General features: G+C 40.2%; 107 protein-coding genes, 1 tRNA gene, 3 rRNA genes and 1 riboswitch (2 of these 112 cut by a window edge). Of the genes, 73 read left to right on the top strand and 38 right to left on the bottom strand.

Annotated elements, in window-relative coordinates; translation table 11 throughout:
- Positions 1 to 225, bottom strand: partial view of a DUF2922 domain-containing protein gene (locus tag IGI42_RS04765; protein WP_438714593.1) — the beginning only. The gene continues 417 nt to the left of window position 1, outside the view; the window shows 225 of its 642 coding nt (coding positions 1–225); its start codon is at positions 223 to 225; its stop codon lies beyond the left edge, outside the window.
- Between the two features lie 662 nt (positions 226 to 887).
- Between IGI42_RS04765 and sufC the strand changes: the two genes are divergently transcribed.
- The 5 genes from sufC to sufB are packed head-to-tail and all read left to right on the top strand — an operon-like array spanning position 888 to position 6,049.
- Positions 888 to 1,658: a Fe-S cluster assembly ATPase SufC gene (sufC, locus tag IGI42_RS04760; protein WP_438714592.1), complete on the top strand. Its 771-nt coding sequence runs from the start codon at positions 888 to 890 to the stop codon at positions 1,656 to 1,658.
- A 12-nt stretch (positions 1,659 to 1,670) separates the two neighbouring features.
- Positions 1,671 to 2,948 carry a Fe-S cluster assembly protein SufD gene (gene sufD, locus IGI42_RS04755; RefSeq protein ID WP_438714591.1) on the top strand — a complete coding sequence of 426 codons (1,278 nt, stop codon included), beginning with the start codon at positions 1,671 to 1,673 and terminating at the stop codon, positions 2,946 to 2,948.
- A complete protein-coding gene (locus tag IGI42_RS04750; RefSeq protein ID WP_438714590.1) occupies positions 2,948 to 4,183 on the top strand; it encodes a cysteine desulfurase in 1,236 nt (411 codons plus the stop codon). Before sufD ends, IGI42_RS04750 begins: the two co-directional genes overlap by 1 nt.
- Positions 4,170 to 4,643: a Fe-S cluster assembly sulfur transfer protein SufU gene (gene sufU, locus IGI42_RS04745; protein ID WP_207671853.1), complete on the top strand. Its 474-nt coding sequence runs from the start codon at positions 4,170 to 4,172 to the stop codon at positions 4,641 to 4,643. Before IGI42_RS04750 ends, sufU begins: the two co-directional genes overlap by 14 nt.
- 11 nt (positions 4,644 to 4,654) lie before the next feature.
- Entirely contained in the window at positions 4,655 to 6,049 is a 1,395-nt protein-coding gene (sufB, locus tag IGI42_RS04740; RefSeq protein WP_438714588.1) for a Fe-S cluster assembly protein SufB, read from the top strand.
- A gap of 65 nt (positions 6,050 to 6,114) precedes the next feature.
- On the opposite strand, the gene IGI42_RS04735 is transcribed toward sufB, so the two are convergent.
- Positions 6,115 to 6,588, bottom strand: a complete 474-nt coding sequence (locus IGI42_RS04735) for a VOC family protein (protein ID WP_438714586.1) — start codon at positions 6,586 to 6,588, stop codon at positions 6,115 to 6,117.
- 56 nt (positions 6,589 to 6,644) lie between these two features.
- On the bottom strand, positions 6,645 to 8,429 hold the full coding sequence (locus IGI42_RS04730; protein WP_438714585.1) for a PrpR N-terminal domain-containing protein: 1,785 nt from the start codon (positions 8,427 to 8,429) through the stop codon (positions 6,645 to 6,647).
- A gap of 169 nt (positions 8,430 to 8,598) precedes the next feature.
- On the opposite strand from IGI42_RS04730, the gene IGI42_RS04725 reads away from it, so the two are divergent.
- The 10 genes from IGI42_RS04725 (at position 8,599) to IGI42_RS04680 (ending at position 20,638) form a co-directional block, all read left to right on the top strand.
- Complete coding sequence (locus tag IGI42_RS04725) at positions 8,599 to 9,840, top strand: four-carbon acid sugar kinase family protein (RefSeq protein WP_438714583.1); 1,242 nt, start codon at positions 8,599 to 8,601, stop codon at positions 9,838 to 9,840.
- Between the two features lie 10 nt (positions 9,841 to 9,850).
- The gene (locus IGI42_RS04720; protein ID WP_438714581.1) at positions 9,851 to 11,008 is read left to right on the top strand and encodes an iron-containing alcohol dehydrogenase; all 1,158 of its coding nucleotides are present in this window, start codon (positions 9,851 to 9,853) and stop codon (positions 11,006 to 11,008) included.
- Between the two features lie 62 nt (positions 11,009 to 11,070).
- Positions 11,071 to 12,096 (top strand): 4-hydroxythreonine-4-phosphate dehydrogenase PdxA, encoded by a 1,026-nt coding sequence (pdxA, locus tag IGI42_RS04715; RefSeq protein WP_438714580.1) that lies wholly within the window; start codon positions 11,071 to 11,073, stop codon positions 12,094 to 12,096.
- Between the two features lie 138 nt (positions 12,097 to 12,234).
- Positions 12,235 to 13,401, top strand: a complete 1,167-nt coding sequence (locus tag IGI42_RS04710; protein ID WP_438714578.1) for a sialidase family protein — start codon at positions 12,235 to 12,237, stop codon at positions 13,399 to 13,401.
- A gap of 45 nt (positions 13,402 to 13,446) precedes the next feature.
- On the top strand, positions 13,447 to 14,355 hold the full coding sequence (dapA, locus tag IGI42_RS04705) for a 4-hydroxy-tetrahydrodipicolinate synthase (protein WP_438714577.1): 909 nt from the start codon (positions 13,447 to 13,449) through the stop codon (positions 14,353 to 14,355).
- 217 nt (positions 14,356 to 14,572) lie between these two features.
- Positions 14,573 to 15,856, top strand: a complete 1,284-nt coding sequence (locus tag IGI42_RS04700) for an SLC13 family permease (protein WP_438714575.1) — start codon at positions 14,573 to 14,575, stop codon at positions 15,854 to 15,856.
- Positions 15,857 to 15,880: 24 nt separating this feature from the next.
- Complete coding sequence (locus IGI42_RS04695; RefSeq protein ID WP_438714574.1) at positions 15,881 to 16,228, top strand: 2-dehydro-3-deoxyphosphogluconate aldolase; 348 nt, start codon at positions 15,881 to 15,883, stop codon at positions 16,226 to 16,228.
- Positions 16,229 to 16,540: 312 nt separating this feature from the next.
- Entirely contained in the window at positions 16,541 to 18,361 is a 1,821-nt protein-coding gene (locus IGI42_RS04690) for a beta-glucoside-specific PTS transporter subunit IIABC (protein WP_438714573.1), read from the top strand.
- 13 nt (positions 18,362 to 18,374) lie between these two features.
- Positions 18,375 to 19,784, top strand: a complete 1,410-nt coding sequence (locus tag IGI42_RS04685) for a glycoside hydrolase family 1 protein (protein WP_438714571.1) — start codon at positions 18,375 to 18,377, stop codon at positions 19,782 to 19,784.
- Between the two features lie 17 nt (positions 19,785 to 19,801).
- Positions 19,802 to 20,638: a PRD domain-containing protein gene (locus IGI42_RS04680; RefSeq protein WP_438714570.1), complete on the top strand. Its 837-nt coding sequence runs from the start codon at positions 19,802 to 19,804 to the stop codon at positions 20,636 to 20,638.
- Positions 20,639 to 20,702: 64 nt separating this feature from the next.
- On the opposite strand, the gene IGI42_RS04675 is transcribed toward IGI42_RS04680, so the two are convergent.
- Together IGI42_RS04675 and IGI42_RS04670 are read right to left on the bottom strand one after the other, a co-directional pair.
- Positions 20,703 to 22,166, bottom strand: coding sequence for a helix-turn-helix domain-containing protein (locus IGI42_RS04675; protein ID WP_438714569.1), 1,464 nt, complete (start codon positions 22,164 to 22,166; stop codon positions 20,703 to 20,705).
- Complete coding sequence (locus IGI42_RS04670) at positions 22,159 to 23,082, bottom strand: WxL protein peptidoglycan domain-containing protein (RefSeq protein WP_438714567.1); 924 nt, start codon at positions 23,080 to 23,082, stop codon at positions 22,159 to 22,161. The genes IGI42_RS04675 and IGI42_RS04670 overlap by 8 nt, the downstream gene beginning before the upstream one ends.
- A 280-nt stretch (positions 23,083 to 23,362) precedes the next feature.
- Between IGI42_RS04670 and IGI42_RS04665 the strand changes: the two genes are divergently transcribed.
- From IGI42_RS04665 to IGI42_RS04655, 3 genes are all read left to right on the top strand, one after another.
- Positions 23,363 to 24,043 carry a WxL domain-containing protein gene (locus IGI42_RS04665; protein WP_438714566.1) on the top strand — a complete coding sequence of 227 codons (681 nt, stop codon included), beginning with the start codon at positions 23,363 to 23,365 and terminating at the stop codon, positions 24,041 to 24,043.
- An 80-nt stretch (positions 24,044 to 24,123) separates the two neighbouring features.
- A complete protein-coding gene (locus IGI42_RS04660) occupies positions 24,124 to 25,143 on the top strand; it encodes a DUF916 and DUF3324 domain-containing protein (RefSeq protein ID WP_438714565.1) in 1,020 nt (339 codons plus the stop codon).
- Position 25,144: 1 nt separating this feature from the next.
- Entirely contained in the window at positions 25,145 to 27,199 is a 2,055-nt protein-coding gene (locus IGI42_RS04655; RefSeq protein WP_438714564.1) for a choice-of-anchor A family protein, read from the top strand.
- A 47-nt stretch (positions 27,200 to 27,246) separates the two neighbouring features.
- Here the strand turns inward: IGI42_RS04655 and IGI42_RS04650 are convergent, their stop codons facing one another.
- The 6 genes from IGI42_RS04650 to IGI42_RS04625 form a co-directional block, all read right to left on the bottom strand.
- On the bottom strand, positions 27,247 to 28,356 hold the full coding sequence (locus IGI42_RS04650) for a hypothetical protein (protein WP_438714562.1): 1,110 nt from the start codon (positions 28,354 to 28,356) through the stop codon (positions 27,247 to 27,249).
- A gap of 360 nt (positions 28,357 to 28,716) precedes the next feature.
- Positions 28,717 to 29,568, bottom strand: coding sequence for a MurR/RpiR family transcriptional regulator (locus IGI42_RS04645; RefSeq protein WP_438714560.1), 852 nt, complete (start codon positions 29,566 to 29,568; stop codon positions 28,717 to 28,719).
- A gap of 152 nt (positions 29,569 to 29,720) precedes the next feature.
- A complete protein-coding gene (locus IGI42_RS04640) occupies positions 29,721 to 30,512 on the bottom strand; it encodes a metallophosphoesterase (RefSeq protein WP_438714559.1) in 792 nt (263 codons plus the stop codon).
- A 73-nt stretch (positions 30,513 to 30,585) separates the two neighbouring features.
- Complete coding sequence (locus IGI42_RS04635; protein WP_438714557.1) at positions 30,586 to 31,605, bottom strand: LacI family DNA-binding transcriptional regulator; 1,020 nt, start codon at positions 31,603 to 31,605, stop codon at positions 30,586 to 30,588.
- Between the two features lie 20 nt (positions 31,606 to 31,625).
- Complete coding sequence (gene pgmB, locus IGI42_RS04630) at positions 31,626 to 32,288, bottom strand: beta-phosphoglucomutase (RefSeq protein WP_438714556.1); 663 nt, start codon at positions 32,286 to 32,288, stop codon at positions 31,626 to 31,628.
- Positions 32,281 to 34,569, bottom strand: a complete 2,289-nt coding sequence (locus IGI42_RS04625) for a glycoside hydrolase family 65 protein (protein WP_438714555.1) — start codon at positions 34,567 to 34,569, stop codon at positions 32,281 to 32,283. The genes pgmB and IGI42_RS04625 overlap by 8 nt, the downstream gene beginning before the upstream one ends.
- Positions 34,570 to 34,783: 214 nt before the next feature.
- Here IGI42_RS04625 and IGI42_RS04620 point away from each other — a divergent pair, with 214 nt between their 5' ends.
- The 5 genes from IGI42_RS04620 (at position 34,784) to rrf (ending at position 43,135) form a co-directional block, all read left to right on the top strand.
- A complete protein-coding gene (locus tag IGI42_RS04620; protein ID WP_438717011.1) occupies positions 34,784 to 36,958 on the top strand; it encodes a PTS transporter subunit IIBC in 2,175 nt (724 codons plus the stop codon).
- Between the two features lie 13 nt (positions 36,959 to 36,971).
- Complete coding sequence (locus IGI42_RS04615; RefSeq protein WP_438714554.1) at positions 36,972 to 37,805, top strand: endonuclease/exonuclease/phosphatase family protein; 834 nt, start codon at positions 36,972 to 36,974, stop codon at positions 37,803 to 37,805.
- A 416-nt stretch (positions 37,806 to 38,221) separates the two neighbouring features.
- Positions 38,222 to 39,781: ribosomal RNA gene (locus IGI42_RS04610) — 16S ribosomal RNA — on the top strand.
- A gap of 259 nt (positions 39,782 to 40,040) precedes the next feature.
- Positions 40,041 to 42,953: ribosomal RNA gene (locus IGI42_RS04605) — 23S ribosomal RNA — on the top strand.
- A gap of 66 nt (positions 42,954 to 43,019) precedes the next feature.
- A 5S ribosomal RNA gene (gene rrf, locus IGI42_RS04600) occupies positions 43,020 to 43,135 on the top strand.
- The 16S, 23S and 5S rRNA genes sit together here, the layout of an rRNA operon.
- Before the next feature lie 343 nt (positions 43,136 to 43,478).
- Here the strand turns inward: rrf and IGI42_RS04595 are convergent.
- The 3 genes from IGI42_RS04595 to IGI42_RS04585 form a co-directional block, all read right to left on the bottom strand.
- Complete coding sequence (locus tag IGI42_RS04595) at positions 43,479 to 44,387, bottom strand: lactate/malate family dehydrogenase (RefSeq protein ID WP_438714553.1); 909 nt, start codon at positions 44,385 to 44,387, stop codon at positions 43,479 to 43,481.
- 72 nt (positions 44,388 to 44,459) lie between these two features.
- Positions 44,460 to 44,909 (bottom strand): class Ib ribonucleoside-diphosphate reductase assembly flavoprotein NrdI, encoded by a 450-nt coding sequence (nrdI, locus tag IGI42_RS04590; protein ID WP_438714551.1) that lies wholly within the window; start codon positions 44,907 to 44,909, stop codon positions 44,460 to 44,462.
- A gap of 508 nt (positions 44,910 to 45,417) precedes the next feature.
- Complete coding sequence (locus IGI42_RS04585; protein ID WP_438714550.1) at positions 45,418 to 46,572, bottom strand: hydroxymethylglutaryl-CoA synthase; 1,155 nt, start codon at positions 46,570 to 46,572, stop codon at positions 45,418 to 45,420.
- A 247-nt stretch (positions 46,573 to 46,819) separates the two neighbouring features.
- Between IGI42_RS04585 and IGI42_RS04580 the strand changes: the two genes are divergently transcribed.
- Positions 46,820 to 49,240, top strand: coding sequence for a hydroxymethylglutaryl-CoA reductase, degradative (locus tag IGI42_RS04580; protein WP_438714549.1), 2,421 nt, complete (start codon positions 46,820 to 46,822; stop codon positions 49,238 to 49,240).
- A 50-nt stretch (positions 49,241 to 49,290) separates the two neighbouring features.
- On the opposite strand, the gene IGI42_RS04575 is transcribed toward IGI42_RS04580, so the two are convergent.
- Complete coding sequence (locus IGI42_RS04575; RefSeq protein WP_438714547.1) at positions 49,291 to 50,364, bottom strand: endonuclease/exonuclease/phosphatase family protein; 1,074 nt, start codon at positions 50,362 to 50,364, stop codon at positions 49,291 to 49,293.
- 127 nt (positions 50,365 to 50,491) lie between these two features.
- Between IGI42_RS04575 and IGI42_RS04570 the strand changes: the two genes are divergently transcribed.
- Positions 50,492 to 51,085 (top strand): GNAT family N-acetyltransferase, encoded by a 594-nt coding sequence (locus tag IGI42_RS04570; RefSeq protein WP_438714546.1) that lies wholly within the window; start codon positions 50,492 to 50,494, stop codon positions 51,083 to 51,085.
- Here the strand turns inward: IGI42_RS04570 and IGI42_RS04565 are convergent.
- Both IGI42_RS04565 and IGI42_RS04560 read right to left on the bottom strand, forming a co-directional pair.
- The gene (locus IGI42_RS04565) at positions 51,075 to 51,602 is read right to left on the bottom strand and encodes an LURP-one-related/scramblase family protein (protein ID WP_438714545.1); all 528 of its coding nucleotides are present in this window, start codon (positions 51,600 to 51,602) and stop codon (positions 51,075 to 51,077) included. The genes IGI42_RS04570 and IGI42_RS04565 overlap by 11 nt on opposite strands.
- Before the next feature lie 25 nt (positions 51,603 to 51,627).
- Positions 51,628 to 52,488: a Cof-type HAD-IIB family hydrolase gene (locus tag IGI42_RS04560; protein WP_438714544.1), complete on the bottom strand. Its 861-nt coding sequence runs from the start codon at positions 52,486 to 52,488 to the stop codon at positions 51,628 to 51,630.
- 303 nt (positions 52,489 to 52,791) lie between these two features.
- Here IGI42_RS04560 and IGI42_RS04555 point away from each other — a divergent pair, with 303 nt between their 5' ends.
- From IGI42_RS04555 to IGI42_RS04540, 4 genes are all read left to right on the top strand, one after another.
- A complete protein-coding gene (locus IGI42_RS04555) occupies positions 52,792 to 53,472 on the top strand; it encodes a uracil-DNA glycosylase (protein WP_438714543.1) in 681 nt (226 codons plus the stop codon).
- A gap of 155 nt (positions 53,473 to 53,627) precedes the next feature.
- A complete protein-coding gene (pta, locus tag IGI42_RS04550) occupies positions 53,628 to 54,608 on the top strand; it encodes a phosphate acetyltransferase (protein ID WP_438714542.1) in 981 nt (326 codons plus the stop codon).
- A gap of 115 nt (positions 54,609 to 54,723) precedes the next feature.
- Positions 54,724 to 55,197, top strand: coding sequence for a tRNA (adenosine(37)-N6)-threonylcarbamoyltransferase complex ATPase subunit type 1 TsaE (gene tsaE / locus IGI42_RS04545; protein ID WP_438714541.1), 474 nt, complete (start codon positions 54,724 to 54,726; stop codon positions 55,195 to 55,197).
- A complete protein-coding gene (locus IGI42_RS04540; protein ID WP_438714539.1) occupies positions 55,190 to 55,714 on the top strand; it encodes a GNAT family N-acetyltransferase in 525 nt (174 codons plus the stop codon). Before tsaE ends, IGI42_RS04540 begins: the two co-directional genes overlap by 8 nt.
- Before the next feature lie 113 nt (positions 55,715 to 55,827).
- Here the strand turns inward: IGI42_RS04540 and IGI42_RS04535 are convergent, their stop codons facing one another.
- A complete protein-coding gene (locus IGI42_RS04535) occupies positions 55,828 to 56,361 on the bottom strand; it encodes a 3'-5' exonuclease (RefSeq protein ID WP_438714538.1) in 534 nt (177 codons plus the stop codon).
- Positions 56,362 to 56,435: 74 nt separating this feature from the next.
- The gene (locus IGI42_RS04530) at positions 56,436 to 57,191 is read right to left on the bottom strand and encodes an exodeoxyribonuclease III (RefSeq protein ID WP_438714537.1); all 756 of its coding nucleotides are present in this window, start codon (positions 57,189 to 57,191) and stop codon (positions 56,436 to 56,438) included.
- A gap of 126 nt (positions 57,192 to 57,317) precedes the next feature.
- Between IGI42_RS04530 and IGI42_RS04525 the strand changes: the two genes are divergently transcribed.
- The 5 genes from IGI42_RS04525 to IGI42_RS04505 all read left to right on the top strand — a co-directional run bounded on the left by IGI42_RS04525 (position 57,318) and on the right by IGI42_RS04505 (position 62,164).
- Positions 57,318 to 58,232 carry a Gfo/Idh/MocA family protein gene (locus IGI42_RS04525; RefSeq protein WP_438714536.1) on the top strand — a complete coding sequence of 305 codons (915 nt, stop codon included), beginning with the start codon at positions 57,318 to 57,320 and terminating at the stop codon, positions 58,230 to 58,232.
- A gap of 65 nt (positions 58,233 to 58,297) precedes the next feature.
- Entirely contained in the window at positions 58,298 to 59,203 is a 906-nt protein-coding gene (gene murB / locus IGI42_RS04520; RefSeq protein ID WP_438714534.1) for a UDP-N-acetylmuramate dehydrogenase, read from the top strand.
- Between the two features lie 327 nt (positions 59,204 to 59,530).
- Positions 59,531 to 60,718, top strand: a complete 1,188-nt coding sequence (locus IGI42_RS04515; RefSeq protein WP_438714533.1) for a M20 metallopeptidase family protein — start codon at positions 59,531 to 59,533, stop codon at positions 60,716 to 60,718.
- 18 nt (positions 60,719 to 60,736) lie between these two features.
- Positions 60,737 to 61,447, top strand: coding sequence for a DUF5058 family protein (locus IGI42_RS04510; protein WP_438714532.1), 711 nt, complete (start codon positions 60,737 to 60,739; stop codon positions 61,445 to 61,447).
- Between the two features lie 18 nt (positions 61,448 to 61,465).
- Entirely contained in the window at positions 61,466 to 62,164 is a 699-nt protein-coding gene (locus IGI42_RS04505) for a hypothetical protein (RefSeq protein WP_438714531.1), read from the top strand.
- Positions 62,165 to 62,207: 43 nt separating this feature from the next.
- On the opposite strand, the gene IGI42_RS04500 is transcribed toward IGI42_RS04505, so the two are convergent.
- Genes IGI42_RS04500 through IGI42_RS04485 form a run of 4 tightly spaced genes read right to left on the bottom strand, consistent with a single transcriptional unit; the run spans position 62,208 to position 65,095 of the window.
- A complete protein-coding gene (locus IGI42_RS04500) occupies positions 62,208 to 62,792 on the bottom strand; it encodes an ECF transporter S component (protein WP_438717010.1) in 585 nt (194 codons plus the stop codon).
- Positions 62,793 to 62,835: 43 nt separating this feature from the next.
- Complete coding sequence (coaC, locus tag IGI42_RS04495; RefSeq protein ID WP_438714530.1) at positions 62,836 to 63,378, bottom strand: phosphopantothenoylcysteine decarboxylase; 543 nt, start codon at positions 63,376 to 63,378, stop codon at positions 62,836 to 62,838.
- The gene (locus IGI42_RS04490; RefSeq protein WP_438714529.1) at positions 63,375 to 64,100 is read right to left on the bottom strand and encodes a phosphopantothenate--cysteine ligase; all 726 of its coding nucleotides are present in this window, start codon (positions 64,098 to 64,100) and stop codon (positions 63,375 to 63,377) included. The genes coaC and IGI42_RS04490 overlap by 4 nt, the downstream gene beginning before the upstream one ends.
- On the bottom strand, positions 64,100 to 65,095 hold the full coding sequence (locus tag IGI42_RS04485; protein WP_438714527.1) for a YhdH/YhfP family quinone oxidoreductase: 996 nt from the start codon (positions 65,093 to 65,095) through the stop codon (positions 64,100 to 64,102). Before IGI42_RS04485 ends, IGI42_RS04490 begins: the two co-directional genes overlap by 1 nt.
- A gap of 215 nt (positions 65,096 to 65,310) precedes the next feature.
- On the opposite strand from IGI42_RS04485, the gene IGI42_RS04480 reads away from it, so the two are divergent.
- The 14 genes from IGI42_RS04480 to IGI42_RS04415 all read left to right on the top strand — a co-directional run bounded on the left by IGI42_RS04480 (position 65,311) and on the right by IGI42_RS04415 (position 78,997).
- Complete coding sequence (locus tag IGI42_RS04480) at positions 65,311 to 65,853, top strand: helix-turn-helix domain-containing protein (RefSeq protein ID WP_438714526.1); 543 nt, start codon at positions 65,311 to 65,313, stop codon at positions 65,851 to 65,853.
- A 63-nt stretch (positions 65,854 to 65,916) separates the two neighbouring features.
- Positions 65,917 to 67,002, top strand: a complete 1,086-nt coding sequence (locus tag IGI42_RS04475; RefSeq protein WP_438714525.1) for an ABC transporter ATP-binding protein — start codon at positions 65,917 to 65,919, stop codon at positions 67,000 to 67,002.
- A gap of 12 nt (positions 67,003 to 67,014) precedes the next feature.
- Positions 67,015 to 67,821 (top strand): ABC transporter permease, encoded by an 807-nt coding sequence (locus tag IGI42_RS04470; RefSeq protein WP_207675385.1) that lies wholly within the window; start codon positions 67,015 to 67,017, stop codon positions 67,819 to 67,821.
- The gene (locus IGI42_RS04465; RefSeq protein ID WP_207675386.1) at positions 67,822 to 68,667 is read left to right on the top strand and encodes an ABC transporter permease; all 846 of its coding nucleotides are present in this window, start codon (positions 67,822 to 67,824) and stop codon (positions 68,665 to 68,667) included.
- A complete protein-coding gene (locus IGI42_RS04460; RefSeq protein ID WP_438714524.1) occupies positions 68,664 to 69,734 on the top strand; it encodes an ABC transporter substrate-binding protein in 1,071 nt (356 codons plus the stop codon). The genes IGI42_RS04465 and IGI42_RS04460 overlap by 4 nt, the downstream gene beginning before the upstream one ends.
- Before the next feature lie 675 nt (positions 69,735 to 70,409).
- Complete coding sequence (locus IGI42_RS04455; RefSeq protein ID WP_438714522.1) at positions 70,410 to 71,243, top strand: PRD domain-containing protein; 834 nt, start codon at positions 70,410 to 70,412, stop codon at positions 71,241 to 71,243.
- A gap of 20 nt (positions 71,244 to 71,263) precedes the next feature.
- Positions 71,264 to 72,670, top strand: coding sequence for a 6-phospho-beta-galactosidase (gene lacG, locus IGI42_RS04450; protein WP_438714521.1), 1,407 nt, complete (start codon positions 71,264 to 71,266; stop codon positions 72,668 to 72,670).
- 41 nt (positions 72,671 to 72,711) lie between these two features.
- Positions 72,712 to 73,041 (top strand): PTS lactose/cellobiose transporter subunit IIA, encoded by a 330-nt coding sequence (locus IGI42_RS04445; RefSeq protein WP_438714520.1) that lies wholly within the window; start codon positions 72,712 to 72,714, stop codon positions 73,039 to 73,041.
- 3 nt (positions 73,042 to 73,044) lie between these two features.
- Complete coding sequence (locus tag IGI42_RS04440; RefSeq protein ID WP_438714519.1) at positions 73,045 to 74,727, top strand: PTS lactose transporter subunit IIBC; 1,683 nt, start codon at positions 73,045 to 73,047, stop codon at positions 74,725 to 74,727.
- A gap of 144 nt (positions 74,728 to 74,871) precedes the next feature.
- Positions 74,872 to 76,845: a glycosyl hydrolase 53 family protein gene (locus tag IGI42_RS04435; protein WP_438714517.1), complete on the top strand. Its 1,974-nt coding sequence runs from the start codon at positions 74,872 to 74,874 to the stop codon at positions 76,843 to 76,845.
- A gap of 19 nt (positions 76,846 to 76,864) precedes the next feature.
- The gene (locus tag IGI42_RS04430) at positions 76,865 to 77,227 is read left to right on the top strand and encodes a hypothetical protein (RefSeq protein ID WP_438714516.1); all 363 of its coding nucleotides are present in this window, start codon (positions 76,865 to 76,867) and stop codon (positions 77,225 to 77,227) included.
- A gap of 1 nt (position 77,228) precedes the next feature.
- Positions 77,229 to 77,771: a signal peptidase I gene (locus IGI42_RS04425; protein ID WP_438714515.1), complete on the top strand. Its 543-nt coding sequence runs from the start codon at positions 77,229 to 77,231 to the stop codon at positions 77,769 to 77,771.
- Between the two features lie 4 nt (positions 77,772 to 77,775).
- Positions 77,776 to 78,426, top strand: coding sequence for a SipW-dependent-type signal peptide-containing protein (locus IGI42_RS04420; RefSeq protein WP_438714513.1), 651 nt, complete (start codon positions 77,776 to 77,778; stop codon positions 78,424 to 78,426).
- A 130-nt stretch (positions 78,427 to 78,556) separates the two neighbouring features.
- Complete coding sequence (locus tag IGI42_RS04415; protein ID WP_438714512.1) at positions 78,557 to 78,997, top strand: hypothetical protein; 441 nt, start codon at positions 78,557 to 78,559, stop codon at positions 78,995 to 78,997.
- 61 nt (positions 78,998 to 79,058) lie between these two features.
- On the opposite strand, the gene IGI42_RS04410 is transcribed toward IGI42_RS04415, so the two are convergent.
- The 4 genes from IGI42_RS04410 to IGI42_RS04395 form a co-directional block, all read right to left on the bottom strand.
- Entirely contained in the window at positions 79,059 to 80,066 is a 1,008-nt protein-coding gene (locus IGI42_RS04410; protein ID WP_438714511.1) for a LacI family DNA-binding transcriptional regulator, read from the bottom strand.
- A gap of 1,171 nt (positions 80,067 to 81,237) precedes the next feature.
- A complete protein-coding gene (locus tag IGI42_RS04405) occupies positions 81,238 to 81,795 on the bottom strand; it encodes a BMC domain-containing protein (protein WP_438714510.1) in 558 nt (185 codons plus the stop codon).
- Complete coding sequence (locus IGI42_RS04400) at positions 81,795 to 83,144, bottom strand: 4Fe-4S dicluster domain-containing protein (protein ID WP_438714508.1); 1,350 nt, start codon at positions 83,142 to 83,144, stop codon at positions 81,795 to 81,797. The genes IGI42_RS04405 and IGI42_RS04400 overlap by 1 nt, the downstream gene beginning before the upstream one ends.
- Positions 83,145 to 83,162: 18 nt before the next feature.
- The gene (locus IGI42_RS04395; RefSeq protein ID WP_438714507.1) at positions 83,163 to 84,416 is read right to left on the bottom strand and encodes a phosphotransferase; all 1,254 of its coding nucleotides are present in this window, start codon (positions 84,414 to 84,416) and stop codon (positions 83,163 to 83,165) included.
- Between the two features lie 207 nt (positions 84,417 to 84,623).
- Here IGI42_RS04395 and IGI42_RS04390 point away from each other — a divergent pair, with 207 nt between their 5' ends.
- Positions 84,624 to 84,974 carry a BMC domain-containing protein gene (locus tag IGI42_RS04390; RefSeq protein ID WP_207675392.1) on the top strand — a complete coding sequence of 117 codons (351 nt, stop codon included), beginning with the start codon at positions 84,624 to 84,626 and terminating at the stop codon, positions 84,972 to 84,974.
- Between the two features lies 1 nt (position 84,975).
- Positions 84,976 to 85,419, top strand: coding sequence for a EutP/PduV family microcompartment system protein (locus IGI42_RS04385; RefSeq protein ID WP_438714505.1), 444 nt, complete (start codon positions 84,976 to 84,978; stop codon positions 85,417 to 85,419).
- Positions 85,420 to 85,474: 55 nt separating this feature from the next.
- A riboswitch (cobalamin riboswitch) is annotated at positions 85,475 to 85,605 on the top strand.
- A gap of 95 nt (positions 85,606 to 85,700) precedes the next feature.
- Here IGI42_RS04385 and IGI42_RS04380 read toward each other — a convergent pair.
- Positions 85,701 to 86,600 carry a PocR ligand-binding domain-containing protein gene (locus IGI42_RS04380; protein WP_438714504.1) on the bottom strand — a complete coding sequence of 300 codons (900 nt, stop codon included), beginning with the start codon at positions 86,598 to 86,600 and terminating at the stop codon, positions 85,701 to 85,703.
- A 328-nt stretch (positions 86,601 to 86,928) separates the two neighbouring features.
- Here IGI42_RS04380 and IGI42_RS04375 point away from each other — a divergent pair, with 328 nt between their 5' ends.
- The 18 genes from IGI42_RS04375 to IGI42_RS04290 all read left to right on the top strand — a co-directional run bounded on the left by IGI42_RS04375 (position 86,929) and on the right by IGI42_RS04290 (position 101,864).
- The gene (locus tag IGI42_RS04375) at positions 86,929 to 87,210 is read left to right on the top strand and encodes a BMC domain-containing protein (RefSeq protein ID WP_207675395.1); all 282 of its coding nucleotides are present in this window, start codon (positions 86,929 to 86,931) and stop codon (positions 87,208 to 87,210) included.
- A gap of 18 nt (positions 87,211 to 87,228) precedes the next feature.
- On the top strand, positions 87,229 to 88,056 hold the full coding sequence (pduB, locus tag IGI42_RS04370) for a propanediol utilization microcompartment protein PduB (RefSeq protein ID WP_438714503.1): 828 nt from the start codon (positions 87,229 to 87,231) through the stop codon (positions 88,054 to 88,056).
- A gap of 26 nt (positions 88,057 to 88,082) precedes the next feature.
- On the top strand, positions 88,083 to 89,744 hold the full coding sequence (locus IGI42_RS04365; protein ID WP_438714502.1) for a propanediol/glycerol family dehydratase large subunit: 1,662 nt from the start codon (positions 88,083 to 88,085) through the stop codon (positions 89,742 to 89,744).
- A 15-nt stretch (positions 89,745 to 89,759) separates the two neighbouring features.
- Positions 89,760 to 90,443, top strand: coding sequence for a propanediol/glycerol family dehydratase medium subunit (locus tag IGI42_RS04360; RefSeq protein ID WP_438714501.1), 684 nt, complete (start codon positions 89,760 to 89,762; stop codon positions 90,441 to 90,443).
- Between the two features lie 15 nt (positions 90,444 to 90,458).
- Complete coding sequence (locus IGI42_RS04355) at positions 90,459 to 90,977, top strand: diol dehydratase small subunit (RefSeq protein ID WP_438714500.1); 519 nt, start codon at positions 90,459 to 90,461, stop codon at positions 90,975 to 90,977.
- A gap of 72 nt (positions 90,978 to 91,049) precedes the next feature.
- Positions 91,050 to 92,870, top strand: a complete 1,821-nt coding sequence (locus IGI42_RS04350; protein ID WP_438714498.1) for a diol dehydratase reactivase subunit alpha — start codon at positions 91,050 to 91,052, stop codon at positions 92,868 to 92,870.
- A 2-nt stretch (positions 92,871 to 92,872) separates the two neighbouring features.
- A complete protein-coding gene (locus IGI42_RS04345) occupies positions 92,873 to 93,250 on the top strand; it encodes a glycerol dehydratase reactivase beta/small subunit family protein (protein ID WP_438714497.1) in 378 nt (125 codons plus the stop codon).
- Complete coding sequence (locus IGI42_RS04340) at positions 93,247 to 93,858, top strand: BMC domain-containing protein (RefSeq protein WP_438714496.1); 612 nt, start codon at positions 93,247 to 93,249, stop codon at positions 93,856 to 93,858. Before IGI42_RS04345 ends, IGI42_RS04340 begins: the two co-directional genes overlap by 4 nt.
- 12 nt (positions 93,859 to 93,870) lie before the next feature.
- Positions 93,871 to 94,155, top strand: a complete 285-nt coding sequence (locus tag IGI42_RS04335; RefSeq protein ID WP_207675403.1) for a BMC domain-containing protein — start codon at positions 93,871 to 93,873, stop codon at positions 94,153 to 94,155.
- Positions 94,148 to 94,780, top strand: coding sequence for a phosphate propanoyltransferase (gene pduL / locus IGI42_RS04330; RefSeq protein ID WP_438714494.1), 633 nt, complete (start codon positions 94,148 to 94,150; stop codon positions 94,778 to 94,780). The genes IGI42_RS04335 and pduL overlap by 8 nt, the downstream gene beginning before the upstream one ends.
- A 15-nt stretch (positions 94,781 to 94,795) precedes the next feature.
- Complete coding sequence (eutJ, locus tag IGI42_RS04325; RefSeq protein WP_438714493.1) at positions 94,796 to 95,647, top strand: ethanolamine utilization protein EutJ; 852 nt, start codon at positions 94,796 to 94,798, stop codon at positions 95,645 to 95,647.
- The gene (gene pduM / locus IGI42_RS04320; RefSeq protein WP_438714492.1) at positions 95,647 to 96,129 is read left to right on the top strand and encodes a PduM family microcompartment protein; all 483 of its coding nucleotides are present in this window, start codon (positions 95,647 to 95,649) and stop codon (positions 96,127 to 96,129) included. Before eutJ ends, pduM begins: the two co-directional genes overlap by 1 nt.
- Before the next feature lie 2 nt (positions 96,130 to 96,131).
- A complete protein-coding gene (locus IGI42_RS04315; RefSeq protein WP_438714491.1) occupies positions 96,132 to 96,395 on the top strand; it encodes a EutN/CcmL family microcompartment protein in 264 nt (87 codons plus the stop codon).
- A gap of 16 nt (positions 96,396 to 96,411) precedes the next feature.
- Positions 96,412 to 97,416: a cob(I)yrinic acid a,c-diamide adenosyltransferase gene (locus tag IGI42_RS04310; RefSeq protein WP_438714490.1), complete on the top strand. Its 1,005-nt coding sequence runs from the start codon at positions 96,412 to 96,414 to the stop codon at positions 97,414 to 97,416.
- Positions 97,406 to 98,803 carry an aldehyde dehydrogenase family protein gene (locus tag IGI42_RS04305; protein WP_438714489.1) on the top strand — a complete coding sequence of 466 codons (1,398 nt, stop codon included), beginning with the start codon at positions 97,406 to 97,408 and terminating at the stop codon, positions 98,801 to 98,803. The genes IGI42_RS04310 and IGI42_RS04305 overlap by 11 nt, the downstream gene beginning before the upstream one ends.
- Before the next feature lie 12 nt (positions 98,804 to 98,815).
- Entirely contained in the window at positions 98,816 to 99,931 is a 1,116-nt protein-coding gene (locus IGI42_RS04300; RefSeq protein ID WP_438714488.1) for a 1-propanol dehydrogenase PduQ, read from the top strand.
- Between the two features lie 18 nt (positions 99,932 to 99,949).
- Positions 99,950 to 100,666 (top strand): MIP/aquaporin family protein, encoded by a 717-nt coding sequence (locus IGI42_RS04295; protein ID WP_438714487.1) that lies wholly within the window; start codon positions 99,950 to 99,952, stop codon positions 100,664 to 100,666.
- 10 nt (positions 100,667 to 100,676) lie between these two features.
- Positions 100,677 to 101,864: an acetate/propionate family kinase gene (locus tag IGI42_RS04290; protein ID WP_438714485.1), complete on the top strand. Its 1,188-nt coding sequence runs from the start codon at positions 100,677 to 100,679 to the stop codon at positions 101,862 to 101,864.
- Between the two features lie 71 nt (positions 101,865 to 101,935).
- On the opposite strand, the gene IGI42_RS04285 is transcribed toward IGI42_RS04290, so the two are convergent.
- Together IGI42_RS04285 and IGI42_RS04280 are read right to left on the bottom strand one after the other, a co-directional pair.
- A complete protein-coding gene (locus IGI42_RS04285) occupies positions 101,936 to 102,358 on the bottom strand; it encodes a MerR family transcriptional regulator (RefSeq protein ID WP_438714484.1) in 423 nt (140 codons plus the stop codon).
- Between the two features lie 169 nt (positions 102,359 to 102,527).
- On the bottom strand, positions 102,528 to 103,499 hold the full coding sequence (locus tag IGI42_RS04280) for an alpha/beta hydrolase (protein WP_438714483.1): 972 nt from the start codon (positions 103,497 to 103,499) through the stop codon (positions 102,528 to 102,530).
- 245 nt (positions 103,500 to 103,744) lie between these two features.
- On the opposite strand from IGI42_RS04280, the gene IGI42_RS04275 reads away from it, so the two are divergent.
- Positions 103,745 to 104,518, top strand: a complete 774-nt coding sequence (locus IGI42_RS04275) for a Cof-type HAD-IIB family hydrolase (protein WP_438714482.1) — start codon at positions 103,745 to 103,747, stop codon at positions 104,516 to 104,518.
- A 70-nt stretch (positions 104,519 to 104,588) separates the two neighbouring features.
- On the opposite strand, the gene IGI42_RS04270 is transcribed toward IGI42_RS04275, so the two are convergent.
- From IGI42_RS04270 to IGI42_RS04245, 6 genes are all read right to left on the bottom strand, one after another.
- Entirely contained in the window at positions 104,589 to 107,054 is a 2,466-nt protein-coding gene (locus tag IGI42_RS04270) for an ABC transporter permease (RefSeq protein WP_438714480.1), read from the bottom strand.
- Positions 107,051 to 107,728 (bottom strand): ABC transporter ATP-binding protein, encoded by a 678-nt coding sequence (locus IGI42_RS04265; protein WP_438714478.1) that lies wholly within the window; start codon positions 107,726 to 107,728, stop codon positions 107,051 to 107,053. Before IGI42_RS04265 ends, IGI42_RS04270 begins: the two co-directional genes overlap by 4 nt.
- Before the next feature lie 79 nt (positions 107,729 to 107,807).
- Complete coding sequence (locus IGI42_RS04260; protein WP_438714477.1) at positions 107,808 to 108,701, bottom strand: sensor histidine kinase; 894 nt, start codon at positions 108,699 to 108,701, stop codon at positions 107,808 to 107,810.
- Positions 108,694 to 109,377: a response regulator transcription factor gene (locus IGI42_RS04255; protein ID WP_438714476.1), complete on the bottom strand. Its 684-nt coding sequence runs from the start codon at positions 109,375 to 109,377 to the stop codon at positions 108,694 to 108,696. Before IGI42_RS04255 ends, IGI42_RS04260 begins: the two co-directional genes overlap by 8 nt.
- Positions 109,378 to 109,930: 553 nt before the next feature.
- Positions 109,931 to 110,590 (bottom strand): C39 family peptidase, encoded by a 660-nt coding sequence (locus IGI42_RS04250; protein WP_438714474.1) that lies wholly within the window; start codon positions 110,588 to 110,590, stop codon positions 109,931 to 109,933.
- Between the two features lie 55 nt (positions 110,591 to 110,645).
- Positions 110,646 to 112,583 carry an ABC-F family ATP-binding cassette domain-containing protein gene (locus tag IGI42_RS04245; protein ID WP_438714473.1) on the bottom strand — a complete coding sequence of 646 codons (1,938 nt, stop codon included), beginning with the start codon at positions 112,581 to 112,583 and terminating at the stop codon, positions 110,646 to 110,648.
- Positions 112,584 to 112,782: 199 nt separating this feature from the next.
- On the opposite strand from IGI42_RS04245, the gene IGI42_RS04240 reads away from it, so the two are divergent.
- Positions 112,783 to 113,418 carry a redox-sensing transcriptional repressor Rex gene (locus IGI42_RS04240; protein ID WP_438714471.1) on the top strand — a complete coding sequence of 212 codons (636 nt, stop codon included), beginning with the start codon at positions 112,783 to 112,785 and terminating at the stop codon, positions 113,416 to 113,418.
- Positions 113,419 to 113,473: 55 nt separating this feature from the next.
- Here the strand turns inward: IGI42_RS04240 and IGI42_RS04235 are convergent, their stop codons facing one another.
- Positions 113,474 to 113,707: a thioredoxin family protein gene (locus IGI42_RS04235; protein WP_438714470.1), complete on the bottom strand. Its 234-nt coding sequence runs from the start codon at positions 113,705 to 113,707 to the stop codon at positions 113,474 to 113,476.
- A 225-nt stretch (positions 113,708 to 113,932) separates the two neighbouring features.
- Here IGI42_RS04235 and IGI42_RS04230 point away from each other — a divergent pair.
- Positions 113,933 to 114,003 (top strand) — tRNA-Gly (locus IGI42_RS04230).
- A 115-nt stretch (positions 114,004 to 114,118) separates the two neighbouring features.
- Positions 114,119 to 114,301: a hypothetical protein gene (locus tag IGI42_RS04225; protein ID WP_438714468.1), complete on the top strand. Its 183-nt coding sequence runs from the start codon at positions 114,119 to 114,121 to the stop codon at positions 114,299 to 114,301.
- 112 nt (positions 114,302 to 114,413) lie between these two features.
- On the opposite strand, the gene IGI42_RS04220 is transcribed toward IGI42_RS04225, so the two are convergent.
- Positions 114,414 to 115,103 (bottom strand): lysostaphin resistance A-like protein, encoded by a 690-nt coding sequence (locus IGI42_RS04220; RefSeq protein ID WP_438714466.1) that lies wholly within the window; start codon positions 115,101 to 115,103, stop codon positions 114,414 to 114,416.
- A 134-nt stretch (positions 115,104 to 115,237) separates the two neighbouring features.
- Between IGI42_RS04220 and IGI42_RS04215 the strand changes: the two genes are divergently transcribed.
- Positions 115,238 to 115,343, top strand: the start of a protein-coding gene (locus IGI42_RS04215) for a hypothetical protein (protein ID WP_438714465.1). Its footprint extends 125 nt past the window's final position; 106 of the gene's 231 nt are visible here — the first part of the coding sequence; its start codon is at positions 115,238 to 115,240; its stop codon lies beyond the right edge, outside the window.

Here is a 115,343-nt window from a genome sequence, read left to right as displayed (position 1 = left end):
GGCGTTTCTCAGATCGAAAAGGGGAGTTTCAAGCGTTTCAACAAATTTAGCAGAAACTACTTTTTGAAACTGTTTCACACCATCCTTTTCAAATAAGTTCAAGGTAGTCATTTTTTCCAAAAGTATTTTGATTTCTTCTGGTGATTTATTCGGGTTCGGGTTATTGAAGTTCCAGCGGTGTTTTTTTCCTGCGGCATCTTCAAATACAGTTGCTAGTTTTAACATAGTTGATCACTCTTTCTAAAATTTTTTTGTTCCGGCCGGTGATTAAAAGATAACCCAAAAGCATAAAAGAACAAAATGCGATTTTTTCCAAAACCCCCTACATTTTTTCCAATGCCATTTTACAAAATGTTGATTTGATCGCACAGTAAAATCTACTAAAAGAAATTATGGGGGGGTATATGGAAATTTTCGATTTTGGCAAAAAAAGCCTTGTTTTGACTGGTATTATAATGATTTTTGAATTGAGGTAGAAAATACATAAAAATAAATCGGCGATAAAATAACAAGATGGGCGCTTGCTGTTGCTGGATAAAAAATTAAAAAACCTTTTTATAGTTGATTTTCTGAATTGCATTTTATCTTTTCTTGCTGGTTAATCAGGAAGTGTACGCATATGATGGATGTCAGCAAGGATATTCATATCTTTTGTAGTAGTTTAGCCCAGCTTTCTAATGAGTGGAGGGGAAATACGATAAAATAAGCGAGGTTTTTTAATCCATTACTGGGCGACAAAACCAGCTACTCTCTCTAACAGTAAGCAAAACGAGAATAATTCTAAACAAAAATCAGTTTTATTTTATAAAGTTGCCGATTTCATTTGAATTCCATTCTCAATTAGTCTAAAATGTGTGAGAACGAATAAATAATTTGGAGGGAAATTCATGTCTGTTTTAGAGATTAAAGATTTGCATGTATCCATTGAAGATAAAGAGATTTTAAAAGGCGTTAACTTAACCATGAAAACGGGAGAAATCCACGCAATCATGGGACCAAACGGAACCGGGAAATCCACCCTTTCAGCTGCGATTATGGGAAATCCTAACTACGAAGTGACTCAAGGAGAAATTTTGCTTGACGGAGAAAACGTATTAGAGTTGGAAGTAGACGAACGTGCTCGTCTAGGATTGTTCCTAGCAATGCAATACCCAAGTGAAATTCCTGGAATCAGTAATGCGGAATTTATGCGGGCAGCGATGAATGCTGGGCGTGCAGAAGATGACAAAATTTCTGTCATGACTTTCTTGAAGAAATTAGATGCAAAAATGGAACTATTGAACATGCCAGAAGAAATGGCTGAACGCTACCTAAACGAAGGCTTTTCCGGTGGTGAGAAGAAGCGTAACGAAATTCTTCAACTATTGATGATTGAACCGACTTTTGCTGTTTTAGATGAAATTGATTCAGGATTGGATATTGATGCGCTAAAAGTTGTCTCCAAAGGAATCAATGCGATGCGCGGCGATAATTTTGGTGCATTAATTATTACTCACTACCAACGTCTATTGAACTACATTGTGCCAGATTTTGTGCATATCATGATGGATGGACAGGTTGTTTTATCTGGTGATTCTGAATTGGCTAAGCGCCTTGAATCCGAAGGCTACGCTGGTATTTCAGCTGAATTAGGTATTGATTACAAAGAAGAAGTGTAGGAGGCAAGATAAATGACAAAGTGGATGGATTATCTTGACGCTGTGAAGGCATACTCTGCTTCATGGGAAGAACCTCAATGGATGACCGACCTAAGGATTTCTGCCTTAGAAAAAATTGAACAATTGCCTTTACCGGTCATTGAAAAAGTGAAATTTGCCCGTTGGCATCTATATAATGTAAAACCGGAACGTCAATTAGAAGCTGGAACGATTCCCAACTTTGATCAAATGGCGGACAATCCGATGGTGGTACAAGCTGGCGATGATACGGTCTTTGAACAGATTTCTCCAGAATTAACCGAAAAAGGCGTCATTTTTACTGATTTAATGACTGCCATGAAAGAACACCCGGAATTGGTGAAAGAATACTACATGCAAAAAGCGGTACCAATAGACGAAAATTCACTGACAGCTTTACATGCAGCTTTTATGAACAACGGGATTTTCTTATACGTACCTAAAAATATTGTGATCGAAGAAGCGCTAGAGTCGCTATTTATCCATAACGGTAACAGCGATGCACACTTCTTCAAACACGTATTGATTATTGCAGAAGAAAACAGTGAATTTTCTTATTTGGAACGTTTTGAGTCCCATGGAGATGAAGCGAAGAAATTAGCTGGTAACGTAGTCGTAGAAGTGATCGCTAAACCAGGTGCTCGCATTAAGTTCTCAGCTATTGATACGTTAGGTAAGAATATTGCGACATACATGAATCGCCGAGGGTATTTGATGCGGGATTCAAAGATCGATTGGGCAATTGGGATTATGAACGATGGCAATATTATTGCTGATTTCGATTCTGACCTAATCGGCGATGGTGCGCACTCTGAAGTGAAAATTGTCGCTATTAGTACCGGCAAGCAAATTCAAGGAATCGACACGCGAGTAACTAATAAAGCACCTCATACAATTGGTCATATTTTACAACATGGCGTAATTTTGGAAAAATCTACTTTAACTTTTAACGGAATTGGTCACATCTTACGTGGTGCCAAGGGGGCAGATGCCCAACAAGAAAGTCGTGTGTTGATGCTGTCAACACAATCTCGTGGCGATGCCAATCCGATTTTATTAATTGAAGAAAATGAAGTTACTGCCGGACATGCTGCCAGTGTTGGACGAGTAGATCCTGATGAATTGTTCTATTTAATGAGCCGCGGCCTTGCTAAAGATGAAGCGGAACGATTAGTCATTCGCGGATTCTTAGGTCCAGTATTAACGGCTATCCCAGTTAAAGCTGCCCAAGACCAATTGATTGCAACGATCGAAGGGAAGTTGAAAAAATAATGTTCGATTTTTCGAAAGTAAGGGAAGATTTTCCTGTTTTATTTCAAGAGGTTAATGATGAACCATTAGTTTATCTTGATAATGCTGCTACCACACAAAAGCCTAAACAAGTGCTTGAAGCATTGAACTATTATTACGAAAATGATAACGCTAATGTTCACCGCGGCGTGCATACCCTAGCGGAACGAGCAACGGAAAAGTACGAAGGGGCTCGTGAAAAAGTCCGTGCCTTTATCAACGCAAAAGAAACAGCCGAAGTTTTGTTCACCCGGGGAACAACTACAGGGTTAAACTGGCTAGCTCGCAGTTATGGGGATGCTTTTGTCAAAGAGGGCGACGAAATTGTTATCTCCTTTATGGAGCATCATTCTAACATTATCCCTTGGCAGCAATTGGCTGATCGCAAGGGTGCGAAGTTACGCTATCTTTCTATGAACGAAGAAGGCTTTTTGGATATGGAAGAAGCGAAGCAAGTCATTAATGAAAAAACAGCGATTGTCTCGATTGCGCACGTATCGAATGTATTAGGCGTGATAAATCCAATCAATGAATTAGCTGAACTGGCTCATGCCAATCAAGCGATTATGATCGTTGATGGTGCTCAATCCACTCCGCATATGCAAGTGGATGTACAAGCGCTGGATTGTGATTTCTTTGCCTTTAGTGGACATAAGATGTGCGGACCGACCGGAATTGGTGTATTATATGGCAAAAGACCGCTTTTAGAGCAAATGGAACCAGTTGAGTTCGGCGGAGAGATGATCGATTTTGTCAATTTGTATGACAGCACATGGAAAGAATTGCCTTGGAAGTTTGAAGCAGGCACACCGAACATCGCCGGCGCGATTGCATTAGGTGCAGCGATCGACTATTTGAATGCTATTGGGATGGATGCGATCCATCAACACGAGCAGGAATTAGTCGCCTATGTCTTGCCGAAACTACAAGCAATTGAAGGACTAACGGTTTATGGTCCGCAAGATCCGCAAAATCATACGGGAGTATTGGCCTTTAATTTGGACAAAGTACATCCTCATGATGTAGCAACTGCTCTTGATATGGAAGGCGTAGCTGTGCGAGCAGGTCACCACTGTGCGCAACCGTTGATGAAATACTTGAATTTGCCAGCAACCGCTCGCGCTAGCTTTTACTTCTATAATACAAAAGCCGATGCTGATCGCTTAATTTTTGCTCTGAAAGCTACAAAGGAGTTTTTCAAAGATGGCGCTATCTAGATTAGACAATTTGTATCGTCAAGTAATTTTGGATCATTCTTCTCGTCCGCATCATTTTGGTAAGTTGAATGAATCTACTCGTACAATCGAAATGAACAACCCTACTTGTGGGGATGTCATTGAGTTGGAGCTGTCCGTTAAAGACGGCATTATCAATGACATTGCCTTTTCCGGCAGCGGTTGTTCCATTAGCACAGCCAGTGCGTCCATGATGACGGACGCCGTGATTGGCAAAACAGTTGAAGAAGCAGAACACCTTGCTGTCAGCTTTGCCCAAATGGTTCAAGGTAATCAGCTGTCTGATGAAGACACAGATGCCTTAGGAGAAGCGGCTATGCTTAGCGGTGTAGCGAAATTTCCAGCCCGTATTAAATGCTCAACCTTAGCTTGGAAAGCGCTAGGCCGAGCGTTAACAGATGATGATGGGAAAGCGGTAGCGGGTCAATTTCATAAAGAATAGGAGCGGGAACTATGAGCGTACCTGAAATGCAAGAAGAATATCAATTTGGCTTCCACGATGATGTTGAACCAGTCTTTACTACTGGTGAAGGTTTGTCTGAAGAAGTCATTCGCGCAATCTCCCGCGTTAAAGGAGAACCAGAGTGGATGTTAGACTTCCGCTTGAAGTCCTTGGAAACATTCTACAAATTAGACATGCCTGAATATGGTCCTGATCTAAGTGAATTAGACTTCAATAAAATCAATTACTATATCAAATCTAGCAACAAACCAGCCCGTGATTGGGAAGATGTGCCAGAAGAAATCAAAACAACCTTTGAACGCTTGGGAATTCCTGAAGCAGAACGGGCTTACTTAGCCGGAGCTTCAGCTCAATATGAATCTGAAGTTGTTTATCACAATATGAAGGATGAGTTCGAAAAATTAGGAATCGTCTTTACTGATACCGATTCTGCATTGAAAGAATATCCGGAACTATTCAAGGAATATTTCGCAACATTAGTGCCACCTTCTGACAACAAGCTAGCAGCTCTTAACTCAGCAGCCTGGTCAGGCGGAACCTTCATTTATGTACCTAAAGGGGTTCAAACCGATATTCCAATCCAATCATACTTCCGAATCAATGCAGCCAATACGGGTCAATTTGAACGGACGTTGATTATTGTGGACGAAGGAGCCAGCATCAACTATGTTGAAGGCTGTACGGCTCCGACTTATTCATCAGACAGCTTGCATGCTGCCGTAGTAGAAGTATTCGTTAAAAAAGACGGCTACTGTCGCTATACCACAATCCAAAACTGGTCCAACAATGTCTACAGCTTGGAAACAAAACGTGGCCAAGCTCTAGAAAATGCGACGATGGAATGGGTCGATGGCAACTTAGGCTCTAAAGTAACGATGAAGTACCCAAGTGTCTACATGAATGGTAAAGGCGCTCGGGGAACCATGCTTTCGATTGCCGTAGCTGGAAAGAATATTGTACTGGATAACGGTGCTCGGATGATTCATAATGCACCGAATACGTCTAGCTCGATTGTTTCTAAATCGATTGCTAAAGACGGCGGTGCAGTTGACTATCGTGGAACTGTGCGTTTTACACGCGATAGCGAAGGCTCATTTAGCCATATCGAGTGTGACACAATCATCATGGATGACATCTCGCGTTCGGACACGATTCCTTACAACGAAATCATGAACGGTAATGTTTCTTTAGAACATGAAGCGAAAGTATCTAAGATTTCTGAGGAACAATTATACTACTTGATGAGTCGCGGAATTACTGAACAAGAAGCAACTGAAATGATCGTAATGGGCTTTGTTGAACCATTTACGAAAGAATTACCGATGGAATATGCCGTGGAATTGAATCGCTTGATTCAATTCGAAATGGAAGGCAGTGTGGGTTAAAAGCACAAAAACCTTAAAACGTTGATAAATCAGCGCTTTAAGGTTTTTTCTTTGTAATAAAACGGTCATTTACTACTTAACGCGGCTTTAGTAACCTCAACATCAACGCCCATACGTTCTGCCGTTTGCTCTACGGTGAGGCCTGAATCAATGAAATGTTTAACCACCATCACAATAGTTTCAGCAACTTCGATGATGTGATGATCCAAGTCATAGAATCTCACCGCACGCTGCCCCCAGCTATGCTCTATGATCGGATGAAGATAATCGATAGTCCCATAGTTTTCCAACTTTTCCATAAAATCATCTATATCGTCCGTTTCAAAATATAATTCGCCGGCATTGTTTTCAAAGACAATATCCATTTTTTTCTTATTGATAAAGTTTGGCCAAGTATCAACCGTTTGTAGAAAAACACCCCCAGTGAGTTGGACATTTGCTCCAGCATCCATGATAACTTTTAGTCCCAACAATTCACTATAAAATTGCTTTGACTTTTCAATATCGCTAACAGCGATTAATGTACCTTTGTACTGCATGTTCATTCCTCCTATTCTGCCATCAACTTAAAACTGTTAAAACGTAAAACCGATAGTTACTTCTCCTTCAAGTAGCGCCAAAGGGTAGTACGACTAATTCCTAATTGCTCGGCGGCTTTGGTTTGATTTCCACCGTTTTGTTCCAAGATTGTTAAAATAATTTCTTTTGTGTAATCGAATAGTGTAGGGTGTTCAACTGTATTTTTAAACGTGAAGGACGCGAGCTTATTGGTTGAAAAGTTTTGAATGAGTCGTTCTTTTTTCAGCAATTCTGATACTTGATGCTCAGAAATATAATGGGTCGTAGCATTGATTACCAATTCCTTAATCGCTGATTGCAGCTGATTTAAATTCCCCGGCCAGTCATAAGCTAAAAATTCCTTCAGCCCATTAGGGTCAAAGCCCATAATTTCTTTGTTGCATTCTATGTTGATTTTGTTTAGCAACAAGGTAGTAATCACACTAAGTTCATTTCTGCGTTCTTTGATAGACGGTGCGTAGATGCTGGCACAGTTTAATTCAACTAACAGACGATTGTAAATCGTTTGTTCACTAGATCGATTGGTATCGTAAGTAAAAAGCAACTGGTTTCGCTGTAAGAGCTTGGTATTTTTAACGATGGTTATCAGTCGTTCAACATCGACTAATGAAAGCTGTTCTACATGTTCAAACATGATGGTGTTATTAGCATCTACTAAGGGTCCGTTGGAAGCATTCATAAGAAATTTCCACATCTTTTCATTGATTAATTTTGCATCAATGGAAATAAGATTGTTGTTGTGGGTTTCTTGATTCAAAAAGGCTTGATAAGCAATATTCGATTTGGCAGTGCCAGTTTCGCCAAAAATAAGGATTGCTTGGTAATTATTTTTCACCTTTTGGAGCTCCTGCTTAGTACTTTCTTGAATAAATCGGGTAAACAGCAATTTAGTTTTGAAGATATCCGCTACTTCTGCTCTTTTTCGATAAAGAATCCCAAGCCGATTATTGGTTACCGGCGGGGAAGAAATTTTTACGATACAGCTATAGTAAGTCGAGTCATCAACGGTAAAACTTTTTGTATGGAGATTGTAGATTTTATTCCTAATTGTAGGGTAAAATTGATTTTCGTTCTCTAATTCTCCTTTAGCACGCAAGTACTTTAAAATCGTTTCTTCTAAAGGAGCACCCAGATTTGAAAACTGAATTTGAAAGTTTTCATCAAAGATCATGCCTTCTTGTTTTTGGCTGCTAATGCCCTGTTCGAGGATCGCTTTTTCGTGTTTCACCTTTTTTAAATACGTTGAAATTGTTAAGGCTTCTTGATAGGCATGCTTGATACTTTCAAATCCAGAAGTAATCAGAATCGTGTTAAGGGATTTAGTTAGTGCTAACCGATTGGTAATGGCATCACACAAAATCATTTCGTAATGTTCTTTAGAAAGGATATCTAACGTTTTGCTGGCATCGGTGGTGTCGTTCAAGGTGATAATTTTAATATTGTAGCCCAAAATATCGCACAATAAATGAGCCTTCTCAGTAATACTGGAATAGCCAACGATCGCAAAATTTTTCGTATAATTTTCTGCCAAACGAATAGCTCCTAAAATGTCGTAGATGGAAATAGAGACATCAATGACAGGGATCGATACGGAACGTCGGATTAAATCAGCTGTTCCGCCACGGGAAATAATCGCATCATAATCATCGCTATAAAGTTCGGCAGCTAGACGTTGGCCTTCTTCTAAATCAGCCGTGTAGATATCTGATTGGATATCGCTGAATTGTTTACTAACAATATTCATAGAATTGTTCAACTCTTCGTAAGGGGCAATTCCTAGTAGTTTAATCGTTGTAGTCATAATTATTCTCCTTGGTGTTCCATATAGTAACAATTATAAAGGATTATCTTATACAAAAGTACGTTGATTGGAAATTCGTTTCAAAATTAAACGGTTTTTTTCTTTTTTAGATATCCTTATGGCTAAGATAAGCCTAAAATGAATTTATGAAATCCAAGGTGGTGAACGAATGTTAAAACTATTAGTCATTGCAGATGACTTTACTGGCGCTCTTGATACAGGTGTTCAGTTTTCTAAGCAAGGGGTCAAAACATTAGTCTCAACTAATACGGATTTAGAATATAGTGATCTAGATGAATCAATTGAAGTCTTAGTCATGAATACTGAAAGCAGATACCTGAGCTTTGAAGCAGCTTATCAGCAGATTCAAATGATAATTGTAAGCGCTCAACAAGCAAAGATACCTCACATATATAAAAAAGTAGATTCTGCTTTAAGAGGAAATATAAGTGCTGAGATTAAGGCAGTGCTAGATACAAGCCATCAAAAAGTCATTCCCTTTCTCCCAGCTTATCCAGAAATGAAGCGTGTGTTAATTGATGGCAATCTGTACATTGACCAAGTCCCTGTAGCAGAAAGTGTTTTTGCTGCTGATCCTTATGAGCCGGTAACGGAAAGTAATGTGCTGAGGCGTTTGCAGCAGGAAGCGGATATTGAGGCGCAGCTGATTCAAGGAGATATAATTCCCAAAGAAGCTAAAGGTGTGCTGGTTTTTGATGCTGAAACGGATGAAACATTGATGCAACAGGTGAAAGCGTTAGAAAAAGCTGAACTGCTGTCGATAACCATCGGCTGTGCGGGTTTTGCTAAAGTATTAGCGAAACGATTGTTTCCAAACGGACAACCACTTGCATATTCATTAAAGAATCCATTAGTAGTGATTTGCGGCAGTGTAAATCCGATAACCAAAAAACAAATCGAGCACGCGGAAAGCAAGCATTACCCGCGGATCTCCTTATCACCTCATCAGTTATTGAGTTTAGAGTACTGGAAAAGTTCAGAAGGTCAAAAAGAACTGCAAACGTATCTAACATTAATGGATAAACACCCATTATTAGTTTTTGAAACCTTAAGTGAAAAGACAACTGAGAGCCTAACGGTTTATAGTCAGGAAAATAATTTACCAGCTTCAGCGTATCGTTTTCGAATTGGTCAATCACTTGGCAGCTTAACGCAAGCCTTGTGGACTAAGCATTCAGAAAATACCTTCCTCTTTACGGGAGGAGATACCTTGTTTCAGTCGATGAACGTTTTAGGCGTCAATAAAATAGAACCAATTGCTGAAATAAGTCCAGGTGTGGTTCTTTCAACGATCGAATGGAACAAAAAGAATAGGCAGGTAATTACGAAATCAGGCGGTTTCGGCAGCGAAGAGTTGTTTGAAGAGATTAGTCAAATCAAGAAAAAATAGGAGGAATAACATGTTAACAGATTACAGTTTGAAAATGCCCAAAAATATTAGTGCTGGTGAACACGCAATTGAACAATTAGAAGGAATCATCGCACAAGGTGTAAATAAAATCGTTATTTTTACAGATAAAGGAATTTTAGGGACCGGATTAGTTGATTTACCAAAAGAAATTGTTGAGAAGTCTGGTATTGATTACACCATTATTTCAGATATTCCAGCAGAGCCAAATTATCATGAAGCTCAAGCAATGGTGGATGAATTTAAAAAAGAAAAGGCTGACTTTATTATCGCAATCGGTGGCGGCAGTGTCATGGACGTAGCGAAATTAGCCTCGGTTCTGGCAACCGATGAGTATAAAGTGAAGGATCTGTTAGATGATCCGTTACTTGCTAAAAAACAAATCACTAGCTTGATGATTCCAACTACTGCTGGAACAGGTGCCGAAGCTACACCGAACAGTATCGTAGGCGTACCAGAAAAAGATTTGAAAATCGGAATCGTCAATCCTGAAATGATTGCTGATTACGTCATTTTAGATAGCCGCATGATTAAAAACTTACCAAAGCCAATCGCTGCAGCTACTGGTGTTGATGCTTTGTGTCACGCAATCGAGTGCTTTACTTCAGCAAAAGCCAATCCCATCAGCAACACCTTCGCTTTAGAAGCACTAGACTTAATTATGAACAACATTATCGAAGCATGTACCAATTCTGAAGCATTAGATGAAAAAGGTCGCATGTTATTAGGTTCATTCTATGCTGGAGTTGCGATTACTTCTTCCGGAACAACCGCTGTTCACGCACTTTCTTATCCACTAGGTGGGAAATATCACATTGCCCATGGTGTATCCAATGCCATGCTATTGACACCAGTAATGAAATTTAACGAACCGGCGATTAAAGATTTGTTAGCAGTTGCCTATGATCGGGTAGTAAAAGATGGAGACAAAGATCTGGCTGTAGATGAAAAATCAGCTTACATGATTAATCAATTAGAAGAAATTGTGAAAATACTAGAAATTCCTACTAGTTTGAAAACCTTCAATGTACCTGAAGAAGATTTAGATGGTTTAGTAGCTGCTGGTATGGAAGTTACGCGTTTATTAGTAAACAACAAACGAGAAGTAACACCTGAGGATGCTAAAAAAATCTATTTAGAAATTTTGTAATCTCTGGCACAACTGAAATATCTATAAAATTTGGTTCCTCAAACAAAAGGAGATTTGAAGCAATGAAAAAAATTGTCGGTATTACGATGGGTGATCCTGCCGGAATTGGACCAGAAATTTCACTAAAAGCTTTTCTAAAAGCCGATTTGTATGACAGATGCAATCCACTTTTAGTCGGTGACAAGAGTGTTTTGGATCATTATCTTACAGAGCATCCGGAATTGGATTTGACGATCAATCCGATTGAAAATCCCAGTGAAGGCAAATACACACTAGGCACAATTGATCTGATTGACCTAAAAGTAGTCAACATGGATGAGCTGCCAATTGGTGAAGTGTCCAAGGTTGGTGGAAATGCTGCTTTCCAATATGTCAAAAAAGTGATTGAGCTGGCTTTGGCTAAAGAAATTGACGCTACAGTGACCAACCCTTTAAATAAAGAAGCTATGAATGCTGCCGGACACCATTATGCTGGGCACACCGAAATTTATGCTGAGTTAACAGGAACAGATAAATATACCATGATGTTGGCGGATGGAAACTTGCGTGTGGTTCATGTATCTACCCATGTTTCTTTACGAGAAGCGTGTGATCGGGCGACAAAAGAACGCGTGTTAGATGTGATCCGAATCGCCGACACCGCTTGTAAAAACCTAGGCATCAAGAATCCACGTATTGCAGTTGCGGGGTTAAATCCTCACTGTGGCGAAAATGGACTATTTGGTCAAGAAGAGATCAAAGAAATCAATCCAGCCGTAGAAGCGGCAAAGGCAGAGGGCATCAACGCTGAAGGCTCGCTTCCAGCCGATACCGTCTTCTCTAAGGCAAATGGCGGTATGTACGACATTGTCGTGGCTATGTATCACGACCAGGGACATATTCCGTTGAAGCTATTAGGCTTTGTTTACGATCAGAAAACAGCAAGCTGGGAAGCAGTAAAGGGTGTCAATATTACCTTGAATTTACCAATTATTCGTACGTCAGTCGATCATGGAACGGCTTTTGACCAAGCAGGCAAATGGACAGCCAGTGAATTAAGTTTGGAAAATGCGATTGATTATGCCATTCGCTTAGCTGAAAATTCCTAAACGAATAAGTGTTGCTAAATTGACCCACTGCTATCAAAAGAATACGCAGTGGGAGATTAGCAGCCAAAGGAAATTCATTTACAATTATCAAGTAAGCGCTTAATGAAGAGTAAAAATGATATAGGGGGACTTCAAAAAATGGCTATAAAATTACCAAGTGTACGGGCGTCAGAACCCAATGGTGTGGTTTATCGTGATGAATTTATGAACGTTGATTTTGGTTTGATTCCAACCGGCGGCAACAACACTGCCCATGCACCAACGTTAATTGAAACCAAAGATGGCGGTATGTTATGCGCTTGGTTCGCCGGCAGCTTTGAAGGCAGCGGCGACATTTCGATTGTCGTATCGAAATTAGATCCTGAAACTCAAGTGTGGTCAGTGCCAGTAACTGTTTCAAAAGGCGAAGACCGCAGTGAACAAAACCCGGCTTTCTTTCGAGCACCGGATGGTCAAATTTGGCTAATCTATACGTCTCAATTAAGTCGTCAAGAAGGCAAAGACAACATGCAATTCACTTCTATCATTATGGTCCAAAAATCAAGTGATGAAGGTGAAACTTGGGGCGAGCCAGAAGTATTGTTTGCCAACGAAGGAACGTTCTCTCGCCAAGCGATCCAAATCTTAAGCAATGGTCGCTGGATTTTCAGCACCTGGTTATGTGAAGACTCACCTGATGGATTGACCAATGATCCGACAGAATTTCAAGTGTCTGATGATCAAGGGCAAACGTGGAAAGCCGTCCGGATGCCAGATAGTCGAGGCCGTGTACATGCCAACGTGGTGGAAGTAGAAGAAGGACATTTAGTGGCCTTCATGCGCAGCCGCTTTGCCGATCATGTCTACTCAAGTGAATCAGTTGATTTCGGTGATAGTTGGAGTGTACCTAAAGCCACTGTTCTACCAAATAATAATGCTAGTGTCAGTGCGATTAAGTTACAATCCGGTGAAATCGCTTTAGCTTATAATGTGAATGCAGCGAACAATGCAGAATTCGGCAAAGTTGCTTGGCCTGGATTGCGAAATCCAGTAGCAGTATCAGTAACTGAAGATTTTGGTAAAACTTGGCCAATTGGTCGGGTGTTTGAACCAGCAGAAGGTTATATCGGGATTGAAAACAAGACCAATAATTCGCAACATGAATACCCAACAATTTATCAAGATAGCACAGGTGTCTTACATTTAGTCTATGCTTACAAAAATCGAATTTGTGTTAAATACGTACGTTTTACAGTAGAAGATCTATTTGGCAAAAAACGTGAAGCAGAAGGACTATACAATCCAACTTCAGGCGAAGGCGTTTAAAATAATCAGAATGACTAAAACCACAAAAAAAGAGGAGCGATTTGAATGAAACAAACTGAATTAAAAGGAATTATTACCCCAATTTTAACACCCATGCATGAGGATGAAACAATCAACGTAGAAGAACTACGCGCACAAGTAGAACGCATGATCGAAAATGGCATTCACGGCATTTTTCCATTCGGGACTAATGGTGAAGGCTACATTTTAACAGCAGAAGAAAAGAAATTAGTCGTAGAAACAGTGGTTGACCAAGCCAACGGCCGAGTGCCAGTCTATGCTGGAACCGGAACGATCTCAACGAAAGAAACAATTGAACAAAGTAAGATGGCCCAAGCTGCAGGAGCAGATGTTCTATCTATTATTACGCCTAGCTTTGCGGCAGCCAGCCAAGAAGAATTGTACACTCACTACAAAACCGTTGCTGAAGCAGTGGATATGCCAATTGTTTTATACAATATTCCAGCACGAACTGGTAATGCACTTGCACCGGCAACAGTCGGACGTTTAGCTCAAATTGAAAATATTATTGGTGCAAAAGACTCTAGTGGGAACTTCGCTAATATTCTAGGTTACATTGACGCCGGTAAAAAGAAAACTAACGGTAAATTCTATACGTTGTCTGGAAATGATCAGCTAATTATTTGGACATTGCTAGCTGGCGGAACTGGTGGAATCGCGGGTTGTGCTAACGTGTATCCTCAAACAATGGCATCAATTTACGACTTGTTTGTGGAAGGCAAAATTGAAGAAGCGAAACAAGCTAATGAAAGCATCCAAAGCTTCAGAGCGTGCTTCAAATACGGTAATCCAAACACAATTGTGAAAACAGCAACGCGTTTACTTGGACACAATGTGGGACCTTGTCGTGCACCATTCAACCAAGTGCCTGAAGAGGGTATCGAAGCAATTAAAAAAGTGTTAGAAGAAAATAAGGCCAAAGGCATGAAATAAGCCTAGGTACTTTGTGTGGCTGTGACATAATACGTCACAACCACTAAAAAACAGATAATCGGTGTAACTGAAGCAGCTTTTTTAAGAAATAAGCCGTATAATCGCAAAAGTATAAGAAGCTATTTTCGGATTATACGGCTTACTTCTCAGAGCTGAACACTTCTGTCACAACCTCATTCAAAAAAGGGATGTATAAATAAAGCTTTAGGGGGATATTATGACTATTCAAATGATTATTGCCTTAGCAATCACCGCTTTGATGATTGTTTTAATAATGATTGATAAACTACCATTTGGCGCTCCGCCATTGTTTGCCTGTCTATTATTAGTTATTTTTGGCATTACCGATATTCAAGGAGCCTTTGCTGGGTTCTCCAATTCTACCATTGTTATGTTGGCTGAATTTATGGCAATTATTGCTGCCTTACAGAAAACCAATTTTATTGTTGTGTTTAAAAAGGCAATGTTTTCTATGGCTGATAAAGGTGGATTTAAATCTTATGTACTAATTATCTTAATTGTTATGCTAGGCTGCAGCTTGTTTGGAACTGGTTCAACGGCTTATTATGTACTTACTATTGGCTTGCTTTCAACCTTACCTTACAGTAAAAAACTTCCGCCTTCAAAAGTTATTATGACTGCCGGATTTGCGGCGAATCACCCATTGATTCCATTCAACACCGCTTTACAATACGGAATCGTTACCGCTGTTTTGGGAGCAGCTGGCCAAGCAATTAATGTTTCTGTTTTCAAGTTTGCGATTGTCAATTTCTTCTTATCAATGGGATTCCTATTAAATTGTCTGATTCAATACAAATTCTTACCTGATCATTCGATTAAAGACGACGATACAGAAGATGTTAGTCCTGCTGACGGAGACACTGTTTCAACGTTGCCTCAATGGAAACAAAATGTAACTTATGGTGCCTTTATCTTTGCGGTTGTCGGTATGCTATTACAAAGCAGAATCGGTGATGCCGGTTATGCCATGGCGGGTCTATCAGTTGCTGTTATTTTGATTACAGGTGTTCTTGATTTTACTGAAATCCGTGATGCATTAAGCGCACCAATCATCTTAATGTCTGCTGGTGTTATTGGTGTGGCGGATGCCTTGGGAAGTACTGGGCTAACGAATTTAGTCGGTGAAACGGTTGCCGGTGTGCTAGGGACAAACGTGAATCCGTTCATCATGATCTTTGGTTTCTGTATTTTGACCAGTCTTTTGGCTACTTTAACGGGCTCAACGATTGGGACAGTTTATGTATTTACGCCATTAGCGATTGCGGTATGTACTAGCCTAGGTCTAGATCCAACAGCCGCAGCTTGTGCGATCGTAATTTCTGGCTGGTGTGGCCACTTCCTACCAATCGACGGAATGCCGGCGATGATCTTAGGGTACGGGAAATACTCGGCGAAAGAGTTTTGGGTCTTTACGATCCCGCAATATTTCATTCGATTAATCGCACTGACCGTGGGCGCGTTAATCATGTTCCCTATGTAAAAAATTTGAATAAGAGGTGCTAAAATGTCAAACAAATTTGAATTAGAACATATCGGTATTAATACTGAAAACGCAACGGAAGCTGAAGAGCTGGCAACACTGTTAAGCAGTATCTTTAATTTAACTCCTCGTCATGGACAAAAATCTGAATTCGCTGGCGATTATTTTGAATGTATGAGAAGTCCATTCTTGGGTAAAAATGGTCATATCGCAATGCGAACACCCGATTTAGAAAATGCGGTAGAAGAGTTAAAAGGAAAAGGACTTGCCTTCAACATGGATACAGCTGCTTATGATGACAACGGGAAGCTGAAAAACGTGTATTTAGATGGAGAATTTGGTGGTTTTGCTATCCATATTTTGAATAAGTAAATCGTAATCTTTCGTATCAAAGTAATGGCGCCAAAAACATTGTTTCTACAGTGTTTTTGGCGTCTTTCTCATTTTTACTTGTAAGTAAAAGCGGGTAGATAATTCGATAGACGTGGAGTTGGTATTCAATAAAAAAATTGGATTCACCTATTGATTGCGCTATCATTCTATGCTATTATTCAATCACAGCAAAATAACGTTATTGGCATGTTACTGATTATGCAGGCAAGACCAAGACAAACTGAGACTTCAAAGTAATTTGGAGGATGGTTTGGCTTGGTCTTTTTTATTTTTTTAAAAGGGGAGAAAAGAATGAATTATCGAGAAGTAGGAACTAAGGTATTGGCATTGGTGGGCGGCAAAGAAAATGTTGTTAGTCTAACTCATTGTGCAACAAGATTACGGTTTGAATTAAGAGACAAGCAAAAAGCAGATACTAAAGCTTTGGAGAAAACTGCAGGGGTAATTAGTGTAGTCGACAGCGGCGGACAGTATCAAGTGGTGATCGGCAATGAAGTTCAAACTGCCTTTAAGGAAATTCAAAAGGAATTAGGAGAGTTGCCTAAACAGCAAAAGTCGACTGAAAATCAAGAGAATATTATTTCACGACTTATCAGTGTCATTTCAACCACGTTTACTCCGATGATTCCAGCGATTACTGGTGCGGGGATGGTTAAAGCAATTTTAGCTGTATTAACTCTGACTGGTGTACTAGCAGATACTAGTCAAACCTATATTATCTTAAATACGATCGCAGATGCTGCCTTTTATTTCATGCCTGTGTTGTTAGCTTATGGTGCGGCAATCAAATTTGAAGTGAGTCCCATTCTTGCGATTACAGTAGCTGGGATCTTACTGCATCCAAATATTTCGCAATTATTTTCAACAGGTGATCCGGTTTCTTTCCTAGGCATTCCAGTGTTAGCAGCCGATTATGCCGGCTCCGTTCTACCGATTATTTTTACGGTATGGATTATGTCTTATATCGAACCTTTCGCTGACCGAATTTCGCCATCCTTTATCAAATTTTTCACTAAACCAATGCTGGTCTTCTTGATAATGGGACCGTTGGCATTAGTTGTTATTGGACCGTTTGGGACGTTACTTAATGATTTAGTTGCTATCGGAGCTGAGTGGATTAACGCTAAAGCAGCTTGGTTGATTCCCTTTTTAATGGGCGGATTACAGCCTTTCCTTGTTGTAACTGGGACAGCTTGGGCGATGACTCCGATTGCAACGATGCAATTAAGCAGCTTCGGTTCGGAAATGATTAACGGTCCTGGTATGTTGGCTTCAAATATCGCGCAATCAGGCGCTACCTTTGCTGTAGCCTTCAAAACCAAAAACAAACAATTAAAACAACTGGCCGTTTCCACCGGAATTACTGCTTTGATGGGGATCACTGAACCGTCTCTTTATGGTGTCACTTTGAAATTAAAGAAACCATTGCTGGCTTCAATGATAGGTGGTGCAATTGCTGGATTATACGCAGGTCTTAGTGGTCTAGTAAGATATGCCTTTGTATCTCCAGGGCTAGCGGCGTTGCCGGCTTTTATTGGTGAGAACCCGATGAACATTGTCCATGCAATTATTACTTGTTTGATTGCTTTTGTCGCAACATTTATTATTGCTTATCTAATTGGCTTTGAAGATGTTGTTGAAGAGCAAGACGAGGTAACCACTACAGAATTTAAAATTGAAAGTCCAGTAAAGGGAACGATCTACCCAATTTCTGAAGTAAACGATAGTATCTTTTCAAAGGAATTGCTAGGAAAAGGTGTGGCTATTGTGCCTGAAGAAGACACGATTTATTCGCCAATTAACGGCGAAGTAATTACTGTTTTAGAATCCAAACACGCCATCGGTCTACGCTCAAATGATGGAGTAGAAATTTTAATACACATTGGAATCGATACAGTAAATCTTAAAGGTAAGCCTTTTGATGTTTTCGTGAAAGAAGGAGATCGAGTTTCTATCGGGCAGAAATTGATTGTCGCCAATTTTGATGAAATTCAACAGGCTGGTTACGACGATACGGTCATTTTAGTGGTGACCAACAGTGAAAATTTCCGAGTAATCGACACAGCTGAGGGGACCCTAGCTGATAATGAAGCACTTTTGGTAATTAGTTAAGGAGGGGATTTTTGTGCAATACAAACAACTTGAGGTGTTTCCCAATCATTTTTTGTGGGGGGCTTCCATCAGTGCGTATCAGGCAGAAGGTGCCTACCAAGAAGATGGGAAATTGCCTTCAATTATTGATGAATATCAACATAACGAGGATGTAGCCGGATTTGAGGTGGCCTCGGACTTTTATCACCACTATAAAGAGGACATTTTGCTTTTTAAAGAGCTAGGTTTAAAAGCATTTCGTTTTTCAATTGCCTGGACACGTATCATGGGCAAGAACCCAGAAGATAAAAATCAAAAAGGAATCGATTTTTACCATCGAGTTATTGATGAGTGTTTGAAAAATGGGATCGAACCAATCGTAACTATGTATCATTTTGACTTGCCCTATCACTTAGAGGAGCAAGGCGGATGGTTGAACCGTAAAACGATTGAGCACTTTGTCGATTACGTGAACGTACTGTTTACCGAATATGGCGATAAAATAAACTACTGGTTGACAATCAATGAACAAAATACCATGATTTTACATCCTGGAGCTATCGGTTTGCCTAAACAGGGCTCATTGCCAACTAAGAAAGAGCTTTTTCAAATGAATCATCATGTGCTGTTAGCACAAGCACGAGCAATTGCTCTTCACCATCAATTAGGTTTGAAGGGAAAAATAGGTCCAGCGATTAATTTGACGGCGATGTACCAAGCGACCGCTAAGCCTGAGGACGCGATTGCCGCCCACAATTGGGAAACGCTTCGCGGCTGGTCTTTCTTAGATGCTGCGGTTCGTGGAAAATATAACTATTTATTTGAAAAGTATTTGAATGATCGCAAGATATATCCTAAAATTAAAGCAGAAGATTTCGACATTTTGGCGGCGGGGAAACCCGACTTCGTTGCGATCAATTACTATTCTACGGCAACGATTTCGGCAAGTAAAAATGATGGCTCTGATGTTTCGCCAAGAGCTGGGGATCAACAAATTATGCTTGGTGAAGAAGGTGTCTACCGAGCAGCTGAGAATCCTTATGTAGATAAAACACCGTATGGCTGGGTCGTTGATCCTACAGGCTTAAGGTTAACCTTGCGTAAGCTGTATGATCGCTATGAGCTGCCAATTCTAATCACCGAAAATGGTTATGGCGCACCAGACACAATCGATGAAGAAGGTAAAATTCAGGATACTGACAGAATCCATTATCTCGCAAAACATATTACAGCAATTCAGGAAGCATTGACTGATGGCGTAGACGTAATCGGCTATTTACCTTGGTCAGCAATTGATGTAGTCAGCACACATCAAGGATTTAATAAGCGATATGGCTTTATATATGTTGACCGAACAGACAAAGAATTAAAAACGTTGAAACGCATAAGAAAAGACAGCTTCTATTGGTATCAAAAGGTGATTGCACAAAACGGATTGGATTAGGGGAAAAGGTGAATCGAATGAGGGTTTTTAAAACGTTAAATAATAGCTTGGTTTTATGCCACGATAAAAAGGGCAAAGAAGTCGTTTTAATGGGTAAAGGAATTGGCTTTCAAATGAAAAAAGGCGACCTCGTTCCAGCGGATAAAATCCAAAAAATATTCAAGTTAGATTCACTTTCCGACTCGCTAAAGAAAGATTATATCAAACTATTTGAGGATGTTTCGGACGAATTAATCATTTGTGTTAAAAAAATCATCGACTATGCGAATACTAAGTATGACGGAATGCTGAATAAGAACTTGTTTTTTACCCTGATTGATCATCTGAATTATGCGATAGAACGAAGTGAAAAGGGAATTGTTTTCCAAAATCGTTTACTCATCGAGATTCAAAAGTATTATCCTAAAGAGTTCGCCATTGGCTGTTATGGGATTGATTTATTGAAGGAAACGCTTGGGGTGGAACTTTCAGAAGAAGAGGCGGGGAATATAGCGTTTCATATAGTGAATGCGCAAAGTGAACAAGCAAATATGGAAGAAACAATGCTTTCTGTAAAAGCTTTGAAGGATATATTAACGATGCTAAATTACTTATTCCCAGAAAAGAAGGTGGATAAGGAGTCGATGCTCTATTTAAGATTCGTTACCCACTTACAGTTTTTTATCGCCCGGATGATAAGAAAAGAAGAACTCCCTGAAAAAGATCAATTTCTTTTAGCCTCGGTGAAACAGCGTTTTCCCAAAGAGCATAGTGCTGCTTTAAAAATAAAAGAGTATGTTGAAGAGGAGCTACAAGCAACTGTCAATCAGGATGAGTTATTGTATCTAACCCTACACATATCAAGAGTCTATTAATAAAAGTGAAAGCTGTAAGATCTAAACTATCAGTGCTATCTGATAATTAGAATCTTGCAGCTTTTTAGCGATTTTTTCTCAAATAAGCTTCCCGCAAAGCGGTGTAAAGTGCCCCCATGTGTAAATAGCCTTCATTGTAGTCCCAGTGATAGGCTAGCGCTTTGGTATCAACCTTTGAAAAAGTAGTAATAATAAAATCGTAGGGCTGTTCCTGTTTGTAGTATTCAGCTTCGATGAAATTTATACCAACTAGAAAATCAATTAATGGTTTTATCAACACTAAGTTTGATTCCACAACAACGCCTACTTTTAACGGCTGATCCTTCACTTGCTCGTAATAAAAGCTGGATACGCCAAAACGTAAAATCTGAACGAGTGGTTGAATAGATGGACGAAAAACCGAAAATCTTTCTTCCTCAGTAATTTTGAGGAGGAAATCCGTAATTTGTTTCTCCAAAAGAAAGGTAGCGCTAGATTTTGGCGAAGTTTTCTTCATTAAATCTGGTAAATTTGGAAAAGGCCCTTGAAAGCCATAAAATGCTAACATAATATTGGCTAGATTAGCCATCATCAACTCTTTTCTTGGCACATCCAATACTATTTTTAGTTCCTGAAATACAAAGGTCCGAAAAGCTTCTACAAATGCCCAAACCACGTTGGGTTTTCTGGTAAAGTTGTTGATCGTGTGCTGGATCGCTGGATCATCGGGACTTTCATAAAAAGGTAAGAAATTAGCCAAGAAATAAACCGAAGCAGCCTCTCCATGCGCATTTTCTGAAGATAAATGCGCTATATCAGTATAAACATCAAGATCGTAATACGCATTTCCATCAAACAAGAAGTCCAAGGAATTATCGTAAAATACAAAATTCTCTTGTTTGATCCGAGTAAGCGCCACCGCTGAATACATTGCTACTTCTAACTTACCGACGAAGTTTTTTTCTAAAGGTGAGAACTTAAGAAAAGGCGTTCCATAAACTTCAGCTTCAGTCATGGGAATAGCAAAAGGCCAATGAAGATTGCGATAACCAATCCAAAAAAAATAAAAAAAGACTAAACGGATGGCCGTTTCAGATCCACTTAGTTTAAATTGACGGAAATTAATCGTGAGTTGATTCTTGTGCAAATACTTAATCAGCGGTTGTGTCCGCCGACTTAAAGTGGCCCGACTGACAAATTGTTGCTGACAAAATTTTTCTAGTCCTAGTTCTGGTTCCAATAACAAAGCTCTCATGAGCTGAAAAGGCAAACTATAGGTTAGAAGGAAATAACGATAATCGTCAATGGTTAAGGTCAGATTCAAGGTATTAATGCCCATATTAGGAACAATTATCGATTCTTTGAGCAAACCAGATCCAAGCAATTCGTCATTAATTTCGTGAACCAGCTTATAAAGCTGCTGATAAGTTAAATTTGTTTCGGCTGCTAATTGATTGTATGTATAGCTTCCCTGAAGCTGTCCGGCTAAACTTTTAAAAATACGAAACTTAAGTTGAGTAACCGAGTCAAAAACTAATTCTTCAAACATGGGTCTTCCTCCTCTTGTAAAAAATGAAGCCAACTAAAGAGACGAGCAGCCCTGAGATTAGCAAATAAGTTAATGGAAACCAAGGGCTGATTGTTAGCATACCATCGGTTCTATCAATTGAAATCCTCTTGTTAAAGTTGAATTTTCTTTCTCCATCAAGTTCTAATCTCAATGTATAGCTACCAGATTCAAGCGTACTTTGGGCAGGCAGTAATAAGTCAAAGGAATCATTCGGCGCTATACTAATTGTTTGCGGTGTTAAAGAAACTGACTCATCATTGCTTTTCTCCAATGAGCCAGTTAATTTATAACGGCTCAGTAGCGCGCCCGTCGGATTTTTTAACCGGACAGCCAATTGATTTTCTACAGCTGAAACTTGAGTTAATTGCAGCTCTGGTTCGGGGAGTGTTTTTTCTTCCCGCAGCATAACACCAATAATATAAGAAAAATCTTGCTGCAATCCTTCTTCCGCTTGTTTGGTTGTCTCTTGAATATGAACCCCCCCTAATAATAATCCTGAAAAAGATTTTTGCGGTAAAGATAGGGTGAAGGTAACAATCCGCGTTTCTTTTGGGTTAAGCCTAATCGTTTGAGGTGACGAAGTTATTTCACGAAAATTTGGTCCAGACAATGGAGTATGGTTACTGATTGAATAATCAAGTTGACCATTCTTATTAGTAAAGGCAGTAGTCGGTGTAACAACAATAGTTTTAGACTGATCGTCATAGTTTTCCAACTGAATTTGCACTTTTTGTTTTTCTCCTGGCTTCACTAGTAGATTGAAGTAGGAAGAGTTATCTAGTTGGTTAGCAGGAAGTATCGGCCCAGCTGCAAATCCAATTTCAACTGCCAAAGCTGTTTTGGGTAAAAAGCCAAAAATCAAAATACAAAATAAAACAGCATATTTTTTGAACAAAAAATCCCTCTCCCTTCTTATCAATGAGTAAACGGTGTGCCTAGTTTATCAAAACAAAGTAAAAATGTGAAAAGAAAAGGTGATTTCATTTTTTTAAAAATGATTTTATCAATATTGAAAGACTGCTGTTGTGTCAAGTAATTGAGCAATTATACGCAAAAATACGGAAAAATAAGCGTTGAATATCTCTTTAGAATGATTATACTTATCACACATAAGTAGTAGTTTTCGTACTATTTGTAAGTAATTATGATGACTATTCAGTAGGAGGAAATGAATCATGAAAAAGATTTTAGCTATGCTTACACTATCTGGAATTGCTCTAAGTGCGTGGGGAGGATTTGCAGCTACAGCTTCAGCAGCAGAAGTGGTACCTGGGTCCGGTCCGGTTGCTGCTGATAGTCAGACAGCAGATAAAACATCGGTCGCTGAATTTACTATCGAAAAGGGCGACTTAACTTTAGATAAGGTATCAGATTTACATTTCTCAAATGCTGATGGGAATAAAAATCCAACAGTTGCAGACTTCGTTAACGAACAAAACTTAACTTTAGACGGATCTCCGGTTTCAGCAAATACTAATAAAGCGGACAATAACGATGATGAAGTGATCGTTTCTGACTTTCGTGGTTCCCATGATGGGTGGAATTTAAGTGTACAGAAAACAGATTTCACTAATGGCAAGGATGACATTGATGGAGATACTTTAACACTTTCTGCTAAAACTTCTGATACTAATGGGAACGCAGTAGCATCCGCTGGTTTACCAAAAGACGTTGTAATCAATAAAGAAGCCACTCCTTTCATTGATGCTGCTAAGGATACTGGGACTTTCACTAACACATTTGCGTTAGATGGTAACTTGAAGATCCCAGCAAACAGTAAAATCCAAGCGGGAACTTACCAATCAACGGTTACTTGGACATTGTCAGCAACAGCAAAGACTCAACCAGCTAGTTAATTCTATAAATCGAGCGCGGCAATGCGTTCGATTTTTTACAAGGCTGAGTGAGGAAATTGTATATAGAAAGGATGAGTCAGATGAATAAAAGAAAATGGATGATTGTTTCATTATTGTTAATGATGGTCAGTTTTATACCAACCATTAAGGCTCAAGCAGCTGGAGCTGGATTTACAATGGAAGCTGTTGAACCAGATAATCAACTAAGTGATGCCACTTATTTTGATTTGCAGGTTGCGCCTAATCAATCACAGGATTTAACGATTCGTGTAACCAATCAAGAGGACCAAGCAATCAAAGTAGCGATTTCACCGAATCCTGCGTTTACAAATCGGAATGGAACGATTGAATACAGCCAACATGATTTTCCCAAAGACTCTTCTGCTCAATATACAATTTCCGAGTTAGTTTCTCAGCCGCAAGAAGTTCAATTGAATCCACAGGAAAGCAAAGATGTTACGTTTAATCTCAAGGTACCTGCAGATGCTTTCCAGGGGACAATTACTGGTGGTTTTTATGCTAAAGTTGTCGATCAAACAGATGGCGTACAAAAGCAAACAAAAGAAACGACACTTTCTGTAAAAAACGAGTATGCGCTCGTATTGGGTCTGTCACTAACTGAAGATCCTAATCAAAAAGTTTCTCCTGAGTTGAAACTAAATGATGTCAAGCCAGGATTAGCGGATGATCGAACAGCTGTTTTAGCTAATTTGCAAAATAGTGAACCGCAAGCTTTTGGTTCAATGACTGTAGATGCTAAGATTTACAAAAAGGGCGATTCTCAAGTCCTTAAAGAAACCAAAAAAGAAAATCAAGAGATGGCACCTAATTCCAATTACGATTTTGCAATTAGCTGGGACAATCAGCCTTTGGAAGCTGGAGATTATCAACTGAAATTAGAAGCGAACTCTGGGAGTAAAGCATGGAGTTTTGAACGGGATTTTACAATCGCAGCAGACGAAGCGAAATCGATTAACAAAAAAGCCGTGGACTTGCCAGAACGTAATTACTGGTGGTGGTTGATAATCCTATTAATCGTAATTCTACTTGTTTCAACCTATACCTTAGGGAAACGAAAAGGAAAACAAGGAAGTCGTTAACATGAAAAAAAAAAGAACGGTCTTTATGACAATTTTGATTGTGATTATCAACCTTTTAAGTGGAACTTTAGCTTTAGCAGAGGATTCAACTGCCCCTAGTGCCTCAGCTTCTACAGCTTCTGCAGATGTGGAAAGTAGCACCAGTATCACAACGACAGGATCGACTGATTCTGACGATTCTGTTTCCACATCTGATACTAGTGAAGAGCCCACGGTTGCCACGAGTGAGGTAATACCATCAGAAGAAAACCAAAGAATAACCTCTGAGTCTGCTGTTTCAGTATTTGATCCAACAACTTTATATAGTTATCCTTTGGGAGTTGGTACGGAATTCACTGCTTTTGCTGGCGGGACGATTACAATTGGCCATCAGGATACCACCGGATTTATGGGAGCTGATACAATCAATTCCATGAATACTTGGCCTGACTTATTTTCAAAAAATTTACCTGGTGGATTAGCTGTTTCTGATACAGGTGGAGCTGGGACTGGTGGGAAGCCTAATCCTGAACCAGAAAAAAATGTCACATTAGTTGCGAATACGATTAACCAAAACTTAGCAACCGTCTTGAGCAAATCGGGTATGTTTGCTAATCAAAAGATCATCGTATCTAACGGAAACATACCAGCTGAAAAAAAATCTCGTCATACAGCTAATGAGTTGACTAGTTTTATAGAAAATGGGATTGATAGTACCCAATGGCAAGCGACAACACAAGCCAATTTGACAAAAATAAGCACGCAATATCAAGCATTGACTCAAAAAGCTGATGTTGCTGTTTCTGATTCAGCCATTCAAGCTTTCCAAGAGACCAACTTTAATGGTACGAGCAATAAACAGGTGCACCAATTAAGTATTGATTTGAGTCAATATACTAGCAATGTTCCTCCGGTGGTTGTCTTTAGTCTCAAGAAACAGGACTATACAGATGCCTATGAATTAAACTTTAAAAAGGGAAGTTCAGGTGTTCTTCCCTATATTATTTTTAATTGGCAGACTGATGACTCTAACTCATGGGATTGGGGATGGAATAATAGCATTACTATTTCAGGAGATTCTTCGATCGCTGAACTGGGTAATCGTATGATCCATTCTTTTCCCAGTGCTAAACAAGTTACAATTCAAGCAACTAAATTTTACGGATCAATATTGGCGCCGCAAGGAAACATTTCTGTAGGTGAAGCTGGGGTGGACTTGATCCATTCAAGCTATGTTGCAGGTGGAAATATTGAAATGAAATCAGAATTAACCTTATCGGATGCAACCGCTAATCAATTCGACAGGGGAGGCTGGCCGGGCAAACAAACACCGGATTCTTCTTCGCATAATGTGATACCTACTATCGCACTGACAAGAGATGGATCAGTTGTTCCTTCGCAATTTCAAATTCTTCAAGGTGAAGCAGTCCATTTGGGAATTCAAACGACTAACTATCAAGGAGATGTAGTGGATGAAGCGATTGATAACGAGGCTTTCATGCCCGTTTCTATTGACCGTGGGATTGATTTAGAAAACTTACCAGTAGGGAAACACACCCTAACTGTTCAAATACCAGGAAACACAGATATCAAAATTCAAGTCACTATTATTGTCAGTGGCTATTTGACACTAGATGAAATCCCTAATCTACAATTTGGCACGAAAAGTTTAGCTCAATATGTTGCTGAGCCAACTTATCAATTGGTTGACGGAAGTATAACAGACGGCGCAACTTCTGATGGCGATGATCAGCTAACTGTGCAGATAACAGACAATCGCTATGCTGAGCAACAATCCCCTTGGTCTTTATCTGTCCAATTATCCGCATTCAATAATGGAAAAGATGATTTGAACGGTAGCATCGATTTTTCATCTGAAGATACAAATGGTTTGTTAAATGGGCAAGTAACGTCAGGTCAAAGTCTAACCTTTAGTAAAGATAGTGGCACAGCTGTAAGTGGCAATGTAAAAGAGAAACTTTCTACTAAAACTTCACTTAAATTAAATGATTCGGTACCTGAACCCGGAATATATCAAGGTAAATTAAGTTGGACACTTTCAAATGCACCACAATAAAAGCCAAACTCTATTAAATTTTCAGAGAGCTTGGCTTTTTAGTATTCTTATAATGAGGAAAATTGGTCGAACCAATAGTCTTTTGAAACTTTGTACTTTTCGATCGTTTTAACATCTTTAGACATGTTTTCTTGAAGAAACCCATACCAGAAAAGAGAAGCAAAATTACTATAGGCTGCGAATTGCTCATCATCAATTTCTTCATCTGTAAAAATATCTCGCAAAGCTTCCGTTAGTGAAAAAGCGTTTGAACGATCAAAAAACATTTGTGGAAATTTTTCAATTACTTGAATAAGGAACTTAATCAGTTGTTCTTTGTGGACAAATTCGTTTAAAGTTTCATCCTGAGCTACTATTCTACGAGCAAACTCTTCAGAAGTTTCCGTCCCCTTTTTTTTTGCAGAATAAAACGCTGGAAGTGCATCATCCCTTGCGTCTTTTTCTAATTCAATCATCTCATCAAAAGCCACATCTTTTAAAAGACAGTCTTGGATTGTACCAGAATACCATTGAATGATATCTATAGGGGCTTTATCGTCTGGTGAATTAATAAATACTTTTTGAATGAGTTGATCTGGTTCGCAAACAATGGGTGGGGTAGAAATATAAATTTCGTTTATTGGGACAATCAGCGCTAATACTTTCATGTTTCTTAAGGAAATGCTATTTAGTTTTTGCGATTGAATATTTTCTATTCGGTATTCTTGTTTATTGCGGATATCGACAAAGTAAAAATCCTGTCCCTTTTTTCTCAAAGTAAATATACTGAGTATAAACTGTGTGGGCCAATGGGTGATGATTTCCAATCGATCTTCTACAATATCTTTTAAATAGTTGATACATTGTTGAAAAGTGTTGGTATCATTCTTCAATAAAAAGAAAGTTTCTAACAGTTGCTGATAGGTGCTCATATCATGGATTAATTGCTCTTGTTCAATGGGGTAAACAACAGAATCAAGATAATCGAATAAATAAGTATCTAGAAAATGTATGACCTGTTCATTGGATTCATTAGAATGTGTGAAGTGATACTGTTTATATAAATGTTCCAAGGTGAGCATATAAGGAGCATCGTCTTTTTTTAGCTCCAACAAAGAAGGTTTTTTCATGAATTGGGTTTCCATCTGTTTTTTTTTATTTGAGTTCACTGCTGACATCGTCCCTCCATATAAATAGTAAATAGACATTTTATATCTATATTTTACCTTTTAGTAAAGAAATAAGATAGTGAATTCTAGTCTATAGATTAGTTTTTTTTACTAATAAATTAGTTACTCTGATTTCTTTTTAATCATATTTGTTCTGTGCAGGAGCCATGGATTAGAAGGAAATTATATATATTTTTTATAGGAATTGTTATGAGAAATACTTAGCAAAGGTCCATGATTCCGATTATCGATATCAGCACAAAAGATTTTGATACTATTGGCCTAATTTATTTTAGCTAAAAGATAATGATAATAAGCCATAAAAAAAAACGAAGTGCTGGTGAACTCACCAACGACTTCGATGCTTGGCTAGAAATATTTTTGTCGGTATTGATCGATTGCTTTTCGAGTACTGAAGATCTTTTTTGCATATTTTGGATTGCGGCTGATATATAGATAAAACAGTAGATCAATCGTAATAAACTGAGCAATGATTGAATTAGTAGCGGCACTACGAAGCTCTGCTTCCATAGGTCGAGACATTTGTAGATGGATATCAGCTAGTTTTGATAAACGATTTTGGCCAAATTGGGTCAAAGCAATCACAGGTACGTGTAATTCTTTTGCAGTTTCAGCAATTGCGATGATTTCAGGTGTTTTTCCTGAATTAGAAATAAGAAACAGGACGCTTTGCTTGGCGTTAGCAACAAGCTGAGGTAACAGCAAGTTGTAGTCGCTCTCGAATACAATATTTTTACCTAATCTTGTCCATTTTTGAGCAACATCATCAGCAGCTAAGCGTGAAGCTCCTACTCCGGCAATGAAACAGAAATTTGTTGATTCGATTAATTTGCAAGCGTCATTAAAGGCTTCTTCGTTGAAAAGCTCAGTTGTTTCATTAATTGTAAATTTCGCATTGTTAGCTAGCTTACTTTTCAAACTTTGAAAAGATTCGTCTGAATCAACATCTGTGTATCCGGTAATTTCGGCCGGTTGTCTTGTTTCAGCAGATAGACTGATTTTGAAAGCCGTCAAACTGTCAAAGCCCATTTTTTTAGAAAAACGAACCACGGTAGGTGCGCTTGAGCCAGAACCAGCGGCTATTTCGCTAGCAGTCATATTAGGAATAACTTCCTTGTTTTCACAAATGAAACGATAAATTTTTTTTTCGGCAGCTGACATATCCTTTTTCATGCTGTCCATATGGGAAAGAACACTCATTGCTAACCCTCTTTTCCACTCTTTTTCTTTATTATATCATCTTTTTCGATGATTAAAGAGATAATTTTAACGAATAAGCGTAGTAATACTAGCTAATGTTCGTATTTACGATGTTTACATGAAATTTATTTGTGTAGGAATCAGCTGGAATCCTACAAGTAAAAATAGAGAATTTCTGGCTTAACCCTAAAACGTAGAGGCGGACCTGTTGTTCCCAGACCAGTGTTAACGACTAGCGTTGTAGTAGATGATAGTGGATAAACGCCAGTCCAATAGTCCTTAGACCCATGGTTTCGGTAAGCTACCATAGGCAGACGAAGTTGACCTCCATGACTATGGCCAGCTAAAACTAGGTCGTATGAATCTAACGCATGGACACGACTTACCTGATCAGGTTCGTGCAGCAGTAGTATGGAAAAATCAGCAGGTAAGGGAGTTAAAGTATAATCAGGTGCCCCATTTCGACTATCCTCGATCCCGGTCAAGCTCAGAGTATCAATGACTTGTGAGCGGTTATCCAAGAGAGTAAATCCACTTTTGAGCAGTATGTCTTGAACATGCTTACGACCATTGGACTGATAATCATGGTTACCTAATATAGCAAATTTTCCCTTGTCAGTTTTTATAGAGCCTAGCTGCTGAATCAGCGGAGTAATATCTTTTTTTTGCCAGTAACAGAAGTCCTCCACCAAGTCACCTGTAAAAATTAGCAGGTCCGGCGATTGCTGATTGATTGTTTCTACAATTTTAGCAAAACGTTTTGCTGAATAAAAACGAGAGAAGTGAATATCACTTATATGAGCAATTTTTAAGTGTCCTGATTTGCCTGCCTCGATTGTTAAACGAGTGCCTTTTTTTATACGGTAGTGTTTTTCTTTTAGACAAAAGGTTTCATACCAAGAATATAGTAGAATAATGATCATACATAAGACAATTACTGACATTATTGTTCCTTCTTTCTATTGGTGTCAGTATAGCCAAAAAATGCGAGGAGCCACAAGTTGCACTCCTCGCATTTTAGTGTTTCTTAGGATTTTCAATGACAGTTTCACGTTGAATCAGTTGATGCGGAACGACTAATTGTACGCCGTTGCTCGGTTGTTTTTCAATCTGCTGCATCAGTTTTTGTGTACCTAAGCGACCCAAATCAGATATATCAATATCGATTGTTGTTAGGTAGGGATGTACCAAGGTAGCAAAAATCGAATTATTAAAGCTGATAATCGACAAATCATCAGGCACCCGATAGCCATACAAATTGGCTAACTGAATAATTCGTAAAGCGAAGATATCATCAATGACGACAAGCGCGGTTGCTTGTGATTCTTCAATTATTTCAGGAAAGGCTGCGTAATCTGCTGGTTGAGTCAAGGTGATCGGCGGATGAGTGGGCAGGTTTGCCAACATCAATGACTCTTGATAACCGAAATAACGTTCAAAGAAAATAATTTGTTGATTCACATTTGAAGCGAATAAAATATTTCGATGTCCCTTTGCTAATAAGAAATCGGTTGCTTGCTTACCTAATAACTGATTGTCATTATCCACGTAAACAATTTCTGATTCTTTTTCTGGGGGGCGACCGATCAGAGTAAAGGGTACGTTATTCTCATACAGGTATTGAGCAATGGGATCATTTTTTTCAGAATAAGTAAGAATGAAACCATCTACTTGCTTTTGACGATGCATTCGAATGACGTTCTCCAAAAGCCCTGTTGCAGTTTTGGCGGAAGCTACAGCTGTAGTTACTTGAAATTCATGTGCTGTTTCATTGACAGCATTAATCAATTCTAAGTATAAGGGATTCCCAATTCGATCGCTTGAATCTAACGGTGGTAAAATGACACCTAGTGAGTTTGCTCGCTGTTTGCCTAAGTTGCGAGCAGTAACGTTTGGAAAATACCCCATATCATCCATAATACGACGAATTTTCTTCTTTGTTTCTGATGAAATGCTTGGATGATCATTGATTACTCGGGAAACGGTTGAAGGAGAGACACCCGCCTTTTTGGCAACATCTTTTACGGTAACGGTCATTTTTCTCTCCTTTCATTTACTTATTTTTTCTGCCAACAATCTTTCAAAAAAGAAATTGTCAGTTCTTGAGTGGAAGCAACTAGAGGAATATCCTCTCCTAATTGTTCGGCAAGACCTACACCAATTGGGAGAGCACCGCTTGCTTTAATGGCTGCAATGCCAGCTTGGGCATCTTCAATACCAATACATTGCTCAGCAGTTAAGCCAACAATCTCTGCTGCTTCAATAAAGATATCGGGCGCTGGTTTACCCGCTTTTACTTTGGCAGGATTGGCTATTCCGTCAAAATAGTTAGTTAACGCCATCTGCTTTAGCAGGAAAGGTCCGTTTTTACTGGCAGAAGCAAGAGCGATTTTCACTCCTAGCTGCTGCAAGCCTTTTAACAGTTCTAAAATACCAGGATACACATCATTTGGCGAGACCTTTTGGATCATTTCTACATAATTTTTATTTTTGCGTGCAGCTAGATCCGCAAATTCCTGTGGCGTAAATTCTTCCTTTTTTCCACCATATTCAAGCATTCGAGTAAGGGAATCTTCACGACTGACGCCTTTTAATTGTTCATTAAATGTCCTGTCAATAGATATTCCAATCTCATCACCTAGTTTTTTCCATGCTTGATAGTGATATTCGGCCGTATCGGTAATCACACCGTCTAAATCAAAGAGTACACCTTTAAACATTTGACTCCTCCTTCTTTAAGGGGACTGAAACGTTGTCAGAAAGATCCACTGTTTGATTATACACGCTAATTTCAAGTGGTGAGCCCTCTTTAAGGCTCAAAGCAACTTCTTTTCCATTCACTGCCACAGCGATCAAACGCCCACGATAATTAATATGGAAAGAATATTTTTTCCATTTTTTTGGTAAGAATGGTGCAAAGCTTAGTGTATCATTAAAGGTTTTCATTTGCGCAAAGCCTTGTACGATTGCTAACCAACTACCAGTCATTGAGGTAATATGCAGACCGTCTTGCGTATCATTGTTGTAATTATCCAAATCTAAGCGAGCGGTTCGTTGATACATCTCCACTGATTTTTCTTCCTTACCTAATTCCGCGGCTAAGACTGCATGGACAGAAGGAGAAAGGGAAGACTCATGTACAGTCATTGGTTCATAAAATTCAAAGTTACGTTTCTTTTCTTCGTAAGTGAACTGATCATTGAAGAAGTAAATTCCTTGTAAAACATCGGCCTGCTTGATAAAGCAAGAACGCAAAATCTTATCCCATGACCATTTTTGATTTAACGGACGATTTTCTGGAGCTAAGTCACTAGCGGGCATAAGATCTTTATCCAAGAAGGTATCATGCTGAACAAAGACGCCTAATTCCCGATCTTCCGGGAAGTACATGTTTTCTATAATATCCTGCCACTTTTCTTGTTCCTCTTTAGTGATTGTAACGGAAGCTGACTCTTTATGATTCAAGTAGCTTTCTAAGGTATATTTCAATACCCAAGCTGCAATGGTATTTGTGTACCAGTTATTGTTAATGTTGTTCTCATATTCGTTTGGTCCGGTAACGCCGTGAATCATATACTTTTGCTGGCGTTTCGAATAGTGCACGCGATCCGCCCAGAATCGAGCAATTTCCGTTAGCACTTCTAAGCCTTCTTTTTGCAAGTAGCTATCATCGCCAGTGTAATTTGTGTAGTTATAAATCGCATAAGCAATTGCACCATTACGATGAATTTCTTCAAAAGTAATTTCCCATTCATTGTGGCATTCAATACCAGTAAAGGTAACCATTGGATATAAAGCACCTTTTAAACCTTGTTTTTGAGCGTTGATCCTGGCTTCAGGTAATTGGTTATGTCGGTATTTTAATAAATTTTTTGTTACTTCAGGTTTTGCTAGTGCTAAATACATTGGAACAGCGTAGGCTTCCGTATCCCAGTAAGTAGCACCACCGTATTTCTCGCCAGTAAAACCTTTTGGTCCGATATTCAAACGCTCATCTTCACCATAGTAGGTTGAAAATAGTTGAAAAATATTGTAACGAATCCCTTGCTGAGCTTCATCATCACCTTCGATTAATACATCCGCTAGTTCCCAACGTTTTGCCCAAGCAGCACTTTGTTCTTTGTACAATTCATCGTAAGGTTGAGCATAAGTAGTTAGTAGTTCTGCAGCAGCTTCACGTTGTTTTGCTTCTGGAGTATCACGACTAGTTACGACAACCACACGTTTTTCAACTTGTCTTGTTTCACCAGCAGTCAAGTACCATTCAAATTGTTCTGAAACCTCTAACTGATCGTCATGTTGAACCTGAGCTTCTAATTTACCAATATGTTTCATCGCTGCTGTGATAGAAAACCGTTCAATCCCAAAGTTGTTAGGTACTGTTTGAGCTGTTAAGAAGCTGATTTCTTCTTTATGTCCTCGCTCTTTTTCTACCCAAAACATTTCTTCATAATTGCTATCTTCATTTTGTACATTATTGTCTAGTTTAGAAATGATGTGAACAACAGCTTCTCCTGATAAACATTCAGCAGTCATTTTAATTACAGCTAGTTCCTTTTTAACGATGCTTAGGAAGCGTTCGAATGTAAATCGTATCTTAGCGTCACCTAAAACCACCGTAAAGCTTCTAGTAAGCACGCCATTTTCCATATTAAGTTCTAGATCAAAGTCGACAACTTCCTGTTTAGCCAAGTCTACCTCTACATCATTAATCGAAATTTTCATTTGTAGAAAATCGATCGCATTGATTACTTTGCCAAAATAATCTGGATATCCGTTTTTCCACCAGCCAACTCGTGTTTTGTCTGGATACCAAATACCAGCTAAGTAGGTTCCCTTATGGTGATCACCGCTGTAAGTTTCTTCAAAGTTTCCCCGTAACCCCATATATCCATTTCCCATACTGGTAAGAGATTCTTGTAAGCGGCGATTTTGTTTATCTAAGGTTGTTGTTCGGATTTTCCAAGGATCGATATCAAATAGTCGTTGAATTTGGTTCATGTTCTTCCTCCTTAATGCAACTTTTCTTTAATGATACACGCAATCGGTTGCGTTAGTCAAGTGAAAGCGTTAATCTTGACAAAAAATAGCATGTTAGTAAATAATAAATTTATGCTGAAAGAGTTTACAAATTCGTTTTTGCGGTATATAATGCAAAACAGCGCAACCGATTGCATTAATAATTTTTTCAAAGGAGAGGTAATGTATGAAAGGAATCAAGGGTATTTTTAGTTTTGAGTTTTGGCAAAAATTCGGAAAGGCATTAATGGTCGTTATTGCTGTAATGCCAGCTGCCGGATTAATGATCAGTATTGGGAAGTCGCTGCCAATGATCAGCGCAGACCTAGGTTGGCTAGTAACGACCGGTAGTGTAATTGAAAACATTGGTTGGGCAGTTATTGGCAATTTACATCTATTATTTGCTTTGGCAATTGGAGGTAGTTGGGCAAAAGAAAAAGCTGGTGGGGCATTTGCGGCCGGGTTAGCATTTATTTTGATTAATCGTATTACTGGCGCTGTTTTCGGTGTGACAAGTGAGATGTTGGCGAATCCAGAAGCTGTTACTCAGACACTTTTTGGACAAGAAATTCTTGTTGATGGTTACTTTACCAGCGTATTAGAAGCACCTGCTTTAAATATGGGGGTTTTCGTCGGAATTATTGCTGGGTTTGTTGGGGCAACAGCTTACAACAAATACTATAATTTTAGAAAATTACCAGAAGTGCTTACTTTCTTTAACGGAAAAAGATTTGTTCCATTTGTAGTTATTTTCCGTTCAGTCATTGTTTCCTTGATTTTGGCTCTTGTTTGGCCCGTAATTCAAACAGGTATAAATGAATTTGGTAAATGGATTGCTGAATCACAAGATACTGCACCGATCCTCGCGCCGTTCCTCTTTGGGACCTTGGAACGTTTGCTACTGCCATTTGGACTCCACCATATGTTAACTATTCCAATCAACTACACAGCGCTTGGTGGAACTTACGAGATTCTTACTGGTGCTCAAGCAGGTCAGCAAGTATTTGGACAAGATCCATTATGGCTGGCATGGGCGACCGACTTGGTAAACTTACGTGGAGCAGGAGATACAGCCCAATATACTCAGGTATTAGAACAATTTACACCTGCACGTTTTAAAGTTGGGCAAATGATTGGTTCTTCAGGGATTTTGATGGGATTAACTTTAGCCATGTATCGTAATGTAGATAGAGACAAACTTAAACAGTACAAGTCTATGTATGTTTCGGCGGCAGCCGCAGTATTTTTAACTGGTGTAACTGAGCCGCTAGAGTACATGTTTATGTTTGTTGCCGCACCATTATATGGAGTTTACGCAGTGATCCAGGGGGCGGCTTTTGCTATGGCAGATGTTATCAATTTGCGGGTTCATTCGTTTGGGAATATCGAATTGTTGACTCGCTTGCCAATGGGACTAAATGCGGGTATCGGTGGAGATTTTCTGAATTTCGTTATTGTTACAATCGTGTTTAGTGTATTAACTTACTTTATTGCCAACTTCATGATTAAAAAATTCAATTACGCAACGCCAGGAAGAAATGGCAACTACGAAAACGATGGCGCAGAGGAAGTTACATCAAATACCGGTGGAACAGCCGATGCGAACTCTCAAATTGTTCAAATTATCAATTTATTGGGTGGACCAAGTAATATTTCAGATGTTGATGCTTGTATGACTCGTCTGCGAGTTTCAGTAAATGACAATCAAAAGGTCGGTAATGAAGCGCAGTGGAAAAAAGCTGGTGCTATGGGTCTTTTAGTTAAAGACAATGGTGTTCAAGCAGTCTATGGACCGAAAGCTGATATTTTGAAGTCTGATATTCAAGATTTATTAGACTCTGGAGCAGAGATCCCAACAGTAGTTATCAACGATCGACCGGCTGCTGAAGAGACAACAAAAACAAACTTTAAAGGTATTAAGACAAAAATTGTCTCACCAGCGGATGGTCAATTCATTACACTGGATCAAGTAGAGGATGATGTGTTTTCACAAAAAATGATGGGTGAAGGGTTTGCTGTTATTCCTGAGAATGGAGAAATCGTTAGTCCGATTACCGGAAAAGTATCTTCTGTATTTCCAACAAAGCATGCCGTTGGTTTAGTAACAGAAGATGGAATCGAAGTTCTATTGCATATGGGAATTGACACCGTCGATCTAAAGGGTGGACCTTTTGAAATATCTGTAACTGAAGGTCAGAAAATTGAAGCTGGAACAGTTATTGCTCAAGTGGACCTATCAGAAATTGAAGCAGCTAATAAATTGACTACAATGATCGTCATCTTTACTAATGGGGACAAGATAGAAAATTACCACTTTGATAAAATAGGAATTGTGAAAAAAGGCGAGACTGTAGGAAGTATTGATAGTTAAAGGGCGGGACAATATGAAGGTTTTAACGTTAAATACGCATAGTTGGATGGAAGAAGATATTGAGAAACAAGTAAATGTGCTTGCTCAAACAATCTCAGTTAATGATTACGACATTATTAGTTTGCAAGAAGTCAATCAACGAAGAGATGCTCCTGAAGCATCTCTAGATCCATACTTTCAGTCAACTATAGACCAAAAATCACTACATGAAGATAATTTCATGTATTTGCTAATCCAGCAACTAAAAAAGTTAGGTTGTTTCTATTATTGGAGCTGGGTTTATAATCATATTGGCTATGACATTTATCACGAGGGGATAGGAATTTTATCCAAGACGCCCATAGATACAAAATCATTGTTAATTTCACGAGACGATGATCCCGAGGATTACCGCACTAGAAAGGTGCTAATAGCAAGAACTCAATATGAACAGAAAGAGATGATGGTAGTTAATGGTCACTTTTCTTGGTGGATTTCATCAGATGAGGGGTTTTCTTATGAATGGCATCAACTAGAGACGGAATTAAAAAAAAGTTGTTTGCCGCTACTAGTAATGGGAGATTTCAATAATTCAGCTGATATTTCTAATGAAGGATATCAGCTTGTATTAAATAGCTCCTTGAAATTGCTGGATAGCTATCAGCAGGCGAAGGTTCGTGAAGGGGAAGGTACTGTCGAAAAGCCAATTGACGGCTGGGAAAGTAATCTTGGAAGTATCCGAATTGATTACGTTTTTAGTCAGTCTGATTTTGAAGCTCAGACATATAAGATACTTTTTGACGGGAAAGACATACCAAAAATTAGTGATCACTTAGGGATAGAAACAAGTTTTAGCTGGTCTAAATAAATAGACTAGCTTTTTTTGAAAAAAACTTTTAAAACTGTTGACATTCTTGATTGACATGATATTATAAAAAACGTTGCTGCAAAAAGAAAAAATTGTGAAAATGATCGAAAAACTTTTTGTTGACAATTAAAGTGACACAAGTTATGATATGAAAGTTGCTGATTCACAATTTCAACTTTTCAGAAAAAAGATGAAAAAAGTTATTGACAAACAATCAGCAAGGTGTTATGATATATGAGTTGCTGATGCAGCGAGAAACGCAAATTTCATTAAGTAGACCTTTGAAAACTGAACGAATAAAACAAACCAAATGTGTAGGGCGTTTCTATTATATAGAAACAAACAACATAGCAAGCAATTGCTAGCGAATCAATTTTTAAATTGAGCTTAACAGTCTTAGGACTGTTTCAAACATCTTATATGAGAGTTTGATCCTGGCTCAGGACGAACGCTGGCGGCGTGCCTAATACATGCAAGTCGAACGCTTTTTCTTTCACCGGAGCTTGCTCCACCGAAAGAAAAGGAGTGGCGAACGGGTGAGTAACACGTGGGTAACCTACCCTCGAGCGGGGGATAACACTTGGAAACAGGTGCTAATACCGCATAACAAAGAAAACCGCATGGTTTTCTTTTGAAAGGCGCTTTTGCGTCACTCGAGGATGGACCCGCGGTGCATTAGCTAGTTGGTGAGGTAACGGCTCACCAAGGCAACGATGCATAGCCGACCTGAGAGGGTGATCGGCCACATTGGGACTGAGACACGGCCCAAACTCCTACGGGAGGCAGCAGTAGGGAATCTTCGGCAATGGACGAAAGTCTGACCGAGCAACGCCGCGTGAGTGAAGAAGGTTTTCGGATCGTAAAACTCTGTTGTTAGAGAAGAACAAGGGTGAGAGTAAAACGTTCACCCCTTGACGGTATCTAACCAGAAAGCCACGGCTAACTACGTGCCAGCAGCCGCGGTAATACGTAGGTGGCAAGCGTTGTCCGGATTTATTGGGCGTAAAGCGAGCGCAGGCGGTTTCTTAAGTCTGATGTGAAAGCCCCCGGCTCAACCGGGGAGGGTCATTGGAAACTGGGAAACTTGAGTGCAGAAGAGGAGAGTGGAATTCCATGTGTAGCGGTGAAATGCGTAGATATATGGAGGAACACCAGTGGCGAAGGCGGCTCTCTGGTCTGTAACTGACGCTGAGGCTCGAAAGCGTGGGGAGCAAACAGGATTAGATACCCTGGTAGTCCACGCCGTAAACGATGAGTGCTAAGTGTTGGAGGGTTTCCGCCCTTCAGTGCTGCAGCTAACGCATTAAGCACTCCGCCTGGGGAGTACGACCGCAAGGTTGAAACTCAAAGGAATTGACGGGGGCCCGCACAAGCGGTGGAGCATGTGGTTTAATTCGAAGCAACGCGAAGAACCTTACCAGGTCTTGACATCCTTTGACCACTCTAGAGATAGAGCTTCCCCTTCGGGGGCAAAGTGACAGGTGGTGCATGGTTGTCGTCAGCTCGTGTCGTGAGATGTTGGGTTAAGTCCCGCAACGAGCGCAACCCTTATTGTTAGTTGCCATCATTTAGTTGGGCACTCTAGCGAGACTGCCGGTGACAAACCGGAGGAAGGTGGGGATGACGTCAAATCATCATGCCCCTTATGACCTGGGCTACACACGTGCTACAATGGGAAGTACAACGAGTCGCGAAGTCGCGAGGCTAAGCTAATCTCTTAAAGCTTCTCTCAGTTCGGATTGTAGGCTGCAACTCGCCTACATGAAGCCGGAATCGCTAGTAATCGCGGATCAGCACGCCGCGGTGAATACGTTCCCGGGCCTTGTACACACCGCCCGTCACACCACGAGAGTTTGTAACACCCGAAGTCGGTGAGGTAACCTTTATGGAGCCAGCCGCCTAAGGTGGGATAGATGATTGGGGTGAAGTCGTAACAAGGTAGCCGTATCGGAAGGTGCGGCTGGATCACCTCCTTTCTAAGGATTAGCTAGGATGCAGCAATGCAGACTAGCGTTACGGAAGACTACACAGGCTTGCTTTTATTCGTTCAGTTTTGAGAGGTTTACTCTCAAAGAAACACTTCGTTCATTGAAAACTGGATACAGAAAATAAACAAACAAACCGAGAAAAAAACACCGCGTTGAATGAGTTTTTTATATAGTTCGATTGCTTTTTTTATTGATCGGACTTCTATCGCTAGAAGAGAAGATCAAGAACCAACCGTAAGGTTGATAAGGTTAAGTGAATAAGGGCGCACGGTGGATGCCTTGGCACTAGGAGCCGATGAAGGACGGGACTAACACCGATATGCTTCGGGGAGCTGTAAGTAAGCTTTGATCCGGAGATTTCCGAATGGGGAAACCCAACATCTTTTATAGGATGTTACTTTTCAGTGAATACATAGCTGATTAGAGGTAGACGCAGAGAACTGAAACATCTAAGTACCTGCAGGAAGAGAAAGAAAATTCGATTCCCTGAGTAGCGGCGAGCGAAACGGGAAAAGCCCAAACCAAGATGCTTGCATCTTGGGGTTGTAGGACTCCGATATGGTAGTTTATTCAAATAATCGAAGGACTTGGAAAAGTCCGCTAGAGAGGGTAAAAGCCCCGTAGATGAAATTTGGATAGCACCTAGGAGGATCCTGAGTACGGCGGAACACGAGGAATTCCGTCGGAATCCGGGAGGACCATCTCCCAAGGCTAAATACTCCCTAGTGACCGATAGTGAACCAGTACCGTGAGGGAAAGGTGAAAAGCACCCCGGAAGGGGAGTGAAATAGATCCTGAAACCGTGTGCCTACAACAAGTCAAAGCCCGTTAATGGGTGATGGCGTGCCTTTTGTAGAATGAACCGGCGAGTTACGATTACTTGCGAGGTTAAGTCGAAAAGACGGAGCCGTAGCGAAAGCGAGTCTGAAATGGGCGAATGAGTAAGTGGTCGTAGACCCGAAACCATGTGATCTACCCATGTCCAGGTTGAAGGTGCGGTAAAACGCACTGGAGGACCGAACCCACGTACGTTGAAAAGTGCGGGGATGAGGTGTGGGTAGCGGAGAAATTCCAAACGAACTTGGAGATAGCTGGTTCTCTCCGAAATAGCTTTAGGGCTAGCCTCAGAGTAAGAATGATGGAGGTAGAGCACTGTTTGGACTAGGGGCCCATCTCGGGTTACCGAATTCAGATAAACTCCGAATGCCATTCATTTATCTCTGGGAGTCAGACTGTGAGTGATAAGATCCATAGTCGAAAGGGAAACAGCCCAGACCACCAGCTAAGGTCCCAAAATATATGTTAAGTGGAAAAGGATGTGGGGTTGCACAGACAACTAGGATGTTGGCTTAGAAGCAGCCACCATTTAAAGAGTGCGTAATAGCTCACTAGTCGAGTGACCCTGCGCCGAAAATGTACCGGGGCTAAACATATTACCGAAGCTGTGGATTGCACCTTATGGTGCAATGGTAGGAGAGCGTTCTAAGGGCGTTGAAGGTAGATCGTGAGGACTACTGGAGCGCTTAGAAGTGAGAATGCCGGTATGAGTAGCGAAAGACAGGTGAGAATCCTGTCCACCGTATGACTAAGGTTTCCTGGGGAAGGCTCGTCCGCCCAGGGTTAGTCGGGACCTAAGCCGAGGCCGAAAGGCGTAGGCGATGGATAACAGGTTGATATTCCTGTACCCGTTGTTTTTGTTTGAGCAATGGAGGGACGCAGTAGGCTAAGGAATCAGACGATCGGAAATGTCTGTCCAAGCAATGAGTCTTGAGGTGAGTCAAATGCTTACTTCTTTAAGGACAAGTTGTGATGGGGAGGGAACTAAAAGTACCGAAGTTCCTGATGTCACACTGCCAAGAAAAGCTTCTAGTGAGAAAACAACGGCCCGTACCGTAAACCGACACAGGTAGTCGAGGAGAGCATCCTAAGGTGAGCGAGCGAACTCTCGTTAAGGAACTCGGCAAAATGACCCCGTAACTTCGGGAGAAGGGGTGCTGATCTAACGATCAGCCGCAGTGAATAGGCCCAAGCGACTGTTTATCAAAAACACAGGTCTCTGCAAAATCGAAAGATGACGTATAGGGGCTGACGCCTGCCCGGTGCTGGAAGGTTAAGAGGAGTGCTTAGCGTAAGCGAAGGTACGAATTGAAGCCCCAGTAAACGGCGGCCGTAACTATAACGGTCCTAAGGTAGCGAAATTCCTTGTCGGGTAAGTTCCGACCCGCACGAAAGGCGTAACGATTTGGGCACTGTCTCAACGAGAGACTCGGTGAAATTTTAGTACCTGTGAAGATGCAGGTTACCCGCGACAGGACGGAAAGACCCCATGGAGCTTTACTGCAGTTTGATATTGAGTGTCTGTACCACATGTACAGGATAGGTAGGAGCCTTAGACGCCGGGACGCCAGTTTCGGCTGAGGCGCTGGTGGGATACTACCCCTGTGTTATGGCCACTCTAACCCGCAGCCCTTACCGGGCTGGGAGACAGTGTCAGATGGGCAGTTTGACTGGGGCGGTCGCCTCCTAAAGAGTAACGGAGGCGCCCAAAGGTTCCCTCAGAATGGTTGGAAATCATTCGCAGAGTGTAAAGGCACAAGGGAGCTTGACTGCGAGAGCTACAACTCGAGCAGGGACGAAAGTCGGGCTTAGTGATCCGGTGGTTCCGCATGGAAGGGCCATCGCTCAACGGATAAAAGCTACCCTGGGGATAACAGGCTTATCTCCCCCAAGAGTCCACATCGACGGGGAGGTTTGGCACCTCGATGTCGGCTCGTCGCATCCTGGGGCTGTAGTCGGTCCCAAGGGTTGGGCTGTTCGCCCATTAAAGCGGCACGCGAGCTGGGTTCAGAACGTCGTGAGACAGTTCGGTCCCTATCCGTCGCGGGCGTTGGAAATTTGAGAGGATCTGTCCTTAGTACGAGAGGACCGGGATGGACTTACCGCTGGTGTACCAGTTGTCTCGCCAGAGGCATCGCTGGGTAGCTATGTAGGGAAGGGATAAACGCTGAAAGCATCTAAGTGTGAAGCCCACCTCAAGATGAGATTTCCCATTTCTTTAAGAAAGTAAGATCCCTGAGAGATGATCAGGTAGATAGGTCAGAAGTGGAAGTACAGTGATGTATGGAGCGGACTGATACTAATCGATCGAGGACTTAACCAAAAAAACTCGGCAAATGTTTATTTTCTGATCCAGTTTTGAGTGAGCGAAACTTACTCAAGTAAATAGTGTGGTGGCGATGGCAAGAAGGATACACCTGTTCCCATGCCGAACACAGAAGTTAAGCTTCTTAGCGCCGATTGTAGTGAAGGGTTTCCCTTTGTGAGAGTAGGACGTCGCCACGCAAGTTAGATCATCCAGTCTTGGGTGGTCTTTTTTTGTCAAATCGGACTGATCGCATCACCAATGAACATCGGGAAAGGGAATGAACTACTTCTTCTGTGTTTTTTATTGTATTGAATCACTGTGAATCAAGAAGATTCCAGTTCGCATGTTTGAGAAGTAGCGGAAGCCATACCATAAACGATCCGTTTTAACGCTTTGCGGAAATTTTGTATGTCTTCTTTGTTTTTTACAAAAAAAGTAGTAACGTTAGAATTTTTCTATCGGTCCCAGAATTTTTAGTACCTGAAAAGGACTAGCAAAATCCTAAAAGATTTTGCCAGTCCTTTTACATTATCAATCCACTTAAAGGGCGGAACTATGCATAAATTTAATCTTTTCAATAGACTTGTTCCATTTTTCGTTTTCAAGGTCAGACAATTCAATATGGTAATCTTTAACAATACCTTCAGCACTAATTTGCGCTGGATGACCGATATAAAATTTGTCCTTTTCACTGTAGCTTGATACAGGTAGGACTTTGTGGTTATTATTTAACACTGCTTCAACCACCAGCGCAGCTTGGTTGGCAATTCCAAATGAAGTGTATCCTTTGCCTCGTATAATATTCCAACCACCAGCTCTAGCAGTAACTTCCAGACTCTCTAATTCTTCTTGTGAGAGCATATCAGTTATTGGTATTCCACCAATTCGTACACTTGACCAAGCTACAAATTGTGTTTCGCCGTGTTCTCCCATCACGTATCCTTCAACTGATGAAGGATGAACATTAAAGTGTTCGCTTACAGCGTGCTTCATTCTTGCACTGTCTAAAGTTGTTCCAGTACCAAATACTCGTTCGCTAGGAATACCGGTCAACTCTTGCAGACGCTGCGTGATGACATCACATGGATTAGTAATGTTAATTAAAATACCTTTAAAGCCAGATGCTTTGATTATCGGAGCCCATTCTTTAACAATTTCTTTTGTTAAATGCAATTCAGCAAGGCGATCGGAATTATTTTCAAAGATCGATATGTCACCAGCTGAAAAGATTATGACATCTGTATCCGCTAATTCTTCTAAATTTGGTTTTACCAATTTTACATGATTGTAACGATCGACTTGCCCATCAAATAAGTCATTGTATTCAGCAAGAAGTTGGTCTTCTTTCTTATCAAAAAGTACCAACTCATCTACAATATTTCTGGTTATTAAGGTATACGCTAAGGTGCTTCCAACGTGGCCGACACCTATAATTGCAGCTTTTTTCAATATCAATCACTCCTTCTGATAAAAAGAATGCCTTTAACGTGTTAGAATGTCAATAGTATTATGAGAATTGGTTTAATTAACTGCTAACTTTTTCAAAACATTATAAATACGTTCGAGATCAGCACTATTTCCGCGTAGTTCAAAATCCGCCAGCAATGGAAAGTTAAAAGTCTCACTGTATTGCTTAGCAGTTAAACAATATTGGTAGTTAAAATTTTTATTGCCACTACCGATCACTCCCAAACAATTTTTATAGTTATCTTCATAGTCCAAATACTCACGCATGACCTCTGTCAAAATTTCGGTATCGCCGTTGTCAACGCCGTTTCCTCCTTCAAGATAGGTAGGAACAAAAGTGACAAATTTTTCGTCTTCTACCTCAAATTGGCTGTTTTCTGAAATTTCTTTCAGCTCAAATAATGGAAGAGATTGATTACTTTTGTGAGCATCTTCAGCATAAATAGCTAATCGCTTTACAAAAGATCGTGTATTACCAGAAATAGAAATATATAAAAGTTTCATAGTTGTTTCCTCCTTAAAAATAGTATAGCATGAGGACTAAAAAAAATAGTTTAGCAAGTTTAAAAAATTCAAAAATCATTGATGTAAACGCTTGCAAAAGAACCGGAAATATGGTATAAAATAAGTGTAAGGGGAAGTAATCCCTCAGTTGTAATTTATTACAGCGTGGAATGAATGAAATTTGTTCGTTTCAAATGGAATGCCGTATGGCAGAGAGGAAGTAGGGATTTTTGTTAACTCCTTACCAAAAGCACCGAGTCTAGCAAGTAAGAGGAACGTAAGACATTACCTCAATTTAATGGTTGTATTTAGCGAAATCAAGCTAAGTCAAAAAGAGTGCGAATATTCCGTAGCAGAAGGAATGAAGAAGAAGGCACAGCCATTAAACTTGCTAGACTTTCTTTTTTTGCATTGATTTAATTAAGTAGATAGACAAAATACGTCACTAGCATATCGATTCAAACAGGTTCCAAGGGATCAATCCTTGGAACCTGTTTTTTTGGAGCTATTAATGATTATAGTAACGGATACCACCTTTAAGTCTATTAATTGCATAAGGTGTAATGTCATTAAATGTGTGATCTCCATCATCAAGCGGTAATTTATCTTCAAACATCTTTTCGTATTCTTGAATAGATAGCTGAGTGCGTTTTTTTAATAGTGCTAGATTGTCATCAATAGTTAACTGTTTTTTATATTCAGGCATCAGCTCTAATGAGAAGAATTCACTGACAGCACCTGAACCATAACTGAACATCCCAATGCGATCACCAGCTTTCAAAGCATCACTATTGTCTAAAAGTGAAATTAAGCCTAAGTACAATGAACCAGTATAAAGATTGCCGACTTCCCGACTATAAAGTACAGCCTCATCATATCGTTTTTCTAATCGAATCTGTTCTTCGTCTGACATGCTAGGAAAAATTGCTCGTAACGCTTTACGGCCCATTTTTGTATACGGTAAATGGAAGGCTAAAGCTGCATAATTCTGAGATGTTGTTTGGTTGACCTTTATATTTTGCTCCCATACACGTGTAAATGAGTTGATATAAATTTTATTTGATAAGTGTCCATCTACTAAAGGGTATTCGTGATTTGAGGGACGCCAAAAATCATAAACATCTTCTGAGTAAAAGACACTATCATCATTAATTGCTAAGATCCTTGGGTTTGCTGAAACTAGCATAGCAACTGCACCGCAGCCTTGTGTTGGTTCACCACCGGTATTCAACCCATATTTAGCGATATCAGCAGCAATAACAAGTGCTTTTCGAGATGGGTGTGCTGCTACATAGTCGCGTGCTTGCTGTAAAGCAGCAGTCCCAGCGTAACATGCATGTTTTACTTCATAAGAACGGGCGAACGGTTGAATGCCCAGTAGGCCGTGGATAATGACAGCAGCTGATTTCGAGAAGTCATTGCTTGATTCGGTTCCAACAATCACCAAGTCAATGGCTTGCTTGTCGTTTTCACCTACTATTTTTTTAGCAGCTGCAGCTCCAAGCGTGACGATGTCCTGTGTTTTAGGAATAACAGCCATTTTATCTTGCCCTAATCCAATATGAAACTTATTCGGATCAGTGTTTCTTGCATTAGCCAAATCTGTCATATCAAGATAATCATTTGGTACGTGAAAACTGATTTTATCAATCCCTATTTTCATGTTGCCCCTCCTTTTCTTCCCTATGTAATATATCATAGAAATACTAAAAGTTGGATAAATTCATTCTTAAGAAAAGTTAAAATATATACATATCTAATAGATAAGTAAGCGACTTAAATTCTTTCAACTATTTTTAAGAAACGGAACGATTTCTTGAAAACCTCACATGGATACGGTAAAGTCAGAGAAGCTAAAACATTTGGCATAAAAATTTATAATAGATACGACAAATTTTTGGAGGTGTACCTTGGAAGAAGTAGTAATTTTAAGTGCTGTACGGACGCCAATCGGAAAGTATAAAGGAAGTTTAGCGTCAATATCTGCTGTTAAACTTGGGGCGATAGCTATTAAAGAAGCTGTAAAGAGGGCGCAAGTTTCTGAATCTGCGGTAGGACAAGTATTTTTAGGAAACGTATTACAAGCTGGTAATGGTCAAAATGTTGCTCGGCAATCAGCCGTAGATGCAGGAATTCCTTATGAGGTTCCTGCAACTACAATTAATGAAGTTTGTGGTTCAGGAATTAAAGCCATCATTCTAGCAATGCAGCAAATCCAATTAGGTGAGGCGGAAGTAGTGGTTGCTGGTGGGTCTGAAAATATGTCACAAGCACCAAAACTTACAAAATACGATTTTGTGGAAAATGAATGGCAAGAACCTTTCTCTAGCATGATTTACGATGGCTTAACAGATGCCTTTAGTGGTCGACATATGGGATTAACAGCGGAGAAGGTGGCTAAAGAGTATCAAATATCACGCCAAGCACAAGATGCCTTTGCCTATGACTCTCAACAAAAAGCTGGTAGAGCACGAGCGAATGGTGCTTTTGAAATAGAAATTATACCAGTTATGTTAGCAGATGGTAGCACATTAACTTCGGATGAAGGGATTCGTGAAAATACTACATTGGAAAAAATTTCTAGCTTAAAACCTGCGTTCAAAGAAAATGGGTTAGTAACGGCAGGAAATGCTTCTACTTTGAATGATGGCGCCTCGGCGCTCGTATTAGCTTCCAAAACTTATGCTGAAGTGAATAACCTGCCTTACTTAGCTATAATCGAAGGATATAGTGAGGTTGGTATTGATCCTAGTATAATGGGAGTTGCACCCGTTTTAGCAATTGAAAAATTGTTGGAAAAGCAAGGAATAAACCAAGCAGCTATCGATTTATTTGAAATTAATGAAGCATTTGCGGCAGCATCTGTGGCCGTCCAAAATGAATTACAAATACCTGATGAAAAACTGAATATTCATGGTGGTGGAATTGCTCTAGGACACCCAATAGGTGCTAGTGGTGCTCGAATTGTTACAACCTTGCTTCATGAGTTAATTCACGAGGACAAACAACGAGGTATCGCCAGCTTGTGCGTTGGTGGTGGGATTGGTCTAGCTTTGATGATTCGCAAGAGTGAAGAAACAGAAACGCAAAAAAAAAAGTTTTATCAACTGACTAAAGCTGAGCGTCTGGCTCAGTTAGTTATTGAAGAAAAAATTACAGCTGAAGAGGCGGCACAGTTAGCCAATGACACAGTACTTCCAGAAAAAATTTCTAATAATTTAATTGAAAATCAAATTAGTGAGGTAGCTATTCCATTAGGACTTGCCCGCAACTTTTTGATTAACGGACAGACTAAAGATATTCCAATGGCTACGGAAGAGCCTTCAGTTATTGCTGCTGCAAGCAATGCTGCAAAAATTATAGGCAATTATGGAGGCATTCAAACTGAAGTGTCTGAACGTGCAATGATTGGTCAGATCGTCTTGCAAGATGTGGAAGATATCGCGTTTTTACAGAAATGGGTAAATGAGCATGAAAAGCAGCTTTTTACTAGCGCTCAAAAAGCCTATCCTTCGATTTATCAAAGAGGAGGAGGACTTAAAGAAATCCAAACACGTGCATTTGTCGAGCAGGGATATGTCTCAATTGACTTAATTACAGATGTAAAAGATGCGATGGGAGCAAACATTTTAAATACGATGTTAGAAGGTGTTGCACAAGAAATCCGCAGTGAGCTACCGGACGTGAATATTCTTTTTAGTATTTTGAGTAATTATGCGACGCATTCTTTAGTCAAAGCTTCTTGTCAGCTGCCAATTACTGTTATTGGTGAAGAAACAGCAAAAAAAATTGAGAAAGCCTCAGCCTATGCCAAATTGGACCCTTACCGTGCAGCGACGCATAACAAAGGAATTATGAATGGGATAGAAGCGGTAGTTCTAGCAACCGGAAATGATACCCGAGCAGTGTCCGCAGCTGTACACGCTTATGCAGCGAGGAATGGTAGCTATCAGGGCTTAACAGATTGGACAATTGAAGACGGCCAGTTAATTGGTTGTTTGGTTTTACCAATGGCTGTAGGTACCGTTGGAGGAGCAACCAAGGTTTTGCCTAAAGCCCAACTGAGTTTGAAGGTGTTAGGTGCAACTACTGCATTAGAATTAGCCGAAACCATCACAGCTGTCGGTCTAGCGCAAAACTTTGCCGCAGTGCGAGCACTAGTGACCGAAGGGATTCAAAAGGGTCACATGGCGTTACAGAGCCGGTCACTGGCAATCACTGCAGGAGCACAGGAAAAGGAAATTCCCAAAGTTGTGCAACTACTAAAGCAGGCTCCGCAAATGAACATATCTGAAGCTAAAAAAATTCTGAAACAGTTAAGAGCAAACTAAAAAAGCTCTGAAGCAAATCTTCATTTTTGAAGACGGCTTCAGAGCTTTTTCTATTTTTCAAAACGGAACTCCATACAGACAGGGTTGTGATCAGAATAGGCAAATTCAGCATCTTCGACTTGAACTTTTTCAACCGTTACATTGTCAGAGACTATGAAACCGTCAATTAATGTAACTTCGGCTGTCTCTTTATCGTAAGGTTCATTTAGTTTTCGAGATGACGGAATCTGAGCGTTAGCTAAACCATCGATTGGTATTTCGAAGCCTGCTGGTAAATCTTCTTTAGGAAAAGGCTGATTCCAACTTTCGCGTTTGCCACTATTTCCAAATACCTCCGGACTATTACCTAATACATCATGATTAAAGTCGCCGCCTACAATTACATAATTTCCCTTTTTATATTCATCTTCTATATAATTGAATAGTTTACTCAATTGTGCTTCCTGAACAGAACGATCTTTCGTATATGCTGAGAGATGCACATTAACAGCAATCAAATCATTACTACCATCGATTGGAATTCTGGTTGAGGTAAAGGCGCGATCCAGATCCAAAAATTTGTTAAAATTTGTTTCGATAGGCAATGAGTAACGCTTGCCGTCAGTCATAGTCGCTTTACTCATAGTAACTAAACCAGATGTAGCTTTTCCGATTGGCTGATTGAAAGGATAAAACAGGTAAGGCGAGTCGTAATTTTGTCCATAAAGACTGTTGTAACCCAATAAATAGTTTCTCAACCAATTAACCTCGTTGACATGCTTTGAGCGATCGCCATCCTCGTCTACCTCTTGATAGAAAGCTAAAGTTGGATCGATTGTTTCAGTTGTTTCTATAACACCTCGTAAATTCTTCTCTACGCTATTCTTGCTGTCGGCTCGTGACTTTGTACCTCCGTCCATAAAGAAACTGTAGCTTGGCGGGTAGGAACCATAGCCAATGTTGAAAGTCATTGCTCGATAGGTAACATCAGTCTTCAGTTGCTCATCTGTTTCCTGCTCAATCACTAAGTTCTGATTATCCGGTAGTCGGTCATATGCTATATACAAATAGCCCACATAAGAACCTAAAATGAGCAGTATAAGAAATAAAAGTGACAGCAATAATTTCCCAATTTTTTTAACCATTGCATTTCCCCCTTGATCTTATCATAACAGAAAACACTATATTAAAAAAAGAGTAGATGACTTTTGTTTCCGGCAATGGCATGATACAATGAAATTATAGTACATGTTATAAAAAAGGAGTTTTACAATGATAAGATTTGCGGAAAAACAAGATGGACCTGCTATTGCTGAATTAGTCCTGGTTATTTTAAAGGATATGGAGCTGCCATTTTTAGAAAAATATGGCGAAACTGCTGCTAAGGAAGCAATCGTCGCAGCCTATGATGATCCAACCTATCGCTTTGGTTATGAGCGGGGAATAGTGGCTGAAATAGATGGCAAAATTGCAGGAGCTGCCTTTGGATATCCAGCAAAGGATGAACCGATCATTGATCGACCATTAAAAAACTATTTAGCTTCTAAAGGTTTATCAGAAGATATTGAAATGTTTATCGACCCAGAAGCTTTTCCCAATGAATGGTACTTAGATTCTATTGCTGTGGGAGCTGAATTTCGTGGACAAGGAATCGGTTCACAGCTGTTGGAAGCCGTTGATTTATTGGCAATGCGGGATGAGGAAGAGATTGTCGGCTTAAGCGTCGATCGGTTAAACCCAGGAGCCAAAAAACTATACCTGCGGGAAGGATTCGAAGTAGTTGGACAGCATACGATTAGTGGGCATTTGTATGATCATATGCAGCGTAAAATAAAAACAGCTGTCCGAGAAAAGGTCAGCTGTTAATCGAGCAAAGGGCAGTTTTCGAAGCTGCTCTTTTTTCTTTTGGCTTGCTCCGGTTGTATAACCAGTAGTCCATAATAGCGGCCACACAAATAGCAACAGGGGCATTTTTAGGATGATTGACATCTATCACATAATAATCACCAGTTAAAAAGCTGGCCTTATCCATGGTCATAATTCGGCGATTAAAGTGATTAATTGCGTAATGGTGGCTGTAGATATTTCCGTAGACAGCCCAATTTAGCTGTTTAATGTAGTAGAAATCTCCTGGCCAATTGAAGATTTTATGTAAGGTGCCAACTTTAGTAAAGTTTTGGTAGATTTCAAATTTACGACCAAAAACTACGCTGGCTTGTTTGATGTATGCGATCATTTGTCCGTTCATTGCATAGAGTGAAAGAACGTTGCCCTTTCTGCCCCATTGACCAACCATTAAGTAGACTGCTTTACCGTCTGCATCTTTCACGATGGTTCGTGTGGCTGAACTTAGGTGTCTTTCTTGAATCAGATATTCTGTCATTTTTTTCACCACTTTTGGTAATTGTTTATTCCAGGACTTGTTCGATGGCTTTGGCAACTCCGTTTTCTACGTTTGTGTCAGTTACAAATTTGGCATAGTTTTTTACAGCAGGTTCAGCATTTCCCATGGCAAAGCTGGTTCCAGCATATTTCAGCATACTGACGTCATTAAAATTGTCTCCAATTGCCATGACTTCATCAGCAGTAATCCCTTTAGATTCAGCATATTGAGCTAAAGCAATTCCTTTTTGGGCATTTTCGTGATTAATTTCAATATTACTAGATTCCGAAGCTGCGATTGCTAATTCACCTAATGTGTTCAATTTTTCAGTAATCGTTTTTAATTTAGCCGGACCATTTTTGTCAAAGGCGATTATTTTTAAAATCTTTTCATCGTTGTCCAGCACAGTTTGTCGCATATCATCGACATAAGTAATCGGTAAAATCGTTAATCGTTCTGCAGTCGCTGCGATCGCCATCTTGGGTGTTAGCTCGGGCACCATTTCTGCTAAATGGCTTGAAAAGAAATCTATTCGATACACTTTGTCTTCTGAATAAACATGTTTGGCTGTAAAAATTTCAAAATAAATGTTGGCCTCTTCCAATAAATCCATAATTTGGAAGGCTTTTACTTGAGGAATCGGCACAGAAAATAAAATTTCTCCGCTGGAATCTAATACAAGAGCGCCATTTAATAAAATCATTGGGACATGAATATTGGCTTCATCCAATGAAACAAGAGCATGTCCTATACCACGTCCAGTAGCAGTAATAAACTCTACCCCAGCTGCTTGCGCTTTAGCAATGGCTTTGATGTTTTCTTCAGGTACCTTCATGTGGTTATTTAGTAAAGTACCATCCATATCAGAAGCAATCAATTTGATCAAAATAATTCACCTAGCTTTCTTGTTCTATGTATTTCTTTCTCGATTAAGCACGTCAACTATTATTATACCTCAAAAAAAAGGATAAATCAGCACCCTTTAAAGAACAACTATATATCGGTGTATTTCATTTACTGGAATTAATAAAAATTCATGTTAAAGTATACTTGTATTAACCATTTATTGATGAGTTAATTATCGCTAGAGCTTATGGTAAATTGGACTTGGTACTTACTGTTGTTGTACCATATTCTAAGATATATAAAGTAAGTTTTGATATGTTTTATATAGGAGGAAATCAATGCAATGAAAAAAATAATCCATAATACTTGGCAAGATCACTTGCAAGAAGAATTTGAAAAACCTTATTATTTAGAATTACGTGAGTTTTTAAAACAGGAATACAAAACACAAAATATTCATCCAGATATGTTTCATATTTTTGAAGCTTTAGAATTAACCCCTTATGAAAAAGTCAAAGTAGTTATATTAGGACAAGATCCTTATCACGGTGTTAATCAGGCGCACGGATTGTCTTTTTCAGTACAACCTGGTGTTGCAATTCCACCGTCTTTGCGCAATATCTACAAAGAAATGCATAGCGACCTGGGAATCGCTCCTGTAAAACATGGCAATCTAGTTAGCTGGGCAAAACAAGGCGTATTATTGCTAAACACCGTCTTGACAGTGAGAGAAGGGCAAGCATATTCTCATCGTGGTAAAGGCTGGGAGCAATTGACAGACGCGGTGATTAAAAAATTAAATCAACGGAAAGAGCCGATTGTATTTATCCTTTGGGGCAAACCAGCACAAGAAAAAAGTGCGATGATTGATACGTCTCGACATGCGATTATCAAATCACCACATCCATCACCCTTATCTGCTAATCGGGGATTCTTTGGATCTAAACCTTTTTCGCAAGCAAATGAATTGCTGACTAGCTGGGGGGAAGTACCAATTAATTGGCAGCTTCCTGAAACAGTGTAGCATGACAACGGTTGCTGTTATAGACACAATAATGGGAAAACCACGTTTTTACGCTGTTTACTAAGTTTTTTTTGTAATACAGCAAAATTTTTCTGTTTTTTTCTTGCGAAATAGTGTATCATGTGGAAGTAAATAACAACTGGAGGGTTTTATAAGTGGAACTATTTGATAGCTTAAAATTTAAGATTGTTCGTCGCCAAATTAAAATTGTTTTTCCTGAGGCTACAGATGCACGTATTTTGGGAGCAGCAGCTCGTTTGAAAGCAGAAGAATTATTAGAGCCTGTATTAGTTGGTAATCATGATGAGATCGCAAAAGCAGCGAAAGCTCGTGGACTACAAGCAGATAACTTTGAAGTGATTGATCCAGCGCAATTTGATCGTTGGGATGAAATGGTAGAAGCCTTCGTCGAGCGTCGTAAAGGGAAAGTGTCAAAAGAAGACGCTGAAAAAATCCTTAAAGATGAAAACTACTTTGGTACAATGCTGACTTACATGGGCATTACCGAGGGAATGGTCTCTGGCGCAATTCATTCGACTGGCGATACAGTTCGTCCGGCATTGCAGATTATCAAAACTCGTCCTGGTGTTAGCCGTACAAGTGGCGCAATGATTATGTTACGTGGTCGTGACCAAGAGAAATACTTGTTCTCAGATTGTGCAATCAATGTGAATCCAAATGCACAAGAATTAGCTGAAATTGCAGTAGAATCTGCAAGAACAGCAGAATTATTTGATATTGAGCCAAAAGTTGCCATGATGAGTTTCTCTACTAAGGGTTCTGCTAAAGCACCAGAAGTAGACAAAGTAGTTGAAGCAACTAAAATTGCACAAGAATTAGCTCCAGACTATGTGATCGACGGTGAATTACAATTTGATGCTGCTTATGTATCGAGTGTAGCTCAGTTGAAAGCTCCAGATTCAAAAGTAGCGGGCCAAGCAACCGTTTTTGTTTTCCCAGAATTGCAAGCTGGAAACATTGGCTATAAAATTGCTCAACGCTTAGGTAACTTTGAAGCGATTGGACCAATTTTACAAGGCTTAAATAAACCAGTTTCTGATCTTTCTCGTGGCGCAAATGAAGAAGACGTATATAAATTGTCTATCATTACCGCAGCACAGACTTTAATGAATTAAACGAATATTTATGCGGCTGTCATTTTATGGCAGCCGCTTTTTTTCTTTACTTTGCAAAATAAGGGTAAATCGGTATACTGTCAGTTAGAGATTGTCTGAAAAGGAGTTAAGTGAATTGATTACTTTAAATGATGTGCAACAGACTGAACGATTGGGCATAATAATTGGCAAGGTTGTCGAACCAGGAAATAACTTAGTCTTAACTGGCGATTTAGGTGCAGGCAAAACAACATTGACTAAAGGGATTGCTAAAGGTCTAGGAATCGAACAGATGATTAAAAGTCCCACTTATACGATTATTCGTGAGTATGACCAAGGGAGAATTCCTTTATATCACATGGATGTCTACCGGATTGAAAGTGGGGCGGATGATTTAGGTTTAGACGACTATTTTGAAGGTGAGGGCTTATCCGTGATTGAATGGGGACAGCAATTGGGTGAGTATTTACCAGAAGACTATTTAGAGTTGCTTTTACATAAAGACTCGCAAAATCCAGAGAAGCGTCGAGTGGAATTAGCCGCACATGGTATTCAAGGAACTGACTTGAAACAGCGTGTCATGAAATTGTGGGGACAAATAGATGAGTGAAGCAGTTGATGTTGTAATCCGCGAAGCAATTCCTGATGATGCACGAGAGTTATTGCAACTAAGCCGTCAGGTATCCATAGAAACAGAGTATTTAGTGATGGATGAGACGGGTATGGACCTAACGCCCGAAATGCTAGCCATGCATTTAGAAAATTTGTATGAGAGCGCCAATAATCTATTGTTGGTTGCCTTTGTGAACGATCAATTGGTTGGAAATGCGTCAGTGAAGTCTTCTCAAGAGCATCGTGTAGCTCATATTGGAGAAGTTGGCATTAGCATTCTAAAAGAATTTTGGGGTATCGGTTTAGGCAGTTTGCTGATGGAAGAAATCTTATATTGGGCGCAGGAAAGTCAAGTGATCCGGCGATTGGAATTAACTGTGCAAGCCCAAAATGAACGAGCAATTCATTTGTATGAAAAAGTTGGTTTCAAATTAGAAGCGACTATGGCACGCGGTGCACGGGACAATCAGGGGGCATTTTTGGATGTACATTTAATGAGTTTAATGATTGATTAAATGAGGTTGTGACAGATTTTTGCGATGATGCGGCTTATTTCTCAAAATAGCTGCTTCAGGGAACACCGATTAGGCAGTTTTCAGCGGCTGTGACGTTTCATGTCACAGCCACACTATAGAGGTTTGACTAATTCTTTTAATGGGTCGATACCAAAATGCTTTTCTTGGTGCAGTAATATTTTAGCACAGGCACGGCTATCCTCGAGTGCATCATGATGATTATCTAAAGGAATATTCAGCTCGCTGCAAACAGTATTCAAACGATGATTGTACATTTTGGGAAAAAGCTTACGGCTCGTTTGGACAGTACATAAGGATAAGTAATGAGGCTGTGGCAGTTGGTAATAGTCTAAACAACCAGCTAACACTTTAGTGTCAAAACCAGCATTGTGAGCCACAATTAAACGGTCTTTTCGATAATATTTTTGGATTTCATTCCATACAGCTGGAAATTTTGGCGCATCAGAAACGTCAGCTGGATGAATACCATGAATCTGAATATTTTTCCAGAAGAAATTTGTTTCTGGTTGTATTAGTGAATAATACTCACCAACTATTTGGCTATTTTTAACCATCACTAGAGCTAAGGAACAAGCGCTATGGGCTTGGTAATTAGCCGTTTCAAAATCCATCGCAATAAAATTCATCAAAAAAACCTCCCACTCAGTTGTACCATAAATAGGTCCAATTGAGTAGCAGGTCTATCTTTTTTCAAAAAATCTTAAAGGCGGATATCTAGTTCCACAGGACAATGATCACTGCCAATAATTTCTGTCCAAATTTTAGCATCCTCCAACTTGTCTTTCAAATCATCTGAGACCACAAAATAGTCAATCCGCCAACCCGCATTATTCTTGCGAGCATTAAAACGGTAGCTCCACCAAGAATAGACACCAGTTACCTCGGGATAAAAATAACGGAAGGTGTCAATATACCCATTATTTAGAAGAACAGAAAATTTTTCTCGTTCCTGCGGCGTAAAACCCGCATTTTTTTGATTGGTTTTCCAATTCTTTAAGTCAATATTTTCATGTGCAACATTCAAGTCGCCACAGAAAATGACTGATTTAGTTGCTTTCAAACTATTTAAATAAGCTAAAAAGGTATCTTCCCATTCCATTCGATAATCTAACCGTTTTAATTCGTTTTGGGAATTTGGCGTGTAACAGGTAATGACGTAATAGTCTTCATACTCTAAGGTAATTAGGCGACCTTCGCTATCGTGTGCTTCATTATTCATACCATAAGTAACAGATAATGGTTCGTGTTTAGTAAAAATGGCGGTACCTGAGTACCCTTTTTTCTCTGCATAGTTCCAATATTGATGATACCCAGGTAAATCCATTTCAATTTGACCTTCCTGCAGCTTTGTTTCCTGCAAGCAGAAAAAGTCTGCATCCAGTTCATTGAACACATCCATAAAATTTTTCTTCATTACGGCGCGCAGACCGTTTACATTCCATGAGATTAGCTTCAAGATAATTCCTCCCTTTTCTTTATTCTAACGAAAAAGTCTTAGACAAACAAACATTAGTGATAGTTGAGAATCCACCAGTCAGTGGTAAAATGAAGATGCACGAAAAATAGCTGAGGAGGCCATTTTATGAAAATTGGTGTCATTGGGTTAGGCGGAATTGCTCAAAAAGCGTATCTACCGACTTATGCCAAACTAAGCGATCAAGCAACCTTTATCTTTTCCACAAGACAAGAAACAGTTCGAAAAAAAGTTTCACAAAAATATCGCTTTCAAGAAACAGCAGCAACAATCGACGAATTATTAGCTAAAAAAATTGATGCGTGCTTTATCCACGCGGCTACAAGTGCTCATTATGCACTAGCTAAAAAATGTTTGGAACAAAATGTAGCCGTTTTTATCGATAAACCAGTCAGCGAAAATTATAATGAAGTGAAACAATTGACTAAATTAGCTCAAGAAAGAAACCTGATCTTTATGGTAGGATTTAATCGACGTTTTGCTCCGATGGTAGAAGAGCTATATAATTTGCCGGAAAAGCGCGTAATTCATCTCGAAAAGAATGAAGTTAACCATCCTCTGGAGACAACGTATGGTATTTACGATTTATTTATTCATTTAGTAGATACAGGTGTGTACTTATTAAATGGTAAAATTGACCAAGTACACACTAAAATCTCTCAAGAGGCCGGAAAAATGACTTACGCACGGATGTTATTAAGCAATGCCCATACTGAAGCGCATTTAACAATGGATTTGAGAAGTGGTTTTAAGGCAGAACGTTATCAAGTCACCAATGCCTACAAGACATTAGTGTTAGATCAATTGACTGATTTGATGATTAAAGAAGGCAATACAACAACTGTTCAACGTTTTGGAGATTGGACAACAACGTTAGAAAAACGAGGTTTCGAACAAATGGTACTGGTTTTTCTAGCTGCACTTAAGGGCGCCGAACCGGTTATCATGAAACAGGAACACATTCTATTGAGTCATCGTTTGTGTCAAGAAATGATTAACCAGCAGATTCTTCACGAATTATAAGGGGTGGCACGATCGGTAATCACATGCTAAAATGACAAGGATGTCACAAGAAAGGAACAATTGAAGTGGATAGAACAAAAATAATTGATGCGCTACCTGGGATTAAAGTATTACTAGATAAACACTTAATGGAATATACCTATACAAAAACAGGGGGGCCTGCAGATGTATTAGCTTTTCCAAAAAACAAAAACGAAGCAAAACAACTAATCGATTATTGTCGAGAAAACGAGATACCATGGATTGTTTTAGGCAATGCGAGTAATTTAATTGTAAAAGATGGTGGTATTCGGGGAGTAGTGATTATGCTATCAGAGATGACCACCATTAAGGTAGAGGATAAAACAATTATTGCTGATGCTGGTGCTAAGTTAATCGATACAACCTATGTAGCATTAAATCATTCGTTAGCAGGATTTGAATTTGCTTGTGGAATTCCTGGAAGTATAGGTGGAGCCGTATTTATGAATGCTGGGGCGTATGACGGACAGTTACAAGATGTCTTTGAGTCAGCAGATGTTTTATTGGCAGATGGTCGTTTAGAAACGTGGGGACCTGAACAAATGAACTTCAGTTACCGTCACTCTGCGATTCAAGATCAAGCAGCTGTTGTACTGAGTGCTCGTTTTAAGCTAGTAGAAGGAGAATATGAGATAATTCAAAAACGTATGACTGAATTAACAGAGCTCCGACAATTAAAACAGCCGTTAGAATATCCTTCTTGCGGAAGTGTTTTCAAGCGTCCAGCAGGTCATTTTACTGGTAAGTTGATCCAAGATGCGGGTTTGCAAGGGTTAAAATGGGGCGGGGCACAAATCTCAATGAAGCATGCTGGGTTTATTGTTAATGTCGATAATGCTACAGCTACTGACTATATAGAATTGATTGCGCATATTCAGCAGGTAGTAAAAGAGAAGTTTGACGTATTGCTAGAGACTGAAGTTCGGATTATTGGCGAAGAGCCAAAATGAACATAGGCAAATTATTAAAATTGGATAATAACACAAAGCAGGTAGCGTAATGAAATTTCATGCCACTTGCTTTTTTATATTCTTCTGAAACCACAAGACAAATATTTTTTAAAAATAAGGGTAGAAAATGTAACGCAGAATCTAATTTTTTTTATAAAAAAAGCCGTAATTTATTTTTTTAAATAAACATATTATTTTATGGTTGAAATGAAGCGCTTTCTTTAGTTTCGGGATAGAGATAAAGTGCCTATCTATATTTTGTGTAAGGTAATTTGACATATGATATTTCGTTGTGATACATTATAAAATGATTAAGGAGGTTATAAAATGGAAAGAATTTTAGATGAAGCAAAGAATTTACAAGCAGAGTTGGTGGAGATGCGTCGAACTTTACACCGTCAACCAGAAATTGGCATGGCTTTACCAAAAACTATGGCTTTAACAAAACAAAAGTTGGAGGAACTAGGTTTAGAGCCCAAAGTAATGGGAGAGTCAGGATTGGTGGTTACAATAGGTCAAGGGGAACCTTGCTTCTTAATTCGTGGCGACATGGATGCGTTACCAATCAAAGAAGAATCTGGTGAGCCTTTTGCCTCTGAAAATGAGAACATGCATGCTTGTGGACATGATTTTCATACAACGATGCTTTACGGTGCAGCAAAATTGTTGAAAGAACATGAGTCTGAGCTAAAAGGTACAGTAAAGTTAATGTTTCAGCCAGGTGAAGAAATATTGCAAGGGGCAAAGGCGATGGTTGACGATGGCGTCTTGGAAAATCCCAAAGTCAATGCTGCAGCGATGATCCATGTTTTTCCTGGCCTGCCTGTGAAGAGTGGAATGGTTCTAGTACCTGAAGCAGGGCCATTTGCTTCTACCTCTGATTGGTTTGAAATCAACATCCAAGGTAAGGGGGGACATGCGGCAACTCCGGAGCTGACTATTAACCCGCTGACTGTTATGAGTCATATTCATCTGGCTTTGCATGCCTTAGAAGCTAGAGAAATTTCGATGTATGACAGTGCAGTCATTTCAACGACAATTATGAAAGGCGGCGTAGTGGACAATGCGATCCCAGACACTGCTTACATGCGCGGATCTATCCGAACATTCGATCAAGAGGTACGCAAGTTCATCTTCAAACGTATTCCTGAGATTGCTGAAGGAGTAGCGCAAGCCTTTGGAGCAACAGTAGATGTACAAATGATCGAAGGCTGTCCAACTGTAGAGGTTGATCACGACGTAACAGAGGCAATTCGTGAAAGCTTATCACAAGCATTCCCTGGTGATATTGCTTCTCCGGTAGAAGCTGGAATGCACAAACTAGGCGGTTCTGAAGACTTCTCTTATGTAACACAAGAAGTGCCATCCAGCATGTTGCTGCTGACTTCTGGGCATTCTGATGAGTACCCATATTTTGTGCATCATCCAAAAGTAATCTTTGATGAAGCAGTTTTAAGCAAAGGTGCGGCAGTCTATACGATTATTGCGATGGATTGGCTAGCAAAAAATAATTAGTACACTAGGAGGGAAACTATGGAATTTTTAAAAGTAGCAAACGGACTGCCGATGTTGATCATCTGTGCATTGATTGTTGTAATAGTAATTTCACAACCGATCATTATGAGTTTGATGGCTCGTAAACGAGCGCTGCAAATTGGTATGACCGATGGAGACGTGAAAAAAGTAATCAAAAGTACTGCGCTTTTTTCTATTATTCCTTCAATGCCAATTTTAGCTAGTTATTTGATTTTGGTACCTGCGTTAGGAAAGTACTTTCCGTGGATGCGACTAAGTGTTGTAGGTTCTGTAACGTACGAAACAATGGTTGCTAATATGGCCGCTGAATCTTTCGATTATGCCAATATTTACAATACTGACTTTCCGGTGGGCGTCTTCTTATCAATTCTGTTAATTTTGACTTTAGGGATTTTAGGCGGAAATATTTTCAACTTAATTTTCTTAAAAAGCTATGAAAAAGGTGTCCGTAAACTAATGGATCGCAACGCAGTATTAATTCCTGTAATCACCAGTGCGGTTTTCGTAGCGTTGTATGGAACTTTGTCTGCACCAACCTTAACTAATATTGGTAATCCAGTAGCAATTTTAACTTTTTTAGTTGCAGGTGGAGTAGCTGTACTTGTCAATCATATTGCGAAAACTCATCCAAAAATGAAGGAACATGCCTTTACTATTAGTTTATTGGTAGGGATGATCTTTGCTTGTTTAATTAATCCATTATTTTAAGAGAGGACTGACCCGACCATGAATAAAGCTATATTTAATAATCGTATTCACCTTGTTGGAAGGCTGACAGTACTGATTTGTCTAATCTCATTTATTTCTCTACCGATTATTTTATCAGGTGTTTACAACGCACATATCGATTATGCACTAGTATTTCAAAATGCACTGCCATTACTGGCTACATTTACAGTTGCCGGGGTTAGTGAAAATTTATCTTACGCACCAATTATTGGTGCCGGCGCATTGTACACTTCTTGTGTAACTGGGGATTTGTCGAATATGAAAGTACCAGCATCGAAAAATGCGATGGACTTATTGGGAGTTGAAGCGGGAACAGAAAGAGGGGACTTAGTTTCTATCTTCGCTGCTTCTACGTGTACAATCGTGACAACTACGATTGCCTTAGCAGGTATGTTGTTCTTGGCGCCAATTATTGAACCGATTTATAACAATCCGATCATTAATCCAGCCTTTGCTAATTTGTTGCCAGCGCTGTTTGGCGCATTAATCGTACCTACTATTATCAGTAATTTGAAAGTCAATATTCCAGTTTTTGTCATTCCAAGTATTGTATTGTTAGTATTTGGTGCTGACTTTTTCCAAAGCAATCAAGGATTTATCTTGTTATTCACCGCATTGCTGGCGGTTGCCTACAGCTATTTCATGTCAAAAGATATCATTCAAGCTGCAAAAGAAGACATCTTACCAGAAGAGTAAACGACAAAACGAGTGGAGAAAAGCTAACTTCTCCACTCGTTTTTCATTTTTTCATCAGCTTCAACAAAACCGCACAGACTGCTGCAGTAGCAATCCCCGCAACGATGGCTTCCACTAAGCCGCTACCAAAAATAATTCCTAAAATAACTCCATAAACAGCATCAGCAGCTACTTGTGTAACCGTAGCATAGCTGTCTCTAAAAAAGAGATAAATCAAATTCATTACTAAAACAGTATTCGTCATAGAACCAGCTAATCCTGCAATAAAAAGACTTACTGGTAGAGTCTTGGATTTAAAAAGACGTTGGACGCCAACGAAAACGAAGTATGGAATTACCCCAATTAAAATTCGTGGAATAATCGCTACAATGATTGCGCGCCAGTCACCTTGACCAGTCAAAGGATTAGCAATAAAAGGTGAGAAAACAAACGACATTGGTGTGATTATCACCGTTGATCTTGCCAAACTGATAATTCCGAAAATACCGCCTAATCCAGCACCGATCTTCGGTCCTAAAACAATAGAAGCGATGATAACTGGGATGTGCATCGTAGTAGCGTTAATCGGGCCAATCGGAATAAATCCTAGTGGAGTGACTGCCAAGATAATCATAATCGCTAAAAACATAGCGGTTAAGGTAAAGCTTTTAACATTTGTGTTTTTCACAGGGCTACTCCTTTAATAAATTCATCGTTCGTTCAACGATTTCGGGGATATTTGCTAATGCACCGCGTCCATAGTCACCGCACGCTAACAAAGCTTCACGAGGTTGAATTTCTTCATAGCCCACATCTCTTAAGGTGGACAAATTTCTTTGAACGATTGGATTTTGGTACATATAAGTGTTCATAGCTGGGGCAATTAGTTTTTTCGTTTCTGGTAAGAGTGCTAACGCAACGGTTGACAATAAGTCATCAGCAATTCCGTTAGCTAGTTTGCCAATTGTATTGGCCGAAGCTGGAGCTATTAAAAAAAGATCGGCCCGTTTTGCTAGCTCAATGTGATTGATTTTTGCCGGATCAGGTTCATCCATTACATCTGTGTGTACAAGGCGATGAGACAATGATTGAATCGTTAATGGTGTAATAAACTCCATACTGCTTTTTGTCATGACCACATCAACCTGATAACCAAGCTTAGTCAATTGATTGGTTAAATCGGCCGCCTTATAAGCAGAAATACTTCCGCTAACACCTAATAGAATTGTTTTCATTTGGATTCCTCCATGCTGAGTACTTCTTGTTTAATTAACTCTGCTATTTCTGACTTTGTATGGGCTTCTTTTACTTTGTGTTGCCGATTAATTAAATAGCCGTGGTGCGTTTCACCATTAATTTCTGAAAGATCATTTGCTAAAATAAAGTCGGCCTTATTTTTTTCCAGACTTGACTTGGCTACATCTAAAAGCTGAATCATAGGAACATCGACTAAAAGTTTGAAACCAACTAAAATAGTTTCTGGTTGCAATTGTTTAATCTGCTGAATAATTTTGGGATTTTTCTTTAACACAATCACTAAATAATCAGTATCAGAAGAAATTTTTTTCTCTGTTCGTTCTCGAATTTTTTCCTTTAAAGCTGTTGGCAGATCATTAGGCTCAGTTGCAATAGTAGCTTCTAAATCTTCTATCGTAACCGAGCTCTCCGGTGTAAAATCACTGACAGCCATACTGTGAATGACTGAAGTATAGGTATATTTAGTCAATAATTCCTTAAGCTTAGCTTCTAAATCGGCTGTTGATTCAATCAAATGAATAGACACTTGAGTATTATCGGGTTTAAGAGCTTGCTTCGTTGTAACATAATCAATGGTCACATTTTCAGCTAAAAAGGCTTCAGCAATTGCTTTACCTAATTTTCCACTGGAATGATTGGTAATTGATCGAACCTCATCAATCTTTTCCGAAGTTCCGCCGGCTGTAATCAAAATTCTCATTATTCTAAGCCTCCAGGACGAACAAGAGTCCGACCCACGTGTTTACCTGTTAAGATAGCATCCGCAGTTGCTTGAACTTGCTCTAAAGCAATTTCTTGCACTTGAATCCCTTCAGCAACTAACCATTCATCCGCCATTTTTTCCCAAATCTCAGCCCGTTTTTCCATCGGAGTTTCTACGGAATCAATTCCTAAAAGATTAACCCCTCGCAGAATAAATGGCAAAACAGTCATAGTCAATTTGATCCCGCCCGCATTTCCGCACAGAGCCATACTTCCGCTGTAGCTGATAAATGGAATTAGCTTACCCAATTGTTCTCCACCAACAGTATCAACCACATAATCAATGGTCTGCTTATTCAACGGCCGATTTTTTTCGGGGAAAAATTCATCCGGCGTTACGACCTTTGTTGCGCCCAGTTTTGCTAAATAATCTTGCTGATCGGTTTTTCTAGTTAAGGCGATGATTTCTTTGCATCCGATTTTTTGTAAAAATTGCAAAGCAAAGCCGCCGACACCGCCTGTTGCACCGGTAACTAATACGCGACTCTCGGCATTTAATCCGTGTTGCACCAAGCCATCAACTGATAAAGCTGCGGTAAATCCAGCAGTTCCATAAGTCATTGCTTGTTTTTCCGTTAGGCCTTTAGGCAGCTTAACCACCCAAGAAGCGGGAACAACTTGCATTTCGCTGAAGCCGCCATTTTGACTAACGCCAATTCCGTAGCTGGTGGCAAGTACTTCATCGCCAACGGCAAAGTGTTCATCATTGGTTGCAGCAATGGTTCCAGCCATATCGATCCCAGGGGTTAACGGGTAGCTTCTCACAACACCAGTGTTGGCCTTAGTAGCCAAGGCATCTTTATAGTTCATACCAGAGTAGCTGACTGCAATTAGTACTTCACCTGGCTGTAATTCCGGCACCTCAAACTGTTCAATTTCAGTAGTCACTGTTTCTTCATTTTTTAATACACGCAAGCATTGATAATTAGTCATGGAATCGCTCCTTTATTATGAAAAGTTTGTTACTTACATCTTAGCGGAAACTGTGGAAAATGCAACTTTCTCTGTTCTTTTTCCTACAAATAAATCAGGTTAAAGAATGCTAAGAAATGTAATTGTCTGGCTTGCATTTTAAACCAAAGTTCGTATACTATAGTGGTGCTATTAAACAAGAAGTTTACTTTTACCAAACAAGGGGGCGAGGCTTAATGGAAATAGGCGAGAAGTTGAAAAATTTGCGGATTCAAAAAAATCTGACTCAAGAAGAGCTGGGAGAACGGACCGATTTATCCAAAGGGTACATTTCCCAACTGGAACGGGACCTGAGTTCGCCCTCGATGGAAACCTTTTTTGACATTTTAGAAGTTTTGGGTGTCACACCAGAGCAATTCTTTAGTCAAAAAACCGGTGAGCAAAAAATTCTGTACAAAGAAGAAGATACTACTTCCTATAGCGATGAAACGAATGGTTACCATATCAAGTGGCTGATTCCTGAATCCAATGAAAAAGAAATGGAACCTATTTTATTAACCTTGGAGAAAACAGGACAGTACAAACAATTTTCTCCCTCTTTGTCTGAAACTTTCATCTATGTTTTAGAGGGAACCGTTGGTCTTCAATTTGGTGAAGCCTATTTTGTTGCCCAGGCCGGCGAGAGTATTTATTACGAAGCCAGCAAGCCTCACAGACTGCTGAACCACGGCAAGAAACCTACAAAGGTTTTAGTGGTTGCGACAGAATCCTACTTGTAGGGGAGAATATAAAAAACGAAGGAGCTTTTAAAGAAGCTTGTTCATGAAAAAAAGGAGCGAATTATGGCAAATACAATTATTTCGTTTGATAACGTTGTAAAAGAATATGACGATGAACCAGTGTTGAAAAATGTCAGTTTTGATATCGAGGAAGGACGCTTTTATACGCTGTTGGGACCTTCAGGCTGCGGAAAAACCACAATCTTGCGCATCATTGCTGGATTCACCGATGCCACGAAAGGAGATATTTTCCTAGAAGGTAAACGGATGAATGATGTGCCTGCCAATAAACGTCAGGTGAATACCGTCTTCCAGGATTATGCGTTGTTCCCTCATATGAACGTTTTTGACAATGTGGCGTTTGGGTTGAAAATCAAAAAAATGTCAAAAAGCGAAATCGAGCGCAGAGTTAAGGATGCTTTAAAGGTCGTTCAGCTCCCTGGTTATGAAAATCGGGAAATTACTGAAATGTCAGGTGGTCAACGCCAACGCGTGGCAATTGCTCGAGCAATTGTCAACGAGCCCAAGATCCTGCTTTTAGACGAACCTCTATCTGCTTTAGATTTGAAACTGCGAACAGATATGCAGTATGAATTACGTGAATTGCAAAAACGATTAGGCATTACCTTTATCTTTGTTACCCATGATCAGGAAGAAGCTCTGGCTATGAGTGATGAAATTTTTGTTATGAACAAAGGACGGATTGTTCAAAGTGGAACACCGGTGGATATTTATGATGAGCCGATTAATCACTTCGTCGCTGACTTTGTAGGGGAAAGTAATATCGTCTCCGGAGAAATGATTGAAGATAATTTAGTAAAATTTGTTGGCAAGGAATTTGAATGTGTCGATGGTGGGATGCGTCCCAATGAACCAGTGGAAGTTGTTCTACGTCCAGAGGATCTATCCATCACTTCGCCAGAAAAAGGCAAGCTAGTGATTACCGTGAATACGCAGCTTTTCCGGGGGGTGCATTATGAAATTATGGGGATTGACCAAGATGGCAATGAATGGATGGTTCACTCCACCCGCAAGGCTAAAGAAGGCACAAAAATTGGCTTGGCTTTTGAGCCGGAGGATATTCACGTGATGCGGTTTAATGAAACGGAAGAAGAGTTTGATGCCCGTTTGGAAAGCTATGAAGAATAGGAGGCGAAAACATTGAGAAGTATGCGACGGATTTATTCAATCCCTTATTATTTTTGGCTGCTGTTCTTTGTCATAGCTCCCGTGATTTTGATTATCTATCAGTCTTTTTTTGACATGAACGGCAATTTTACCTTGAGCAACTACCATACTTATTTAACCTCGAAAACCTATTTGGGTATGACGTTGAATTCAGTACTTTTTGCTTTTTTGATTACCTTAATGACGTTATTGATCAGTTATCCAACGGCTTATTTTTTGTCGAAATTGAAGCATCGGCAATTGCTTTTGCTGTTGGTAGTGCTGCCGACTTGGATCAATTTGCTGCTGAAAGCCTATGCCTTTATCGGAATTTTTAGTACAAATGGGTCCATCAACGAATTTTTGTCCTTTATCGGGATTGGACCAAAGCAGCTATTGTTTACGGATTTTAGTTTTATGTTTGTGGCGGCCTATATCGAATTGCCTTTTATGATTATGCCGATTTTTAATGCCTTGGAAGAAATTAATCCCTCATTGATCAGCGCTAGCCGCGATCTGGGGGCTAATAATTTTGATACCTTCCGGCGCGTGATTTTACCGCTGTCCATGAATGGCGTAAAAAGTGGTGTGCAGGCTGTTTTTATCCCGTCACTTTCCTTATTCATGTTGACGAGATTGATCGGCGGGAACCGGGTAATTACTTTAGGTACCGCGATTGAGGAACATTTCTTAGTCACCCAAAACTGGGGGATGGGTTCAACGATTGGGGTCATCTTAATTTTCGCTATGTTCATCGTCATGATGCTGACTGGCGAACGGAAAAAAGGAGGTCGAGCATAAGTGAAAAAAAGACGCTTTTCCTGGTCCAATCTGTATTTGGTGTTAGTCTTTGTTCTATTGTATGTACCGATCTTTTATTTGATTTTCTACTCCTTTAACGAAGGCGGAACGATGACCAATTTCACGGGCTTTACTTGGGAGCATTACGAAACACTGTTTTCTGATACGCGTTTAATAAGTATCGTATTGCAGACCTTCGTGCTAGCTTTTCTATCTGCCTTGATTGCTACGGCGATTGGAACCTTTGGCGCTATGTCGATTTACTACACTCGCAAACGGGGGTCTCGCAATGCCTTAATGGGACTGAACAATATTTTGATGGTGTCGCCGGATGTTATTATCGGTGCCAGCTTCTTGATTTTGTTTACCATGCTAGGTGGTTACTTACGCAGCTTCCAATTAGGTTTCATGAGCGTGCTCTTGTCACACGTGGCCTTCAGTATTCCAATTGTGGTGCTGATGGTATTACCGAAATTACAAGAAATGAACGATTCCATGATTGATGCCGCTCGTGATCTGGGAGCCAACAACTTGCAAGTGTTAAGTAATATTGTGCTGCCCTTTTTGACACCAGGTGTGATTGCCGGCTATTTCATGGCTTTTACCTATTCATTGGATGATTTTGCGGTGACCTTTTTCGTAACCGGGAACGGCTTTTCTACCTTGTCTGTTGAAATTTACTCCCGGGCACGCCAAGGGATCAGCTTGGAGATCAATGCACTGTCCACTTTAGTCTTTATCTTCTCGCTACTGCTGGTGATCGGCTACTATTTCATTAGCCGCGACAACACGAAAAAAGCCAAGAAACGCAAGCGGGAATTTGAGGAGGTGTCCGTACTGAAATGAGAAAATTACAATCTCTTTTTATCGGCGTCATCGCCATCATTTTGCTGCTGAGCTTCTTTGATTTTCGGTTGAATCGGGCCAGCAATGCCAGCTCCAATGTGTTAAACATTTACAATTGGGGTGATTACATTGATCCCGATTTGCTGAAGCAGTTTGAAGAAGAGTATGGCTACAAAGTGAATTACGAGACCTTTGATTCCAACGAGGCGATGGAGGCGAAGATTAAACAGGGCGGTACTTCCTACGACATCACGATTCCTAGTGAATACATGATTCAAAAAATGAAAAAGGAAAAACTGCTGCTGCCTTTAGACCACAGTAAAATTAAAGGCTTGGAAAATATCGATCCCCGCTTTTTGGACCAAGATTTTGACAAAGACAACCAATATTCGATCCCTTATTTTTGGGGAACGTTGGGGATCGTTTATAATGATAAGTTCGTCGATGGTGACAAGATCAAGCACTGGGAAGATCTGTGGCGACCTGAACTGCAAAATAATATCATGTTGATTGATGGAGCTCGCGAGGTAATGGGCTTGTCGCTAACTACATTCGGTAATTCTATCAATAGCAAGAACATGAAGGAGCTGCAACAGGCTACTGACAAATTGAATAAATTAACCCCAAATGTCAAAGCGATTGTTGCTGATGAAATTAAGATGTACATGGCAAATGAAGAAAGTGCCGTAGCGGTAACTTTTTCCGGCGAAGCTGCCGATATGATGGGTCAAAACGAAGATTTGCATTACGTCATTCCACCGGAAGGTTCGAATCTATGGTTTGATAACATCGTCATTCCTAAAACTTCAGAGAATCAAGAAGGGGCTTATGACTTCATCAATTTCATGCTGCGACCAGAAAATGCCAAGACCAATGCAGAGTATATTGGCTATTCTACGCCAAATAAAGTCGCGATGGATATGCTTCCCAAAGAAATATCTGAGGACAAGCAGTTTTATCCCGACGACGAAACGATTAGTCATTTGGAGGTCTATAAAGATTTAGGATCGGAATATTTGCAGATTTACAATGATCTGTATTTGGAGTTTAAGATGTATCGCAAGTAATAGTAAAACTCAGTTAAAATGGCTCAAAACTAACAAAAAAAGAGGGAATATTTCCAATTTCACTGCTAGTTTTCCAAAATTCTACAATTCTACTAAAGGCGACGAAATTTGTCGCTTTTTTTGAACTGTGTAAAAACTTTGGATAGTAAAGGAATTGGGTTCTATATCAATAAGTAAGACGATGAGAGCTTTTTAGTAATACTCTAGCTAAGAGAAGCACCCCGCTAGTTTACTTGATCAAGCTCTAGCTGAGTTTGATAACAGTCTTTTTAGTAAAAAAAATTTTTTTATTATCCGTTGCTTGAATCGGTTGAAAATTTATATGAGTGTCTCAGATATAGATGACAACACGCAAAGAATAATACTTGTGTAACCGTACTGATATTTAAGTGAAAGGTAAATACTAAATTATTTTGGTAAGCTTAATGCGAAACGGGTAGTCTAATATAGGTGGGAACCTCTCTAAAAATAAATTTATCTAAATCAGTAAAAATATTTACTAAAAAGCGTTTACAAAAATTATTTTACATGGTATATTTAGTATGCAAAAAATAATTCATATATTTAGTGGATCGTAACTAACCTGATTAGGCGACACCGCGAATTTCAAACAGCAAAGTTTTCATTAATTGCTATTTGTCGTTCGCGGTTTTTTATTTGAATGGAGGTGATCTTGTGTATCGAATTGTTAAACCATTAAACAACAACATAGCCATTATTCGTTTTGAAAATGAGGATCAAGGAATTGCTATGGGTAAGGGTATCATTTTTGGCAAGAAAAAGGGAGACTTGTTGCCAGAAGACCAAGTGAATGATGTATTTCTTTTGAGAGACAAGGATGCTCAATACAAATTTACTGAATTACTAAAAGAGGTCCCGTTAGAATTTATCAAAACAACTTATGAAATAATCAATGAAGCCATCATGAAGTATCATTACCCAGTTCAAGAATACTTGTATGTAACGCTAACTGATCACTTGTACTGGAGTTACAAAAACATTAAAAAGGGTACTTATGAACCCAACAAGCTACCGGATTTCTCAGAGCAATATCCTGATGAAATAGCGATAGCTAAGAATGCGCTTGCTATTTTGCGAAAGAAAATAAGTTCCGAATATCCAGACGATGAAATTATTCGAATCGCTTTACATGTTATTAATGCTAAACGCCAAGATACGGTAGCGGAAAAGAAAGTCGCTGATGAGGTGCCGATTCTGACAGCGGTAGAACAAGAGTTAAACAAAGTCGGAATCAACCGCATAAAAGAAAATCAAAACTTTTATGATCGACTTATTATTCATCTTTCTTATTTTATTGAAAATTTAGATAGAGAAGTAAAAGAAGAAAAGAATTTTTCAGAGCAATTAGAAAGACATTTACAAGAGGATTACCCAAAAGCTTATGAGATTGGCGAACATATTTACCAAGTGATTCAAGAACTGTCGGGAAAAAAACTTAGTGATGCTGAGAAGGTCTATCTGACCTTGCATGTCCAACGTTTACTGTAAAAAGATGAGGAGCGAAGAAAATGACATTAAATAAGTTACCAGAGGATTTTATTATGGGGGGAGCAACTGCCGCCTATCAAGCGGAGGGTTCAACAACAGCCGATGGAAAAGGACAGGTAATCTGGGATAAGTTTCTAGTGGATAAAGGACGCTATACAGCCGATCCCGCTAGTGATTTTTACCATCAATATCCAGTAGATATCGAGCTTTGCAAAAAGTTCCATATCGATAGTATTCGGATGTCGATTGCCTGGAGTCGGATTTTTCCTAAAGGATATGGGGAAGTGAATCAAAAAGGAGTGGATTATTATCACAGTGTGTTTGCAGAATGTAAAAAGCACGGTGTAATCCCATTTGTAACACTGCATCATTTCGATACGCCAAAAGAACTATTTGACAACGATGATTTTTTGAACCGTGAAAATGTTAAGCATTTTGTGGACTATGCGAAATTTTGCTTTGAAGAGTTTCCGGAAGTCTATTATTGGAGCACGTTTAATGAAATATATCCGGTAGCATCTAACCAGTATTTGTTAGGCGCGTTTCCGCCAGAGGTCCAGTTTGATATTGAAAAAACCGTCACCTGTTTGCATAATATGATGTTTGCCCATGCTCAGGCAGTGAATCTTTTTAAGGATGGTGGCTACAAGGGAGAAATCGGTGTTGTTCATTCGCTGGAAACGAAGTATCCAGCCAGTGATGCTCCTGAAGATGTCCATGCGGCTAAATTGGATGATGCATTGTCTATCAAGCTTTTATTAGATGCCACATACCTTGGCTGCTATTCTGAGACAACTTGGGATTACGTGACAGAAATTTTAAAAGCGAATAATCAATCGGTGGAAATTGATGAAACTGATTTTATCGAGATGAAGAAAGCTGCCAATCGCAACGACTTTTTAGGAATCAATAATTATGGTAGCCATTGGGTGAAGAAATATGATGGGGAAAGCACCCTGAATTACAATACAACCGGTGAAAAAGGTACACAGGTTTATCGGATAAAAGGGATCGGTGAGCGGATTGCTCGTGACGATTTACCAAAAACCGATTGGGATTGGATCATTTATCCCCAAGGTTTGCAGGATCTTCTCGTGCGGATCAAGGATGAATACCCAAATTACAATAAAATTTTCATTACGGAAAATGGATTGGGTTACAAGGATGATTTCGAAGATGGAATCGTAATGGACGAACCGCGAATTGATTATTTGCGCCAGCACTTCAATGCGATTTCTAAAGCAATCAGTCAAGGGGTCAATATCAAAGGCTACTTTATCTGGTCTCTAATGGATGTGTTCTCATGGGTCAATGGGTACAAAAAGCGCTACGGTTTATTTTATGTCGATTTTGAAACACAAAAACGTTATCCAAAGGAATCAGCATATTGGTACAAGATGGTCAGTGATACAAAGACAATTATTTAATTAGGAGCACGTTAAAAGTAATGTACGAAGGGAGAACTGAAATGAATAAAAAAGAATTATCGATGCTTGGCTTTGAGATCGTAGCCTACTCTGGAGATGCGAGAAGTACTTTATTGAAATTGATCCGTGAGGCAAAAGCTGGGAATTTTGCGAATATCGAGTCATCTCTACAAGAGGCAGATGAGAATTTGAAGCTGGCTCACAATGCGCAAACTCAGGTTTTAGCACAGGAAGCAGGAGGGGATGAGTTAGAAATTGGCTTTATCTTCATTCACGGACAGGATCATCTGATGACAACTGTTTTATTGCGGGACATCGCAGAAGATTTCGTAGAGTTGTATCAAGAAAAATACAATAGAAAAGAGGAATGAAAAATGAACGTAGTGATTAGGCAAATCGAAAAAGGCAAACCTTTCTTTGAAAAAATTTCTAGGAACATTTATTTAGGAGCAATTCGTGATGGATTTTTAACCGCAATGCCTGCTATTTTATTTTCAAGTATTTTTATCATGGTCGCCGCTGTTCCTGAAGTTTTTAACTTCGCTTTGCCTGAAGCATTTTCCAGCTGGCTCTGGAAAGTTTATGGTTATTCAATGGGCTTTGTGGGACTTTTAGTTGCCGGAACGACAGCACGTTGTTTAGCGAACTCTATGAATCGTCAAATGAGCGATTCCGGCAAGCAAATCAATGAGATTTCGGTGATGCTTGCTTCTATCTGTGGCTTCCTGATGCTAGGTGCCAATCAAATTGAAGGTGGGATTTCTACTGATTATTTAGGCACAAAAGGATTGATTGCAGCGTTTATTGCCGCTTTTATAACTGTAAATGTGTATAAATTCTGTGTGAAACGAGACCTTACAATTAGAATGCCAAAAGAAGTACCTGGAACGATTACACAAATGTTTCGTGATATTATTCCGTTTTCTTTAGCCGTATTTGCTTCCGTCCTTATTGATACTGTAATTCGTCAATTAGTAGGCACATCCTTTGCCGAAGCAATAATTGAGTTGTTACAACCACTATTTGGTGCTGCGGATGGCTATCTAGGAATTGCCATCATCTGGGGTGCAATGGCACTATTCTGGTTTGTTGGTGTTCATGGTCCTTCCATCGTGGAACCAGCCATTGCAGCGATCATTTATGCTAACGTTGAAACTAACTTTGAACTATTCAGAAATGGCGAACAAGCATCTAAAGTCTTAACTGTTGGTTTAGGAAACTTTGTCGGCACGATGGGCGGCACTGGCGCTACTTTAGTTGTACCCTTTCTATTCATGCTATTTGCTAGATCAAAACAGTTAAAGGCGGTCGGAAAGGCTTCGTTTATCCCTGTGTCCTTTGCCGTTAATGAGCCATTGCTATTTGCGGCACCGATTATTTTAAATCCATACTTTTTCATTCCATTCTTATTGGCACCGATTGTGAATGTTTGGATATTCAAGTTTTTCGTGGATGTTTTGAATATGAACAGCTTCATCTCCGTTCTGCCATGGGCAACACCAGCACCAATTGGTTTGGTTATGGGGACTGGTTTCAGTATATTGGCGATTGTGCTAATGCTAGTACTGATTGTTGTTGACTCAGTCATCTATTTACCATTTATCAAAGCGTATGATTCTGAATTGGTGGAACAAGAAGCAAAAAATGTTGTTGTCGAAGAAGCGAAAGAAAAGATTGTTGACAATATAAATAAAATCGGTGCGACAGCATCCTTTATCATTAAAGAATCGAAAGCGAAAATCGGTGGTGGCAAGAAAGTACTAGTGCTATGTGCGGGAGCTGGAACCAGTGCGATGTTAGCGAACGCTTTAGAAGAAGGCGCTGAGGAAACGGGTATCGATATCACTGCACAAGCAGGTGCTTATGGTTCACACTACGATATCATGAAAAACTTTGATTTGATTATCTTAGCTCCGCAAGTCACCTCTTATCTGGAGGATATTCAAAAGGATGCTGACAAACTAGGTGTGAAGGTCGTTGCGACAAAAGGCGCAGAGTACATCAACCTCACCAAAGACCCCAAAGGTGCGATTAATTTTGTAATGGGACAAATTTAAGGGGAAAGTGAATCTATCAAACACCAGTAATTCTTATTGCTGGTATCCAGGATTCGATTCTTTTTCAGTTGAAGTGAAAGGGGTTGCATCATAGCTAATGTTACTTGCTGCTTACATTAAAAGATAATAAAGGAGAATGAGAATTTGAAGAAAGCAAAATGGTTGTTGTTAGTCAGTGCGTTATCTGGTATTGGTCTATCTGCCACTCCGGCAATAGCTAACGCAGATTCAGAAATCAATGATTTTTACATCGAAAAGGTCGAAAACATGCCTGACGATTTTATCAAAGGCGCAGATATTTCCACAATTATTGCTCAGGAGCAAAGTGGTGTTCGTTATTATAATGAAGCAGGTAACGAACAAGACATTTTCACAATTCTAAGTGATAACGGTGTGAATTGCGTTCGACTGCGGGTTTGGAATGATCCCTATAATGAGGACGGACAGGGATATGGAGCAGGAAATTGTGATGTACCAAAAGCAATTGAGATGGGGCAACGAGCAACGGCAGCAGGCATGAAGGTCTTGATCGATTTCCATTACTCTGATTTTTGGGCGGATCCAGGTCGTCAAATCCCACCAAAAGCTTGGTCAAACTACACACTTGAGCAAAAAGCAGATGCTCTTTATGAGTTCACTAAAACGAGCTTGCAGGAAATGATTGATGCCGGTGTAGATGTTGAAATGGTTCAAGTGGGAAATGAAACAACTGGAAGTGGTATTGCTGGTGAAGCCGGTGATGGTCGCTATGAATTGTTTAGAGCAGGTTCGAAGGCTGTTAGAGAAGTTGATCCGACGATTCAAATCGCAATGCATTTCACAAATCCCGATCGGACCAGTACTATCCTCAACTATGCAAAGGCATTGGAAACAAACCAAATTGATTATGATGTGTTTGCGACAAGCTACTATGCTTTCTGGCATGGTTCTTTGGATAATCTAACCTACGTTTTAAATACAGTCGCGGAAACCTATGGTAAGAAAACAATGGTCGCTGAAACAAGTTATGCTTATACGCTGGAAGACGGCGATGGTCAAAAGAATGTAGTCAATTCTACCACACAAACAAATATTGGTGGCTATCCTGCTACAGTTCAAGGACAGGCCAATTCCCTTAGGGATGTCATGGATGCAACTGTAAAAGCAGGTGAAGATGCGATTGGTGTCTTTTATTGGGAGCCTGCTTGGACACCTGTAGGAGCTGCTGACAGAGAAGCCAACATACCGATTTGGGAAGAACACGGTTCTGGCTGGGCTTCTACTGCGGCAATCGGCTATGACACGGCTGTTGATGAGACTAATTATGGTGGCTCAGAATGGGATAACCAGGCGCTCTTCGATTTCAGTGGTAAAGCTTTAAACTCATTGAAAGTGTTCAAGTATAGTGCTGAAGGTTACGGTGAGATACCGGTTGCCAGAGAATCTTTATTAAAAAACAGTAGCTTTAAAGAAGCAGATTTGAGTCCCTATGAGATTTCTGAAAGCTATGTTAGTCGCAAAGCAGATACACCAAAATCAGGTAATCAAGCATTACATTTTTATAACAGTCGAGCCGTTGATTTTACTGCCCAACAGAGCCTAGAGATTGAAGCTGGAAAATATCAGTTTGAGCTAGATATTCAAGGGGGAGACACAGGTGCTTCAGAAGAAATCTACACTTATGCAAAGGTTGGCGGCAATGTGATTGCTAGAAGTGAGGATGTACATCTGGCAGGTCATACGATCTGGCAAAAACCGATATTAACTTTTGAAGTCACAGAAAAAACGCTAGTGACGTTGGGACTTTCGGTTAAAGGTGATGCCAGTGCCTGGGGAACCAGTGATGATTGGATGCTTGAACGGATCGGCGATGCAGAAGAAAATATTGAAGCCGAAGCTATTACATTAAATGTTACTGGACTGAAACAGCTCAAAAAAGGCAAGACATTTGCGTTGATTCCTGAGATAGCTCCCGCAAATGCAACAGATAAAAAAATGGAGTGGATTGTAGAAAATCCTAAAATTGTATCGATTGATGAAAACAATGTGTTAATGGCACAAAAAACTGGAACTACTCAAGTTACCGTTAAAACCAGTAATGATAAAGAAGCATCCTTTACGATTCGTGTTACCAAATAAGCTGAAGGAGGGATTCCAAGTGAGAAAGATGAAAAAAGGATTATTCATGTTAACTATGCTGTTTTTGTTGCTTTTAGAGATGCCAGCTTTTGCCGATGGCTACCTTACTTGTAACATTTCTATCTCACTTGGTCAGATACTCCTTACTAGTTATTCACCCCTCTTGTCTGATTCACTAACAGATGACGATTTTACAGAGAAAATCGGTGATGTTTTGGAAGCCGCAAAAGTACCGAAGCCAGAAAAGGTAGGGGGAGCAGAGAAAATAATCAGGGTTGATGAAGATGATTTAGGTGAGACTGTGACTGAGCAACCTAAAGATGAAGAATTTGCCCCAGAAGCAACTATCAATACCGGTTCTTCGCAAAGCGAGGAGGGGTAAGGTGAAACAGAAACAGAAGTACGTCAATAAGGTGTTGAATTTTCTCTTAAATCTCGTACTATTGACTCTCATTTTGCTGTTTATCTGGTTACATTTAGTTGGCAATGGTGATCAAAACAGTATCCAGCTAAGGACAGTTCTGACTGGAAGTATGTCTGATTCCTTTCCGCAAGGGAGTTTGATCGTTACCAGAAAAATATTAGCCTCTGAAGTAGAAAAAGGCGATATTATCACCTTCGGAGTAGCTGGTGATATCGTTACTCACCGAGTTTTGGAAATCGAAAAAAACGGTGATAACTATCAATTTGTAACAAAAGGGGACAACAATACTACCGTAGATGCTGCGAAAGTAGTGGGCAGTCAATTAAAAGGGCGCATTGTTTTTAGCTTCCCGTTTATCGGGGAATTCTTGCTAATCATTCAAAGTAATGCAGGTAAAGTTTCGCTGTTATTGACGGTTATTAATCTGTTGCTTTTAGAATATTTTATTAGTTTACTATGCGAAGTAGAAGTGGGCGAAGAAGACATATTAGAAGGAGTATAAACGAATGAAAAAGAATAGAAGGAAGTTGATTATCGTTGGTTTAGCGTTGATTTTTGTGACAGTGGGAACTACCTATGCATGGTGGACGGCTTCGCAACAGGTATCTCAAGAAATACGTATGGGAAATCTCAATATTAGCGCAACGATTAGAGAATTAAATGATCCGATAAACTATGAGCCTGGCTTGACTGCGGAACAGACGGGCGTAATCAAAAATACAGGTTCTATTGATGCAATCATCAAAATTGACAATGATGCAATGGTCAAATTCAGTGGTGCTGCTGATTATGAAGCCGTGGATCCAGAAGTTGTAAAGTTGAGTATTAAGCCTAATGGTGGTAAAGGCTATTGGTTCAGCGATTCGAGTAACAATACCTATGTTTTACTAGCACCAAACCAGCAAGCCAAAATTTTAGTAGAAACGGAGTTTTTCGGTGACAAGATGGGCAACGAATACATGAATGCAGATTTTAAAATAAACGGAGACTTAAAAGCCACTCAAGTTCTAGACGGAGCGATGCTGACAGAATTTGGTATTAATGGGTCACAATTGACAGATTACTTAGCATCTACAAGCTTTAGCACAGCAACAAACTCAGGAGAAACGTCTGAAGCCATGCAGTATCTACAAAGTTTGTTGAAGCGCGGTGCGTAGAAAATAGTTCTTTGTGGGGGCGCTCTTACCCTTACTTTTTTTGTTGCTAAGAAGCCCAGTTGTTTGGAGCGCACAAGAGAGCACGGAGGAAAATAATCCGATAGTTGTGGAATTCGTCCTAGCTGATGTTGTGAATAACGAATCAGGGATAAAAGTTCTCTGCAGCACTATTGATCTATCTTTTTTAGATGTGAAGGCAGAAGACTCTATTCATGTCAGTGTGGATTTTGGGATGCTTGATGAAGTGATTGAAGGAAGTTATCCTTTTGAAGGAGATGCAGGGGATCTTCACTGTTCGAGCGATGAATTAAAGCAAGGATTGCTTGTTTCTATAAGTGAGTATCAAACGATCAAACCAGAACTGTCTCTTTCTGGTGCTAAAACCGACAATCAGTGGATGAATCAAACAGACACTATACGCTACTACTTCCGTTATTCAGGAAAAAAGGATTCAGATGGTGTCCAAGATAAGCTACCGAAAACTCGAGATATCCAACTATATCTTGTACAAATAGCAGGTTTTCTTTGTACAATCGTATTTATTTTTCTTTACAATTGCAAGAGAAGATGATGATATGTAAACGAATAGTCACTAAACGTCCTCAATAATGAGTCGTTTAGTGACTATTCGTTTACTCTTCAGATTCTGGAATAAAACTCTTACGTACGGTCAGTTCAGCATCAATTAGTACTTTTTTTGTTACTTTTCTTGGATAGACTAGCTGATCTGATAGCTGATCAATGGTCGTTTTTACCATTTCTTTGACATCAATATGGAAAGTTGTTAGAGGTGGAGAGACATATCTAGCAATTTCATCATCATTGATGCTGATGATAGCCATCTCTTCAGGCAGCTTGATGCCATCTTCGTGAAAAGCTTGAAGTGCTCCTACTGCAATTGTATCTGACGCAACGAAACACGCATCAGGTAAATTCGGGTATAGGTTTTTGGATATACGTTTTCCTAATTTGAAGCCTTGATCAACCGTAAAAGCTCCTTCCGAAAAAACATATTCCTCATGAAAAAGCCCTTTTTGAAGTAAATACTCCCGAAAAGCATATTCACGACTATCCATCTCATTGAGACCAGTATCAGGATTTTGAAATTCTCCCCCAATAAAACCAATTTTTGTTAGCCCATGTTTAATGAAATAATCAATCGCTTCTCTAGTCATTGACTGAATATCTGAGTCTACAGTATCAAACAGCTTAGGTAAAGGGTTGATCCCACGAACAACACCTTTATATCCCTTTTTGTAGAGCGTGATAAGTTCTTTCTTAGTGATTGGTCCAATCGCAATGAATCCTGAAACGTCTTTCGGAATACTTTTGATGCCACTGCTTTTTGAGATAAACTGTAACTCCATGTTGGCTACTTTGCTATATTCTTCTAACTCTTCTTTGAGGTATTTGAAATAAATATCTTTCATGATTTCACTTTCAGATAGCCAAAATAAAACAGCAATTTTATAAAGAGTAGTTTTTATCTTGGATCGATCATAGCCCAGCGACAACGCAGTACTAATAATCTTGTTTTTCGCTTTTGCTGTAATTGCTAAGGTATTGTCCCCTTTGAATAGCCGAGAAATTGTTGCTTGAGAATAACCCGACTCTTTTGAAATATCTTTTATCGTAACCATAGAATACCTCCTTGCTATTACTATACATCAAATCTGACTTATGTGACAATAAATTTACCGAATTTAGTTAATTAATTAATTGGGAAGCATTAGCTTTACGAAGCAATAGATAGTGAATGGTAGAACAAGATATGTTCACAAAAAAATTCCCTTTTAGCTTTTTCGTGAACTTCTTTTATAAGAAGTTAAGGACCAGAATGTATCTTAGAAGTAAGACGTGAATTGGATATTAAATTTTTTTAGGTATAGAAATGTCTGCTAACGTCAATCGAATAACTTCTATTAGTAGCTAATTAAGTAAATTGACTCATTTCATAGTTAGTCAGAGAGCTCTAGTAAGACTTTTGTTCATTGAAAAATGAATAGCTTTGTCAGGTACGTTTATTTCTAAATGGAGCTGTAAGGGATTAATGTTAAGATATTAAATATGTAATGGAGCGATAAATTAGTTATATCTAATTGTAAAAGCAACTATGAACGCCAAGATGTTTAGAAGGATAATATGATACTTCCGTGAGGCTCGGCACAAATAGCGGATAGGTGGAACTCCTAAGTACCTTTAGTTGCAAAGATAGAATAGTAACATGGAGGAATTTGTATGAACTTTTTAGTTGGAGCACTACTTTTCTTGCTTTGTTCTTTTTTGGAGTTGCTATCATGGCAATAATCAATGGTATGAACTGCAACATATGATTGGAGATTTTGAGTTTGTGACACAACTTAATTGAACTTTCAACCACCACCATATTCATTTGTAAATTGGTTCAAGGATTTATGCTAAAAAAGCTGGATCATGCAAGTATTCAAATTACTTTAAGAACATATAGACATTTGTATGCAAAATCTGATAAGCAAGTTGGAGACTTGATAGATAGCTTGGCTCAAGGGTAAAGTTATTTAAGCATTTTTTTGTTAGATACACTTGCTAGGAGTTTTCCAAATTTCTACTAATTTTTTGAAAAGTTGATATACCAGTGTTTTGGTCATGGGATTTCCTAAATAAGATGTATCGCAAGTAACCCAAAAAGGCAACTGTTTTATCGTCATATTCGATAAAACAGTTGCTTTCTATCATATTAAAAAGACTGTCAAACCATGTAATGGTGTCCAGATCCACAAACTAGGTTAGTCTTATCGCTCCAAAGTTGAACGAGTTTGCGAAGTCTTTCTTTTATTGAATTAGGCTTTCCACAAGTTCTTTACGTGGATTTGGTAAGACGATCTTGTTGATCATCATGGCCTTTTCTTTGGCACCCTTTGCACCAGCTTCAACGGCGGCTTCAACGGCACCAACATCACCAGTTAAAACCACAAAGGATTTTCCGGCAATTCCCGTGCCCAATTGAATGGCAATCAAGGAAACATCAGCGGCCTTAACGGCATAATCCGCCGCAATAATCGAACCAACAGCCGAATAATATTCCAACACGCCGATCGCTTTGGTTGTTTCTGGAATTTCCGACATATTAATCGCTTTGATTACAGATGGATGCACCCGGGGAATTAATAATTCACCCACCACATATCGTCCGCCAATTTGCACCCCGATATCAATCGAACGTTCTACCGATCCAACCTGTCCGCAGATCATAATGTAGTATTTTCCTGGACAGCTGGCCTTGGCCATTAGAAGAGTGGAATCGGCTGCCTTCAACATAAAGTCCACTGCCTCAATGCCTTTTGCGATACTTGTTAACTCTAAAAAACCAATAGTATCCATTTCTTTCATCAGCCTATCCTTCTTTCAATTGTAATCATTTCTGGTGTAACTTCACTAACTACCCCGGCAATACTGGCATGAATATTCGCTCCCAAAGCATTTTCCGGCATTTTTCCAATCAGCGTACCAACTTCTACTGTGTCGCCTTCGCTGACGGTTGCTTGTGTAGGTGCGCCAATGTGCATCTTCAATGGTATTGTTACTTTGTTTGGTTCAAACTGCACACATTCTTCTACTTTCAGATTGACATATTGATTCAATCCGTCTTTCAGCAGAATATTTTTAGGTGGTACTTTTTGATAATCCCTCATCAAAGAAGGTGTCAAAGGCTGATCTTTTTTCTCGTAGCGAATGCCTTTTTCAGATAAACGTGCCTTCACATAATTGTTGACTTGTCTCGGCATTAAACCCATTGGACAGGCGATTACTTCGCAAATTCCACAGGAGCAGCAAAGTAACGCTTCTTGCCAAATTGGATCATCGTTAATATCTTCTGGTACATCGGTGATGGCTAAATGACGCATCACGCGATGAGGATGAATCGGATGACCGATTTGATAGCGGGGGCATAGCTCGGTACACAAGCGACATTGAATGCAAGATGATCGTGCCTTGGTGATTACCTGCTGCATATCCTTTTCGAAAAGTTCGTAAAGAAAGTCTCTTTTTTCAGTAATGATAATTCCTGATGTAGTTTTAGTTACGACTTGCTTAAAGAAATCATCTTTTGTCCCAACTCTACCCATCATTGGCCCGCCATTGATAAACATGAAATCATCGATAGTCGAACCGCCAGCTAAGTTTAAACATTCTTCAAAGGAAGTGCCAATCGGAACTTCAAGAATTTTAGGTTTCTTCACCGCTCCGGTAATCGTCAGTAATTTATGGGTCACCTTAGTACCTTGTTGCGCTTTGTATACATTTAGCATGGTAGATATATTGGCAATCACACAACCAACTTCGATTGGAATACCGCCTGGCGGAACCGTTCGACCGGTAACCTCATAGACCATTGTTTGTTCGTCGCCAGCAGGATAAAAATTCTCCATTTTAAAAATGGAAACAGGTACTTGAAGAGTATCGATGGCCTGCTCTAAAGCTGCGATCTCTTTCAAATAATATTCTTTGGTAGCAATGATGATATGCTCTGCTTCCAGCATTTTTCCCACTGAAGCGATGGCTTCAACACACTCCTTGGCAAAATGGTTCATTACATAATGATCCGTTTTTAACAGTGGTTCACATTCAGCAGCATTAATGATAAAATATTCAGCTTTTGTGCGATATTTTGTGGCAGCGGGGAAACCAGCTCCGCCGCAGCCAACGATTCCCGCATCAATAATTTGATCTAGTAACATTTGAACTCTCCCCATTTTCTATGAATTTACCATGACATACGAAAAACTTTCATCAGTTAAGTCGGAAAGAAAACTATTTCGGACATTAACAATTAAAGTTAGAAAATCCTCAACGGTACAAATTTGTGCTCTCTGGATGAATATATTTTCGGACAGCTTCAGTGACAAAGCTTTAGCAACAAAGCGCATTTTTTTTGAAGTAATGTTGTCAAAATCTGGGAAGGGACCGCTATTAGCTGTTCGTGTGATATTTGCCATTGCCATATACCCAAGAGATTCTTGCAGAATTGATAAAAACAAATCAGTTTGAAGCGTTTCTTTAGTTGTTTGATAAGTATACAGCTCAGTAAATGTATCAAAATAAGAAGAATAGACATCCGCAAACATCTTTAATAAATATTCTGTCATGGATAAGCGTTCAGCTTTAGAAAAATCCGGATTCACACTGAAGCAAGCAAATTGGGAAAGTAGGTTGGCTAAAAAGTAGCCTAAATCATAAGAAAACGGACCGATCATCGTATATTCCATATCGATTGCTTTCATTTGTTGTGAAGAGATAAAGATATTTGAGCTATGAAAATCACCGTGAATCAAACATTGGCGTTTTTTTACAAAATTATCAATTAAGTATAGCCAATCATCCCAGATCAAATCTTTTTCAGTGAGTTCTTTTAATATCCTATATAAAGCGATTTCATAATCATCTAAATCGTTTCTTGTTTCTTCATGGGGCTGAAGGATAAAATCAACAATTACTTTTCGCATCTCTTCATTCTCAAAATAGAGGGCTAAAGAAGCCATTTTTTGTTGGTTTAAGTGAAATGAAGAAGTGAGAAAGTGAGATCTTGCTAAAAAGATCCCGATCTTTTCACCTAAGATCCAAGCTTTTTTTCCGTGGCATAAAAAGAAACGAAGAACTTCCATATTAGAAATATCTTCCATAATAAACAGATGATTCTCTTGATCAACGAAATAGATGTCTGGTACGCTATCCTTAGTAAAACCTGCTCGCAACGTATAGGTCATAAATTCTAAATAATTTCTGCCCGGATCTAAACGACCAAGATCAATCCCGCTGGGAATAAATTCTTTTGCGTGTTTAACAATGTAGGATTTCTTTCCTTGACGAATGCGATAAATGTAATTAACATACCCTTCAACATAATGATCTTCATCATTAGTAAGATGTGTGATTTCCAACGGTTCGCGCGAGTCAAATAATTCGGTTTTTTCCAATAGATAGCTTTTTAGCGTTTCAGTTGAAATTCCCATAGTCTTTTCTCCTTTGAATTCCCTTACTAATAGTTTAACTAGCCGAAAGTGGAAAAGCTATAACACGATTATGTCGTTGCCGCAAAAAAGTGGCAAGATTTTGTCATATATTGATAGCGTTTACTAACTAACTTAAAAATGAGCAATATTCTTATATTGCGATATGATAAACTACTTTTGTAAGTACTGTAGTAGGGAGTGAAGGAAGTGTCAAAACGAAAGAATATTGAACGGACTATTCAAGAATATGTACCGGGCAAACAGGTAACACTGGCTCACTTAATTCCTAATGCTGATAAAGAGGTTTTTGAAAAACTAGGTTTACTAGAGGAACGAAATGCTATTGGGATTTTGACGATAACGCCTAGTGAAGCATCTATTATCGGTGCTGATATTGCGAAAAAATCTGGAAGTGTATCAATTGGTTTTATGGATCGCTTCAGTGGTGCTGTTGTGATCACTGGTGAAGTTTCTTCGGTTGAGTTTGCATTGAAACAAGTTACTCAGACCTTAGCAAATGTATTAGACTTCGATATTCCTGAAATCACTAGGTCGTAACATGAAGAAGATAATTTTTGTTGGTGAAACAGGCTCTGGGAAAACGACTTTATCACAATGGTTGCAGCAAAAGGAGCGAGTCTATCACAAAACCCAACAGGTCTACTATTTTGATGATTCAATTGATACACCTGGTGAGTTTATGGAAAATCGTTTCTATTATAATGCCTTAGTCAGTGCATCAGTGGATGCTCAAATAGTAGCCTTTGTGCAAAATATTCAAGGGACACAGAACTATTTCCCGCCATTTTTTTCGGCGCGCTTTACAAAGCCAACGATTGGCATTATCACTAAAATTGATTTGATCAAGGATGATCAGGCATTGGTGATTGCTCGAAAAAGATTGGAGCTGGCTGGTGCCAAGAAGATATTCGAGGTTTCATTGATTAACGGCGAGGGAATGGATGAATTAGAAAAATTCCTTTTTGACTATAAATTAGAATAATTCTTGATAAGTCTTACATTTGTTTTGCCAAGTAACAAAGCTTGTGTTATTATGAGCTTAATTAAATAGGAATAACGGTCAATGGATTCGTTCGATTAAGGAAGCTGGTGTGATCCCAGCGCTGTACCCGCAACTGTAAAGCAGATTTGTCTGCTGAGTCAGATACTTAATTACCGTTTGTTTCAAGCTTTTTCGGGACTAGGAAAGCTGTTTTAGCCTTAAGTTTAATAAACTTTGACGCCAAAAACAGACCTTTCTCTATGAAAAAGGTCTGTTTTTTCTTATATTAAGTGCTCTTTGCGATACGTTGCGGGAGTAGTGTTAGTAAATTGTTTAAATGTTTTGCAAAAGTAGCTAGCTTGCGAAAAGCCAACGTTGTGTGAAATGGTTTCAATGCTTAAGTCTGACTGCTGTAAAAGTATCTTTGCTCGTTCAATTCGTTGTTGATTTAAATAGGTAATAAAATTAATTCCTGTTTCTTTTTTGAACAGTTTACTGAAGTAATACTGGCTAAGATATACATGATTTGCAACTTCTTCTAGTGTGATTGTTTTGCTAATGTTCTTTTGAATGTATTGGGTAGCCTTCTGTATTTCATCTTTTCCGGTAGGCTGTGTCTCTTTCGGTTTTTCTTGTTTGAAGTTAAAAGTAATTCGATCTCTAGGGTGTGTTTCTTGCGAATGGTGTGAACAAATCTTTTCCAGTAGACGAGCAGCACTTTTAATTTTTTCAGGCGATAGAGTTAAGACCGACTTGCGGGCAGTTCTTAAGTCTTTGTAGGCTTTCCAATTTGAATCAATTTCTTGAATTTTAGGCAACTCGTTCGCATATTTTGGATCCAGCTCTAACTGTCCCATTAATAAAAAGCCATGAAGTTGATCGTTGAAAACGATTGGCAGCGAAACATCGGTAAGGCCAGCGTGACAACGATAAATACACGGTCGTCCTGTCTTGGAAGCTTCTAAGCCTCCATACATATCACATTTTTGGCAGAGTTTATGATATTCTGGATAATTTCTCATGGCTTGACAAAATGGCGAGAAATTATAAAGAGATGAGGATTCTTTTCCTCTAATATCAACAATTACTGCGCCAAGGTCAGTTGCACAAGCGAAATCTTCCATAATATTTTGTAGGACAATAATTTCTTTTTTAGGAAGAGGGGTAGATAATGTTTCCATAATTTTTCTCTCCTTTATAGTGCATATTGTGTTGAGGTCTCATAGCCTTGTTAATAATTTTAGCAGAGTTAACCTTGTTTTAATACATCAAAATAAGCGCTTACATTCTTTTGCTATATTTTAGCAAGAATTTCACATTTCATATTTTATAATTCGTTGCTTTTTACGCTGATGTAAAAGGCTTTTGGGCGTGTTTCTATTTTTTAAATAGCAATTATTTACAATTATCTCACATTTTAATGAAAAAGGATAGAACAATAATGTTCTATCCTTTTTTTGTATGATTAGACTGTAAGAGTTTTATAAATAATTTTTAGGAGGAAATGAGATGCAACAAGAAGCTTTAGGAATGATTGAGACACGTGGTCTCATCGGTGCAATTGAAGCAGCCGATGCCATGGTCAAAGCAGCAAATGTTGTCTTAATAGGTACCGAAAAAATTGGCTCTGGGTTAGTGACAGTTATGGTAAGAGGAGACGTTGGTGCTGTCAAAGCAGCAGTAGATGCTGGAGTTTCTGCTGCAAATAGCGTAGGAGAGGTTGTTTCCAATTACGTTATTCCAAGACCTCATAATGAAGTTGAATCACTTTTGCCAAAAGCACCTGAATAGTAAAGGAGGAGTCTAGTCATGGATGAAAACAATTTTGAAATGGAAGATTTAATCCAAAGGGTATTAGCTAAATTTGATGCCGCTGAGACTTCAAAAACTGTTCAATCTAAGGAAAAAGCTAACGGAGGGGAAGAAAAAATGATCCAAAAAACATGCAATTTGACGGAATTTGTAGGAGCAACCGAGTTTGGCGATACAATCGGTTTAGTAATCGCTAATGTAGATAACTCACTACTAGAAAAAATGGAGCTAGATAAAAAATACCGTTCTATTGGTATCGTGGGTGCACGTACAGGTGCTGGACCACAAATTTTAGCAGCAGATGAAGCCGTAAAAGCAACAAATACTGAAATTATTTCAATTGAATTACCTCGTGATACTAAAGGTGGTGCCGGACACGGGTCTATCGTAATTTTTGGTGGCGAAGATGTATCTGATGTGAAACGAGCAGTAGAAGTAACGTTGAAGGAAGTAGATACACGTACTTTTGGTGATGTTTATGGTAATGAAGCCGGCCACATCGAATTACAATATACTGCACGTGCAAGCTATGCATGTAATAAAGTTTGGGGAACTCCATTGGGCAGAGCTTTTGGTGTTATTGTGGGTGCTCCAGCAGCGATCGGTGTTGTTATGGCAGATACTGCTTTGAAAGCAGCGAATGTTGAAATCGTCGGCTATGCTACACCACAGCATGGTCAAAGCTTCTCAAATGAAGTGACTTTAACTATTACTGGAGACTCTGGTGCTGTACGTCAGGCAGTTATCTCAGCTCGCGAAATTGGTCATAAATTACTAGGAACACTAGGTAGTGAGCCAAAAAATGATCAACCATCATATATCTAACAACTAAAGAGGAGTGAAAATAGCATATGAAATCAAAACGTTTTGAAGCATTGGCAAAAAGACCTGTCAACCAAGACGGCTTTGTCGATGAATGGATTGAAGAAGGCTTAATCGCTATGCAAAGCCCTAATGACCCAACACCAAGCATTAAAATTGTTAATGGCGAAGTGGTTGAGTTAGATGGAAAAGTAAAAGCCGATTTTGATTTAATCGACTCATTTATTGCCAAATACGGTATTAAATTGGATAAAGCTGAAGAAGTAATGGCTATGGATTCTAAATTGTTAGCCAATAAAATTGTTGATCCTAATATTAGCCGGGCGGAAATCATTGATTTAACGACTTCTTCCACCCCAGCTAAATTGAATGAAGTTGTTGGACACATGAACGTGGTAGAAATGATGATGGCTGTGCAAAAAATGCGGGCTCGTCGTCGTCCATCTACCCAATCTCACGTTACCAACGTTCGGGATAATCCGGTTCAAATCGCAGCAGATGCGGCTGAAGGAGCACTTCGTGGATTTGATGAGCAAGAAACAACTGTTGCGGTAGCTCGTTATGCACCATTTAATGCCATCGCGATTATGGTTGGTTCACAAGTCGGCCGTCCAGGCGTGTTGACTCAATGTTCATTGGAAGAAGCAACTGAATTAGATTTGGGTATGCGCGGATTTACTGCATATGCTGAAACAATCTCTGTTTATGGTACAGAACAAGTATTTACCGATGGTGATGATACCCCTTGGTCAAAAGGCTTCCTAGCTTCTTGTTATGCCTCTCGAGGATTAAAAATGCGCTTTACTTCTGGTACCGGTTCAGAAGTACAAATGGGTTATGCAGAAGGCAAATCAATGCTTTACCTAGAAGCTCGTTGTATTTTCTTATCGAAAGCAGCTGGAGTTCAAGGATTGCAAAATGGTTCAATCAGCTGTATCGGAGTTCCTGGGGCAGTTCCTTCCGGTATCCGTGCAGTCTTGGCAGAAAATCTAATTGCCATGATGCTTGATTTGGAAGTAGCGTCTGGTAATGACCAAACCTTCTCTCATTCGCCTATTCGTCGTACTGCTCGCTTGTTGATGCAATTCCTTCCAGGAACTGACTTCATTGCTTCTGGTTATTCAGCGATGCCGAACTATGACGATATGTTTGCCGGATCAAACTTTGATTCAGATGATTATGATGATTACAACATTATGCAGCGTGACTTGAAAGTAAATGGCGGCTTGCATCCAGTTAATGAAGAAGAAGTAATCGAAGTAAGAAACAAAGCGGCACGGGCAATCCAAGCCTTGTTTGCTCAATTGGGTCTGCCAGAAATTACTGATGAAGAAGTTGAGGCGGCAACCTACGCTGACGGCTCTAAAGATATGCCAGCTCGCGACATGGTAGAAGATATCAAGAAAGCTGGAGAGCTGCTGGATCGAGGTGCAACTGGTTTAGATCTAGTGAAAGGGCTTTCTGATGGCGGGTATAGAGATGTTGCTGAAAGTGTCTTAGCATTGCTGAAACAACGGGTAGCAGGCGACTTCCTGCAAACGTCGGCAATCTTTGATGAAGACTGGAATGTAATCTCTGCAGTCAACGATAAAAATGATTATGCAGGACCAGGCAGCGGCTATCGTTTGGAAGGCGACGATTGGGAAAAAGTCAAAGCAATTCCAAACGCAATCAATCCAAAAGATGTTTAAGGAGGAATAGAGAAGATGGCTGAACTAAATGAACAATTACTACGTTCGGTAATTGCTGAAGTATTAAAAGAAATGCAACAAGAAGGCTCTGATAAGCAAGTCAGCTTTAAATCAGCAGACACTTCTGCTCCATCGCAACCTGAGGAAGCGGCTTCTGCGGATTGGTTCCAATCGGTTGGAGTAGCTAAGCCAGGCACATCAAGTGATGAAGTAGTGATTGCGGTAGCTCCAGCATTTGCTGAACATCAAACAACCAATATTGTCGGGGTTCCTCACAAGGACATCATCCGTCAAATTATCGCTGGAATTGAAGAAGAAGGCTTGAAGGCTCGAGTGATTAAAGTTTATCGGACAGCTGACGTAGCTTTTGCGGCGGTTGAAGGAGATGGCTTATCTGGATCTGGTGTCTGTGTATCCCTTCAATCTAAAGGAACATCAATCATTCACCAAAAAGATTTACAGCCTTTGTCTAACTTAGAGCTGTTCCCGCAAGCACCGCTGATTGACTTAGAAACCTATCGGGCGATGGGCAAAAATGCTGCGAAATATGCAAAAGGTGAGTCACCAAGCCCAGTACCAATGATGAACGATCAAATGGCGCGGCCGAAGTATCAAGCCTTATCCGCTTTGCTGCACATTAAAGAAACAAAACACGTTGTTATTGGGAAACCGGCTGAAGAAATTGCTATTAGATTATAAGGAGGGGTGCATAAAATGAGCCAAGAATCCATTGAAAACTTAGTAAGAGGCATTCTAAAGGAAATGAATGGCGGAGGTGCAGCAACTGCAGCAAGCGCGCCAGCTAGTACTTCAGGAAATAAAGCAACCGAAGCAGATTATCCAATCGCTCAAAAACATCCAGAGTGGATTAAAACAAAAACAGGTAAAACAATGGACGATATTACCTTAGAAAATGCATTAAACGGAAATCTGACACCAGAGGATTTGAAAATTACACCAGAAATTCTAAAAGCTCAGGGTGAAATTGCTACCAGTGCCGGCCGAGAATCCATCTCCCGCAACTTTGATCGGGCTGCGGAATTAACGGCATTACCAGATGCTCGTGTATTGGAAATGTACAATGCGCTTCGTCCGTATCGTTCCAGCAAAGAAGAATTGATGGCAATTGCTGATGAATTAGAAAATCAGTACAATGCCAAAATTACCGCTGATTTTGTTCGTGAAGCTGCAGAACATTACGAAGTGCGTAAGAAACTAAAAGGAGATAACTAACTCTGAGATAGATCGTTGGTTTTTTACCCCAGCGATCTATCTAGAATTGTTTATCCTTGAAGGAGCATGAACATGAAGAGAATCATAGGTGTAGACATAGGGAACTCTTCCACTGAAGTAGCTCTAGCTGAATACGAAAACCAAGCAAATTGTCGTTTCTTAGATTCTGCTATCACTGAAACAACTGGTGTAAAAGGAACCAAACAAAATTTGTTTGGGATTTACAAAGCGCTTCGGGAAGTAGTAGAAAAGAATCATTTGGAATTAACGGATATTGATTTGATCCGGATTAACGAAGCAACACCGGTTATTGGTGATGTGGCGATGGAAACGATCACGGAAACAATTATTACTGAATCCACTATGATCGGTCACAATCCTAAGACACCTGGAGGTCTTGGCCTAGGTGTCGGGATTACTGTTCCGTTAACGCAATTGTCACAGATTAATATTTTGGAAGCTCCTTATATTGTGGTGGTGGAAAAAGCCATCGACTTTGAAGACGCTGCAAATATGATTAACCAATGTGCAGCCAATGGCTACAAGATTGAGGCTGCTATTTTGCAGTCGGATGATGGAGTATTAATCAACAATCGGTTAGAGAAAAAAATTCCAATTGTTGATGAAGTTTCATATATCGATAAGGTTCCTTTGGGGATGCTGGCAGCTGTTGAAGTGGCAAGTCCCGGTATGGGAATCACCCAGCTGTCTAATCCATACGGAATCGCAACTGTCTTTAATCTAACTTCTGATGAAACGAAAAATATCGTTCCAGTTTCCAGAGCATTAATCGGAAATCGTTCAGCAGTGGTTATCAAGACCCCTAAAGGCGATGTCAAAGCTAGAACGATTCCAGCAGGACACATTGAAGTCGTGGGAGACAATCGGAAGAAATTTATTAGTGTTTCTGAAGGTGCCGAGCGCATCATGGATGTGATTTCAGAATTTAGAAAGATAGACAATGTAACTGGTGAAGCAGGAACGAATGTCGGCGGCATGCTGGAAAAGGTTCGTCATACCATGGCGCAATTGACGGAAAGGCCACCAACCGAGATTTTCATCCAGGACTTACTCGCAGTGGATACCTTCGTACCCACATCGGTCCAAGGTGGACTAGCTGGTGAATTCTCGATGGAGCAAGCGGTAGGAATTGCTTCAATGGTAAAATCCGACCACTTGCAGATGTCTAAAATTGCGGAAGAAATAGAAAAAGATTTGAATATTTCCGTTGAAATTGGCGGAGCCGAAGCAGAAGCTGCGATCCTGGGAGCTTTAACAACTCCGGGAACGAATACGCCATTAGCTATTCTTGACCTAGGGGCCGGTTCTACTGATGCCTCCATTATTAAGAGTAACGGCGAGACGATAGCGACTCACTTAGCTGGTGCTGGTGATATGGTTACCATGCTGATTGGTTCAGAATTAGGCTTAGACGATCGCTATTTAGCTGAGGATATCAAAAAATATCCATTGGCAAAGGTTGAAAGTATTTTCCATATTCGCCATGAAGATGGGACGGTTCAATTCTTTGATAAGCCGCTGGAAGCTCATTTGTTCGCTAAGATCGTCATCGTAAAAGAAGACGGCTTTGTGCCGATTCCCGGAGATGTTTCCATCGAACGAATCAAATTTATTCGTCAAACAGCTAAATCACGGGTGTTCGTGAAAAATGCGATTCGCTCGTTAGAATATGTCAGTCCTACCGGAAATATTCGCGATATCCCATTTGTCGTAATCGTTGGCGGATCAGCGCTTGACTTTGAGATTCCGCAAATTGTTACCGATGCTTTGTCCCACTATGGCTTAGTGGCCGGCAGAGGGAATATCCGTGGCGTGGAAGGACCTCGTAATGCAGTAGCAACGGGCTTGATTCTTTCTTACGAGGGGGATTAGCGATGAGCAATGATTTTACTGTGAAACCTAGAATTTTTGTTTTTTTAACTAATCCTGGTCTAGAAGAAAGTATTCAGTTTTTGCTGTATGGAATTGAAGAAGAAGGCATCCCTTATGAAGTTCAAGTAGTTGAAGCTTCAGATGCCGTTTCAGCAGCCTACCAGTCAGCAACAACTTCGTCATTAATTACCGGAGTAGGCTGCGATGGTGAAAAAGTAGTGTTGCATTATAAAAATTTAGATCCTAACGATCCCTATTTAGTGATTGATCGCTATCAAACCAAACCTAAGGAGCAGTTAAAGGCTTTTGGTTCAAATTGCGCACGATTAGTTAAAGGGGTGCCCTTTAAGGAACTTTCTATGATGGAGGTGAAGGAATGAATCAAGCAATTGGATTAATCGAGATTAACGGGTATGGAACAGCTGTGATGATTGCTGATACGATGCTGAAGGTTGCGGCGGTAGAATTAATTGGCGTTCAACGAGCGCGGGGCTTTGGCTGGATGACGGTGGAAGTTGCTGGCGATGTTGGGGCGGTAAAAGCCGCAGTTGATGCTGGAAAAGCGAAAGCAGCTGAATCGAATAGTTTGATCTCAGCCTTGGTAATCCCGAGACCTGCCAATTCTTTAGATACTGTAATCCTAGAAAAGGTCGATTATCCTAAAGGTCCAACCGATCCTGAAGATCCAAAAGATCCAAAAGATCCTGAAGAAACCAAAGAAGATGATCAACCACCTGTCGTAAATGAACCTGAGGAAGCCAAAAAGCCTGAGGAAGTAGAAGAAAAACCAGAGCAAACAGAGAAAGCGGAAGCTGTAGAAGAAGCGAAGCCGGAAGAGCCTGTGGTTGAAGAAGAAACAACAGAAGCAGTCGCAGAGACTGAATCACCAGAAGATTCAGTTGAAAAGGAGGCTCCTGAGAAACCTAAGAAAGACGGAGTCAAGAAAAGTACTGCCAAGAAAAAGAAGAATCCCAAGAAAAAATCATAGGAGGTCTTAATTATGAATGACGCATTAGGAATGATCGAAACAAAAGGGCTGGTAGGTTCAGTTGAAGCAGCCGATGCAATGGTGAAAGCAGCCAATGTTTCATTAATTGGAACAGAAAAAATTGGTTCAGGTTTAGTAACAGTTATGGTACGAGGCGACGTTGGTGCAGTGAAAGCTGCTGTTGACGCAGGCAGTGTAGCCGCTGAGAAAGTTGGAGAAGTAGTATCTGTTCACGTGATTCCACGTCCTCACAGCGATGTGGATAAAATGATCGAAGCTGGTCTGAACAATGGCTGAGGTCGCACCGGAATTAGTTGCTAAGATCGTCAGTGAAGTGGTTAATGAAATCCAATTAGCGAGTATTCCAATCGGGATTTCCAATCGCCATATTCATTTATCTGAAGCTGACTTTCAACGCCTTTTTCCAGGTGAAGAGTTACGACCAATGAAAGCATTAAAACAGCCTGGTGAATTTGCCGCCGAGCAAACGGTGACGATTGTCGGTTCAAAGGGCGAACAAAGTCGCGTCCGTATTTTAGGACCATTTCGTAAAAATTCACAGGTAGAAATCTCCATGACGGATACGAGAACTTTGGGTATTCCGGCACCTGTACGCTTGTCGGGTAATTTAGCTGATGCCGCTGAGGTGACAGTCAAAAATGGTGAAAACCAGATTACCTTTAAAGGCTGCATTGTTGCGAAACGTCATATCCACATGAGTTTTAAGGATATGGAACGCTTCCGTATCCAAGCAGGTGATGTGGTCAAGGTGCGAGTTCAATCAGAAGGACGGAGCACTGTTTTTGAAGATGTCGAAATTCGTCCCGGTAAGACATTCATTTTAGAAATGCACGTAGATACCGATGAGGCCAATGCAGCAAATATCAAGCCGGACACTGTAGCCAGCTTAGTTCGAGAGTAGGAAGGATGATGAAGAGTGGAATCCCTAGAAAAAGCCAACCAGATTCTAACCGAATTTGAAAAAATAGCCAATACGAATACGGCGAAGTCTTTCGATCCTAAAGATGGCTTCAAAGTAGGCGTCGATTTAGGGACCTCTTCCATCGTCCTAGTGGTGTTGGATGGAAAAGATCAACCATTGTTTGGTGCCTTTGAATTTGCGGATGTTGTCCGGGATGGTTTAGTCGTCAATTATCAGCAATCAGTCCAAATTGTTTCCCGCTTGAAGCAACAGGCAGAGGAAGTTTTAGGCTTTCCGCTAACCGCCGCTTCCGGTGCGATTCCTCCCGGGACAGTGGGCAATAATAAACGGGTAGTTGCTAATATTATTGAAAGTGCGGACATGGCTGCTGATCAATTGGTAGACGAGCCGACCGCTGCGGCACTGCTTCTGGGAGTGTCAGAAGGCGCGGTAATTGATGTGGGCGGCGGTACTACGGGCATCAGTGTCTTTGAAAAAGGGCAACCGATATTGGTGGTAGACGAACCAACAGGCGGTACGCATATGACACTGGTAATTGCGGGTTATTTCCAAGAAACGATTGAAGAAGCCGAGCGGCGGAAACGGGATGCCAGTAAAGAAAGAGAAAACTTTACAATTGTGCGTCCGGTTGTCCAGCGAATGGCTGAAATTACCCGCCAAGCACTGCTGCGACAACCTACGGAACCTTTATACGTTGTAGGTGGAGCGGCTTATTTTAAAGAATTCGAAGGTGAGTTTGCCAACTACTTGCAGCAAGAGGTTTACAAACCAGTTTATCCGCAATTTGTCACGCCGATTGGAATTGCGATGAGCTCCCACATTATTTTCCCACAGGAGGGTGAGTGATGATGGACAACTTAATTGAGGCCATCGTGAAAATTTTGGTGGAACGTCAAAAGAATTCTTTAGTGGTTTCTTGCGAAGACTTCGACCAGAAGCTTCGAACCACCAAAGATTTTCTTTATCACCAGACGATTCACTTGAAGCAGGTTGGTGCTATTCAATTAGCGAAGCTCAGCAAGCTGGATGCTGAAGATGCAGTCACGGTTTGGATGACGAAAGGTCTGGAATATGACTGTGAATTTATTTTGCATTTAGGATTTTCAGCAGTTTGTTTGATACCGACTGCTTTGTACGAATGGCCAATTACGATAGAAACAAATGAAGGAAAACGGATACGAGTATGTTCAAATAAAATTATCACCTATTCTGATGTCGCACTTTTAACCGAACAGGATATTTTAATTCGTTTTCGCCATCAGAAAATCACTGATTTAGCGAAAGAATTCGTGGAAAAAAATAAAATTCAACAGATCGTGAGGACTTGAGAATGTTAATGGCAGAAGTAGTAGGCAGTGTAGTTTCTACCCAAAAAGATCCATCATTGGTTGGGAAAAAATTGATGATTATTCAGCCAATTAATAGTCACCAGGAAAAAATTCGTTTCCAACAGGTTGCAGCGGATACAGTTGGTGCGGGGATTGGAGATTATGTCTTGTTAGCCAGCGGTTCGTCGGCCAGACGACTATTTTCTGAACCTTCCGACGCTGTTGATTATGCGATTGTTGGAATAATTGATACATTTGATCTGTAGATGAGAGGGTTAGCCAATGAGTATTTATACGAAAACCGGCGATGAAGGAACAACCAGCTTATTTGATAGTGTTCGCGTGAAAAAATACTCGCTACGAGTCGATACGTACGGAACATTTGATGAATGTATTGCCCAGGTTAGTGTTGCTCAAAAGCAGCTCTTTACCTCAGAGTTAACGGAGATGCTGACGTGGGTACAGGAAAAGTTGTTTCTTTTAAACGCTGAGATTGCAACCTCTGAAGACACTCAAAAATTGTCTTCAAGAAGTACATTAATTGATAGAGAAGATACAGCCCAGCTGGAGAAGTGGATCGACAACTATTTATCCATTTTACCTGAGATTCATACCTTTATCTTACCTGGACAATACTTGTCTAGTGCACAGATGCATGTTGCCCGCACGATTTGTCGCAGAGGGGAGCGGCGCTTAACTGAGCTGGCAGAGGAAGTTGAGGTTCGCCCTGAGTTATTGCAATTTGTTAACCGCCTTTCTGATTGTCTATATATCTTTGCCCGGGTGGAGGATTTTAATCAGCAGCAAAATGAGCTGGTGGAAAAAATCTTTACTCGCTATAAAGAAGCATTAGGTGGCGGAAAGATTGCTGATGATATCGATGCTTTAGGGAAAATCGGTGATGCGTGTGTAAAAAAAGCCGAGGAATTGGGCATTGCAGTGACAATGTGCATGGTTGATGGGGCAGGACACCTGATTTTCAGCTATCGAATGCCGGATTCGTTGTTAGCTAGCATTGAGTTAGCTAAGAGAAAAGCTTATACAGCAGTTGCCATGAAAACAGCAACAAGCGAATTAAGTGCTGTAGCCAATCCTGGCGGCGACCTTTATCAGTTGGAGACGGTTACCGATGGCGACATTGTTACTTTCGGTGGAGGAATTCCAATTTTTGATAAAGAGGGCAAAATCGTCGGCGGTATTGGTGTCAGCGGTGGTTCGGTGGAAGAGGATCAAAAGATCGCAAAAGCTGGATTAGCCTGTATCGAGGAGATGGATTATGCAAGATGATAAATTGAAAGAACTCATAAAGAATTTAGTCCAAGAATATGTTGCGGAACCTAACCGTGCATGTGCACCAATCATTCAGGCTGGTGTATTTGGCACCGTTAATGAGGCGGTTTCCGCTGCGAAAAAAGCGCAAGAAAAGTATGAAGAGCTTTCATTAGAAATGCGACGCAAGGTGATCGAAAGTATTCGCTGTGGCATGCGACCGTTAATCGATGAGTATGCGCAGGCAGCTTTAGATGAAACCGGCATGGGCCGCTTTGAAGACAAGGTCGCAAAACTAACATTAGCGATTAATAAGACACCTGGAGTAGAAGATTTGCGTACAGAGGCAGAGACTGGTGACAACGGGATGACGCTTTACGAGCTTTCTGCTTATGGTGTTATCGGAGCGGTAACACCAAGCACCAATCCAGTTGATACGCTGGTGTGTAACGCAATTGGGATGCTAGCTGCTGGGAATTCTGTATTCTTTAGTGTTCATCCAGGTGCAAAAAATGTGTGCAAGCAAGCAATCGAAAAACTAAACCAACTTGTTTATGATGCTTGTGGAATTCAAAACATGATTGTGACCATCAACGAGCCTTCGATTGAAGCAGCGCAAGAATTAATGAAGCATCCAGATGTGGCGTTATTAGTTGTCACAGGTGGACCAGGGGTTGTACACCAAGCAATGACTTCTGGCAAAAAAACCATTGGAGCTGGAGCGGGCAATCCACCAGCTATTGTTGATGAAACGGCAAATATTGAAAAAGCGGCAGCTGATATTGTTGCGGGGGCCTCATTTGACAACAATATTTTGTGTATCGCCGAAAAAAGTGTCATCGCAGTAAAAGACATTGTTTCTTATCTGATTTTACAGATGGAGAAGAACGGTGCCTATTACGTAAATGAGCCGGAAGTTATTCAAAAATTGGTGGACATGACGATTGCTGAAAACGGCAGTCCTAGTCGGAAATTTATCGGAAAAAATGCCAGCTACATTTTACAAGAAGCAGGAATTGCCGTGGATTATGATGTGCGGGTGATTATTATGAACGTGCCGAAGGATCATCCGTTTGTGGTGAAGGAAATGCTGATGCCGATTCTGCCAATTGTAACGACTGAGAATTTTGATGAAGCCTTGTGTGTTGGATTAGAAGTAGAACAACGCTTGCTGCACACAGCCGTAATGCATTCACAAAACATTGGTCGTTTAAACAAAGCTGCCAAGAAATTCCAGACGTCTATTTTTGTTAAAAATGGACCATCATATGCTGGTTTAGGCTTTGGCGGTGAAGGAGCAGCGACCTTTACAATCGCCACACCGACAGGCGAATGTACGACAACGGCAAAGGATTTTGCTCGTCGTCGTCGTTGTGTATTAACTGATGGTTTTTCAATTCGATAGGAGGGACAATTTTTGAAAAAATGGGAAATGGTACCACAAATATTTACAGGCGAAGATTGTCTTTCCCGTCTAGAACAATTTGAAAGTGAACGAGTGTGCTTAGTGTGTGATCCCTTTTTAATTGGCAGTGAGAATCTGCAAAAGGTGCTGGTACACTTGGAAAAGAAAAATGAAGTAACAACTTACTCGGAAATCGTGCCTGATCCGCCAATCGAAATCGTGGCAGAGGGTGTTGCCAGAATGCGGGATCATCAACCGACTGTGCTAGTAACAGTCGGTGGCGGATCCGCAATTGATACGGCGAAGGCGATGCTGTTTACGATGCTGGTTTCAGGATACGATAAGGTGAAGCGTTTTATAGCGATACCTACCACTAGTGGAACCGGGTCTGAAGTAACCAGCGCTTCGGTTGTTACTGATAATAAGGAAAAAATTAAATATCCGGTATTCGATCGTCGCTTGATTCCCGATGAAGCATTATTGGATGCACAGCTAGTGGTGTCCAGCCCGCCAACTGTAACTGCTTACAGTGGATTGGATGTGCTGACTCATGCCCTAGAAGCACTAGTGGCTAAAAATCGCACCACCTATACTGATGCGTTGTCAGAAAAAGCCGTACGCTATGTTTTAACCTATTTGGAAGCGTGCTATAATAATGGTGAAAATTTGAATGCCAGAAAGAAAATGCACGAAGCTTCCTGCTTAGCAGGGCTGGCTTTTGATGCTGCAGGTTTGGGCATCAATCATGCAATTGCCCATCAAGTAGGTGGACAATTTAAGGTTCCTCATGGTTTGGCCAATGCGATGCTGTTGCCACATGTTGTTAATTTCAATGCAAAAGATCCTGAAGCTAGAAGAACTTATGCAAAAATTGCCGTTCAGATGGGCTTAGGCAATTCTTCGCTAAATGAACAACTGTTAGTCACTAAGTTAATTAAAGCGATTACTAATTTATGTAAAAAAGTTGATTGTCCGATGTCGCTGCAGGAGTTTGGGGTTGAACGCAAGGTTGCAATGGAGCGAGCACAAATCATTGCCCAAAACGCCTTAAAGGACAGTACCTATCCTTTTAACCCGATTGCAGCAAATGAATCCGAGTTGATAAGTGTCTATACCAAAATAGTATAATCGAAGGAGGATTACAAAATGAATAATCCAGTATTTGGCGAGTTTTTTGGAACAGTGGTTTTAATCTTGTTTGGTTCAGGAGTTGGTTGCTCAACTAGTTTGAAGGGTGCACTTGGAAAAAATGCGGGCTCCAATTGGCTTTATGTAGCATTTGGTTGGGGTGTCGCGGTTATGCTGGGGGTTCTTGCCAGTGGTTACTTTGGGTCACCAGGACATTTGAATCCGGCTGTTACGATCGGGTTTGCTGTGGCAGGCTCTCTTGAATTCTCGTCGGTTATTCCTTTCATCATTGCCCAAGTTGCTGGTGCCTTTGTGGGTGCGCTTATTGCTGCGATCCATTTCTGGCCGCATTTTCAGGCAACAACAGTTGAAGAGGGAAATTCTGTAGGTATTTTCGCTACAGGTCCTGCGATCGAAAACACACCATTTAATTTGATTAGTGAAATTATTGCTACTTGCTTCTTCGTGTTAGCGATTCAATTGATGCCAGCGGATATTCCTCCAGGATTACAACCGTTGATTTTAGTTTTTGTATTAGTTGGTATTGGTCTGTCATTAGGTTCAACCACTGGTTATGCCATCAACCCTTGTCGGGATTTTGGACCACGCTTGATGTATGCATTGATTCCAATCCCTAATAAAGGTTCTGCTAACTGGGGTTATGCTTGGATTCCAATCGTAGGCCCAATCGTTGGTGCATGTATTGCAACATTATTAGTAAAAGCCTTAAGTTAGGAGTGAAAGAATGCCAAACAAAATTATGTCCATAAACGCGGGCAGTTCTTCGTTAAAATTTCAACTTTTTGAGATGCCAGAAGAAAAGTTATTAGTAAAGGGTCTTTTTGAAAGGCTTGGAGGTAATGATGATGCAGTCTTTGGCTATTCAACTGATTCAGCCAAGGAAACAACACAATTGTCCATTAGTTCCCATAAAGAAGCAGTCGACTTTTTATTAAAGTTTTTAATTGAGAAGAAAGTTCTAAAATCATTAGAAGAACTAAAGGGTGTAGGACATCGTGTAGCACATGGAGGCGAAGAATTTCCCAAATCCTGTGTCATTGGCATTCAAGAAGAACAAGGAATTGATAAGCTGTGTCAATTAGCGCCTTTGCACAATCCGGTTAATTTAGTCGGGATTCGGGCTTTTAAAAAGGCTTTGCCTGATACACCGCAGGTTGCAGTATTTGATACGTCCTTCCATCAAACCATGCCGGAAAAAAATTATGTTTATCCGATTCCTTATACTTACTATGAGGAAGACGGTATCCGTAAATATGGATTTCACGGAACCAGTCACCAGTTTGTAGCCCAAGAAGCTGCTAAAGAGCTTGGGGAAAAACTGACAGATTTGAAAATTGTTTCCTGTCATTTAGGAAACGGTGCCAGTATTTGTGCCATAAAAAATGGTCAATCCTTTGATACTAGTATGGGCTTCACCCCTTTAGCTGGTCTAATGATGGGAACTCGCTGCGGCGATATCGATCCGTCTATTCTGACTTATTTGATGAAGAATAAAAAGATGGATGCTGATGCGTTGGAAGCAATGATGAATCAGCAATCTGGCTTCTTAGGGGTATCCGGAACCTCCAATGATTCTCGTGATATTCTTAAACGGGCGAGTGAAGGGGATACACAATCACAGCTGGCATTGGATATTTTTACCAATCGGGTGAAAACGACGATTGGCGCCTATGCTGCTGAAATGGGTGGAATTGATGTGTTAATCTTTACCGCTGGTATTGGTGAAAATGCTGAGAAGGTTCGGGAAATGTGTTGTTCGGAGCTGGATTTCTTAGGAATTAAGCTGGATGACGAACGCAATAAATCCGGCGACTTGTTTATTCAGCAGGATGGAAAGCCAGTCTATGTCATGGTGATTCCAACCAACGAGGAGTTAAAAATTGCTCAAGATACATTTGAATTAGCGAAATAAAAAAGACAGGGAAATCTTTGGTGGTTCTAAGAAGTTAACATTTTTAGGCCACTAGGAGAGTTCCCTGTTTTTTAATGAACTGTTTCAAAAAGTCGAGGATTGATCATTGATTCTTTGACGTATTGTTCTGTGCCATCGTTTACCGCCTGGGTATAGTAGCCAACCTTGAAATCAATATAGGCTAAGGTATCCTCTAATTCTTTGATCTGTGCTTCAACTGCCTTACGCTGCTGAAGAAACATTTCTAATCGTTTTTCTAAAGAAAGGTCACCTTCTTTACACCAATCAATAAATGTTTTTATTTCTTTTAATGACATCCCTGATTCCTTTAAGCATTCGATCGTTATTAAGCAGGTTATGGCATTCTCATCGAATATCCGATTGCCGCTTTGATTTTTTTGCAGGTTAGGTATTAAACCTTGTTTGTCATAATATCTAAGGGTTGATATGTTCAGGTTAAACCGTTTAGCAGCTTCACCAATTGTGTATTCCATTATCCACACTCCTCAATTTTAGCTATAATCCCAGTTTACCACCTAAAGACAGCTTTAGGATAAGGGAAAGTAAATTTTATTGTTTTATCGATTGCTGTTCAAAAAAGATCTTTTATCCATTGAGGATTTACAATAGATAAAAGATTTCAGGAAATCAAATAATCAGGACTTAGGCTAAATAGTTATTGTAGAATTCAGTGATTTTGTCAAATGGAATAATGTCCATTTGATCGTACAGATCGGTATGTGAAGCACTTGGAATAATCATCAATTCTTTATTGTTACCTTGCAAGTTTTTATGAGCATCTTCACTAAAGTAGCAAGAGTGAGCCTTGTCACCATGAATCATCAGAACAGCGTTGCGGATTTCGTTGCTGAATTGCAGAATCGGCATATTCATAAATGACAGTGAAGAAGTAACATTCCATCCGTCATTGGAATTTAGTGAACGAGTATGATATCCGCGATCCGTTTTGTAATAATCAAAGTAATCCTTCACAAAGAAAGGTGCATCATCCGGTAGAGGATCAACTACCCCTCCAGCTCTTGCGTACTCACCGTTTTTAAAGTCCTCAATTCTTTGTGCATTTAATACCTTTCGTGTTTCGTAACGTGCTTCTTCATCCATAGCATCAAAGTAGCCTTGGGAATTTACTCGAGTCATATCGTACATAGTGGAAGTAACGGTTGCTTTAATTCTTGTGTCAATAGCAGCTGCATTCAAGGCCATACCACCCCAACCACAAATACCTAAAATACCAATTCTTTCTGGATCAACATTTTCTTGAACTGACAAAAAGTCCACTGCTGCCTGAAAGTCTTCTGTATTTATGTCTGGAGAAGCTACATAGCGAGGGGTTCCACCGCTTTCACCAGTAAATGATGGGTCAAAGGCAATGGTTAGAAAGCCTCTTTCGGCTAAGGTTTGTGCGTAAAGACCAGATGATTGTTCCTTCACTGCGCCAAAGGGGCCACTGATGGCAATCGCAGCTAGTTTTCCTTCCGCATTTTTTGGTTCGTATAGATCGGCAACTAAGGTAATGCCGTAACGGTTGATAAAAGATACTTTGCGATGATTTACTTCGTCACTTTTTGGGAATACTTTATCCCATTCTTGTGTAATCGCTTGTGTGTTTTTCATTTGATCGTCTCCTCTTGGTTAATTGATTTCTGTTTACATTTTTATACTAGCACCTGAACCTAACTTTAGGTCAAGGGTAATTTAAAAAAAACTTCGACAATCTGTAAATATTAGTCAATTATGGGAGGATAATAGCAGGATATTGCCAAATTTAAAGAATGGTTTCGTGCTATAATAGCGATGAAATAGGACGGCAGAGCGGGATTTATCTGTCTGGTTTATAGCAAAAAAAAGGAGCGAGTTATTTGAATAAAAAATATTTCTTTTTCGATATCGACGGTACCTTGACTGATCGGAAAACCAATCAAGTTGTGCCAAGTGCTGTAGAAGCACTGAAGCTGCTGCAGGAAAACGGACACTTTGTGGCAATTGCGACAGGTCGGGCTCATTACAAGGCAGTTACTTTTATGGAAGAGATCGGCTTGGAAAATATGGTTTGTGCCGGTGGCGGTGCCTTAGTTTATCAGCATAAACTTTTGCACAACAAGCCCTTGAACACCGAAAAGGCTCGAGGGATTATTCATCAGGCGGAAGATTTAGGCTATGGGTTTTTATTGATGCTGGATGATTCCATCAAGGTGTGGGCTAAGAATGATCGTTTCCGGGAGCAGGTAGGCGAGCGTCAGGAAGAAACCGAGTATGTGTTTGATCCTGAGTTAGATGTGGATCAGCTGGATGCGATTTATAAAATTTATCTTTCGATTCCTAAGGAGGAAGAAGACAAGTTAACCTTGAAGGATACATTGGGGAACTTGCGCTTCGTCCCGGAATATTTGATGTTTCAATACGATGATAAATACAGCGGAATTGTAGAAATGATAAAAATGCTGGAGGGGAATTTAGCAGATGTGGTTGTCTTTGGTGATGACACTAATGATCTGGTAATGTTCCATCCCCAGTGGACCAGTATTGCAATGGGCAACGGGACGGAAGCGTTAAAGGAAAAAGCTGATTACGTGACTCAAGCAAATGTGGATGACGGGATTTTTAACGCCTGTCGGAAATTTGGCTGGATCTAAAAAGCTTAGGCTGTAAAGTATAGGAAGTCAAAAACAGTGTGCCGGATTCTTTTGGGCACACTGTTTTTGCTTAGTTTCGGATGTGTTCCACAATGGATTTTCTAGAAATGAAGGTATAGGCGGCTATTGGGCAAGCAACACAGAGAACTAAGGCCAATAAGCAAATCACGAGGCTGGCTTTCCATGGGAAAAGAAAATTCATGTGGTAGTCGTTGGTGTTATGAAAGACCGCAAAGGCAATCGGAAAGCCTAAGCCTAAAACCATTAAGCTGGAAATTGACCAATAATAGACCCCTTCCATAACCATCATTTTCTTTTGCTGCCCCGTCGTCATCCCGATGCTTTCCAGCAGTGCGAACTCTTTTGAACGATTAAAAATGCTGGTGGTAATGGTGTTGATGAAATTAATCAGCACTAAAGCGATCAAAATCACAACTAAAACCAGGCCCATCCCTTTGATTTGGGATTCGGAGCGAGCCATGTCTTGATAGACAGCTAGTTTGCTTTCTACATCAATCAGGTCATGGTCCGCCAACAATTTTCTTAACTGCTGCTCGGTTTGCTGGTGGTAAGAAGTTTGATAATCAATTGTCAGGGCGTCAATATAGGGATCATCACCCACTAGTTCGTCAAAATGCTTTTGAGAGACATAAAGTGTCGGATAAAATCCGCTTAATGGGGAAGAAGGCATTACGGTTGTTGAGGTGACTTCACCAATCGTTAATAGGTGTTCTGCTTGTGCCAGTTCATAGTTCAGCTGGTGGATTCCTTCGAATTTTTCTTCCAGCATATACAAGGAATTGGCGATTGCTGCTTTTCCGATGAGAAAATCTTCGGTAGTTATTTTCAGCTTTCCGGCAGCTTTGGCTTTTTTGAAGGAAGCTTCGTCTATTCCTTTCAGCACCCCTAGAAAATTTTCCGGACTTTCTACCATTAGTTCTTTGCCAGCTTCCGGAGTGGCTGCCCAAAAAACATCCAGCGCTTCATCAACGTAACTTTGCAGGGCCAAATTTTTCTGGGGATCAATTGATAAGGTGGTTGCGGATACCGGATGAATGGCTTTGACACCTTCGATTGCTGCGAGATCGCTTAGCAGTTCGTCCGTAAAAACCTGCTCACCCGGAAGTTCAGTCGTCGTTTTATTGGTCAGGGTCATGTCGTTGACGTTTAGCGCGGTTAGTATGCGTTTGCCGTCATTGTTTTGATTATAGCTGCTAACAGTAATAAAGGCGGTCATTCCTAAAAACAAAGAGAGTAAAACTAACAATGCCTGTTTGCGGCTGCGAAAGACGTTGCGCCAAGCCATCAAGTAAGGTTTGCTGCCGTCTTTTTTGTTCAGGAATTTTTTCCGAAACGTCACGCCAGTATAGCGAGTGGCTTCCACGGGAGAAATCTTCGCCGCCTCGCTGGCCGCTGTGAAGCTGCTGAAATAAACAGTGGCAAAGGTAAAACCGGCAGCTAGCACAAAAATCAGCGGAAGATTCGTGCTGGTCATTTCGTAGGGTTGATAAGACATAAATTCAATAACTTTGGGCAATAATGCGACTGAAACAAAAGCCCCCAGCAACAGTCCGATGAAAATGCCAACAGTGGATAAACGGATCACTTGCCGATTAATCAGGCTTTTGATTTGTTTTTCCGTGGTGCCGATGGTTTTCAGCAGGCCGTAATAGTGAATGTCATTGCGAATCGAAATGTACAGCACATTGTGAATCACGAGAAAAGAGCAGATGACAATAACCAGACCGATCAGCAGCAAAGCCAAAAGCGATCGAAGAAGTATGGCCGCTCGTTCGGTATCAACGGAGACCCACTGGCGGTTCCGCAACTGCAGTTTGTTTTCCAGGTTTTCTAAATCCTTCTCAAAATAAAAAGGGGTGGTTAAGGTAAGTAAGGCTCGGGTGCTGCCTAAATCCCCTTGAGGCATACCAAACTCCTGATAATACGGCGCAGAAACAAAGGCTTCCGCTTTATTCGTATAGTCTTGATAAATTCCGGTGATTTTGAAGGGTAAAACTTCTTCCTCGCCACTGTATTGAGCAATTTTCAACGAGATTTCCTTACCAATCAAGTCATCGGGCAGTCCTAGTTTGGTGATGGCTTTTTTTGAAAGCAGCAGCTCGTTTTTTTCCTTAGGATAAGTGCCCTTCATTGTAATGATTGCCGGTATTTTTTGTTGCTGCCAGTAAGTGGTATCGCCCCATAGCAGTTTCACGTCACTGGTTTCAAAGTCTGAAGCAAGAACAGTACCTGAGGTAGATAATAAGCCGACTGCTTGGATTTTTTCGTCGTTTTTTAAAGTAGTAATTTGCGTTTTAGTTGGACCGTTAATGGAACCATGATACTGGGCACCGGACCGAGCAATCTCCCGCTTTTGAACAGACTGGTAATAATTCACCCCGATACTGGTGACCGCAGTTAAAATAAAGGCGACTAAAATCGTCGCTGTCAGTAGTAAGCGATTTCGACCTTTATTAGCTTTGGTCTGTCCTTTGACCAGATCACGAATAATTGCACGGTTGTCATTTTTAATCATGATGCGCCACCGCCTTTAATCCGGCCATCTTCAATCCGAACGATGCGGTCGGCTAGTTGTGCCACGCTCACCTCATGGGTAATCATCACGATCGTCTGGCCAAATTTTTCACTGCTGGTTTTCAGCAAGGCCAAGACGTCCATCGTCGTTTTACTGTCTAAATTACCAGTCGGTTCGTCGGCAAAAATGATTGCTGGTTTAGTAGCAAGAGCACGAGCAATAGCTATCCGCTGCTGTTGACCGCCGGAAAGATTTTGCGGCATTTCAAACTTTTTATCCATCAAGTTTAAGGAGAATAAGATGTCATCAATAAAACCCTCATTTACCTGGTTGCCGTCTAAACGAATCGGCAAAGTCACATTTTCATAAACATTTTGCATCGGCAGCAGATTGTAGCTTTGGAAGATAAAGCCGATTTTTCGGCGGCGAAAAATCGTTCGTTCATCCGTTGATAAACGGTAAATATTTTGCTTTTCGATCCAGACTTCGCCAGCAGTTGGAGTGTCTAAACCACCTAATAAATGGAGTAGGGTGGATTTCCCGCTGCCGGAGGTTCCCACAATCGAGACAAATTCGCCTTGCTCCACAGTCATCGATACGTCATCTAGTGCCTTCACTTGGTTTGCTCCGCGGCCATAGTATTTTTTGAGATTTTTTGCTTGTAAAATAATCATGTCAATCCCTCCTTATGGCTCTACGATAGCAAATCAATCTGTCCACAATCTGTCTCAAATCTTTCACCTGTGACAGATTTTACTTTTTGAAAAATAAAGAGAAGGTATTCCGGTCGCCTTGTGTTTCAACCCTTACTAATCCGCCTTGAAGCTGCATAATTTCTCTCACTAAATAAAGACCAATCCCTAAGCCTTCCGTAACTTTGGCAGCTTCATCGCGATAAAATCGTTGGAAAATCTTGCCATGGAATGCTTCAGAAATCGCTGGCCCTTGATTGGAAACGTCAATTTGAACAAAAGATTCAAGCTCTTTGAGGCGAACGTCAATGACGGAACCTTCATCGCCGTATTTGATGGCGTTGTCCAGTAAATTTCCTAAGGCCTCCTTTGACCATTGCTCATCAAAATAACCACAAACTTCTGAAGCTATTTCGGTTTGGAACGTCATCTTTTTTTGGCTGGCCAACTGCTGAAAGGCTTCGATTGATTCTGTGATTAAATCTGAATAGCTGTTTGGTTTAGGCACAGTTTTGATCAGATGATTTTCTAAATAAGAAGTTTTCATCAGTTCCTCAATCAAATGCTTTAATTTTTGTGATTGCTGATTAATGTCATCAATGTATTCGTGAATCTGTTCGGGATCTGCCGTTTCTTTTAGCAGCTCGCTGAACATAGAAATGTTTGTTATCGGCGTCTTTGTCTGGTGGGCGATGTTGGCAATCAGCTCATGGATATTCTGACTTTCTAAGGTGGTGCTTTTAGTCAACAGCTCGCGACTGTCAACAAAGTTCTTCAGTTTTTTGACAATCCGCTCATCATAGGAATCAACAAAATTTTCCTGAATCCTTTGACCATCAATGGCCGCATCCAGCAGTCGATCCATCTTGTGGAGTGTTTGCTTTGCCAGCCAATAATGGTGCAGACCAATACCAGCAATGATCACAGCTAAAACAATCAGTAAAAGATTAATCATAGTGCCGCTCCATTCTGTAACCAATGCCGTAAACAGTCACGATCTTCAAATCGCGGCAGTTAGTTAGTTTTGAACGCAGTCGCTTAATGACGACTGAAAGGGCATTTTCTTCTACAAATTCTGCCTCCAGCTGCCAGGCTGCTTGTGACAAGCTCTCCCGCGTTAAGGTAATTCCCAGATTTTCGAAAAACTTTTGCAACAGCTTTTGTTCGATTTTGCTAAAAGGGATCTCTGTATCGTTAATCAAAAATTCTTGTTTAACAAAATTAAACGTAGCATTTAGGAAACTAAACTTTTTTTGATCAACAGTTAATTTCTCATATCGTCTTAATAATGCCTCTACCCGCGCACGCAAAATGGCTAAACTGAAAGGTTTAGTGACATAATCATCCGCACCGACAGAAAAACCGGAAACTATATCCACCTCTAAATCGCGAGCAGTGAGCAGAATAATCGGAAGGCTCAACTGCTGCTTGATTTTTTGACAAAACTCCAACCCATTGCCATCGGGAAGGTTGATATCCAAAAGCAGCAAATGAAACGCTTCGTCCGCTAAACATTTTTCAGCCCTTTTCAGGGAGTCGACGTTCTTTACTTCGATAGTTGGACTTTGCAGGGAGAGAGCAACTCCTTTGGCCAAAGTCAGATCGTCTTCAACTAACAAAATTTTCTTCATAAGGAACCTCCAATCAGACTTTTCTTCTTATAAGTAATTGTATCATTTTTAGTAAGCGGAAGAAGGGAGATTTCAGGCGGGAGGGGCAGGTAAAATGAGCGGGGATGAATCTGTCCTTCAAACTTTCTTTAAAACTTTTTCAAAAATTCTCTGAAAATCATCAATGAATGTTCAAGTCTGTAAGTTATATTATACGTATCCCTAGATCAAATCTTTTTTCCCCTTGAAAAAGCCGTCACGCAAAATATCGCGTGGCGGCTTTTTATAGCAATTATTGGAAGTATAAGTGATTAACAAGGCAACTTATTCAACTACGCTAACGGTGTCCGGCTTCCCAAACTAGCTTTGTCGGCAATAAGCGAAACTTTTGAGAAACTTGAGGAGCACCAAGTAGGTACCAATCAACATCAGCTCCTGTGATCGCTGTGTTTCTTGGCAGTTTATCAAAAGTTTAGTCTTGTTGCTGTGAGACACAACGATTGCGTAAGCCGCATTGATGTGGAACAGTACATTTATCGGTGCTCCAAAGCTGGGCGAGTTTACGAAGCCTTTATTAAGGAGCAAAGGCCCAAGCATTAGCGCTTTGGCTCAAAATATAATCGAGACTGTAAGAATTTTGATAGTGATGCTTTTCAGGCGTGTCGTTGGGATCATAGACAATAATTTGATCACTGGCGACATCCTTTTTAATCACCATAATATGACCGACGCCGGTAAACTCACCGGGATTCACCGATAGCACTACCGGTTGATTTTGCTGCAGGCGTTCTTGAATACGGCCCGCATCAAGACCTAGATCTTCATAAGAAAGCTGATAGGTAGCAGCGAAGTCAGGAAAAATCGACCAAGCTGTACCTTGACCGCTGACATAATAACGATCCTGCGACCAGCCGAGAATCTCAGTCGGTAAAACGACCCGTTTTTGATAATAAGACAAAACCATCGCCAAGGAAGTAATGGCACAGCCGTTGGTGGCTATGTCATTATAATCAGAGCCGCTGCCATAAGGGGTAGCCGCCCATTGAGGATCGGTTTGCAGCATTAAGGTCATGTCTTGTCCCCGTTCACTCAAATGACGATTGGCATCGTCGGCAAAAGCCGGTGAGACGGTGGGCGAACGTTCACTCAGCGCTCTCAAGGCAAAAATGCAGGCACTGGCTATAATTAAAAAGCTCCCCAGTAAAATAGGGAGCACACTCTTCCTTTTCTTCATGAGGTACACCTCCACAATCCTATTAAACCCTAACAGGCAGAAAGTGTCATCCGACTTAAGATGTAGCTTCGTCCATTTCTTCTAACTCCAAGCTCAATTCTTCCCACTCAGCCATCTGAGTTTCCTGATCGGCTTTGTGTTGTTCCAATTCTTGAGTCAATTCCATTAAACGCACATGATCGTTTAAAACATCTGGTTGCACCATCGCTGATTCCAGTTCAGCAATCAGCGTGTCTAATTTCGCCAAGTTTTCTTCGATTGCTTCAACTTTGCGTCGCAAGCTGCGCAATAGTTTTTGGGTTTCTTTATCTTGATAAAATTTATTCTTTGGCGGAGGAGCCGCTTCGGCTGATTCTTCAGCTAAGAGTTCAGCCAGTTCTTCTTCTTCACGTTTCTTTTCTAAATAATAATCATAGTCGCCTAAATACAGTTTGCTGCCTTCAGGTGACAATTCGATCACCTTAGTGGCGATCCGATTGATAAAATAGCGGTCATGAGAAACAAACAGCAGGGTACCTTCATAATCAATCAAGGCATTCTCCAGCACTTCCTTGTTGTCGATGTCCAAGTGATTGGTGGGCTCATCGAGAATTAGAAAGTTCTCCCGATCCATCGACAGCTTCGCTAAGGCAACTCGAGCTTTCTCACCACCGCTTAATAATGGAATGGTTTTTTCCACATCTTCGCCGCTGAATAAGAAGCCGCCTAAAACTGTACGGATATCTTTTTCCGGAGTGGTCGGGTGTTCATCCCATAGCTCAGCCAAGATGGTCTTGTTACCGCTCAGCTCAGCCTGTGTTTGGTCGTAGTAACCAATCGAAACGTTGGTTCCAAGATGCGGTTCACCTTTAATGAAAGGAATTTGTCCAATCAAAGACTTCAGCAAGGTGGATTTGCCGATCCCGTTTGGCCCGACCAATGCGATGGCATCCTGGCGACGAACATCCAAATTGACTGGTTCAGAAAGGATTTCATTGTCATAGCCAATGGCGGCCTCTTCCAATTGCAAGACCACATTGCCGGAAGCTTTTTCAAGGGCAAACATAAAATGGGCAGATTTTTCTTTGCCGTCCGGCCGGTCTATCCGATCCATTTTTTCCAAGGCTTTGCGGCGGCTTTGTGCTCGTTTGGTAGTAGAAGCACGAACTATATTGCGGGCCACAAAGTCTTCTAGTTTTTCAATCTCGGCTTGCTGCTTTTCGTAGGCTTTCCAGTCGCTGGATAATTGCGCCGCCTTCAAATCAAGATAGCGGGAATAATTCCCTTTATAATGAGTCATCTTACGGCGAGAAATTTCGTAAATCTCGTTTACCACCCGATCTAAAAAGTAGCGGTCATGAGAAACAATCAGCAAGGCACCAGTATAGCCTTGCAGATAATCCTCCAGCCAGGCCAAGGTCTCAATATCCAAGTGGTTGGTGGGCTCATCCAAAATCAAAATATCTGGTCGAACCAACAGCATCCGGGCTAAGGCTAAACGGGTCTTTTGACCGCCTGACAATGTGTCAATCGGTTTGTCGTAAAAGCTTTCATCAAATTTGAATCCATGCAGCACGCTGCGGATTTCATTTTCGTAGCCGTAGCCGTTTGCTTCATTAAAATCATGCTGCAGCTGATCGTATTCCTTCATTAATGAGTCGTAGTTGGAATCTGGCGCATCTGCATGACTGATCTGTTTTTCTACTTCTCGCATCCGTTCTTCCATTGCAATAACGGAGGCAAAGGCTTTTAACATTTCATTCCAGACGGTTTCACAGGAAGCTAATCCTGTATCTTGAGCCAAATAGCCTAAAGTCGCTTGTTTGTTTTTCGTAATTTGGCCGGCATCAGGCGGATCAATGCCAGCAATAATTTTCAGTAAGGTCGATTTACCAGCCCCGTTGCGCCCGACTAAACCAATGCGGCCGCGGCTGTTAACCTCTAGATGAATATTTTCGAACAATGTCTCGGCACCGAAGTAGCGAGCAATTTGATTGGCTTGTAATAATAGCATAGAAATCTTCCTTATTTTTTAATCTGGGAACGGTACTAGTCTACCATATTTTTCTTGTTCTGGTGAGGGTTGGGCCATCTTTCTTAAAGATTCGTGATTATTTCACAATTATTTGAGCAGAGACGTTGCAATTACTAGCGAATTATTGATATTATAGGGTCTGTAACGACTAACAAGTTTTGTGTAAAGGGGAGATATTGTGAAAGATCAAGCAATACCAAAAGCGACTGTTAAACGATTGCCCTTATACTATCGCTATCTGCGTATTCTAAATACTGCTGGAAAAACCAAGGTTTCTTCAACAGAATTAAGTGATGCAATTCAAGTCGACAGTGCGACAATTCGCCGCGACTTTTCATATTTTGGAGAACTAGGAAAACGTGGGTACGGCTATGACGTGGAAGACTTAATGAACTTCTTCGGCAAAATCCTAAACGACGATCAATTAACCAATGTTGCATTGGTTGGGGTAGGTAATTTAGGCAGTGCCTTGTTGAAATTTAAATTTCACCAGAGCAACAGTATCCGGGTCAGCTGTGCCTTTGATATCAAAGAAGATATTGTCGGACGCATCGTTGACGGCATTCCAGTTTATCCAATGGACAGCATGGTAGAACAAATCAAGCTGCAGCACATCGAGATCGCGATTTTAACGATTCCAGCGCAAGAAGCCGAACAAGTGGTAGACCAGTTAGTAAAAGCTGGCATTAAAGGAATCTTGAACTTTACAGCTGCACGTTTATCCGCACCAGATAATGTAATTATTCAAAGTGTTGATTTAACCAATGAATTGCAAACATTGATTTATTTCTTGCATCATAATTACGAAGGATAAAATAGATACAAAAATCGGAATCAGGTTGCTGATTCCGATTTTTGTATCCATAATTTTAGTTGAAAAGCTGATCGTAATCGACGGGTTCATCATCCTGAGGCAGCTTTTCCAATAGTTCGTTAATTTGTTTATGCCCGATAAATCGTGCTTGACGCAAAGCTTCTTGACCGCAATGATAGACCATCACTGCCGGCACCGTCAAGACCTCAAAGTAACTGGCTATTTCTGGCTCTTCTAGTATATCTAAATGGTAATAGGGAATCTCCTGTTTTTCTGCTATTCCTCGCACGCGAGGCTCATCTACATGACAAATACTTCAATTTTTTGAGGAGATGAATACGACGACATTTGTCTCAGTTTCAATGGCCTTGAGAACTGTTTCCAGTCTATCCATACAAAACACTCCTTTATTTAAAAAGGTAAGGGCTGAGGCTGAATAAGTCAATGATTCTGTTTGAGCAGTAATTAGACTTGCTGAATTAAATAATAAGCGTTATACTTTGTAGTGTCCTTTGCGGGTGTAGTTTAGTGGTAAAACAGAAGCTTCCCAAGCTTCCGTCGCGAGTTCGATTCTCGTCACCCGCTTAATAGGTATTCGGCCAGCAATTTCAATTTGCTGGTCTTTTTTTTATTGCGAAAACTAGCCGATTTGAGAAAAAGAGCGTATCATTATAAGAAAACGAAGGGGAGTGACGTTTGTATGTTTAGGGAAAAAGAAGTCGTAAAGCAAGAAAGTTTTTGGTTGGGACTTGTAAATTTTGCCTTAGGTTTTGTCTTTATTTTTCAAGACGAGCCAATCAGCCGAATTGTCAGCATTCTTTTTTGGTTGAACTTTCTAGCGAATATGATTATCGCTAGTCGTAAAGGCTATAAAGTCTCTTAAGCGGTATGTTCTTATATAAAAATAGAACGAAAAAAACATGCTGCCGCAATCGGTCAGCATGTTTTCGTATAGGCAAGCTAAGGATATCAGCCGTCTGCAAGAGATTTGCTAGTTATATCCCAAAGAAACTAAGGATAAATAAGAATAAAGCCGGCAAAATTGAGTTAATGGAATTAAACATCCAGTGAACAATGATCGATCCCCAAATATTTTTGAACAGCAGATAGATCACCCCAAAATAAACACCTATCACCATATAAGGAATCGTGGCATACACATTACCGCTGAAATTATTGATATGAATCAGGCCAAACAAAATTCCTTGTACAAAGAGCATCACTACGCGAACCAGTCGATTGGTAAATTTCCCCAACAATAAGTAACGGAAAGTCAGTTCTTCAGCAAATGGTGCAATAAAGGGCGTGATGGCTGCTAATAGCATCCAACCAGCCGAAAGCTGAGCACCACCGCTATCAGTTCCACTACTTTCAACCGTTAACAAGTGTGCCGGAATGATGCCGCGAACCAGCTGTAAGAGCATGAACGCCCCAACCACCAGCACCATACTAATCAATAAGCGCCAGAACAGTTTATGCCGATACAGCTGCCATTGGGCTTTCAAAAAATCTTTGAATAGATAAATCATCACAGCAAAGCCGGATACAAAGAGCAGTGTTGATACAATCAGCCCTAATTTTGGATTGTTTTCAATCGGGAGCAGCGGCAGCAGATATTGCCCGATAATAAATTCGATGGGAATCACCAGCAAGCCCCACCATTGTCGTTTATTTGCTTGTTCCATTTTTTCCACCTCGTTTCCTTCATGGTAGATACTTTTTAATGATAAGTAAAGCCATACGCAATTACATATTTTTTTTAAAAAGAATATTTTCGTGAAAATTCTTTGGTATACTAAATAAAAGGAGTAGATGAACAATGGCGGATTATCAAATGCAAAAGACAATCGGAACTTTTTTTCGCAGTAAAAATGACCAGCTATTAGGAAATGTACGCATATTAGGCAGCTGGTACGATTATAAAG

Source organism: Enterococcus sp. AZ109, assembly GCF_051714625.1.
Taxonomy (GTDB): domain Bacteria; phylum Bacillota; class Bacilli; order Lactobacillales; family Enterococcaceae; genus Enterococcus_A.
Note: the sequence above shows the minus strand (reverse complement) of the source record. Positions and strands in the feature narration are given on the sequence as shown.

What these genes read in the sequence shown, in the direction of transcription:
- IGI42_RS04485 (WP_438714527.1), bottom strand. Translation starts at nt 65,095, where the DNA reads ATGACTAATTATCAATGCTTGCGTGTATTAAAAAATGAAGAAACAGTG.
- IGI42_RS04340 (WP_438714496.1), top strand. Translation starts at nt 93,247, where the DNA reads ATGAATCAAGCAATTGGATTAATCGAGATTAACGGGTATGGAACAGCT.
- IGI42_RS04490 (WP_438714529.1), bottom strand. Translation starts at nt 64,100, where the DNA reads ATGAGAATTTTGATTACAGCCGGCGGAACTTCGGAAAAGATTGATGAG.
- IGI42_RS04515 (WP_438714533.1), top strand. Translation starts at nt 59,531, where the DNA reads ATGGAAAGAATTTTAGATGAAGCAAAGAATTTACAAGCAGAGTTGGTG.
- IGI42_RS04565 (WP_438714545.1), bottom strand. Translation starts at nt 51,602, where the DNA reads ATGACAGAATATCTGATTCAAGAAAGACACCTAAGTTCAGCCACACGA.
- sufB (WP_438714588.1), top strand. Translation starts at nt 4,655, where the DNA reads ATGAGCGTACCTGAAATGCAAGAAGAATATCAATTTGGCTTCCACGAT.
- IGI42_RS04270 (WP_438714480.1), bottom strand. Translation starts at nt 107,054, where the DNA reads ATGATTAAAAATGACAACCGTGCAATTATTCGTGATCTGGTCAAAGGA.
- pdxA (WP_438714580.1), top strand. Translation starts at nt 11,071, where the DNA reads ATGAAAAAAATTGTCGGTATTACGATGGGTGATCCTGCCGGAATTGGA.
- IGI42_RS04405 (WP_438714510.1), bottom strand. Translation starts at nt 81,795, where the DNA reads ATGAAAGAAATGGATACTATTGGTTTTTTAGAGTTAACAAGTATCGCA.
- IGI42_RS04525 (WP_438714536.1), top strand. Translation starts at nt 57,318, where the DNA reads ATGAAAATTGGTGTCATTGGGTTAGGCGGAATTGCTCAAAAAGCGTAT.
- IGI42_RS04420 (WP_438714513.1), top strand. Translation starts at nt 77,776, where the DNA reads ATGAAAAAGAATAGAAGGAAGTTGATTATCGTTGGTTTAGCGTTGATT.
- IGI42_RS04730 (WP_438714585.1), bottom strand. Translation starts at nt 8,429, where the DNA reads ATGACTACAACGATTAAACTACTAGGAATTGCCCCTTACGAAGAGTTG.
- IGI42_RS04395 (WP_438714507.1), bottom strand. Translation starts at nt 84,416, where the DNA reads ATGGGAATTTCAACTGAAACGCTAAAAAGCTATCTATTGGAAAAAACC.
- IGI42_RS04690 (WP_438714573.1), top strand. Translation starts at nt 16,541, where the DNA reads ATGAATTATCGAGAAGTAGGAACTAAGGTATTGGCATTGGTGGGCGGC.
- IGI42_RS04500 (WP_438717010.1), bottom strand. Translation starts at nt 62,792, where the DNA reads ATGTTTTTAGCGATTATGATTATCTTGGCAGTCACTCCACTAGGATTT.
- IGI42_RS04615 (WP_438714554.1), top strand. Translation starts at nt 36,972, where the DNA reads ATGAAGGTTTTAACGTTAAATACGCATAGTTGGATGGAAGAAGATATT.
- IGI42_RS04750 (WP_438714590.1), top strand. Translation starts at nt 2,948, where the DNA reads ATGTTCGATTTTTCGAAAGTAAGGGAAGATTTTCCTGTTTTATTTCAA.
- IGI42_RS04635 (WP_438714557.1), bottom strand. Translation starts at nt 31,605, where the DNA reads ATGACCGTTACCGTAAAAGATGTTGCCAAAAAGGCGGGTGTCTCTCCT.
- IGI42_RS04265 (WP_438714478.1), bottom strand. Translation starts at nt 107,728, where the DNA reads ATGATTATTTTACAAGCAAAAAATCTCAAAAAATACTATGGCCGCGGA.
- IGI42_RS04295 (WP_438714487.1), top strand. Translation starts at nt 99,950, where the DNA reads ATGAATAATCCAGTATTTGGCGAGTTTTTTGGAACAGTGGTTTTAATC.
- IGI42_RS04585 (WP_438714550.1), bottom strand. Translation starts at nt 46,572, where the DNA reads ATGAAAATAGGGATTGATAAAATCAGTTTTCACGTACCAAATGATTAT.
- lacG (WP_438714521.1), top strand. Translation starts at nt 71,264, where the DNA reads ATGACATTAAATAAGTTACCAGAGGATTTTATTATGGGGGGAGCAACT.
- IGI42_RS04360 (WP_438714501.1), top strand. Translation starts at nt 89,760, where the DNA reads ATGGCTGAACTAAATGAACAATTACTACGTTCGGTAATTGCTGAAGTA.
- IGI42_RS04680 (WP_438714570.1), top strand. Translation starts at nt 19,802, where the DNA reads ATGAGGGTTTTTAAAACGTTAAATAATAGCTTGGTTTTATGCCACGAT.
- IGI42_RS04285 (WP_438714484.1), bottom strand. Translation starts at nt 102,358, where the DNA reads ATGGAATACACAATTGGTGAAGCTGCTAAACGGTTTAACCTGAACATA.
- IGI42_RS04460 (WP_438714524.1), top strand. Translation starts at nt 68,664, where the DNA reads ATGAGAAAATTACAATCTCTTTTTATCGGCGTCATCGCCATCATTTTG.
- IGI42_RS04250 (WP_438714474.1), bottom strand. Translation starts at nt 110,590, where the DNA reads ATGAAGAAAAGGAAGAGTGTGCTCCCTATTTTACTGGGGAGCTTTTTA.
- IGI42_RS04350 (WP_438714498.1), top strand. Translation starts at nt 91,050, where the DNA reads ATGAAGAGAATCATAGGTGTAGACATAGGGAACTCTTCCACTGAAGTA.
- IGI42_RS04345 (WP_438714497.1), top strand. Translation starts at nt 92,873, where the DNA reads ATGAGCAATGATTTTACTGTGAAACCTAGAATTTTTGTTTTTTTAACT.
- IGI42_RS04695 (WP_438714574.1), top strand. Translation starts at nt 15,881, where the DNA reads ATGTCAAACAAATTTGAATTAGAACATATCGGTATTAATACTGAAAAC.
- IGI42_RS04440 (WP_438714519.1), top strand. Translation starts at nt 73,045, where the DNA reads ATGAACGTAGTGATTAGGCAAATCGAAAAAGGCAAACCTTTCTTTGAA.
- IGI42_RS04660 (WP_438714565.1), top strand. Translation starts at nt 24,124, where the DNA reads ATGAATAAAAGAAAATGGATGATTGTTTCATTATTGTTAATGATGGTC.
- IGI42_RS04640 (WP_438714559.1), bottom strand. Translation starts at nt 30,512, where the DNA reads ATGTCAGTAATTGTCTTATGTATGATCATTATTCTACTATATTCTTGG.
- IGI42_RS04245 (WP_438714473.1), bottom strand. Translation starts at nt 112,583, where the DNA reads ATGCTATTATTACAAGCCAATCAAATTGCTCGCTACTTCGGTGCCGAG.
- IGI42_RS04650 (WP_438714562.1), bottom strand. Translation starts at nt 28,356, where the DNA reads ATGTCAGCAGTGAACTCAAATAAAAAAAAACAGATGGAAACCCAATTC.
- IGI42_RS04625 (WP_438714555.1), bottom strand. Translation starts at nt 34,569, where the DNA reads ATGAACCAAATTCAACGACTATTTGATATCGATCCTTGGAAAATCCGA.
- IGI42_RS04315 (WP_438714491.1), top strand. Translation starts at nt 96,132, where the DNA reads ATGTTAATGGCAGAAGTAGTAGGCAGTGTAGTTTCTACCCAAAAAGAT.
- pduL (WP_438714494.1), top strand. Translation starts at nt 94,148, where the DNA reads ATGGCTGAGGTCGCACCGGAATTAGTTGCTAAGATCGTCAGTGAAGTG.
- IGI42_RS04675 (WP_438714569.1), bottom strand. Translation starts at nt 22,166, where the DNA reads ATGTTTGAAGAATTAGTTTTTGACTCGGTTACTCAACTTAAGTTTCGT.
- IGI42_RS04540 (WP_438714539.1), top strand. Translation starts at nt 55,190, where the DNA reads ATGAGTGAAGCAGTTGATGTTGTAATCCGCGAAGCAATTCCTGATGAT.
- IGI42_RS04260 (WP_438714477.1), bottom strand. Translation starts at nt 108,701, where the DNA reads ATGATTAATCTTTTACTGATTGTTTTAGCTGTGATCATTGCTGGTATT.
- IGI42_RS04375 (WP_207675395.1), top strand. Translation starts at nt 86,929, where the DNA reads ATGCAACAAGAAGCTTTAGGAATGATTGAGACACGTGGTCTCATCGGT.
- pduM (WP_438714492.1), top strand. Translation starts at nt 95,647, where the DNA reads ATGATGGACAACTTAATTGAGGCCATCGTGAAAATTTTGGTGGAACGT.
- IGI42_RS04335 (WP_207675403.1), top strand. Translation starts at nt 93,871, where the DNA reads ATGAATGACGCATTAGGAATGATCGAAACAAAAGGGCTGGTAGGTTCA.
- IGI42_RS04280 (WP_438714483.1), bottom strand. Translation starts at nt 103,499, where the DNA reads ATGAAAAACACACAAGCGATTACACAAGAATGGGATAAAGTATTCCCA.
- IGI42_RS04380 (WP_438714504.1), bottom strand. Translation starts at nt 86,600, where the DNA reads ATGGAAACATTATCTACCCCTCTTCCTAAAAAAGAAATTATTGTCCTA.
- IGI42_RS04480 (WP_438714526.1), top strand. Translation starts at nt 65,311, where the DNA reads ATGGAAATAGGCGAGAAGTTGAAAAATTTGCGGATTCAAAAAAATCTG.
- IGI42_RS04570 (WP_438714546.1), top strand. Translation starts at nt 50,492, where the DNA reads ATGATAAGATTTGCGGAAAAACAAGATGGACCTGCTATTGCTGAATTA.
- IGI42_RS04645 (WP_438714560.1), bottom strand. Translation starts at nt 29,568, where the DNA reads ATGAGTGTTCTTTCCCATATGGACAGCATGAAAAAGGATATGTCAGCT.
- IGI42_RS04655 (WP_438714564.1), top strand. Translation starts at nt 25,145, where the DNA reads ATGAAAAAAAAAAGAACGGTCTTTATGACAATTTTGATTGTGATTATC.
- IGI42_RS04220 (WP_438714466.1), bottom strand. Translation starts at nt 115,103, where the DNA reads ATGGAACAAGCAAATAAACGACAATGGTGGGGCTTGCTGGTGATTCCC.
- dapA (WP_438714577.1), top strand. Translation starts at nt 13,447, where the DNA reads ATGAAACAAACTGAATTAAAAGGAATTATTACCCCAATTTTAACACCC.
- IGI42_RS04400 (WP_438714508.1), bottom strand. Translation starts at nt 83,144, where the DNA reads ATGTTACTAGATCAAATTATTGATGCGGGAATCGTTGGCTGCGGCGGA.
- IGI42_RS04355 (WP_438714500.1), top strand. Translation starts at nt 90,459, where the DNA reads ATGAGCCAAGAATCCATTGAAAACTTAGTAAGAGGCATTCTAAAGGAA.
- IGI42_RS04305 (WP_438714489.1), top strand. Translation starts at nt 97,406, where the DNA reads ATGCAAGATGATAAATTGAAAGAACTCATAAAGAATTTAGTCCAAGAA.
- IGI42_RS04290 (WP_438714485.1), top strand. Translation starts at nt 100,677, where the DNA reads ATGCCAAACAAAATTATGTCCATAAACGCGGGCAGTTCTTCGTTAAAA.
- IGI42_RS04720 (WP_438714581.1), top strand. Translation starts at nt 9,851, where the DNA reads ATGTTAACAGATTACAGTTTGAAAATGCCCAAAAATATTAGTGCTGGT.
- IGI42_RS04385 (WP_438714505.1), top strand. Translation starts at nt 84,976, where the DNA reads ATGAAGAAGATAATTTTTGTTGGTGAAACAGGCTCTGGGAAAACGACT.
- IGI42_RS04700 (WP_438714575.1), top strand. Translation starts at nt 14,573, where the DNA reads ATGACTATTCAAATGATTATTGCCTTAGCAATCACCGCTTTGATGATT.
- IGI42_RS04575 (WP_438714547.1), bottom strand. Translation starts at nt 50,364, where the DNA reads ATGGTTAAAAAAATTGGGAAATTATTGCTGTCACTTTTATTTCTTATA.
- IGI42_RS04225 (WP_438714468.1), top strand. Translation starts at nt 114,119, where the DNA reads ATGTTTAGGGAAAAAGAAGTCGTAAAGCAAGAAAGTTTTTGGTTGGGA.
- IGI42_RS04365 (WP_438714502.1), top strand. Translation starts at nt 88,083, where the DNA reads ATGAAATCAAAACGTTTTGAAGCATTGGCAAAAAGACCTGTCAACCAA.
- IGI42_RS04710 (WP_438714578.1), top strand. Translation starts at nt 12,235, where the DNA reads ATGGCTATAAAATTACCAAGTGTACGGGCGTCAGAACCCAATGGTGTG.
- IGI42_RS04725 (WP_438714583.1), top strand. Translation starts at nt 8,599, where the DNA reads ATGTTAAAACTATTAGTCATTGCAGATGACTTTACTGGCGCTCTTGAT.
- IGI42_RS04535 (WP_438714538.1), bottom strand. Translation starts at nt 56,361, where the DNA reads ATGAATTTTATTGCGATGGATTTTGAAACGGCTAATTACCAAGCCCAT.
- coaC (WP_438714530.1), bottom strand. Translation starts at nt 63,378, where the DNA reads ATGAAAACAATTCTATTAGGTGTTAGCGGAAGTATTTCTGCTTATAAG.
- IGI42_RS04475 (WP_438714525.1), top strand. Translation starts at nt 65,917, where the DNA reads ATGGCAAATACAATTATTTCGTTTGATAACGTTGTAAAAGAATATGAC.
- sufD (WP_438714591.1), top strand. Translation starts at nt 1,671, where the DNA reads ATGACAAAGTGGATGGATTATCTTGACGCTGTGAAGGCATACTCTGCT.
- IGI42_RS04555 (WP_438714543.1), top strand. Translation starts at nt 52,792, where the DNA reads ATGAAAAAAATAATCCATAATACTTGGCAAGATCACTTGCAAGAAGAA.
- IGI42_RS04255 (WP_438714476.1), bottom strand. Translation starts at nt 109,377, where the DNA reads ATGAAGAAAATTTTGTTAGTTGAAGACGATCTGACTTTGGCCAAAGGA.
- IGI42_RS04505 (WP_438714531.1), top strand. Translation starts at nt 61,466, where the DNA reads ATGAATAAAGCTATATTTAATAATCGTATTCACCTTGTTGGAAGGCTG.
- IGI42_RS04735 (WP_438714586.1), bottom strand. Translation starts at nt 6,588, where the DNA reads ATGCAGTACAAAGGTACATTAATCGCTGTTAGCGATATTGAAAAGTCA.
- IGI42_RS04310 (WP_438714490.1), top strand. Translation starts at nt 96,412, where the DNA reads ATGAGTATTTATACGAAAACCGGCGATGAAGGAACAACCAGCTTATTT.
- sufU (WP_207671853.1), top strand. Translation starts at nt 4,170, where the DNA reads ATGGCGCTATCTAGATTAGACAATTTGTATCGTCAAGTAATTTTGGAT.
- sufC (WP_438714592.1), top strand. Translation starts at nt 888, where the DNA reads ATGTCTGTTTTAGAGATTAAAGATTTGCATGTATCCATTGAAGATAAA.
- nrdI (WP_438714551.1), bottom strand. Translation starts at nt 44,909, where the DNA reads ATGAAACTTTTATATATTTCTATTTCTGGTAATACACGATCTTTTGTA.
- pgmB (WP_438714556.1), bottom strand. Translation starts at nt 32,288, where the DNA reads ATGTTTAAAGGTGTACTCTTTGATTTAGACGGTGTGATTACCGATACG.
- pduB (WP_438714503.1), top strand. Translation starts at nt 87,229, where the DNA reads ATGGATGAAAACAATTTTGAAATGGAAGATTTAATCCAAAGGGTATTA.
- IGI42_RS04510 (WP_438714532.1), top strand. Translation starts at nt 60,737, where the DNA reads ATGGAATTTTTAAAAGTAGCAAACGGACTGCCGATGTTGATCATCTGT.
- IGI42_RS04665 (WP_438714566.1), top strand. Translation starts at nt 23,363, where the DNA reads ATGAAAAAGATTTTAGCTATGCTTACACTATCTGGAATTGCTCTAAGT.
- IGI42_RS04410 (WP_438714511.1), bottom strand. Translation starts at nt 80,066, where the DNA reads ATGGTTACGATAAAAGATATTTCAAAAGAGTCGGGTTATTCTCAAGCA.
- IGI42_RS04445 (WP_438714520.1), top strand. Translation starts at nt 72,712, where the DNA reads ATGAATAAAAAAGAATTATCGATGCTTGGCTTTGAGATCGTAGCCTAC.